The organism is Acidovorax sp. Root275 (genome assembly GCF_001428965.1).
GTDB classification, from domain to species: domain Bacteria; phylum Pseudomonadota; class Gammaproteobacteria; order Burkholderiales; family Burkholderiaceae_C; genus Acidovorax; species Acidovorax radicis.
In genome coordinates this window covers 428,624-542,138 of record NZ_LMJH01000008.1, presented here as the reverse complement: position 1 = coordinate 542,138, position 113,515 = coordinate 428,624, and the positions used below count along the sequence as shown (strand labels likewise).

103 protein-coding genes and 3 pseudogenes (2 of these 106 cut by a window edge) are annotated in these 113,515 nt (G+C 66.3%); 49 read left to right on the top strand and 57 right to left on the bottom strand.

Annotation, left to right across the window (positions count from 1 at the left end; all coding sequences use genetic code 11):
* Positions 1–859, top strand: partial view of a LysR family transcriptional regulator gene (locus tag ASE52_RS12595; RefSeq protein WP_057226523.1) — the 3' portion only. Its footprint begins 44 nt before the window's first position; only the last 859 of its 903 coding nucleotides appear in the window; its start codon lies off the left edge, out of view; the stop codon is at positions 857–859.
* A gap of 240 nt (positions 860–1,099) precedes the next feature.
* On the opposite strand, the gene serS is transcribed toward ASE52_RS12595, so the two are convergent.
* Both serS and ASE52_RS12585 read right to left on the bottom strand, forming a co-directional pair.
* Complete coding sequence (gene serS / locus ASE52_RS12590; protein ID WP_057226521.1) at positions 1,100–2,416, bottom strand: serine--tRNA ligase; 1,317 nt, start codon at positions 2,414–2,416, stop codon at positions 1,100–1,102.
* 33 nt (positions 2,417–2,449) lie between these two features.
* Entirely contained in the window at positions 2,450–3,394 is a 945-nt protein-coding gene (locus ASE52_RS12585; protein ID WP_057226519.1) for a threonine/serine dehydratase, read from the bottom strand.
* A 170-nt stretch (positions 3,395–3,564) separates the two neighbouring features.
* Here ASE52_RS12585 and ASE52_RS12580 point away from each other — a divergent pair, with 170 nt between their 5' ends.
* The gene (locus tag ASE52_RS12580) at positions 3,565–4,281 is read left to right on the top strand and encodes a CBS domain-containing protein (protein WP_029414034.1); all 717 of its coding nucleotides are present in this window, start codon (positions 3,565–3,567) and stop codon (positions 4,279–4,281) included.
* Between the two features lie 111 nt (positions 4,282–4,392).
* On the opposite strand, the gene ispH is transcribed toward ASE52_RS12580, so the two are convergent.
* Both ispH and ASE52_RS12570 read right to left on the bottom strand, forming a co-directional pair.
* Positions 4,393–5,388, bottom strand: a complete 996-nt coding sequence (gene ispH, locus ASE52_RS12575; RefSeq protein WP_057226517.1) for a 4-hydroxy-3-methylbut-2-enyl diphosphate reductase — start codon at positions 5,386–5,388, stop codon at positions 4,393–4,395.
* Positions 5,388–5,852 (bottom strand): FKBP-type peptidyl-prolyl cis-trans isomerase, encoded by a 465-nt coding sequence (locus ASE52_RS12570; protein ID WP_010463325.1) that lies wholly within the window; start codon positions 5,850–5,852, stop codon positions 5,388–5,390. The genes ispH and ASE52_RS12570 overlap by 1 nt, the downstream gene beginning before the upstream one ends.
* Positions 5,853–6,206: 354 nt before the next feature.
* Between ASE52_RS12570 and radC the strand changes: the two genes are divergently transcribed.
* Both radC and ASE52_RS12560 read left to right on the top strand, forming a co-directional pair.
* Positions 6,207–6,920 (top strand): DNA repair protein RadC, encoded by a 714-nt coding sequence (gene radC / locus ASE52_RS12565; protein WP_057226515.1) that lies wholly within the window; start codon positions 6,207–6,209, stop codon positions 6,918–6,920.
* 200 nt (positions 6,921–7,120) lie between these two features.
* Positions 7,121–7,867, top strand: coding sequence for a Smr/MutS family protein (locus tag ASE52_RS12560; RefSeq protein WP_241776989.1), 747 nt, complete (start codon positions 7,121–7,123; stop codon positions 7,865–7,867).
* A 99-nt stretch (positions 7,868–7,966) separates the two neighbouring features.
* On the opposite strand, the gene ASE52_RS12555 is transcribed toward ASE52_RS12560, so the two are convergent.
* The 8 genes from ASE52_RS12555 to ASE52_RS12520 form a co-directional block, all read right to left on the bottom strand.
* Positions 7,967–10,042 (bottom strand): bifunctional 2',3'-cyclic-nucleotide 2'-phosphodiesterase/3'-nucleotidase, encoded by a 2,076-nt coding sequence (locus ASE52_RS12555; RefSeq protein WP_057227213.1) that lies wholly within the window; start codon positions 10,040–10,042, stop codon positions 7,967–7,969.
* Between the two features lie 93 nt (positions 10,043–10,135).
* Positions 10,136–10,354, bottom strand: a complete 219-nt coding sequence (locus ASE52_RS12550; protein WP_010463317.1) for a hypothetical protein — start codon at positions 10,352–10,354, stop codon at positions 10,136–10,138.
* 14 nt (positions 10,355–10,368) lie between these two features.
* Complete coding sequence (locus ASE52_RS12545; protein WP_057226513.1) at positions 10,369–10,761, bottom strand: GNAT family N-acetyltransferase; 393 nt, start codon at positions 10,759–10,761, stop codon at positions 10,369–10,371.
* A 6-nt stretch (positions 10,762–10,767) separates the two neighbouring features.
* Positions 10,768–11,181: a GFA family protein gene (locus ASE52_RS12540; protein WP_082606855.1), complete on the bottom strand. Its 414-nt coding sequence runs from the start codon at positions 11,179–11,181 to the stop codon at positions 10,768–10,770.
* 41 nt (positions 11,182–11,222) lie between these two features.
* Positions 11,223–11,705, bottom strand: coding sequence for a RidA family protein (locus tag ASE52_RS12535; protein WP_057226509.1), 483 nt, complete (start codon positions 11,703–11,705; stop codon positions 11,223–11,225).
* 154 nt (positions 11,706–11,859) lie between these two features.
* A complete protein-coding gene (locus ASE52_RS12530; RefSeq protein WP_057226507.1) occupies positions 11,860–12,951 on the bottom strand; it encodes a M48 family metalloprotease in 1,092 nt (363 codons plus the stop codon).
* Positions 12,952–13,101: 150 nt separating this feature from the next.
* The gene (locus ASE52_RS12525; RefSeq protein WP_057226505.1) at positions 13,102–13,698 is read right to left on the bottom strand and encodes a LemA family protein; all 597 of its coding nucleotides are present in this window, start codon (positions 13,696–13,698) and stop codon (positions 13,102–13,104) included.
* Between the two features lie 223 nt (positions 13,699–13,921).
* Entirely contained in the window at positions 13,922–14,335 is a 414-nt protein-coding gene (locus ASE52_RS12520) for a group II truncated hemoglobin (protein WP_057226503.1), read from the bottom strand.
* 166 nt (positions 14,336–14,501) lie between these two features.
* On the opposite strand from ASE52_RS12520, the gene ASE52_RS12515 reads away from it, so the two are divergent.
* From ASE52_RS12515 to ASE52_RS12500, 4 genes are all read left to right on the top strand, one after another.
* The gene (locus ASE52_RS12515) at positions 14,502–15,329 is read left to right on the top strand and encodes an ABC transporter substrate-binding protein (protein WP_057226502.1); all 828 of its coding nucleotides are present in this window, start codon (positions 14,502–14,504) and stop codon (positions 15,327–15,329) included.
* A gap of 162 nt (positions 15,330–15,491) precedes the next feature.
* The gene (locus ASE52_RS12510; protein WP_057227211.1) at positions 15,492–16,190 is read left to right on the top strand and encodes an amino acid ABC transporter permease; all 699 of its coding nucleotides are present in this window, start codon (positions 15,492–15,494) and stop codon (positions 16,188–16,190) included.
* Entirely contained in the window at positions 16,191–16,910 is a 720-nt protein-coding gene (locus ASE52_RS12505) for an amino acid ABC transporter permease (protein ID WP_057226500.1), read from the top strand.
* The gene (locus ASE52_RS12500; RefSeq protein ID WP_057226498.1) at positions 16,907–17,650 is read left to right on the top strand and encodes an amino acid ABC transporter ATP-binding protein; all 744 of its coding nucleotides are present in this window, start codon (positions 16,907–16,909) and stop codon (positions 17,648–17,650) included. Before ASE52_RS12505 ends, ASE52_RS12500 begins: the two co-directional genes overlap by 4 nt.
* A 102-nt stretch (positions 17,651–17,752) precedes the next feature.
* Here ASE52_RS12500 and ASE52_RS12495 read toward each other — a convergent pair whose 3' ends face one another.
* The 18 genes and pseudogenes from ASE52_RS12495 to ASE52_RS12420 all read right to left on the bottom strand — a co-directional run bounded on the left by ASE52_RS12495 (position 17,753) and on the right by ASE52_RS12420 (position 39,597).
* Positions 17,753–20,272 (bottom strand): FtsX-like permease family protein, encoded by a 2,520-nt coding sequence (locus ASE52_RS12495; protein ID WP_057226496.1) that lies wholly within the window; start codon positions 20,270–20,272, stop codon positions 17,753–17,755.
* A 53-nt stretch (positions 20,273–20,325) separates the two neighbouring features.
* Positions 20,326–21,963 carry a C13 family peptidase gene (locus ASE52_RS12490; RefSeq protein ID WP_057226494.1) on the bottom strand — a complete coding sequence of 546 codons (1,638 nt, stop codon included), beginning with the start codon at positions 21,961–21,963 and terminating at the stop codon, positions 20,326–20,328.
* A gap of 164 nt (positions 21,964–22,127) precedes the next feature.
* Positions 22,128–22,616 (bottom strand): hypothetical protein, encoded by a 489-nt coding sequence (locus tag ASE52_RS25675; protein WP_140426225.1) that lies wholly within the window; start codon positions 22,614–22,616, stop codon positions 22,128–22,130.
* Positions 22,617–22,848: 232 nt separating this feature from the next.
* On the bottom strand, positions 22,849–23,832 hold the full coding sequence (locus ASE52_RS12480) for a formate dehydrogenase accessory sulfurtransferase FdhD (protein WP_057226491.1): 984 nt from the start codon (positions 23,830–23,832) through the stop codon (positions 22,849–22,851).
* 229 nt (positions 23,833–24,061) lie between these two features.
* Positions 24,062–24,448, bottom strand: a complete 387-nt coding sequence (locus ASE52_RS12475) for a hypothetical protein (RefSeq protein ID WP_057226489.1) — start codon at positions 24,446–24,448, stop codon at positions 24,062–24,064.
* 11 nt (positions 24,449–24,459) lie between these two features.
* A complete protein-coding gene (locus ASE52_RS12470; RefSeq protein WP_057226487.1) occupies positions 24,460–25,683 on the bottom strand; it encodes a formate dehydrogenase subunit gamma in 1,224 nt (407 codons plus the stop codon).
* 8 nt (positions 25,684–25,691) lie between these two features.
* Positions 25,692–25,934: a hypothetical protein gene (locus ASE52_RS12465; RefSeq protein ID WP_010463289.1), complete on the bottom strand. Its 243-nt coding sequence runs from the start codon at positions 25,932–25,934 to the stop codon at positions 25,692–25,694.
* Positions 25,931–26,548, bottom strand: coding sequence for a formate dehydrogenase FDH3 subunit beta (fdh3B, locus tag ASE52_RS12460; RefSeq protein WP_010463288.1), 618 nt, complete (start codon positions 26,546–26,548; stop codon positions 25,931–25,933). Before fdh3B ends, ASE52_RS12465 begins: the two co-directional genes overlap by 4 nt.
* A 25-nt stretch (positions 26,549–26,573) precedes the next feature.
* A complete protein-coding gene (locus tag ASE52_RS12455; protein ID WP_057226485.1) occupies positions 26,574–29,543 on the bottom strand; it encodes a formate dehydrogenase subunit alpha in 2,970 nt (989 codons plus the stop codon).
* A gap of 14 nt (positions 29,544–29,557) precedes the next feature.
* Positions 29,558–29,767, bottom strand: coding sequence for a formate dehydrogenase (locus ASE52_RS25105; protein WP_082606854.1), 210 nt, complete (start codon positions 29,765–29,767; stop codon positions 29,558–29,560).
* Positions 29,768–29,914: 147 nt separating this feature from the next.
* Positions 29,915–30,328 (bottom strand): annotated as a pseudogene (locus tag ASE52_RS12450) (molecular chaperone TorD family protein); the annotation flags it as partial.
* A gap of 1 nt (position 30,329) precedes the next feature.
* Positions 30,330–30,495, bottom strand: a pseudogene (locus ASE52_RS26300) (molecular chaperone); the annotation flags it as partial.
* Positions 30,496–30,539: 44 nt separating this feature from the next.
* The gene (locus ASE52_RS12445) at positions 30,540–32,609 is read right to left on the bottom strand and encodes a 4Fe-4S binding protein (RefSeq protein WP_057226483.1); all 2,070 of its coding nucleotides are present in this window, start codon (positions 32,607–32,609) and stop codon (positions 30,540–30,542) included.
* Positions 32,569–33,342 (bottom strand): DUF3306 domain-containing protein, encoded by a 774-nt coding sequence (locus ASE52_RS12440; protein ID WP_057226481.1) that lies wholly within the window; start codon positions 33,340–33,342, stop codon positions 32,569–32,571. Before ASE52_RS12440 ends, ASE52_RS12445 begins: the two co-directional genes overlap by 41 nt.
* Positions 33,335–33,913, bottom strand: coding sequence for a DUF3305 domain-containing protein (locus tag ASE52_RS12435; protein ID WP_057226479.1), 579 nt, complete (start codon positions 33,911–33,913; stop codon positions 33,335–33,337). Before ASE52_RS12435 ends, ASE52_RS12440 begins: the two co-directional genes overlap by 8 nt.
* 83 nt (positions 33,914–33,996) lie before the next feature.
* Positions 33,997–36,903, bottom strand: a complete 2,907-nt coding sequence (gene fdhF, locus ASE52_RS12430; protein WP_057226477.1) for a formate dehydrogenase subunit alpha — start codon at positions 36,901–36,903, stop codon at positions 33,997–33,999.
* Positions 36,900–38,807: an NAD(P)H-dependent oxidoreductase subunit E gene (locus tag ASE52_RS12425; protein ID WP_057226475.1), complete on the bottom strand. Its 1,908-nt coding sequence runs from the start codon at positions 38,805–38,807 to the stop codon at positions 36,900–36,902. Before ASE52_RS12425 ends, fdhF begins: the two co-directional genes overlap by 4 nt.
* A 181-nt stretch (positions 38,808–38,988) precedes the next feature.
* Entirely contained in the window at positions 38,989–39,597 is a 609-nt protein-coding gene (locus ASE52_RS12420) for a TetR/AcrR family transcriptional regulator (RefSeq protein WP_035197911.1), read from the bottom strand.
* Between the two features lie 68 nt (positions 39,598–39,665).
* On the opposite strand from ASE52_RS12420, the gene ASE52_RS12415 reads away from it, so the two are divergent.
* Together ASE52_RS12415 and ASE52_RS12410 are read left to right on the top strand one after the other, a co-directional pair.
* Positions 39,666–40,064, top strand: coding sequence for a DUF4345 domain-containing protein (locus tag ASE52_RS12415; protein ID WP_057226471.1), 399 nt, complete (start codon positions 39,666–39,668; stop codon positions 40,062–40,064).
* 17 nt (positions 40,065–40,081) lie between these two features.
* Entirely contained in the window at positions 40,082–40,480 is a 399-nt protein-coding gene (locus ASE52_RS12410) for a hypothetical protein (RefSeq protein WP_010463265.1), read from the top strand.
* A gap of 66 nt (positions 40,481–40,546) precedes the next feature.
* On the opposite strand, the gene ASE52_RS12405 is transcribed toward ASE52_RS12410, so the two are convergent.
* Both ASE52_RS12405 and apbC read right to left on the bottom strand, forming a co-directional pair.
* Positions 40,547–41,500, bottom strand: coding sequence for a LysR substrate-binding domain-containing protein (locus tag ASE52_RS12405; RefSeq protein ID WP_057226468.1), 954 nt, complete (start codon positions 41,498–41,500; stop codon positions 40,547–40,549).
* A gap of 25 nt (positions 41,501–41,525) precedes the next feature.
* Positions 41,526–42,617, bottom strand: a complete 1,092-nt coding sequence (gene apbC / locus ASE52_RS12400) for an iron-sulfur cluster carrier protein ApbC (protein WP_010463262.1) — start codon at positions 42,615–42,617, stop codon at positions 41,526–41,528.
* A 142-nt stretch (positions 42,618–42,759) separates the two neighbouring features.
* Here apbC and ASE52_RS12395 point away from each other — a divergent pair, with 142 nt between their 5' ends.
* A complete protein-coding gene (locus tag ASE52_RS12395) occupies positions 42,760–43,329 on the top strand; it encodes a restriction endonuclease (protein ID WP_057226466.1) in 570 nt (189 codons plus the stop codon).
* An 86-nt stretch (positions 43,330–43,415) separates the two neighbouring features.
* On the opposite strand, the gene pyrF is transcribed toward ASE52_RS12395, so the two are convergent.
* Complete coding sequence (pyrF, locus tag ASE52_RS12390) at positions 43,416–44,135, bottom strand: orotidine-5'-phosphate decarboxylase (protein WP_057226464.1); 720 nt, start codon at positions 44,133–44,135, stop codon at positions 43,416–43,418.
* 209 nt (positions 44,136–44,344) lie between these two features.
* Here pyrF and ASE52_RS12385 point away from each other — a divergent pair, with 209 nt between their 5' ends.
* The gene (locus tag ASE52_RS12385) at positions 44,345–45,601 is read left to right on the top strand and encodes a patatin-like phospholipase family protein (RefSeq protein WP_010463256.1); all 1,257 of its coding nucleotides are present in this window, start codon (positions 44,345–44,347) and stop codon (positions 45,599–45,601) included.
* Positions 45,602–45,670: 69 nt separating this feature from the next.
* On the opposite strand, the gene ASE52_RS12380 is transcribed toward ASE52_RS12385, so the two are convergent.
* Positions 45,671–46,837 carry an SMP-30/gluconolactonase/LRE family protein gene (locus ASE52_RS12380; protein ID WP_057226462.1) on the bottom strand — a complete coding sequence of 389 codons (1,167 nt, stop codon included), beginning with the start codon at positions 46,835–46,837 and terminating at the stop codon, positions 45,671–45,673.
* Between the two features lie 175 nt (positions 46,838–47,012).
* Between ASE52_RS12380 and metG the strand changes: the two genes are divergently transcribed.
* On the top strand, positions 47,013–49,175 hold the full coding sequence (gene metG, locus ASE52_RS12375; RefSeq protein ID WP_057226460.1) for a methionine--tRNA ligase: 2,163 nt from the start codon (positions 47,013–47,015) through the stop codon (positions 49,173–49,175).
* A gap of 122 nt (positions 49,176–49,297) precedes the next feature.
* Here the strand turns inward: metG and ASE52_RS12370 are convergent, their stop codons facing one another.
* Positions 49,298–51,628: a hypothetical protein gene (locus ASE52_RS12370; RefSeq protein WP_082606853.1), complete on the bottom strand. Its 2,331-nt coding sequence runs from the start codon at positions 51,626–51,628 to the stop codon at positions 49,298–49,300.
* Positions 51,629–51,881: 253 nt separating this feature from the next.
* The gene (locus tag ASE52_RS12365) at positions 51,882–52,529 is read right to left on the bottom strand and encodes a YitT family protein (RefSeq protein ID WP_057227210.1); all 648 of its coding nucleotides are present in this window, start codon (positions 52,527–52,529) and stop codon (positions 51,882–51,884) included.
* 408 nt (positions 52,530–52,937) lie between these two features.
* Here ASE52_RS12365 and ASE52_RS12360 point away from each other — a divergent pair, with 408 nt between their 5' ends.
* On the top strand, positions 52,938–54,605 hold the full coding sequence (locus ASE52_RS12360) for a SulP family inorganic anion transporter (protein WP_057227207.1): 1,668 nt from the start codon (positions 52,938–52,940) through the stop codon (positions 54,603–54,605).
* Between the two features lie 12 nt (positions 54,606–54,617).
* On the opposite strand, the gene ASE52_RS12355 is transcribed toward ASE52_RS12360, so the two are convergent.
* A complete protein-coding gene (locus tag ASE52_RS12355) occupies positions 54,618–55,130 on the bottom strand; it encodes a hypothetical protein (protein ID WP_057226457.1) in 513 nt (170 codons plus the stop codon).
* Between the two features lie 43 nt (positions 55,131–55,173).
* Here ASE52_RS12355 and ASE52_RS12350 point away from each other — a divergent pair, with 43 nt between their 5' ends.
* From ASE52_RS12350 to bioF, 9 genes are all read left to right on the top strand, one after another.
* A complete protein-coding gene (locus ASE52_RS12350) occupies positions 55,174–55,380 on the top strand; it encodes a DUF3460 family protein (protein WP_010463244.1) in 207 nt (68 codons plus the stop codon).
* Between the two features lie 123 nt (positions 55,381–55,503).
* On the top strand, positions 55,504–56,301 hold the full coding sequence (locus tag ASE52_RS12345; RefSeq protein WP_241777011.1) for a ScpA family protein: 798 nt from the start codon (positions 55,504–55,506) through the stop codon (positions 56,299–56,301).
* A gap of 67 nt (positions 56,302–56,368) precedes the next feature.
* Positions 56,369–57,988 carry an L-aspartate oxidase gene (gene nadB, locus ASE52_RS12340; protein ID WP_057226454.1) on the top strand — a complete coding sequence of 540 codons (1,620 nt, stop codon included), beginning with the start codon at positions 56,369–56,371 and terminating at the stop codon, positions 57,986–57,988.
* Positions 57,985–58,620, top strand: coding sequence for a 7-carboxy-7-deazaguanine synthase (gene queE, locus ASE52_RS12335; protein WP_057226452.1), 636 nt, complete (start codon positions 57,985–57,987; stop codon positions 58,618–58,620). Before nadB ends, queE begins: the two co-directional genes overlap by 4 nt.
* Positions 58,621–58,646: 26 nt before the next feature.
* Positions 58,647–59,021: a 6-carboxytetrahydropterin synthase gene (locus tag ASE52_RS12330; RefSeq protein WP_057226451.1), complete on the top strand. Its 375-nt coding sequence runs from the start codon at positions 58,647–58,649 to the stop codon at positions 59,019–59,021.
* A gap of 82 nt (positions 59,022–59,103) precedes the next feature.
* A complete protein-coding gene (gene panD, locus ASE52_RS12325) occupies positions 59,104–59,484 on the top strand; it encodes an aspartate 1-decarboxylase (protein WP_057226449.1) in 381 nt (126 codons plus the stop codon).
* A gap of 2 nt (positions 59,485–59,486) precedes the next feature.
* On the top strand, positions 59,487–60,815 hold the full coding sequence (bioA, locus tag ASE52_RS12320; protein ID WP_057226447.1) for an adenosylmethionine--8-amino-7-oxononanoate transaminase: 1,329 nt from the start codon (positions 59,487–59,489) through the stop codon (positions 60,813–60,815).
* Entirely contained in the window at positions 60,812–61,483 is a 672-nt protein-coding gene (gene bioD / locus ASE52_RS12315) for a dethiobiotin synthase (RefSeq protein WP_057226445.1), read from the top strand. Before bioA ends, bioD begins: the two co-directional genes overlap by 4 nt.
* On the top strand, positions 61,480–62,748 hold the full coding sequence (gene bioF, locus ASE52_RS12310) for an 8-amino-7-oxononanoate synthase (RefSeq protein ID WP_057226443.1): 1,269 nt from the start codon (positions 61,480–61,482) through the stop codon (positions 62,746–62,748). The genes bioD and bioF overlap by 4 nt, the downstream gene beginning before the upstream one ends.
* Before the next feature lie 66 nt (positions 62,749–62,814).
* Here the strand turns inward: bioF and ASE52_RS12305 are convergent, their stop codons facing one another.
* The gene (locus ASE52_RS12305; RefSeq protein WP_010463232.1) at positions 62,815–63,573 is read right to left on the bottom strand and encodes a carbonic anhydrase family protein; all 759 of its coding nucleotides are present in this window, start codon (positions 63,571–63,573) and stop codon (positions 62,815–62,817) included.
* A 256-nt stretch (positions 63,574–63,829) separates the two neighbouring features.
* Here ASE52_RS12305 and ASE52_RS12300 point away from each other — a divergent pair, with 256 nt between their 5' ends.
* The 5 genes from ASE52_RS12300 (at position 63,830) to ASE52_RS12280 (ending at position 68,074) form a co-directional block, all read left to right on the top strand.
* Positions 63,830–64,435: a response regulator transcription factor gene (locus tag ASE52_RS12300; RefSeq protein ID WP_057226441.1), complete on the top strand. Its 606-nt coding sequence runs from the start codon at positions 63,830–63,832 to the stop codon at positions 64,433–64,435.
* Positions 64,432–66,228 (top strand): hybrid sensor histidine kinase/response regulator, encoded by a 1,797-nt coding sequence (locus tag ASE52_RS12295; RefSeq protein WP_057226439.1) that lies wholly within the window; start codon positions 64,432–64,434, stop codon positions 66,226–66,228. The genes ASE52_RS12300 and ASE52_RS12295 overlap by 4 nt, the downstream gene beginning before the upstream one ends.
* 153 nt (positions 66,229–66,381) lie before the next feature.
* Positions 66,382–66,774, top strand: coding sequence for an MAPEG family protein (locus tag ASE52_RS12290; protein ID WP_081474639.1), 393 nt, complete (start codon positions 66,382–66,384; stop codon positions 66,772–66,774).
* A complete protein-coding gene (locus tag ASE52_RS12285; RefSeq protein ID WP_057226437.1) occupies positions 66,762–67,652 on the top strand; it encodes an alpha/beta hydrolase in 891 nt (296 codons plus the stop codon). The genes ASE52_RS12290 and ASE52_RS12285 overlap by 13 nt, the downstream gene beginning before the upstream one ends.
* A 62-nt stretch (positions 67,653–67,714) precedes the next feature.
* The gene (locus ASE52_RS12280; protein ID WP_057226436.1) at positions 67,715–68,074 is read left to right on the top strand and encodes a 5-carboxymethyl-2-hydroxymuconate Delta-isomerase; all 360 of its coding nucleotides are present in this window, start codon (positions 67,715–67,717) and stop codon (positions 68,072–68,074) included.
* Between the two features lie 147 nt (positions 68,075–68,221).
* Here ASE52_RS12280 and ASE52_RS12275 read toward each other — a convergent pair whose 3' ends face one another.
* The gene (locus tag ASE52_RS12275; protein ID WP_057226434.1) at positions 68,222–70,033 is read right to left on the bottom strand and encodes a chorismate-binding protein; all 1,812 of its coding nucleotides are present in this window, start codon (positions 70,031–70,033) and stop codon (positions 68,222–68,224) included.
* A gap of 253 nt (positions 70,034–70,286) precedes the next feature.
* Between ASE52_RS12275 and ASE52_RS12270 the strand changes: the two genes are divergently transcribed.
* From ASE52_RS12270 to ASE52_RS12230, 9 genes are all read left to right on the top strand, one after another.
* Positions 70,287–72,512 (top strand): TonB-dependent siderophore receptor, encoded by a 2,226-nt coding sequence (locus ASE52_RS12270; RefSeq protein ID WP_057226432.1) that lies wholly within the window; start codon positions 70,287–70,289, stop codon positions 72,510–72,512.
* Between the two features lie 9 nt (positions 72,513–72,521).
* The gene (locus tag ASE52_RS12265; RefSeq protein ID WP_241776988.1) at positions 72,522–74,027 is read left to right on the top strand and encodes a Y4yA family PLP-dependent enzyme; all 1,506 of its coding nucleotides are present in this window, start codon (positions 72,522–72,524) and stop codon (positions 74,025–74,027) included.
* Between the two features lie 4 nt (positions 74,028–74,031).
* A complete protein-coding gene (locus tag ASE52_RS12260) occupies positions 74,032–75,075 on the top strand; it encodes a cysteine synthase family protein (RefSeq protein ID WP_057226430.1) in 1,044 nt (347 codons plus the stop codon).
* Positions 75,076–75,086: 11 nt separating this feature from the next.
* Positions 75,087–76,226, top strand: coding sequence for an NAD/NADP-dependent octopine/nopaline dehydrogenase family protein (locus ASE52_RS12255; protein WP_057227204.1), 1,140 nt, complete (start codon positions 75,087–75,089; stop codon positions 76,224–76,226).
* Positions 76,227–76,251: 25 nt separating this feature from the next.
* Entirely contained in the window at positions 76,252–78,171 is a 1,920-nt protein-coding gene (locus ASE52_RS12250; RefSeq protein ID WP_082606852.1) for an IucA/IucC family protein, read from the top strand.
* A complete protein-coding gene (locus ASE52_RS12245; RefSeq protein ID WP_057226428.1) occupies positions 78,171–79,436 on the top strand; it encodes an MFS transporter in 1,266 nt (421 codons plus the stop codon). Before ASE52_RS12250 ends, ASE52_RS12245 begins: the two co-directional genes overlap by 1 nt.
* 66 nt (positions 79,437–79,502) lie before the next feature.
* Positions 79,503–80,726 carry an ABC transporter substrate-binding protein gene (locus tag ASE52_RS12240; RefSeq protein ID WP_057226426.1) on the top strand — a complete coding sequence of 408 codons (1,224 nt, stop codon included), beginning with the start codon at positions 79,503–79,505 and terminating at the stop codon, positions 80,724–80,726.
* The gene (locus tag ASE52_RS12235; RefSeq protein WP_010463202.1) at positions 80,723–81,787 is read left to right on the top strand and encodes an iron ABC transporter permease; all 1,065 of its coding nucleotides are present in this window, start codon (positions 80,723–80,725) and stop codon (positions 81,785–81,787) included. The genes ASE52_RS12240 and ASE52_RS12235 overlap by 4 nt, the downstream gene beginning before the upstream one ends.
* Positions 81,781–82,536: an ABC transporter ATP-binding protein gene (locus ASE52_RS12230; protein ID WP_057226424.1), complete on the top strand. Its 756-nt coding sequence runs from the start codon at positions 81,781–81,783 to the stop codon at positions 82,534–82,536. Before ASE52_RS12235 ends, ASE52_RS12230 begins: the two co-directional genes overlap by 7 nt.
* A 29-nt stretch (positions 82,537–82,565) precedes the next feature.
* Here the strand turns inward: ASE52_RS12230 and nadA are convergent, their stop codons facing one another.
* Together nadA and nadC are read right to left on the bottom strand one after the other, a co-directional pair.
* Positions 82,566–83,684 carry a quinolinate synthase NadA gene (nadA, locus tag ASE52_RS12225; protein WP_057226422.1) on the bottom strand — a complete coding sequence of 373 codons (1,119 nt, stop codon included), beginning with the start codon at positions 83,682–83,684 and terminating at the stop codon, positions 82,566–82,568.
* A 153-nt stretch (positions 83,685–83,837) separates the two neighbouring features.
* A complete protein-coding gene (nadC, locus tag ASE52_RS12220) occupies positions 83,838–84,686 on the bottom strand; it encodes a carboxylating nicotinate-nucleotide diphosphorylase (protein ID WP_198928102.1) in 849 nt (282 codons plus the stop codon).
* Between the two features lie 165 nt (positions 84,687–84,851).
* On the opposite strand from nadC, the gene panB reads away from it, so the two are divergent.
* Positions 84,852–85,733 carry a 3-methyl-2-oxobutanoate hydroxymethyltransferase gene (gene panB, locus ASE52_RS12215; RefSeq protein ID WP_010463196.1) on the top strand — a complete coding sequence of 294 codons (882 nt, stop codon included), beginning with the start codon at positions 84,852–84,854 and terminating at the stop codon, positions 85,731–85,733.
* A 41-nt stretch (positions 85,734–85,774) separates the two neighbouring features.
* On the top strand, positions 85,775–86,620 hold the full coding sequence (gene panC, locus ASE52_RS12210) for a pantoate--beta-alanine ligase (RefSeq protein WP_010463194.1): 846 nt from the start codon (positions 85,775–85,777) through the stop codon (positions 86,618–86,620).
* A gap of 72 nt (positions 86,621–86,692) precedes the next feature.
* Here the strand turns inward: panC and ASE52_RS12205 are convergent, their stop codons facing one another.
* A complete protein-coding gene (locus tag ASE52_RS12205; protein WP_057226413.1) occupies positions 86,693–87,415 on the bottom strand; it encodes an alpha/beta fold hydrolase in 723 nt (240 codons plus the stop codon).
* A gap of 187 nt (positions 87,416–87,602) precedes the next feature.
* Between ASE52_RS12205 and ASE52_RS12200 the strand changes: the two genes are divergently transcribed.
* The 3 genes from ASE52_RS12200 to ASE52_RS12190 all read left to right on the top strand — a co-directional run bounded on the left by ASE52_RS12200 (position 87,603) and on the right by ASE52_RS12190 (position 94,886).
* Complete coding sequence (locus ASE52_RS12200) at positions 87,603–91,109, top strand: transglutaminase family protein (protein ID WP_057226411.1); 3,507 nt, start codon at positions 87,603–87,605, stop codon at positions 91,107–91,109.
* Positions 91,110–91,269: 160 nt separating this feature from the next.
* On the top strand, positions 91,270–93,915 hold the full coding sequence (locus ASE52_RS12195; protein ID WP_057226409.1) for a circularly permuted type 2 ATP-grasp protein: 2,646 nt from the start codon (positions 91,270–91,272) through the stop codon (positions 93,913–93,915).
* Between the two features lie 2 nt (positions 93,916–93,917).
* The gene (locus ASE52_RS12190) at positions 93,918–94,886 is read left to right on the top strand and encodes a transglutaminase family protein (RefSeq protein ID WP_057226407.1); all 969 of its coding nucleotides are present in this window, start codon (positions 93,918–93,920) and stop codon (positions 94,884–94,886) included.
* Here the strand turns inward: ASE52_RS12190 and ASE52_RS12185 are convergent.
* The 7 genes from ASE52_RS12185 to ASE52_RS12165 form a co-directional block, all read right to left on the bottom strand.
* A complete protein-coding gene (locus ASE52_RS12185) occupies positions 94,852–95,811 on the bottom strand; it encodes an alpha-E domain-containing protein (RefSeq protein WP_057226405.1) in 960 nt (319 codons plus the stop codon). The two genes, ASE52_RS12190 and ASE52_RS12185, sit on opposite strands and share 35 nt — an antisense overlap.
* Entirely contained in the window at positions 95,805–95,960 is a 156-nt protein-coding gene (locus tag ASE52_RS25100) for an alpha-E domain-containing protein (RefSeq protein ID WP_010463181.1), read from the bottom strand. The genes ASE52_RS12185 and ASE52_RS25100 overlap by 7 nt, the downstream gene beginning before the upstream one ends.
* A gap of 320 nt (positions 95,961–96,280) precedes the next feature.
* Complete coding sequence (locus ASE52_RS12180; RefSeq protein ID WP_010463180.1) at positions 96,281–97,462, bottom strand: putative zinc-binding peptidase; 1,182 nt, start codon at positions 97,460–97,462, stop codon at positions 96,281–96,283.
* Between the two features lie 174 nt (positions 97,463–97,636).
* The gene (locus tag ASE52_RS12175) at positions 97,637–97,954 is read right to left on the bottom strand and encodes a BON domain-containing protein (protein WP_010463178.1); all 318 of its coding nucleotides are present in this window, start codon (positions 97,952–97,954) and stop codon (positions 97,637–97,639) included.
* Positions 97,955–98,063: 109 nt separating this feature from the next.
* Positions 98,064–98,456 (bottom strand): hypothetical protein, encoded by a 393-nt coding sequence (locus tag ASE52_RS12170; protein ID WP_010463177.1) that lies wholly within the window; start codon positions 98,454–98,456, stop codon positions 98,064–98,066.
* 54 nt (positions 98,457–98,510) lie between these two features.
* A complete protein-coding gene (locus tag ASE52_RS25095) occupies positions 98,511–98,675 on the bottom strand; it encodes a DUF1328 domain-containing protein (RefSeq protein WP_010463174.1) in 165 nt (54 codons plus the stop codon).
* Between the two features lie 187 nt (positions 98,676–98,862).
* Positions 98,863–100,266 (bottom strand): CHASE3 domain-containing protein, encoded by a 1,404-nt coding sequence (locus tag ASE52_RS12165; protein ID WP_010463171.1) that lies wholly within the window; start codon positions 100,264–100,266, stop codon positions 98,863–98,865.
* Between the two features lie 124 nt (positions 100,267–100,390).
* Here ASE52_RS12165 and ASE52_RS12160 point away from each other — a divergent pair, with 124 nt between their 5' ends.
* Positions 100,391–101,023, top strand: a complete 633-nt coding sequence (locus ASE52_RS12160) for a response regulator transcription factor (RefSeq protein WP_010463169.1) — start codon at positions 100,391–100,393, stop codon at positions 101,021–101,023.
* 105 nt (positions 101,024–101,128) lie between these two features.
* On the opposite strand, the gene ASE52_RS12155 is transcribed toward ASE52_RS12160, so the two are convergent.
* The 4 genes and pseudogenes from ASE52_RS12155 to gpmA all read right to left on the bottom strand — a co-directional run bounded on the left by ASE52_RS12155 (position 101,129) and on the right by gpmA (position 104,740).
* Positions 101,129–101,557 carry a response regulator gene (locus tag ASE52_RS12155; RefSeq protein WP_035197925.1) on the bottom strand — a complete coding sequence of 143 codons (429 nt, stop codon included), beginning with the start codon at positions 101,555–101,557 and terminating at the stop codon, positions 101,129–101,131.
* Between the two features lie 113 nt (positions 101,558–101,670).
* A pseudogene (locus ASE52_RS12150) lies at positions 101,671–102,331 on the bottom strand (HesA/MoeB/ThiF family protein); the annotation flags it as partial.
* Between the two features lie 106 nt (positions 102,332–102,437).
* Entirely contained in the window at positions 102,438–103,874 is a 1,437-nt protein-coding gene (locus ASE52_RS12145; protein ID WP_010463164.1) for a S41 family peptidase, read from the bottom strand.
* Between the two features lie 122 nt (positions 103,875–103,996).
* A complete protein-coding gene (gpmA, locus tag ASE52_RS12140) occupies positions 103,997–104,740 on the bottom strand; it encodes a 2,3-diphosphoglycerate-dependent phosphoglycerate mutase (protein ID WP_010463162.1) in 744 nt (247 codons plus the stop codon).
* A gap of 87 nt (positions 104,741–104,827) precedes the next feature.
* On the opposite strand from gpmA, the gene ASE52_RS12135 reads away from it, so the two are divergent.
* The 4 genes from ASE52_RS12135 (at position 104,828) to ASE52_RS12120 (ending at position 107,200) form a co-directional block, all read left to right on the top strand.
* Positions 104,828–105,235 (top strand): rhodanese-like domain-containing protein, encoded by a 408-nt coding sequence (locus ASE52_RS12135; RefSeq protein ID WP_010463160.1) that lies wholly within the window; start codon positions 104,828–104,830, stop codon positions 105,233–105,235.
* A gap of 68 nt (positions 105,236–105,303) precedes the next feature.
* Positions 105,304–105,564: a glutaredoxin 3 gene (gene grxC / locus ASE52_RS12130; protein WP_057226401.1), complete on the top strand. Its 261-nt coding sequence runs from the start codon at positions 105,304–105,306 to the stop codon at positions 105,562–105,564.
* Positions 105,565–105,669: 105 nt separating this feature from the next.
* Positions 105,670–106,128 (top strand): protein-export chaperone SecB, encoded by a 459-nt coding sequence (gene secB, locus ASE52_RS12125; protein WP_010463156.1) that lies wholly within the window; start codon positions 105,670–105,672, stop codon positions 106,126–106,128.
* A 58-nt stretch (positions 106,129–106,186) separates the two neighbouring features.
* A complete protein-coding gene (locus tag ASE52_RS12120) occupies positions 106,187–107,200 on the top strand; it encodes an NAD(P)H-dependent glycerol-3-phosphate dehydrogenase (RefSeq protein WP_010463154.1) in 1,014 nt (337 codons plus the stop codon).
* A 39-nt stretch (positions 107,201–107,239) separates the two neighbouring features.
* On the opposite strand, the gene ASE52_RS12115 is transcribed toward ASE52_RS12120, so the two are convergent.
* Both ASE52_RS12115 and lysA read right to left on the bottom strand, forming a co-directional pair.
* Entirely contained in the window at positions 107,240–107,926 is a 687-nt protein-coding gene (locus ASE52_RS12115; protein ID WP_010463152.1) for a hypothetical protein, read from the bottom strand.
* Positions 107,927–108,416: 490 nt separating this feature from the next.
* Positions 108,417–109,661: a diaminopimelate decarboxylase gene (lysA, locus tag ASE52_RS12110; protein WP_057226400.1), complete on the bottom strand. Its 1,245-nt coding sequence runs from the start codon at positions 109,659–109,661 to the stop codon at positions 108,417–108,419.
* A 111-nt stretch (positions 109,662–109,772) separates the two neighbouring features.
* Here lysA and ASE52_RS12105 point away from each other — a divergent pair, with 111 nt between their 5' ends.
* Positions 109,773–110,711, top strand: a complete 939-nt coding sequence (locus ASE52_RS12105; RefSeq protein WP_057226398.1) for a LysR family transcriptional regulator — start codon at positions 109,773–109,775, stop codon at positions 110,709–110,711.
* Between the two features lie 87 nt (positions 110,712–110,798).
* On the opposite strand, the gene coaD is transcribed toward ASE52_RS12105, so the two are convergent.
* Both coaD and ASE52_RS12095 read right to left on the bottom strand, forming a co-directional pair.
* The gene (gene coaD, locus ASE52_RS12100) at positions 110,799–111,299 is read right to left on the bottom strand and encodes a pantetheine-phosphate adenylyltransferase (protein WP_010463145.1); all 501 of its coding nucleotides are present in this window, start codon (positions 111,297–111,299) and stop codon (positions 110,799–110,801) included.
* Between the two features lie 146 nt (positions 111,300–111,445).
* Complete coding sequence (locus ASE52_RS12095) at positions 111,446–112,672, bottom strand: helix-turn-helix transcriptional regulator (RefSeq protein ID WP_241776987.1); 1,227 nt, start codon at positions 112,670–112,672, stop codon at positions 111,446–111,448.
* 387 nt (positions 112,673–113,059) lie between these two features.
* Here ASE52_RS12095 and ASE52_RS12090 point away from each other — a divergent pair, with 387 nt between their 5' ends.
* Positions 113,060–113,515, top strand: partial view of an IPTL-CTERM sorting domain-containing protein gene (locus tag ASE52_RS12090; protein WP_082606850.1) — the 5' portion only. 345 nt of this gene lie beyond the right edge of the window; only the first 456 of its 801 coding nucleotides appear in the window; it begins with the start codon at positions 113,060–113,062; its stop codon lies off the right edge, out of view.

Sequence of the window (113,515 nt, the reverse complement as noted above, 5' to 3'; positions counted from 1 at the left end):
GGCCAACTGCGCCAATTTCGTGACGGCGGCCGAGCGCGTGCACCTGTCGGTGTCGTCCCTGTCCAAACGCATCACCGAGCTGGAATCCACCCTGGGCCAGCCGCTGTTTGACCGCAGCGGGCACCGCGCCGTGCTCACCGAGGCGGGTGAACGCCTGCTGCCGGCCGCACTGGGGGTGCTCAACGCCATGGCGGCGCTAGGCCACGCACTGGAGGCTGGCAGGGAACTCACGGGCCGCTGCCGTTTTGGCACGGGAGACCTTTCCGCACTCACCTGGCTTCCTGCCTTTGTGGCCATGGCGCGGCGCACCCACCCGGGTCTGGCGCTGGAGCCCTGTGTGGATGTGGGCGAAGTTCTGGGGCGTCGCCTGGACGACGGTGAACTGGACTTTGCCGTGATCGCAGGACGCGCGTCGCGCAGCACGCTGCTGTCGCAGCCCGTGGGTGCCGCACATTTCGCCTGGGCCGTGTCACCCAGCCTGCCGGGGGCTGGCCGCCTGGGCGCCAAAGCGCTGCTGCAGCAGCATCCACTGGTCACGCTGCCGCCAGGCGCGGGCACCACGCGGCTACTGGACGACTGGTTGCTTGCACAAGGGGTCACCGTCCGCGAGCACATCCTGTGCAACAGCTTGGGGGCCGTGGCGGGCATGCTGCGCGCAGGGGTGGGCGTGGGGTTTCTGCCCTCGGGATGGGTGCGCCCGCTGGGCTTGCGTGCCGTGGGCGGGCGCAACCCGCTTGCGCCGCTGCAGTACACGTTCCAGTGGCGGCGTGGCGACGCACGGGCGCTGATCCCCGCCATGCAGCGCCTGGCGCAGGCACAGGTGGACTTTTCGGCACCACCCGGGCTGGCCACCCACTAGCCTAGACACACTCCAAAAGAAAACGGGCCACAAGGGCCCGTCGTGGCTGGCATCTCGCCAGCGGGGAGCGTGCAGAACTCAGAGGCTGAGAGTTTTTTAGCCAAGCCCGAAAGGCGCGCGAAAACGCCTCGGATCTAGGCGTAAAGCACAGCCATAGCCCGGGCTATGGCGAGCATTTGCAACGACGAGCCGGGGCTTTTTGGCGTGCAAGGCGGGCGTGGATAAAAGACTCTCAGCCTCTCAGGGCTGGAGCACTGCCACACCGCCCATGTAGGGGCGCAGCACCTCAGGCACCTCTACAGAGCCGTCGGCGCGCTGGTAGTTTTCCAGCACCGCCACCAGCGTGCGGCCCACGGCCAGGCCCGAGCCGTTGAGGGTGTGCACCAACTCGTTCTTGCCTTGCGCGTTCTTGAAGCGGGCCTGCAGGCGGCGGGCCTGGAAGGCCTCGCAGTTGCTCACCGAGCTGATCTCGCGGTAGGTGTTCTGCGCGGGCAGCCACACTTCCAAGTCATAGGTCTTGGCCGCGCCAAAACCCATGTCGCCCGTGCACAGGCTCATCACGCGGTAGGGCAAGCCCAGCTTTTGCAGCACCGCCTCGGCGTGGCGGGTCATTTCTTCCAGCGCTTCGTAGCTCTTTTCGGGGTGCGCGATCTGCACCATCTCGACCTTGTCGAACTGGTGCTGGCGGATCATGCCGCGCGTGTCGCGGCCATAGCTGCCGGCCTCGGACCGAAAGCACGGCGTGTGGGCAGTCAGCTTGATGGGCAGCTCGGATTCGGCCACCACCACGTCGCGCACAAAGTTGGTCAGCGGTACTTCGCTGGTGGGGATGAGATACAGCGCCGCGTTGTCGGGCACGGGCTCGCCGTCCTGGCCGCCCTTCTTGGCCGCGAACAAATCGCCTTCGAACTTGGGCAGCTGGCCCGTGCCCTTGAGCGAGTCGGCGTTCACGGCGTAGGGCACGTAGCACTCGGTGTAGCCATGCTCCTGGGTCTGCACGTCCAGCATGAACTGGGCGAGCGCACGGTGCAGGCGGGCGATGGTGCCCTTCATCACGGTAAAGCGCGAGCCTGAAAGCTTGACGCCCATGTCGAAGTCCAGGCCGAGCGGTGTGCCCACGTCCACGTGGTCCTTCACTTCGAAATCGAAGGTGCCGGGCGTGCCCCAGCGGCGTACTTCCACGTTGCCGGCTTCGTCGCTGCCCACCGGCACGGATTCGTGCGGCAGGTTGGGCACCGCGACCAGCATGGCCAGCAGTTCGGCCTGCACTTGTTCCAGGCGGGCGGCGGATTGCTCCAGCTCCACCTTGCCCGCGGCCACCTGGGCCTTGACGGCTTCGGCACCATCCTTGTCGCCGCGGCTCATCAGCATGCCGACTTGCTTGGACAGCTGGGTGCGCTGGGCCTGCAGCTCTTCAGTGCGGGTCTGCAGGGTCTTGCGCTCGGACTCCAGGGACTGGAACGCCGGGACGTCCAGGAAGGCCTGGGGCTTTTTGCGGGTTTCCAGCCGCGCGATGGCGGTGTCGAGGTCTTTGCGGAGGAGAAGGATGTCAAGCATAGTGTCGATTTTAAAGGGGCGGTCGGTCTCGGCTCAGGCGAGGCTGACAGGGTCAAAGTTGGCGCCGCAAAGAATGAACGCCACCGTTTCCTGCGGTTGGGGCTTGTATGCGCCGGTTTGCAATGCGGCCAGGCCCAGGGCGGCAGCGGGCTCCACGGCCAGTTTCAGCTCCTTCCACAGCCACAGCTGGGCGGCACGGATGGCGTCGTCGGGCAGCAGCAGCGCATCGTGCACGTGGCGCTGGCTCACCTCCCAGCCGATGGCGCCGATGCGGCGGGCGCCCAGGGAATCGGCGGCCACGCCACCCACTTCCACATCCACTGGCTGACCCGCAGCGCGCGCCGCATGCAGGGTAGGCGCGCGTTCGGGTTCCAACGCGACCACATGGGCGCGGCTCTCCACCCACGCGGCCACGCCGCCGATGAGGCCACCACCGCCCACACTGACCAACACCGTGTCGGGCAGGTGGCCGCCCTGCTCTTCCATCTCCAGCGCCAGGGTGCCCGCGCCCGCCACCACTTCGGGCTGGTCGTAGGCGTGGGCCTGCAGCGCGCCTGTGGCCTTCTGGCGGGCGACGCAGGCTTCAAAGGCTTCGGAATAGGCTGCGCCTGTGACGACCACCTCGGCCCCCAGGGCACGCAAGCGCGCCCGTTTGGCTTCGGGCGACACTTCAGGCACAAACACCTCGCAGCGCACGCCCAGGGCCTTGGCGGCGGCGGCCACGGCAATGCCGGCGTTGCCGCCGGAGGCGATGATCACGCCACTCTCGGGCACCGGGTTGGCCAGCAGGCGGTACAACATGCCGCGCGCCTTGAAGCTGCCGCCCACCTGCAGGTGCTCCAGCTTGAGCCAGACCTCGCCGCAGTCCACGCCCAGGGATCGGCCCGGCACGCGCATCAGCGGTGTGGTGCGCAGAAAATCGGGCTGGGCGGCGGAAATGTGGCGGCGGGCGGCGGCAATAGCGGCGCGGTCGATCATGCAAGGGGCTCCGATGGGGCAAAGGGAGGCAGTGTAGGGGTTGCCCGCAACATGCGGACACAACCTCCATTGCATGCGCGCCGCACAACTGCCGATAACATGGGTAGGGCAGTACCGCACGCGAACACCCTTCGCGGGCCTGCAAGGCGTACCCGTTGGAGGAGGAAAACATGTTCTTTGTGTTCGGACCATCGGGGCAGATGTACCGGGGAGGCCCGGAAAACCTGTCGCAGATCTCGCCGGTGCGGCGCGTGCAGCGGCCCCAGGCGCTGCACACCCGGGCGCTGGATGTGCCCGGTGAACCCGTGCCAGCCTTCCCCACACCGCCTCACCCTGCAACGTCGGACGCCGCCACAGCCCCCGCGGTCGTCAACCTGCGCATGCAGGACGCCGTGAGCGCCTACGCCCAGACCGGACAAGGCCCCCAGGTGGCCCGCCAGCCGCTCACCAAGGTCAGCGACGTGATGACCACCGGTGCCCTCAGTGTGCAGCCGGAGGCCCGCGTGAACGACGCCTGGCAGACCCTGGCCGAGCACAAGGTGGCGCAGGCCCCCGTGGTGGATACGCTGGGCCGCGTGATCGGGCTGCTGCTGCGGGCCGACATGGCGCCGCTGGACCTGCTGCCCGAGCCAGGCGCCGTCAAGCAGGCCATCGACCTGGCGCGCCGTCCCGTGTCCGAAGTGATGGTGAGCCCCGTGCCCACCGTGGCGCCCGACACCGAACTGCGCCGCGTGGCCGCTGTGTTGCTGGACACCGGCCTGCCCGGCCTGCCGGTGACCGACGAAGCGGGGGTGCTGTCGGGCTTTATCTCGCGCACCGACATCCTGCGTGCGGTGGCCGCCGACCCGCCGCTGGATCTGTGGAGCGGGCCGGCGGTGTCGCTGTAGCGATCGGCCGGTGTCCGTGCGGTGAGAATTCGATAAAAATTGAGCCCCAGCGCTTATCCATCAAGCGCCAATAGCTATCAATTTAGAAGCACCCTACCTGCACCACGTTGCTCAATGCCCCGCAGGCCCCGTCTCTGGCGTGCGTTCGGTGATAGCCAGGCCCGTGGTTGCGTCGATCTTGAGCCCCTTGGGCAGTGGGAACTTGATGGTTTCCTCGATGCCGGCCATGGTGCGCACCGACACCGCGCCCAGCGCCTTGATGCGGTCGATGACCTGCTGCACCAGGATTTCCGGGGCCGAGGCACCGGCGGTGAGGCCCACGCGGGCCGTGCCGTCAAACCACTCGCCGCGCAGCTCGTCAGCACTGTCCACCATGTAGGCGGTGGTGCCCAGCTTGGCGGCCAGCTCGCGCAGGCGGTTGCTGTTGGAACTGGTGGGGCTGCCCACCACGATCACCACGTCCACCTGCGGGCTCAGCACCTTCACGGCGTCCTGCCGGTTCTGGGTGGCGTAGCAGATGTCCTGCTGCTTGGGCTCGCGCACGCTGGGGAATCGTGCACGCACGGCGGCAGAAATCTCGGCGGCGTCGTCCACACTCAATGTAGTTTGCGTGACCACCGCGAGTTTTACCGTCTGCGCGGGCTGCACACGGGCCACATCGGCCACGTCTTCCACCAAGTGGATGCCATGGTCCAGCTGGCCCATGGTGCCTTCCACCTCGGGGTGGCCCTTGTGCCCGATCATGATGAATTCGTAGCCCTCCTTGGCGAGCTTGGCCACTTCGACGTGCACCTTGGTCACCAGCGGGCAGGTGGCGTCAAAAATGCTGAAGCCGCGCGCCACGGCCTCTTGCTGCACGGCCTTGCTCACGCCATGGGCGCTGAAGACCAGTGTGGCTCCAGGTGGCACGTCCGACAGCTCTTCGATAAAAATCGCGCCCTTGGCCTTGAGGTCGTTCACCACGTAGGTGTTGTGCACGATCTCGTGGCGCACATAGATGGGGGCGCCAAACTTCTGGATGGCACGCTCCACGATCTCGATGGCGCGGTCCACACCCGCGCAAAACCCGCGCGGCTCGGCCAGCAGGATTTCTTGTGGGGCCTGCATCACAGGATCCCGATCAGTTCGACTTCGAACGTCACCGGCTGGCCCGCCAGTGGGTGGTTGAAGTCAAACAGCACCGCGCCGTCGTCGCGCACCTGCATCACGGCACCGGCATAGCTGCCCTGCCCATCTGGCGTAGGGAACTGCACCACATCGCCCACGTTGTACTTTTCGTCGGGATCGCCCAGCTCGTTCATCAGCTTGCGCGCCACCCACTGCTGCATGTCGGCATTGCGCTCGCCAAAAGCCTCGCCCGCAGGCAGCTCGAACGTGGTGCGCGTGCCTTCGGCCAGGCCCAACAGGCGCTGCTCCATGGCGGGCGACAGCTCGCCCGTGCCCAGCGACAGGGTGGCGGGTTTGTCGGTAAAAGTGTTGATCACATCCCCCGCAGGGCCAGCCAGGCGGTAGTGCAGCGTGAGGAAGGAGCCGGGTTGCACCGTGGGAAGGGAAGCGTCGATAGAGGTCATGAAAGTCCAAAAGAGCGTGTTTTGCACTTTTACGTGCCCACGAAAGCCGGGAAAAGGCCCTGCCACTAGGCGCAAAACGCGCCGCGGTATCCATACCGCAAGCGGTTTGCAACAACGTGGCCGGGCCTTTTCCCGGCTTTCCCAGAGGGTTGGGCCCAAAGGCCAGCACTCGCGGCGTTGCAGCCCTTGCCAAGGCCCCGGCCTTGGCGGCAGTCCGCGCCTTGCGATCACTGACCTTTGGACCCAACGTGGGTACGTAAAAGTGCAAAACACGCTCTAAACTGCCCCAATTGTAGAAAACCGGGCAAAGCCCTACGCCCGTCGGCCCCTGACGGGTGTCAAAGACCCTGCGCCATGCCCCTCAAAGACCTGCCCGCCGACGCCCAGCCCCGCGAAAAACTGCTGGCACGCGGCCCCGCCGCCCTGGCCGATGCCGAGCTGCTGGCCATCCTGCTGCGCACCGGCATTGTGGGCAAGGGCGTGCTGCAGATGGCGCAGGAGCTGCTGGACCCGCCCGGCATCGACGCCACCACCGGCTGCATCACAGGTGGCTTTGGCGGCATTGCCGGGCTGCTGCACACCAGCGCGGCCGACCTGGAACGCATCAAGGGCCTGGGCCCCGCCAAACGCGCCGAGCTGGTGGCCGTGCTCGAACTCGCGCGCCGCGCCCTGGCCCAGCAGCTGCGTGAACGCGAGGTGTTCGACTCGCCCGACGCCGTCAAGCACTACCTGCAGCTGTACCTGGCCGCCAAGGGGCACGAGGTGTTTGCGGTGCTGTTCCTCGATGCGCAAAACCGCCTGCTGGCCATGGAGGAGCTGTTTCGCGGCACGCTCACGCAGACCAGCGTGTACCCGCGCGAGGTGGTGCTGCGCGCCCTGCACCACCAGGCGGCCGCCGTGGTGCTGGCCCACAACCACCCCAGCGGCAGCGTGGAACCGAGCCGTGCCGATGAAGCCCTGACGCAAACCCTGAAGACCACGCTGGCCCTGGTGGACGTGCGCGTGCTCGACCATGTGATCGTGGCGCCGGGCCAGGCGCTGTCGATGGCCGAAAAGGGACTGGTGTGACTGCCCCTGCGCCTGCGCCTGCGCCAGCCCACCCGCCCACGGCATTGCACGCCGCGCTGGCACGCGCTGCCCGCACGGCTGGGGTAAACAGCACTGCGGCAACAGAGCCAACACCCGCTCCCGCTGCGCCCTCCCCCGCAATCTCCCGGACAGCCCGGCGCGCTGGTTTGGCCGAGAAAAAAGCCGCAGCCAAAGCTGCCATGCGCCCCCTGCGCCACGCCCCCCCAGCACCCGCCGCCGGTGAAATCGCGACACCACCCCGGCGCCGCGCACCACCCACCCCGCGCCGGGCGGGTGAACGCATCACCCAGCTGCAGGACCTGGCCACCGTGGCCCGCCGCCTGCGCGAGGACCAGGAACGCCGCCAAGCCGAGGAAAAAGCCCGACGCGAGGCCGCCGCCCGGGCCGAGGCCGAGCGCCACCTCTTCAGCCGCAGCGTGGGCACCGTCACCCCGCTGCGCAACCCCAACGTGGCGCGGCTGCGCAAGCACCTGCCGCCGCCGCTGCCCGTGCAGCACTGGCTGGACGAAGAGCGGGTGCTGCTCGAATCGATCAGTGACGACTTCGACGTGAGCACCCTGCTCGACACCGACGACCAGCTCAGCTTTCGCCGCCCCGGTATCGGCGTGGAGGTGACACGCCGCCTGCGCTCGGGCCACTGGAGCATCCAGCGCCAGCTCGACCTGCACGGCCTGCGCGTGGACGAGGCGCGCGAGGCGCTGGGCGACTTCATCCGTCAGGCCCACAAGGCGGGGCTGCGCTGCGTGCGCGTGGTGCACGGCAAGGGCCTGGGCTCGCCCGGCAAGAGCCCCGTGCTCAAGGGCCGCGTGCAGCGCTGGCTGGTGCAAAAAAGCGAGGTGCTGGCCTTTGTGCAGGCCCGGCCCATGGATGGCGGCGCGGGCGCACTGGTGGTGTTGCTGCAGCCCGTCTTGCACAGGCATACGTAAAAATATAGCCGCCAGCGCCCGTCCATCAAGCGCTAACAGCTATCAAAAGAGAAGCATCGCCTTCCTGCCTGGGGCTGCGATGCTCTCTGCAGGCACTGCCTACTTGGACAGGTCCACGGCGTACTTCGACGTGCCCTTGCCCGACCCGTCATCGGCCGCCAGCAGCGACACATTCGCCAGGCCTGCGGCCTGCGCCACGGCCAGCGCATTGGCGCCCGAGCTGAACACCACCGGCCCCGCCACGCTGGCCTTGGCAAAACGCCAGCTCTTGGCCGCGCCGTTGGCCGCACGGGTCACCGCCGGGTTCTTGCGGATGTAGTCGATGACCACGTCGCGGTTCGCATCGGGCGAGGCCCAGATGGTGCCCGAGCCGTCCAGCTTGTCGATGAAGCTCTTGCCGCTGGTGGCGCGGTAGTTGTTGGTGGCAATCACAAACTCCTGCGCCACATCGATGGGCTTGCCCAGGTAGGTCAGGTTCTTGATGCGGCTGCCCACGGACTGCGTGACGTCGATCTCGTACGACACGTCGGCCGTGGTGAACATGTCGAAGTTGTAGCCCGGGAACGTGCTGATGAGCTGCTGTTCGGTGGTCTTGGCCGGGTCGATCTGGTTGAAGCGCTTGGCGGCGGCTTCGAGCCAGTTCTTGATGTCGCCACCGTTGACCTTCACCGCGTAGACGGTGTTGGGGTACAGGTACAGGTCGGCCGCGTTGTTGATGGCCAGCGGGCCCACGGCCACGTCGGTGTAGTCGGCGCCGCCCTGAAAGCCGCTCTTGAACGGTGCGCTCACCGACAGCACGGGCAGCTGCGCGTACTGCGGCAGACTGGCCTTGATGTAGGCCGCCACATAAGCCTGCTGCGCCTGGTTCACGATCTGGATCGCGCCCGGGTCGCCCACGTCGGCAAACAGCGTGCTCATGCGGAAGTCGGTCTGGCCGATGGGCGTCTTCACGTACTGGATGGCGGCCTGGTGCTGCGTCTCGATCAGCGGGGCAATGGCGGGGTCGGCATCCACGGTCACCGTCGTGCCCGCAGGGTTCTTGCTCTGTGTGTTGCGCAGCTCAGATTTGCTGGCCGACTTGTTGACCGCCCACTTGGCACCGTCCCACTGCAGTGCCAGCTGCACCACGCCCAGCGACTTGCCCCAGGAGCTGGCCATGACTGCGGGCACGCCATTCACGGTGCCAGCCTTGTGGTCCACGCCCGGCAGGTTGAAGCCCGGCGTGGCCGCCGTGTCAGGGAACACGCCGTGCTGGTGCCCCATCACCATCGCGTCAATGCCCGCCACCTTCGACAGGTGCAGGCCCGGGTTCTCCATGGTGGCCGAGTAGGCCGCGCCATCGAGCCCGCCGTGCAGCAGCGCCACCACGATGTCCGCGCCCTTGGCACGCAGCTCGGGCACGTATTTGGTGGCGGCCTCTACCGCGCCTTCGGTGGTGACCTTGCCTTCCAGATAGCGCTTGTCCCAGTTCATGATGCCGGGCGTGGTGAAGCCGATCACACCGATCTTGATGGGCAGCTTCACCTCTTTGCCGTCCGCGCCCTTCGCCGTCAGCGTGCGCTCCAGCAGCGTGTAGGGCTGCACCAGCGGCTTCTTCGTCTTGTTGCTGGTCACATTGGCCAGCACCATGGGGAACCCCGCACCCGCGCACTTCTTGCTCGCGTCCACGCCGTCGACATCCAGCCCGCCGCCCAGCACCTGGTTCAGGAACGGCAGGCCGTAGTTGAACTCGTGGTTGCCCAGCGTGCCGGCGTCAAAGCCCAGCGCGCCCATGGCCTTGTACATGGACAGCTGCTGCGTGCAAGGGATGGGGTTGATGGTGGCTTCGTAGTCGGCCAGCGCCGTGCCCTGGATGGTGTCGCCGTTGTCCACCAGCAGGGTGTTGGCAAACTCCTTGCGCGCCGCACGCACCAGCGTGGCAGTGCGCTCGAAGCCGTAGCTCTTGTCCTCGGCCAGCTTGAAGTAGTCGTAGCTGCGCACGTTGAAGTGCAGGTCGGTGGTCTCCAGCACGGCCAGCGTGGCGGTGGCGCCAGCGTTGTTGTTGACGCTGCCGCCATCACCGCCGCCGCACGCGGACAGCGACGCGGCCAGGGCCAGCACGCTCAGCGTGGCGGTGCGGCGCCCGCCATGGAAGGACGAAAGGGAAAGAAGTCGGCTGCGAGTGCGTTCAGACATGAACAAGGCCCTTGTTGGAACAAGGGTCCGAGTGTCTGGCCGGGGTTTGACAGCGGTGTGACGTGGTGCAAAAGCCCACGCCTGACCGCCCCGTCAGACGATGCGGTGCACGTCGCCGTTGTGCGGGGAAGCGCTTTCGTGAAACAGGTCTTCCAGAAACTGCGCCAGTTCGTGCTCTTCCACGAAGTCGGGAATCACGAAACCCGAAGGAGTTCGCTTGCCATCGGACCCCACGCGGTAGGCCTGCCACAGCGCGCCCTCACGCCGCACCTCGACGATGCGGCCGAAGACGTTGAAACGGGGGTGGTTCATGGCGTTCAAGCGTGTCAGGTGGAGCGTGTGCGCTCCATGGCAATGGCCGACGGAGCAAAACCCATTCTCGCAAAGAATTCGGACGCACCTGGACGGCCAGCGCGCAGCACCCAGGTCGCTGCGGGCGCTTTGGCCAACGTTTGTTGCACCAGCGCGCGTCCCAGCCCCTGGCCCCGAAACGCAGTGGCCACGACCAGCATGGACAGGTAGCCATTGCTGAGCCCGTCGGTAATGGCGCGCGCATAGCCCACCACCTCGTCCCCGTGCAGCGCCACCAGGTTGCACTGCGACGCAGCCACCAGCGCCTCGAACTGCGACAGGGTGCCTAGCCGGTGCGACCAGCCATGCGCAACCAGCAAGGCATGCACCTGCGGGATGTCCTGATCGAGAAGGTCTCGGACTGGCATGGCCCCTTAGCCCTGTGGCTCTTGCGGGAAACCATCGCAGATCACCACCCAGGGTGCCTTGGAGTCCACGTAGATGTGTTTTCGGGGCGGCGTATCGAAGGCGGTATCCAGCGTACCCAGCGGCACGGCCACCCAATCGGCGTGGGAGCCCTCGCTGTGCCACAGCAGCGGCGACCCACACACCGAGCAGAACGTGCGCGTGACCTGGGCCGAAGACTGGTAGGTACGGACCAGTGCCTGGCCCTGCACAAACCGGTGGTGTTCGCGCCGCACGCTGGCATAGCTGCCAAAGGCCGCGCCATGCGCCTTGCGGCACATCGAACAATGGCAATGCGAGGCCGCCTGCAGGGGCGCCGTGGTCTCGTACCGCACGCCGCCGCACAGGCAACTTCCCTGGTGAACGGGTTCCGTCATGGTCATGGGACTCTCCTGCGGTTTCTGCGGCGGCCCGCGCGCGACTTTCAGGCGGCCTTGGATGCCACGGTGGCAATCAAATCCACCTCGACCGTCGCATTTTTGGGCAGCTGCAGCACGCCCACCGAGGTGCGCGTGTGGGCGCCCGCCGAGCCCAACACGGCAAACAGCAGGTCCGATGCGCCATCGGCCACTTCGCTTTGCTGCGTGAATGTGGGCGCCGACTGCACGTACACGGTGATGCGCAGGATGGCCTGCACTGCATCGAGTGAGCCGAGTGCGCGCTGCAGCAAAGCCAGTGCACGCATCGCGCAGACCTTGGCAGCCTTCTGCGCATCGACCAGCGACGCACCGGCACCGGCCGCGCCCGTGACCACCACGGTATCGCCGACGCGCGGGATCTGGCCGCTCAGGTAGATGTGGTGACCGTCGCGCACCAGCGGCACGTAGTTGCCACCGATCTTGATCTCGCCATCGAAGCTGTAGCCCAGGGCCTGGGCTTGTTCCTGAAAACGCGTGTCACGGGACATAAAAGATCTCGGCATTGAAAGGCCCACCACTATGCCACCGAGAACGCAGACACTCACCGGCGCGGCCCACTATCAGTGCACCCGTGGACTGGCTCGGCCAAGCCGCCGGGTGCGTTCCCCTGGGGGGAAGGCGCCGAAGGCGACACAGGGGGGATCAAAGATACCGTGCGAACGGATCCACCAGCGACGCCAACGTCGCGCCGGCGGGCTGCCCTGCACTCTCTGGGCGCCAGGCAGGCTCGGGGGCTGCGGCCACCGGTGTGACCTTGATCGGCTGCATTTTGCGGCCATAGAGGCGCTGCACGCGCTCATCGAGCGTGGGGTGCGAGTCGAGCCAGCGCTCCATGCGGCCACCGCCGCCCAGGTCCACCAGCAGCATGTGCTGCACCGAGGGGTGGTTCAGGCCCTTATGGCTGTGCTCTTCGTAGCCGCGCGGCAGGTCGCGGCGCTGGGCCATGACCTTGCGCAGCACGCCGCCCAGGCCGTCGCGGCTGCGCGTCCATTGCACGGCGCGGGCGTCGGCCAGGTACTCGCGCTGGCGCGACACCGCGGCCTTGAGCATGCGGCCGGTCAACCAGCCCGCAAGGCCGGCCAGCATGATGGCCGAGCCGAACCACCACGACAGGCCACGGCGCTCGCGCAGCGTGTCGCCGAAGTTGTAGACCAACTCCAGCCCGAACACCATGCCCGCCAGCTGCATCTTCAGGCGCGTATCGCCTTCGTGCAGGTGCGAGAGCTCGTGGGCGACCATGCCCTGCATTTCCTCGCGGTTCAGGTAGTCGAGCGCGCCCTGCGTCACAGCGATCACCGCGTCGCTCTCGTCCCAGCCCGCCGCAAAGGCGTTGATGGCGTCGGCGCGCGGCATCACCATGATCTCGGGCCGGGGCATGTGGGCCGCGATGCACAGCTCGTCGACGATGTTGGACAGGCGCTGCTCGGCATGCGAGAGCGAGGGCCGCAGCTCGCGCGCGCCCACCCGCCGGGCCAGCTTGACGCCGCCTGCGCGCAGGTTGGAGGTCTCCACCCACCAGCCGCCCAGCACCAGCAGGAGCGACACGCCCACATTGGCAGCCAGGAATCCCTGCGGAAACGGCAGCTGCCCGGGCAGCACGGCGGCCATCAGCAGCCAGGCCAGCGCCAGGGCCGCATGCACTGCGACGACCAGCACGGCCACGGCAAGGGCAAAGCCCAGCAACAGGCGCCGCGTCTCGCTGCGCGCGCTGTCCTGATGGTCCCAGAACTTCATGGCACCCTCTCCCGTTGGTGAGATATCCACTGCGGGCAGAACTGGCCGCAGCCCTGCCGGTGCATCCGTGGATTGGGATGGGCCGTGCCGCCGCGTGCTTCCCCGGAAGGGAACAGCGCCGCCAGCGACTCAGAGGCCCATCGATATGGCTTACGAGAACCGCACCTGCGGCGCGGTGCGCTCTTCTTCGCTGCGCGTGGATTCGAGCATGGGCACGGTGGGAAAGCCCAGCAGGCGCGCCACGACCAGGTCAGGAAACTGCGCCGCCGCGTCGTTGAATTCCAGCGCCTGGTCGTTGTACGCCTGGCGCGCGAAGCCCAGGCGGTTTTCGGTGCTGGTCAGCTCTTCGGACAACGACTGCATGGTGGCGTCGGCCTTGAGTTCGGGATAGGCCTCGGCCACCACCATCAGGCGGCCCAGGCTGCTGCCCAGCACGCCCTCGGCGGCTGCGAGCGCGCCCATGGCGTTGGCGCTGCCAGGCTCTGCCCGCACGGCGGCGGCAGCGCCCTGGGCCTGGCCGCGGGCCTTGATGACGGCTTCGAGCGTGGCGGCCTCGTGGCTGAGGTAGCCCTTGGCGACTTCGACCAGGTTGGGCACCAGGTCATGGCGGCGCTTGAGCTGCACGTCGATCTGGCCGAACGCATTGGCGATGCGGTTGCGCAGCTGCACCAGCCGGTTGTACACAGTGACGGCCCACACCACCAGCACGGCGACCAGGCCCAGAACGATCCAAGCAGTAGCTGACATGTCCCACCCTCCTTGTTGTGAATTGAATGAACGGATGATGGGCGCATCTTAGTAGCGCGCCTTTCCCAAAGGGGCCATACATTTCAGCGGGTAGGGATTTAAGCGTCAAAACCGCCTGCAGCGCCTACCCGTAAAGCGCTATAAGCTATCAAAAACATAGCAATCGATGCTATGGACGCACACCCGGCCCATCCACAGGCTGCGAGGGAAGCGGCGCAGCCGCTCAGGGGGTGCCCTTGTTCCTCATCCAGTCGGCCGTCCCCATGAAGCTTTCCTTCAAGCGGGCGCGCAGAGCATCGGGCACGCCTGTCTCGCCCATGGCCTGGTCCATGCAGGCCACCCACTGGTCGCGCTCCTTGATGCCGATGGAAAACGGCATGTGCCGCATGCGCAGGCGCGGGTGGCCGAACCGGCTTTGGTAGTGGTCGGGTCCACCCAGCCAGCCGCACAAGAACCAGAAGAGTTTTTGCCGCGCCTGCACCAGGTCGCTGCCGTGGGCTGCACGCAGTTCGGCGTAGCCGGGCTCCAGATCCATCAGGTCGTAGAAGCGTTCGGTGAGGGCGTGCACGCGGTCTTCACCACCGATCCATTCAAAAGGTGTGGTGGCCGGTGCCGCAGTGTGGGGGGTGTCATCCATGGGTTCGAAGGGCGTCGCGAATGCAAGCTCGTTTGTTGAGTTTGATTATAAAAAAACCGATGTTCATATCTGACCGTTGGATCGGTAGCCTTCGAAGCTTGAGGGCTCAGGGCTCTGTCCGCATGGCAGCCCTGGCCCATCCTCATCACTGTCTGGAGAAAAATCGATGCGCATCCGTTTCATTGCTTCCCTGGTCGCAGCAGCATTCGCCGTTGCAGGAGCCGCCCACGCCGACCAACTGGCCGACATCAAGAAGAAGGGAGAACTGGTCGTCGGCGTGCTGGGCACCGATGAGCCCAACAGCTTCATCGACCCCAAGACGCGCGAACTGATCGGCTACGACGTGGACCTGGGAAAGGCCATCGCCAAGAAGATCGGCGTCAAGCCCGTGTTCAAGCAATTGGCGGTGGCCGCGCGCATTCCCGAGCTGCAGCAGGGCCACGTGGACATCCTGGCCGCTTCGCTCACCCACAACAAGGAGCGCGAGGCGCAGATCGACTTCTCGCTGACCACCTTTGTCACGGGCCAGAAGGTGCTGGTGAAGAAGGCCAGCGGCATCAAGGACGTGGCGGACCTGGCCGGCAAGCGCGTGGTCACGGTGAAGGGCGGCACGCAGGAACCCAATGTGCGCAAGGCGGTGCCCACGGTGGACGTGGTGACGTTCGAGACGACCCAGCAGGCCTTTTTGGCGCTGCAGCAGGGCAAGGGCGTGGGCTACGTGAACGACGAGTCTTCGCTGATCGATGACTTCGCCAAACTGGGCGAGCGCAACAAGGACTACGCCATCTTGCCCACCAACCTGAGCGTGGAGCCCCTGGCCCTGGGTATCAAGAAGGGCGAGACCGCCGTGAAGTCGGTGGTGGACGAGACGCTGCGCGAACTGGAAAAGTCGGGCGAAGCCGAAAAGATCTTCTTCAAGTGGTACGGCCCACAGACCAAGATCAAGTTCACCAACCGCCCCTTCAAGTTCGATTCGGACAAGATCGACGGTTGATGGATGAACCCACGGCGGCGCGACCGCAAGGGAGTGGGATGAAGGCGTCGCACATGCCGTTGGCGCATGCCACACGCCTTTTCCCAGACATTCTCCCGGTACCGGTGTGGCATGCCGCCGCGCACGCACCCTGCGTGCCGTTTTTCTGAATGGCTGGCATGCATGCCTTTGCTTGACTATTCCCTGCTGCTGAGCGGCAAGTACCACCTGATGCTGATGGGTGGCCTGATGCTGTCGCTGCAGTTGCTGGCCGCATCGCTGGTGCTGGCCCTGCCCCTCGCCCTGGTGGTCGCCCTGCTGCGCCTGGCGCCCGTGGCGCCCTTGCGCTGGGCGGGCTTTGTGTTTGTCGAAGGCATTCGCAATGTGCCGCTGCTGGCGCACATGCTGTTCTGGTACTTCGGCGCGCCCGAGCTGCTGCCCGAAGCGGCCAGGCAGTGGCTCTACGACAGCGGCCATGCCGAGGCCGCGGCCGCCGTTGTTGCGCTTTCGCTCTACACCGCCGCCTTCATGGCCGAGGACATCCGCAGCGGCATCCGGTCCATCCCTACAGTGCAGATGGAGGCTGGCCGCGCCCTGGGCTTCGGCTTTCTGGCCACCATGCGCCGCGTGGTGCTGCCGCAGGCGCTGCGCGTAACCGTGCCGCCACTGATCTCGCAGGCCCTCAACCTCTGGAAGAACACCTCGATCGCCACCGTGATCGGCGTGGCCGAGCTGATGTACCAGGCCGCCAAGGTGGAGAGCGCGACGTTCCGCAGCATCGAGGCCTTTGCCTTCGCCAGCGCCGCCTACCTTACGGTGTCGCTGCTCATCACGGCCTTGGCCAGCTGGTACCACCACCGCTATCCCGTGCGGACGATCTAGATGCTTGAACTCATCGACACCTACTGGCTTTACTTCCTGGTCGGCCAGTACCCCAATGGCCCGCTGGGTGGCCTGGCACTCACTCTGGTGCTGGCCGCTGGCGCCCTGCTGCTCGCACTGCCGCTGGGCGTGCTGTTTGGCCTGGCGCGCGTGAGCCCGTGGCGTGCTGTGCGCTGGCCGGTGACAGCCGTCGTGTATGTGGTGCGCGGCACACCGCTCCTGATGGTGATCTTCTGGGCCTACTTCTTTTTGCCCAGCGTGACGGGCGTGAAGACCGGCCAGTTCACCACCATGCTGCTTGCGCTCGTGATCTTCAACGCCGCCTACCTGGCCGAGATCGTTCGCGCGGGCATCCTGGGCGTGCCGTGCGGGCAGCTGGAGTGCGCGCGCGCGCTGGGCTTGAGCTACCCGCGCGCCATGCGCCGGGTGGTGCTGCCGCAGGCGCTGCGCAGCATGCTGCCCTCGCTGGTCAATCAGTTCGTCTCCACCATCAAGGAGACCTCGCTGGGCTACATCATCGGCCTGACCGAAGTGTCCTTCATCGCCACCCAGATCAACACCCAGGTCTTCACCCGGCCGGCGGAAGTGTTCGGCATCCTGGGCTTCACCTACTTCGTGCTGTGCTTCGGCCTCTCGCGCCTGGCCTATGGGCTGGAACGCTGGCTGGCGCGGCGCTCCGCATCGGCCCCCTCTTCCACTCCCAAGCCCCTTACAAGATGATCGAACTGCACGAAGTCAACAAGTGGTACGGCAGCTATCACGCCCTGGTGGATGTGACCGAGACCATCGCGCAGGGCGAGGTGGTCGTGGTCTGCGGGCCGTCGGGCTCGGGCAAGTCCACGCTGATCCGCACGCTCAACCGGCTCGAGCCCATCCAGGGCGGGCGCATCCTGATCGACGGGCACAACATCTACGGGCCCGGCGTTAACGTGAACACGCTGCGCTCGCGCATCGGCTTTGTGTTCCAGCAGTTCAACCTGTTTCCCCATCTTTCGGTGCTGGACAACTGCACGCTTGCGCCCATTCAGCTGCGCGGCCTGTCGCAAGCGCAGGCCGAACAGCGGGCGCTGGCGCTGCTCGACCGCGTGGGCCTGGCGCACAAGGCCAATGCCTGGGCCAATGAGCTGTCGGGCGGCCAGCAACAGCGCGTGGCCATTGCGCGCGCCCTGGCCATGGAGCCGCCGCTCATGCTGTTCGACGAGCCCACCAGCGCGCTGGACCCCGAGATGGTGGGCGAGGTGCTGGTGGTCATGCGCGACCTGGCGCGGGACGGCATGACCATGGTCTGCGTCACGCACGAAATGGGCTTTGCCCGTGAGGTGGCCGACCGCGTGCTTTTCATGGACGAAGGCCGTGTGTTGGAGCGCGCGGTACCCGCCGACTTTTTTACCCGGCCCCAGCACCCGCGCGCGCAGCAGTTTCTGTCGGACATCCGCACGCCATTTGCCAAGCCAGCGTGAGACTACCCGGGTGGAGCGGCCCGTGCGCGCCGCAAAATATGAATCAAAAAAGGCTCTGGCGCTTGATATAAAAGCGCCATGAGCTATAAAAATAATAGCAAACTACTCTGCAGCACGGCGCAGCGTGTCCACCACCGGGCGCAGCAACACCTCGCGCAGGCCCCACCAGCCGGCGGCCAGCGCCAGCACCGCCCCAGCCACGGCGCCCGCCAGGGGCACCCACGGGGCGGCCGTCCAGGTGAAGTCAAAAACGAAGCGCGCCAGCGCCCAGCCCACACCCACCGCCACGGCGCTGGCCAGGAAACCCGCCAGCAGGCCCACGCCCATCAGCTCGGCGCGCTGCACCTGCCGCAGCAGGCTGGCGCGGGCGCCCACGGCGCGCATGATGGCGTATTCGCGGGCGCGCTCTTCGCGCGTGGCCGTCACAGCGGCAAACAGCACCACCAAACCAGCGGCCAGGGTAAAGGCAAACAGGAACTCCACCGCGCGGATCACCTGCTCCAGCACGCGCTGCACCTGGGCAATGGTGGCGCCCATGTCCACGTTGGTGATGTTGGGAAACTGGCGCACCAGCCCGTTGTCAAAGCCATTGGTCTCGGGCGCGCGGTAGGCGGCCAGGTAGGTCACGGGCACGTCCTTGACGGTGGCCACGGGGTACATCACGAAAAAGTTGGCCCGCATGGAGCCCCAGTCCACCTTGCGCAGGCTGGTGATGCGCGCCTCGTTCTGCACGCCGCCCATGTCGAACAACAGGCGGTCGCTCATTTTCAGGCCCAGGGTTTCTGCAATGCCCTCTTCGACGCTGATGGCGCCTTCTTCGCCCGGCGTCCATGCACCGGCAACCACCTGGTTGTGGGACGGCGCCTCCACGGCATTGGAGAGGTTGAATTCGCGGTCCACCAGGCGCTTGGCGCGGTCGTCGGTGTAGTTGTCGGGGCCCACGGGCTTGCCGTTCACGGCCAGCAGGCGGCCACGGATCATGGGGTACCAGTCGTACTTCGCCACCCCCCCGGCCTGCAGGGCCTGCTGGAAGGCGTCGGCCTGGTCGGGCATCACGTTGATCACAAAGCGGTTGGGCGCATCGGGCGGGGTGGCCTTGCGCCAGCTGTCCACCAGGTCGGTGCGCAGCAGCACCAGCAGCACCAGTGCCAGCAAGCCCACAGCCAGGCTGCTCACCTGCACCACGGCATAGGCCGGGCGCGCAGAAATCTGCCGGGTGGCCAGCACCAGCCAGCGCGGGGCGGTGGCCTCGTTCACGCTCTTGCGCAGCAGCTTCACCGCCACCCACGACAGCCCCGCAAACAGGGCCACCGCGCCGGCAAAACCGCCCACGGCGATCAGCCCCAGCGTGATGTCGCTGCTGACCGTGAGCAGCAGGGCCGCAAACCCGGCAATGCCGATGCCCAGCACCGCCAGCGATGCGGGCTTGAGCCCGCCCACGTCGCGCCGGATGACGCGCAGCGGCGGTACCTGGGCCAGCTGGAGCACGGGCGGCAGGCCAAAGGCAAACAGCAGCGTGAGCCCCATGCCCAGCCCAAACGCCACGGGCCACAGGCTGGGCGGCGGCAGGGCCGACTCGACCAAACCTGCCAGCAGCAGCACAAAGGCGTAGTGCACCAGATAGCCCAGCGCCACCCCCAGGGAGCTGGCGAACAGGCCCACCATCGCAAATTCGGCGGTGTAGGCGCCCGCGATGGTGCGCTGGCTTTGGCCCAGCACCCGCAGCATGGCCGAGGCATCCAGGTGCTCGGCCGCAAAGCCGCGCGCGGCCAGGGCCACGGCCACCGCCGACAGCAGCGCGGCCAGCAGGGCCACCAGGCTCAGGAATTTCTGCGCACGGTCCAGCGTCTGGCGCATTTCGGGGCGGCCGCTTTCAAGCGACTCCACGCGCACGCCGTGCACCTCCGGTTTCTTGGATTCGGCAACGGCCCATTCGCTGAACGCCTTGACGGCGGGGACCGATCCGATGACGGCAAAGCGGTAGGTCAGGCGGCTGGCGGGCTGGACCAGGCCCGTGGCGGGCAGGTCGGCATCGTTGACCATCACACGCGGGGCAAAGCTCATGAAACCGGCGCCCCGGTCGGGCTCGATGACGATGATGCGTGCAATGCGCAGCTGCGAATCGCCCAGCAGCAGCATGTCGCCCATGGCCAGGTTCAACGATTCGAGCAGGGGGGCATCCACCCACACTTCGCCCCGCGCCGGGATGTCACGGGTGGGCTGGTCGAGCGCACCGGGTGCGTCTGCCACCTTCAGGCTGCCGCGCAACGGGTAGCCCGGCGGCACGCTTTTGAGCGCCACCAGCTTGCTGGCGCCGCCCTGGGCGTCACTCGCACGGCCCATCGTCGGGAAGCCCACGGTGGTCACTGTCTGCAGGCCCAGGGCCTTGGCACGCTCGACAAACACGGGGGGCGTGGGGTTGTCGCTGGCCACCACGGCGTCACCACCCAGCAGCTGCAATGCATCGCGCTGCAGGCCACCCTGCAAGCGGTCGGCAAAAAAGCCGACCGAGGTGAGTGCAGCCACTGCCAGCGTCACGGCCACGATCAGCAGCCGCAACTCGCCCGCGCGCAGGTCACGGGCCAGCGTGCGCCAGCCCAAGCGTAGAAAAGACAGATTCATGGCATGGACCTTAGCGCAAAGTCAACGGGCTGGCTGCCTGTGGGGTGTTTGGCTCAGGGTTGCTTGGCACCCCGCGCGCCCGAAGCTTCCCCGTCCACCGTGGTGGCTGCCAGCCGCAGCTCCAGCGCCCGCAGCACCGGCACAATCTGCGCACCCACGTGGATCTGCGGGTTGGAGAAGCCGTCCTCCTTGCCTGCCTCTACCTCGCGCTGCGCAATCACGGGAACGGCCTTGGCGAAGGCATCGGTGAACGAATGCGTCTGGCGCAACTGCTCGTGGAACACTGCCCGGCCAAAAAAGGTGAGTTCGGAGCGCGTGCCGCAACCGTACGAGGTGTGCGTGGCATCGGCGGCGGTCATGATGAGGCTGCTGTCGGTAGCCAGGGGCTCGATCCAGCCACCCGAAAAACAGGCCGACACGGCAATCACACGGTGGCGGATGCCCGCCTCGTCCAGCATGGTGCGCAGCATTTCGGGCGTGACCGGAGGCACTTCCAACGGCCAGTGCGAGGCCGCCAGCTCATGGTTGCGCGCGCCGTGGGAGGTCATGTAGACCACCAGCACATCGCTATCGCGGTCCATGCGCTGGGCCAGCGCGGTGATGGCGCGCTGCAGGTTCTGCGGCGTGGCCCAGGCGTGGGTGTCTGCGGTTTCGGCATGATTGAGCAGGTGGATCACGCGGCCCTGGGCGTCAAAACGCTCTTGCAGCAGCGTACTGACCATGGTGCTTTCGCGTCGAAACACGTTTTCGCTGGCGTAAGGCGCGAACACGAGCCCATAGACATCCACCACGCCATCGCGGCCGGCGGGCAGGGCCTTCACCTGGCGCTCCCACAGCGCCTGCTGGTTTTCAAAGACCGCCTGGGACAGCACAAGGTGTGCGGGCTCCTGTGGTGCCTGCGCCCCTTCGCCCGCCTGGGCGGACGCACCGGCCAGGGCCTGGGCATCGAGCTCCCAGGGCTGGTCCTGGAACTGCCACATGCCGACCCCGATCACTGCCGCCATCGCCACCGAAAAGATGGCCGTGCGCAACCCCGAGCGAATGAAGCGTGCACTCACCACCACCAGCACAGCCAGCACCCACAGCGTGAGCAAGCCATAGGCCACCCAGAAAATATTGCCAGCTACCGCCCCATCCCACAGGGCAGGCTTGTGCGCCACGGCCCCCATCAAGGCATACAACAGCAACAGGGGCGCCAGCGGCGCCCACGCCGACAGCACATACCAAGCCGCCAGCCCGCCCGAAGGCCCCGGGGTACTTGCCGAAGGCGCCTCTGTTGCCGCAGTTGCGCGCTGTGCCGGGGCCATGGCCCACCAGGCCAGCCACATCAGCACCAGGCTGCTCCACATCGGTGCCAGCCAGCCCCGCAGATTGAACTGCGCAGGCCCCGCCACCTGAAACCGCGCAGCCCCCACCAGCAATGCGCCACCCAGCAGCGACAGCACCAGCACCTGCCAAGGCGAAGGCGTGGCAGCGCCCGTGCGCAGCGGCAGAAACAATCCAGCCCGCACGCCCTCTTGCATCCAGCCCCACAGGGATAGCCGGGTAGGAGCCGGGGCCATGGGGGAAGCCGTGTCCGACGAAGGCGCTGGTGGCTGTTCGCCCAGCGGGATTTCAATCTTGGCGGGCTCGGTCCCCCACTGGCTTGGCAGGGTGTCGGCCCAGGCGCTCTTGGCGTTCAGGTCTTTCATGGGGGGATCATGCCACTGCGGGGGAGGTTTCTTCCGGGCAGGAACTGCAGGTGGTTTCAGGACAAAGCAGCAACTCAATGTTGGAGTTGACCGGCGGACTCTTGGCGCGTGAGTCCGCCGATAGGCTATCCGTGCCGATCGACCCGTTAGATATCAAGCCCCGGCTACAGCCAATCGATCACTTTCAGCCGAAACTCCTCGAGTCGTGCTGCGGCCCGAGCCAGACGGTCCAGGTCCGCATCGAATGCGTCAGGCTGAAGTTCTTCTTCCAGTTCCTCCCGTTGGCCAGTTTTGCCCCGAAGCTTAGAGTTCATTCGAAGAAGGCCTGCGTTGCCATGGACATCGATCCAAGGCTGGTATCGCGAATGCACCATGTCATTTCGCCGCTCTCCAAGTTCGCGAAGTTCCACCATAAGCTTGTGAAACCCGATCTTGGACGCAGCGTCCGTGTTAACTCGAATGTCCACGAATCGTGCGAACAGAACGTCGGCCGTGTTGAGACGTTTGCCGTACTCGAGATCGTTTGCAAGTATCCGGGTTGCCTCACAGTCGCCGCCGGAGAGCAGCTCAAGTAGATCGTTTACCGCAGCCTCAAGATGCTGGAATGCGACGATGAATCGCCCTAACTGGTGGTACGCGGTCGTGTGGGGCATATAGAGGTCTAGCGTTGGAAAAACAGGCATCGCGAGGAAACTATAGCTCCGAGCCGGTGGAATCTGTGCGCTTGGCGGGTAACTTCCGGGATCGCTAATAGTTCGAGTAGCGGGTACCAACGACCGATTGGGGCGTGACTCCCACCGTCTACTTCTGGTTGAAGCAGTGGCTTGGAAAGCCTCTATTTGCCCAAGTCCGCACCGGGCACCCAGCCACCCACTCCTTCCCGCCTCAAGAGGCAGCAGCCCCCTTAGCCACAGGCACCACCGGCGGCTGCGCCAATTCCGGCTGCAGCACCAACCGGTCCGTACCGCTGTAGCAGACAAACCGCCGATTGGTGGCGCGCCCGATAGCGCACAGGCCCAGTTGCTGCGCCACGGCGTGCCCCATCTGGGTCATGCCACTGCGGGACACCACGATGGGGACACCCATCTGTGCGGACTTGATGACCATTTCGCTGGTGAGCCGGCCCGTGGTGTAGAACACCTTGTCTGCACCGGACATCGGCGCGTGCAGGTTCTCCACGGCAGCATTTTCTGCAGGCACACCATCCGGCAGCACCGAGGAAACATCTTCAGCCACGTGGAGGCCATCTGTATTCATCCACATCCACCCGGCAATGGTGTCGATGGCGTTGTGGCGCCCCACGTCTTCCACAAAGGTCAGCAGCACCTCGCCCCGGAACAAGGCGCAACCGTGCACGGAGCCTGCGGATTTGTAGGTGGTTTCCTTGAGGCGGATGGCGTTCACGATGCCGTAAAGCTCGCCCTGTGTCAGGCGTGCCTCGGGCAGGGTAATGCGATCCACCTCGTCCATGAGCCCGCCAAACACACTGCCTTGGCCGCAGCCGGTGGTCACCACCTTGCTCGCAGTGCGCTCTTCAATGCGGGCGATGCCGTGGCGCGTGCGCACGGCAGCGGCGTGCACCTCCCAATCGACGGTGATGGATTCGATGTCGAATACAGACTCGACCAGCCGCTGGTTGCGCAGGTAGCCCAGCACCAGCAGTTCGGGTTGAGCACCCAGGGTCATGAGCGTGACGAGCTCACGCTTGTCGACATAGATGGTCAGGGGCCGCTCGGCGGGGATCTGCACCTGCTCCCGCTCGCCCAACTCGTTGACGACCTCCACACTGTGGGTAAGGGACGCATGCGCCTGCGTCAGGCGTGGCAGCACAGGTGCAACGGGGAAGACAGAAGGTGAAGGGGGGAGCATGGAGCGAATATACGCAGTACAGGCCGCCAGGGACGAGCATGGGGGATCTGAATGGATTGCGGCACGGGTGCCACAACCCACCAGCACTGACGCAAATGAGGTTGCAACAGCCACCTCGCCTTGGGGCAAGCTGTTTGCCTGAGCCCTGTCTGGCGCAAGTCACGCCCACAAAGAAAAGCCGCGCTCCACTCGGTGGGCGCGGCGTTCAGCAGCCAGGCAACGGTGGCCCTCAGGACTTGGGCGCTGACGCGGCTGCGGCAGGCGTCAGCGTGCTGGGCGGGCTGCTGGCCGTGCCCGGTGGCGAATGGGCGCCCGCCGCTTCAATGGGCTTGGCCGCGGGCGGCGTGTAGGCGAAGGGGCCGGGGTCGGTGCAGGCAGCACCTGCCGCCGCTGCGGGCTTGGCCGCTGGCGTGGTTTTGCGGTAGTGGGCCGCCACGCGGTCTTGCGACAGGCACAGCTTGTAGTTGTCGACCTTGCCAGCCCAGGCGGCTTTGGCGGCGGTCTCTGCGGCCTTCGCTGCCGCTTCTGGTGACGGTGCGGGCAACTTGGCCGAGGCCAGGGTACAGACGCTGGTCGCGCACAGCGCCAGCAAGGAAGAGCGAGAAAATTGGGTCATGGTGCGAAACCTCATACCTGCGCGGGCTGGCCCGCAGATGGTGTTGCTGCAGCATCGGCTGCCGGTGGGTTGGCGCTGCGCTGGCGAGGAATCTTGCCCGCCTGGACATCGTCGTACCAAAGCTCGTGGTGCTCCTTGGCCCACCCTTCACTCACATAACCCGTCCTCATGGCCTTGTAGGCACCGCGCATGCCCACCGTGCCCATGTAGATGTGGCCACAGATCAGCGCCATCATCCAGATCGCCAGGGTGGCATGGATCATGTGGGCGATCTGCATGTCGCCGCGCACGTCACCAAAGCCAGGGATGAGCTTGTCGAGCACGAGGCCCGTGGCCACCACAAAGATGCCCGGGATGGTGATGCCCCACCAGAACAGGCCCTTCTCGCCCGCATTGAAGCGGTGGGAGGGAACCTGGTGGTCACCACCCAGCATGCCGCCACCCTTAGACAGCCACACAAAGTCCGCGCGGTTGGCGATGTTGTCCTTGACGAAGGTGAGGATGATCACCAGCAGGGACACGGCAAACAGCGGACCCATGAAGTTGTGCACGTTCTTGAGCGCATAGGTAAGCCAGCCAAAGAGCGTGGCCCCCATGATGGGCAGCAGGAAGAACTTGCCAAATGCCATGACGATGCCAGAGAGGGCCAGCGCAATGAACGCAAAGGCATTGGACCAATGCGCCGCACGCTCGAACGGCGTGAAACGTTCGATGCGACGGGTGCCTGCGCCATCGGGATGTTCGTGCCCCATCGGGCCTTTGACGAAGTAGAAGATGCCCAGCGCCAGCAAGACGATGGCAAACAAGGCCGCACCATATGGAATGATCCAGTGGTTGCGCACCTGGCGCCATGCCTCGCCTGCGTTGGTGAAGCGTGAGCCGGGGTATTGCACGAAAGGCTGGATCAGGTTGCCGGCCTCGGGGGCCTGGCTCTTGGGCAGGCTGCTGTAGCCCGTGACGCCCTGCCCCACCTGGCGCCACATGGGCGCGTTGTTGCCCGGCTGCACCTTGGCGCGCTCGCCATTGGTCTGCTCGGCGTATTTGGGGTCCGCGCTGGCGTCCGGCTTGACCTCAAAGATGTTCTGGCTCTGGATGCCACCGCCACCGGCTGCCGCTGGGGCGACTGGTGCAGCAACTGCAGGCGAGGCGGCATCCGGCGCTGCCGGAGCCTGGGCACCCGCAGGCCCCCAGGCACACCCCGCAGCCAAAGCCAGGGACCACATGATGTGTTTCATGGCGGGCCTCACTTGGACTGGGTGCGGGTGTATTCGTTCTGGCCGTACTGCTGACGCGCCTTGAGCTGCGCTTCCCAACCGGCTTTGTCCCCGGCCTTCCAGCCGGGTTGCATGAAATTGCTGCCCGTGCCCGCATAGGGAGCAGCGTCACCGCGGATGCCCGCACCGGTCTGCGGCTTTTCGCCACAGGCGGTCAGCGCCACCAGAGCCACAGCGGCGGCCAGGGCCGAATGAACAAGACGCTTTGTCATGACTTGCCTCCTGCAGGCTGGCCTGCCTGCTGCGAACCATAGGCCGTCCCCCAGCCCCACACCTCGGCGCCCTTGCCACGCTGCACCACACGGTTGCGGAAGATATCTGCCACCACATCGCCATCACCGGCCAGCAGCGCCTTGGTGGAGCACATCTCTGCGCAGGCGGGCAGCTTGCCCTCGGCCAAACGGTTGCGGCCGTATTTGTCAAACTCAGCCTGGCTGCCATGGGCTTCAGGGCCACCCGCGCAGAAGGTGCATTTGTCCATCTTTCCGCGCACACCAAACGTGCCCTGAGATGGGAACTGTGGCGCACCAAACGGGCAGGCGTAGCTGCAGTAGCCGCAGCCGATGCACACGTCCTTGTCATGCAGCACCACGCCCTCTTCGGTGCGGTAGAAGCAGTTGACGGGGCACACGGCCATGCAGGGCGCATCGCTGCAGTGCATGCAGGCCACCGAGATGGACTTTTCGCCGGGCACACCGTCGTTGAGCGTGACCACGCGGCGGCGGTTTACGCCCCACGGCACCTCGTGCTCGTTCTTGCAGGCGGTCACGCAGCCGTTGCATTCGATGCAGCGCTCTGCGTCGCAGATGAATTTCATTCGTGCCATGGGGATGTCTCCTTGCGCCGCGCGATCAAGCACGTTCCACGTTGCAGATCGTGGTCTTGGTTTCTTGCATCATGGTCACGCTGTCGTAGCCATACGTCGTTGCGGTGTTCACCGCCTCGCCACGCACCACAGGCGCTGCGCCCTTGGGGTAGTAAGCCAGCATGTCCGCGCCCTGCCAACGGCCCGAGAAGTGGAACGGCATCCACACCGTATCGGGTGCCACGCGCTCGGTCACCAGCGCCTGCACATTGATGCGGGCCCCGGTGGGCGAACTCAGCCACACACGTTCGCCGTTACGGATGCCCCGATCGGCAGCCGTCTTGGGGTTGATCTCGACAAACGATTCCTGCTGCAGTTCGGCCAGCCAGGGGTTGGAGCGGGTTTCCTCGCCACCGCCTTCGTACTCGACCAGACGGCCCGAGCTGAGGATCAGCGGGAATTTTTCGTACGCCTTGTCGGCCACGTTCTTGTCCTGCACGCTCTTGTAGAGCGTGGGCAGGCGCCAGAAGGCCTTCTTGTCGTCGTGTGTGGGGTACTTGGCGACCAGGTCGGGCCGGGTGCCATACAGCGGCTCGCGATGCTGGGGAATGGCATCGGGGAAGTTCCACACCACGGCCCGCGCCTTGGCATTGCCAAAGGGGTGACAGCCATGCTTCATGGCCACGCGGATGATCGCGCCCGTGGGATCGGTTTTCCAGTTCTTGCCTTCGGCCTTGGCCTTCTCCGCATCGCTGAGGTCATCCCACCAGCCGAGCTTCTTGAGCAACACATGGTCGAACTCGGGGTAACCGGTGGTGATTTCAGCGCCGAGCGAGTGCGATCCGTCTTCTGCCAGCAGATTCTGGCCATCCTTCTCCACGCCGAAGTTGGCGCGGAAGTTGCCACCGCCGTCCATCACGTGCTTGGAGGTGTCATACAGGTTGGCCGAGCCGGGGTGCTTGAGCTCAGGCGTGCCGTAGCAGGGCCAGGGCAGGCCGAAATAGTCGCCGGTGAAGTCGTAGCCCGTGTCCTTGTCCTTGCCGCCCTTGGCCTTCAAGGTCTTCACGTCGAACAGGTGCATGTTCTTCATGTGGGCCTTCAGGCGCTCAGGGCTCTGGCCGGTGTAGCCGATGGTCCACACGCTCTTGTTGATCTCGCGCAGGATGTCCTCGGGCACGGGCTCGTCCATGCCCTTGACCTTCTGCATCTTGTAGTTCTTGGAGAGCTCGGCGGCAAAGCCCAGCTTTTCGGCGAACTGGTGCATGATCATGTGATCGGAGCGGCTCTCCCACAGCGGCTCGATCACCTTCTCGCGCCACTGCAGCGACCGGTTGGATGCCGTGCACGAACCACTGGTTTCAAACTGCGTGGCGGCTGGCAGCAGGTACACCGCACGGTTGGGATTCAGGTCTTCGGCCTTGCCGGGCATGGCCGCCATGGCGGCGGTGGCCGAAGGATATGGGTCCACCACCACCAGCAGATCAAGCTTGTCCATGGCCCGTTTCATCTCCAGGCCGCGCGTCTGCGAATTGGGCGCGTGCCCCCAGAAGAACACGCCACGCAGGTTGGAATCCTGGTCGATGAGTTCGTTGTTCTCCATCACGCCGTCGATCCAGCGCGACACGGTGATGCCGCTCTTGGTCATCATCGCGGGCGATGCGTATTGTTTTTTGATCCACTCGAAGTCCACACCCCACACCGCCGCGAAGTGCTTCCACGAGCCCTCGGCCAGGCCGTAGTAGCCGGGCAGCGAGTCTGGATTGGGGCCCACGTCGGTGGCGCCCTGCACGTTGTCGTGCCCACGGAAGATGTTGGTGCCGCCCCCCGTCTTGCCCACGTTGCCCAGGGCCAGCTGCAAGATGCACGAGGCACGCACCATGGCATTGCCAATGGTGTGCTGCGTCTGGCCCATGCACCACACGATGGTGCCGGGGTTGTTGTCGTGCAGCATCTTGGCGACCTTGAACATCTGGTCTTCCTTGACGCCACAGGCTTCTTCCACCTTGTCGGGCGACCACTTGGCCAGCACATCCTCGCGCACCTTGTCCATGCCATAGACACGGTCGTTGATGTACTTCTTGTCTTCCCAGCCGTTCTTGAAGATGTGATACAGCAGGCCGAACAGGAAAGGAATGTCGGTGCCCGAACGAATGCGCACATACTCGTCGGCCTTGGCGGCCGTACGGGTGAAGCGCGGGTCCACCACGATCATCTTGCAGCCGGTTTCCTTGGCATGCAGCATGTGCAACATGCTCACGGGGTGGGCCTCGGCCGCGTTGGAGCCAATGTACAAAGCGACCTTGCTGTTCTGCATGTCGTTGTACGAATTGGTCATGGCGCCGTAGCCCCAGGTGTTGGCCACGCCGGCCACCGTGGTCGAGTGGCAGATGCGCGCCTGGTGGTCGCAGTTGTTGGTGCCCCAGAAGCTCACAAACTTGCGCAGCAGATAAGCCTGCTCGTTGTTGTGCTTGGACGAGCCCACAAAGTACACGCTGTCCGGACCACTGGCCTTGCGCAGCTCCTGCATCTTGGCGGTGATCTCGTTCAGCGCCGTGTCCCAGCTGATGCGCTCGTACTTTCCGTTGACGAGCTTCATGGGATAGCGTAGGCGGTACTCGCCGTGGCCGTGTTCACGCAGCGCCGCCCCCTTGGCGCAGTGGGCACCCAGGTTGATGGGCGAATCGAACACAGGCTCTTGCCGCACCCACACGCCGTTCTCGACCACTGCGTCCACCGCGCAGCCCACCGAGCAGTGGGTGCAGATGGTGCGGCGCACTTCGATCTTGCTGTCGCCGATGCCAACCTTGGCGCCTTCGGCAGCATTGGATTTCTTGACCAGTGTCAGCTGCGATGCGGCAATACCCACGCCCACACCCAGACCGGAACGGCGCAGGAACGAGCGCCGGTCCATGGTGGGCAAGGCCTGCGAAAGGCCACGGCGCAGGCCATGAACAAAGGGAGAGGCAGACGACGATGCGACCTGCGCAGCGTGTGAGGACTTCTTGGTGAGCAACATGGAGCGCCCCGCTGTCAGAGTTGGGTGGTTTTGTAGTACTGCTTCACGTGGGCAGTCAGGTGATAACCACCGCCCTTTTCAGGTGCCACACGAGCAGGCTCTGACACCGTGGCATCGGAGGGAATCACCTGGGGGAGAGCCACAACAGCTGCTGCTGCAGCCCCTACAGTGGCGGCGCCGGAAAAGAAACTCCGGCGTGAGGAATTGGGCTGGCGGTTCTGCATGCTTGTCTCCAGAATGGCTGGCAGCTATGAAACGGAATTCATACAGTCTATGTCAGTGTGTAAAACCCTGCAATCGAGCTTTACACCTCCCACTAACGCACTCATCTTTTATAGCAACGCAGGCAGGTTTTTCCGGCCTCCCGGAGGCTAGTCGAGCATGTCAAAGCCCTGGGTTTCTACCGATACAAAGGCCCGCGTGAACTGGGCCAGCGCGGCATAAAACTGCGCCTGCGGATGGGCCGCGAGGGCATCACACAGCAGCAGCACCCAGGGCTGCAGATGCGTTGCAAAAAAGTCGCGCTGCGCCGTCAGGTTGCTGACAGCGACGTCATCCCCGGCGATCAGGTAACGCATCACTTCGCACAAGTAGGCGATGTGGTCCTCGGTTTCGGACATCGACTCGTCGCGTGCCAATTCCAGCCGATCCAGGTCGGTGCGAAGACGGGCCAATGGCTTCTCATTGAGGAAGCCGCTCAGGTAATGCGAGCCGTACAAAAACACCTCGGGCTTGCCCACCCCGCCAAAGAGGCGGTCGAACTCTTGTGCCATCGCGCTGTCGCTNGGGCCGCACCCACCAGCACTTGCCAGGGCTCCTGCAAAAAGGCGCCATCGGCGGGCGCCTCGGTCACGGCCACACGCAGGGCCGACAACAGCTCGGTGCTGGGCGCGGCGTAATACAGCTGCGACAGCAGGCCATACAGTTCGGCCCGAGCGGTTTCCTCGTCCAGCGCAGAGCTGCCGCCAGGGGATGTCAAAGAAGCAGGTTGGGCGCTCACAGGTCCGTCACTTTCGTTTCGCTTTGGGAGGAATACAGGTCGATCACGCGGCAGTCGCTGCACATCTTGAGCCGTTCCAGCGCCTCGCCCTGGAACATGGCATGGCCCGACAACTTGCCCAGCATGGCCTCGATGGCTTTGACGGTGCCAAAGGGCTTGCTGCAGCGCACGCAGGCCCAGGGCTTGGCCTCGTTGAGCGCGCGCAATTGAGCGCGCTCCGGCGCCAACAGCAAACGGGGTTGCAGGGTGATCGCGTCTTCCGGACAGGTGACGGCACACAGGCCACACTGCACGCAATTCTTCTCGATGAAGCGCAGCTGCGGCAGTTGCGGGTTGTCCTGCAGCGCGCTGGCGGGGCAAGCACTCACGCAGCTCAGGCACAGGGTGCAGCGGTCCTTGTTGACCTCAATGGTGCCCAGTGGCGATCCCACGGCTGGCAAGGCAATGGCCTCGGGCCGCTCGGCCACGGGCATCGGGGCCTGTTCGATCAGGTGGTCGAGCGCCATCTCCAGCGTGCTGCGCTTTTCTTGCGCCACCGCAAAACGTGCGGCCACGGCGGGAGTCTTCTGGCGCGTCTGACCCAGGGCCTGCAATGCGGCATCCAGCTCGGTGGGGTGGGTAGCGCGCAGCAGTTGTACATGCGTGCCCGTGTAGCCCAGGCCGCGCAAGAGGCTCTGGGCCACATCCATCTGCGCCTGCAGGCCATCGAGGTACTGCGGTGCTTCTTCCTGTGTCGTCAGCACCACCACCTGCGAGGCGCCGTAAGCGATGGCGCTGAGCCACAGGTCCACCCCGGTGCTGGCCGTGTGCCACAGCGCCACCGGGATCACGTGGGCTGGCACGCCGTGCGCCAGCTTCAGCTGCGCAGCCCGGCCCAGTTCTTCCACCAGTGCCTGGCCGCGCTCCTGGCTGTGCAACAGCAGCACGGCGTCCTTGCCGCCTGCGGCCGCGTAAGTGGACAACAAGGTCTTGAGCTTGGTGCCCTGCTCTGTCGCACTGGGGTAGGCATAGGTCAGCGCGCCCGTGGGGCACACGGTGGTACAGGCGCCGCAGCCCACACACAGGTTGGGGTTCACCTTGATTTGCTGGCGGCTCTTGTCGCTGGCAATGGCCTCGGCCGAACAGATGTCCACGCAGGCGTTGCAGCCCACGGTTTCGTTGCGGCTGTGGGCGCAGAGTTTTTGTTTGTAGACAAAAAACTTGGGTTTCTCGAACTCGCCCACCAGCTCGCGCAACTTGAGCAGCGTGCCCAGGTCCCGCCCGTCCCAGCGCAGGTAGCCCTGCGGCAGCGCGTGCTGCAAGAAAGTAGGCGTAGCAGTCGGGGAGCGCAGGTCCAGCACCAGATCGAAGCGCTCGGTCTGTGCGATGGCGTCGCGGGTGAAGTCGATGGCACCGGCCACCTGGCAGACCTTCACGCAGGCGCGGTGCGACTGACAGGCAGCCATGTCGATCTGGTAATCAAGGCCAATGGCGTTCTCAGGACAGACGGCCACGCAGGCGTTGCAGCGCGTGCACAGGTCCAGATCAATCGGGTTGTCGGCCTTCCACTGCAGCTCGAACGCGCCCAGCCAGCCCGTGAGGCCCGTGATGCGCCCGCCCAGCACCGGGAACCGCCGCGCCTGCGCGCCACCGGCATTGCCAGGGCCTTGGGTGAACAGGGTCACATCCAGCACGTCCGACACCAGGGCGGCCGCCTGCTCGGCCTGGTCGAGCGGTCCGATGATGAGCAAGCGGCCCGTGCTCTTGTAGGTGACCGTGGGTACGGGCGGAGGGTCGGGAAGCCGGGCGGCCGCCAGCAGCGCGGCGATCTTGGGGCTGGCCTGGGCGGCATCGCGGCTCCAGCCGCCGGTTTCGCGGATGTTCACAAACCGGATGGGGGATACCGCGCCTTCGGTCTGCTGGCCCAGGTCGCCAAACAGGCGTTGCTCTTGTGTGCAGGCCACCACCACATCGTCACCGGACTGGATGGCCTTCTGGAAGGCGCCCGCCTCGCGCCGACACAGGGTGGAGTGGAGGGTCAGGTCTTCATGCAGCGCCGCGCCCAACGCCTTGGCGTTGAGGGGCATCGTCTGGTTGCAGTCGCAGATGAGCGTCGTGGTCATGTTCAGAGTGGCTGGCTGGGATGGCCACCGCGACCTCACCGGGCGGGATGGCCACCTCACGCTCGCGGGAGGGGTCGCTAGGAATAGCGTTGCATACCCCGGACTGTGCCACGTCTGCTGGGGCTTGCCCCTCCGCATCATCCCGAGGCTGAGCACGGGCAGGGGCTATTGCGTCGGACCCCACGTCGGCACCTGTTTCCACAGCAGTGCCATCGACCGGCACATCGGGCAATGCTTCGGCCTCGGCCTTCCTTTCATGGTCAAAAAAGCCCATTGCGTGGGCGCTGGCCATCTTGCGCAGCATGCCCTCGGGCAGCGGGTCAGGCTGGGTGTAGTCGCCGATGTAGATATCCAGCCCATCCATCACATTGAAGTGTGGGTCGGCAAACAGCTTTTTCATGGCCAGGTTGCGCACCTCGGGCGACACATCGCGGGCCACAAAGGCCTTGAAATCGGACGCGGGCGTGAGCGCCTGGGCATCGGCCAGCGTGGGGGATGGCGGGGCCTCGGCGACGGGCGCGGCGCCTTCTGCCGCCGTGTCGGAAGCACCTGACACCACGGCGGACGTAGGGGCCAGTGACGACGAAGCAACAGGTGGGGGCAACGGCGGCGCCGGTGGTGGCGGCTCTTCCACCGGCTTCCCTTCGCGCACCTCTTGCTTGCGGCGCGACCAGCGGCCCAGGAACCCGTCAGCCATGGCTCCCTCCTCCGGCATTGCCGCCGCCGCTCCCTCCACCACCACGCTGCTTTTCGGTGGAGACGGATGCGGGGTTGCCAAACCGGTCCTGCAGCGTGCGGAAACTGTCAGGGCGCTTGCGGCGCTTGGGCTCGGGCTGGTAGTGCTCGGCCACAAAGGCACGCAGGGTCTCCACCACCTCAGGCGCCGCAGGCACCTGTTCCACGGTTTCCTGCGCGTCCAGCCAGCGGCCAGCGTCGTGGTAGCTCAGGCTCACGGCCACAGGGCGTGCCAGCGGGATCTCGCCCATGCCGGGGTCTTCGTCGGGGCGCCACAGCACAAACCAGCAGGGCGCGGGCGAGGTGAGATTGAGGTGGTAGCCCTCGGCGTCATCACGGTACAGCTCTGCCCGGAACCCCGGGAACAGCCAGCGCTGCTCGCGCTCGTCCTGGATGATCTGGCGCGGCTCGGTGCCAAAGGCGGGCTCGTTGATCACCACCTCGGCCAGCGACCACCGCCAGGGCTGCCAGCGGTTGTCGATGTGCTCGCAGCGCATGATCACGGCAACGTCGGTGTAGGGGCGCTCAGTCATGGGCGCAGACTGTACCCCTGTGCAGCACCCGCAGACAGCAATCCCCCCCAAAGCCCCGCAGACAGCATGCAGATCACGTGGCGTCAGGCGACTTCGCTGACCGTGCCCTGCAACACCTCCACAGCCACCGCGCAGTACTTGAACTCGGGGATCTTGCCGAACGGGTCCAGCGCCGCGTTGGTGAGCAGGTTGGCGGCTGCCTCCACGTACGCAAACGGCATGAACACAGTGCCGTGCGGCGTGCCGTCGTCGCGCCGCACGCGCACCTGCACCATGCCGCGCCGCGAGCGGATGCCCACCAGCGCCCCGGGCGCCACGCCCAGCCGCGCCAGTTCGTCGCCATGCAGCGACGCGGTGGCCATGGGCTCGATGGCGTCCAGCACGTTGCTGCGCCGCGTCATGCTGCCCGTGTGCCAGTGCTCCAGCTGGCGGCCGGTGATGAGCACCAGGGGGTAGTCGGCATCGGGCTTTTCGGCTGCCGGAATCAAGCTGGCGGGCACCAGCTGCAGGCGACCCGTGGGCGTGGGGAATTTTTCGGTGAAGACGATGGGCTGGCCCGGGTCGTCGGCCGTGAGGCAGGGGTAGGTCACGCTGGAGTCGCGCGCGAGGCGGTCCCAGGTGATGCCCTCGATGCTGGCGTGCATGGCCTGGCGCATTTCGTCGTAGACAGCCGCCACGCCGGACTCTTCGCCTTCGTAGTTCCAGCCAAGCCCCATGCGCGCGGCGATCTGCTGGATGATCCACAGGTCGGGCTGCGCGTCGCCCGGCGGGTTCAGGGCGCGGCGGCCCATCTGCACCATGCGGTCTGTGTTGCTGGCGGTGCCGGTCTTTTCGGGCCAGGCGCTGGCGGGCAGCACCACGTCGGCCAGCCAGGCGGTCTCGGTCAAAAAGATGTCCTGCACCACCAGGTGCGACAGGCTGGCCAGCGCGTGGCGCGCGTGGTTCAGGTCGGGGTCGCTCATGGCGGGGTTCTCGCCCATGATGTACATGCCCCGCACCTTGTGCGGGTCGCTGTCGTCGGCCAAGGCCTTGCGCATGATCTCGACCACGGTGTAGCCCGGCGACTCATCGAGCCGGGTGCCCCAGAAGTCCTCGAACCAGGCATGCGCCCCCGCGTTGTCCACGCGCTGGTAGTTGGGGAACATCATGGGGATCAGCCCCGCGTCGCTCGCGCCCTGCACGTTGTTCTGGCCGCGCAGCGGGTGCAGGCCGGAGCCGGGCTTGCCGATCTGGCCGGTGACGGCGCACAGCGCGATCAGGCAGCGCGCGTTGTCGGTGCCGTGCACGTGCTGGCTCACGCCCATGCCCCAGAGGATCATCGACGCCTTCGCCGTGGCAAACGCACGCGCCACCTCGCGCAGCGTCTCGGCCGGGATGCCGCACACCGGGGCCATGGCCTCGGGGCTGCAGCCCATCACGTTGGCCTTCAAAGCTTCGAAGTTGTTGGCGCGGTCGCGGATGAAGGCCTCATCCACCAGGCCTTCGTCGATCACCGTGTGGATCAGCGCGTTGAGCATGGCCACATCGGTGTCGGCCTTGAACTGCAGGGTGCGCCAGGCGTGGCGGCCAATGTCCGTGATGCGCGGGTCGGCCAGCACGATCTTCGCGCCGCGCTGTGCGGCGTTCTTCATCCACGTGGCGGCCACGGGGTGGTTGGCGGTGGGGTTGGAGCCGATCACGAAGATCAGCTCGGCATGCTCCACGTCGTGCACCGGGTTGCTGACCGCGCCGGAGCCCACGCCTTCGAGCAGCGCGGCCACGCTGGAGGCGTGGCACAGCCGCGTGCAGTGGTCCACGTTGTTGCTGCCAAAGCCGGTGCGCACCAGCTTCTGGAACAGGTAGGCCTCTTCGTTGCTGCCCTTGGCCGAGCCGAAGCCCGCCAGCGCCTTAGGGCCATGGGTGTCGCGCAGGTCTTTCAGGGTGCCCGCGGCCAGGTCGAGCGCCTCGTCCCAGGTTGCTTCACGGAAGGTATCGCGCCAGTCAGCGCCGTAGGGCCGCACCTCCTTGGGCACACCACTTTTGCGGACCAGCGGCACCGTCAGGCGGTCGGGGTGGTGGGCGTAGTCGAAGCCGAAGCGCCCTTTCACGCACAGGCGGCCGTGGTTGGCCGGGCCGTCGCGGCCCTCGACGCTGATGATTTTTTCATCGCGCACGTTGTAGGTGATGAGGCAGCCCACGCCGCAGAACGGGCAGACCGAGTCGACCTTGCGGTCCACCTTTTGCGAGCCGATGTGCGTCTTGGGGCTGAGCGCGCCCGTGGGGCAGGCCTGCACGCATTCGCCGCAGGCCACGCAGGTGCTCTCGGCCATGGGGTCATCCAGGTCGAAGACGATCTTGCTGTCGGCGCCGCGCAAGGCGTAGCCGATCACGTCGTTCACCTGTTCCTCGCGGCAGGCGCGCACGCAGCGGTTGCACTGGATGCAGGCGTCCAGGTTGACCGCCATGGCCGGGTGGCTCAGGTCGGGCGCAGGCTGCTCGCGGCGCAGGGCGTGGAGGGCCGGGCGCACCGAGACGCCCAGGCGGTCGGCCCAGGCGCTCAGCTCGCCATGCTGGCCCACTGGGGCATCATTTTTTGAATAAAAATGGCCGTTACCGCTAGATGGATGAGCGCTACCAGCTATCAAATCAGGAGTGCACGTCTTTTCGTCGTTCCACCGGTATCCGACATCGGGCATGTCGGACAGCAGCATCTCCACCACCATCTGCTGGCTCTTGCGGGCGCGCGGGCTGGTGGCCTGCACCTTCATGCCGGGCGTGGGCGCGCGGCAGCAGCTGGGGGCCAGCGTGCGCTCGCCCGCGATCTCGACCACACAGGCGCGGCAGTTGCCGTCGGGGCGCAGGCCGTCGGTGTAGCACAGGTGCGGGATCTCCACGCCATGGCGCTGCGCGGCTTTGAGGATGGTTTCGCCAGCATGGGCGGTGACGGGCTGGCCGTCCAGCTCGAACGCCACGCCGGGCTGCACTGCAGTGGATGTCAATACGGCGCTCATGGCCGCACTCCCGGGGGCAGTTGCTCGGCGAGCGGGCTGCTGCGCGGCCGGGGCAAGTCGCCCGGCCAGGGTGCCTCGCCCACCTCGTGCGCAAAATATTTGTGGATGCAGCGGATGGGGTTGGGCGCGGCCTGGCCCAGCCCGCAGATGGACGCATCGCCCATCACCTGGGCCAGATCGTCCAGCAGTTCTTCGTCCCACTGCGGGGCGCGCATCAACGCCGCAGCCTTGGCCGTGCCCACCCGGCAGGGGGTGCACTGGCCGCAGCTTTCGTGCTCGAAGAACCGCATCACGTTCAGCGCCGCATCGCGCGCCCGGTCGTGCTGGCTGAGCACGATGACGGCGGCCGAGCCGATGAAGCAGCCGTAGGGCTGCAGCGTGTCGAAGTCGAGCGGAATGTGGTTCAGGCTGGCGGGCAGGATGCCGCCCGACGCGCCGCCGGGCAGGTAGGCGTAGAGCTGGTGGCCATCGGCCATGCCGCCGCAGTATTCGTCGATGAGTTCCTGCACCGTGATGCCCGCAGGCGCGAGCTTGACGCCCGGCTGCCGGACGCGCCCGCTGACGCTGAAACTGCGCAGCCCCTTGCGCCCGTGGCGGCCGAAGCTGGCAAACCACTCGGGCCCGCGCTCGACGATGTCGCGCACCCAGTACAGCGTCTCGAAGTTGTGCTCCAGCGTGGGCCGGCCGAACAGGCCCACCTGCGCGATGTAGGGCGGGCGCATGCGGGGCTCGCCACGTTTGCCTTCGATGCTCTCGATCATGGCCGACTCTTCGCCGCAGATGTAGGCGCCCGCACCGCGCCGCAGCTCGATGTGGGGCAGCGGGCACGGCGGCTGGACGTGCAGGTCATCGAGCGCCGTCTGCAGCAGCGCGCGGCAGCCGTGGTACTCGTCGCGCAGGTAGATGTAGACCGCCTCGGTGCCCACCACCTGCGCGGCGATGAGCACGCCTTCCAGAAAGCGGTGGGGGTCGCGTTCGAGGTAGGTGCGGTCCTTGAAGGTGCCGGGCTCGCCCTCGTCGATGTTGACCGCCATCACGCGCGGAGCAGGTTGGTCCCGAACAATCCTCCACTTGCGCCCGGCCGGAAACCCCGCCCCGCCCAGGCCGCGCAGGCCCGAGTTTTCCATGGCTACGAGCACGGCTTCAGCATCCATCTCGCCATTGACCAGCGCGGCCGCCGTCTGATAACCACCATGGGCGCGATAGACGGCGAGGTCGGTGTGGGCGGGGCTGGCCCCGTCCGGCTGCGCAGGCACACTGTTCTCGGCCAGCGCTGCAATATCAAAATTGATAGCTACTTGCGCTTGTGGATGAAGCGCCAGAGCCCGATTTGGCTTCGAATTGAGCGTTTCCAGCACGGCGTCCACCGTGGCGTGTGGCACCGGGCACTGGTGCACCACGGCCACGGGCGCCTGCTCGCAACGGCCCACGCAGGGTACGGCCACCACCTGCACATCGGCCTGCCCTGCAGCGCGCAGGCGTTCGGTCAGCGCCGCCAACAGTTCGCTGGCACCGGCCAAGCTACAGCTCAGGCTCTCGCACACGCGCAGCACCAGGCGCGGGGCCACTGCTTCGTCGCCGCGCACGATCTCAAAGTGGTGGTAAAAGCTGGCCACCTCGTACACCTCGGCCATGGGCAGATTCATCTGCTTGGCCAGCGCCACCAAATGCCGGTCGTGCAGCACGCCAAAGTGGTCGTTCAAGCGGTGCAGAAATTCAATCAGCAGGTCGCGCCGAAAGCCTTCGGGCGGGCGCGGGCCCAGCAGTTGCGCCACTTCGGCCATCGCAGCGTCTTCGGGCTGGCGGCCCTTGAGGCGGCTTTTTCGGCGGATGCGATCGCGCATGTCGTTGACGGACACGGCGGCGACGACGGCTGCGGTGGGGGCTTCGGGGGCAAGGTGCATGGAGCGAAATCGTGGAATGTCTTGTTGTGGTTATGAAGCCGCCTGCATAAGGCCGCCTGGCGAGCGCAGTGTCGGCGAGCCCCCTTGGCGCGTCAAATTGCCGATGCACATGGGTCGATCACAAAAACAAATGGGCTGCACACCGTGGTTTTGCGCGGCATCAGCGGCAAGGGTCAGCCTGTCAGCGACCCACCCTGCCCGTCGGCAGACTCACCAGCAACCGGCTCGCCAGCATGGCCGCCAGGTCTTGCGTCGAGGGCATGGACACGGGCGCAGCCGACAAGGCGCCGTCAATCGCAAGGCTGGCCAGGCCGTGGGCAAGGCTCCATCCCGCCAGCGCCAGTTCGTCCGCCCCCTCGGCCACATGGGCATGGGCGGCCTGCCGCAGTACCTGAAAAGACCCGTCCGCCGCCGCCTGAAACGCCGGGTGGTCGGCCTTGCGCTGCAGCAGCGGGCTGAACATGAGCCGGAACGCGGCGGGGCGCGCGAGCGCAAAGGCCACGTAGGCGGTGCAATGCCCCACCAGCGTGGCGGCAGTGTCTGTGCCGTGGTGTGCTGCCTCCATATCGGCCGCCAGGTCTTGAAAACCCCGCGTGGCCACTGCGGCGAGCAAGGCATCCAGATTGGCGAAGTGGTGGTACGGCGCCGCATGCGATACGCCCGCTGCCTTGGCCACCGAGCGCAGGCTGAGCGTGGCCCCGGACGCGAGCAAGCCCTCGGCGGCCGCCACCAGGGCGCTGCGCAGATCGCCGTGGTGGTAGGTGGCGCGGGGGAGTTCAGGATCGGTCATGGCGGCAATCTTGACACAGTCAAGATACATCTCGACAATGCATCAATCCTGACACCGTAAAGATCACCATGACCCGACGCCTGCTCCAAGCCACCACCGCTGTGATGGCGTTGATCCCGGTCGCCACCGGCGTGCTGACGATGATGGGCATCGACGACCCGATCTACCACACGACCGGCCTGCCGCGTGATGCCCTGCTCGACGGCAACCTGCGCTTTTTTGGTGGCGTGTGGCTGGCCCTGGGCTTGGCGATGTGGTCGCTGCTGCCGCGCATCGAGCACGAAGGCCGGTTGTTTGCCGTGCTGTGGGGCGCGGTGTTTCTGGGCGGCGTGGGGCGGGCGCTGTCGATGGCCTTCGTCGGACTTCCGCCCGTGCCTTTTATCGGCTTCACGGTGCTGGAACTGATTGGCGCCCCCGCCTTCATCGCCTGGCAGCGCCACGTGGCTGCGCAATCGGCCGTTCAATGACACCCAAAGGAAATCCTGTGCGAAAGCTCAACTACTGGTATTTGGCTGCAGCAACGCTGTGCTTGTTCATGATGGGGATGCAAATCTTCGTGGGCAGCCCGCAACTGAATGCACCGGTTCAAGAAAGCTCGTTGCCGCCGGGCATTCGGGCGGTTGCAGAGGTGGCCTGGCATTCGGTGACCACCGCCTATGGGCTCATGGTGGTGGCGCTCATTTACCTGTTCATCCAGCCGAACAATGGCGCGCTCGCCAAATACATCGTTGCGCAACTGGTGGCCTTGTCCGCGCTGTTTCTGATTTACAGCGTCACCCGCTTTGGCAACGTCACCAGCCTGTACCTATGGCCTTTTTTCCTGGTCATCGCGGCGACGGTGGGCATGGGTGTGCGCAGCGTGCCTTCATTCAACGAGCCCTGACTGTGGCGGTCCGTTGAACCTGCGGGTGAAATTACTTTGGCCTGCGGGGGCGCTTTGCCAATCGCCCTATCGCTGGGAAGCCGTCAGCAACCCGCTGTGTGCTGTGGCGTGCTGCAGCCATTCCGTGTCCTGCGCCAGGGCCAGCGCCGCATCCAGCGCCCGCGTGGGCTGCACCTGGCGGTGCGACATGAAACCGATGGGCGTGGTGAGCACTGGGCCGACAAGCGGCAAGGCCTCCAGCCCATCGTGGCCGCGCACGGCATCCACCAACGCGCCGGGCAACACGCTGCACAGGTTGCCCGCCACCACGGAGAGGGCCAGGGTCAGCACCGAATCGGTCTCCATGGCCGGCAACACCGTGGCGCCCGCACTGCGAAAAGCGCCGTCGACCAGGCTGCGGTTGTGCATCTCGGGCGTGAGCAGGCACAGCGGCTGGGCGGCCGCCTCGGCCCAACCGATGGACTGGCCGATCTGCAGGCCGCGGCCTTGGAGGCTGTCGGCCCGGCGCAGCAGAAAGTAGTGCTCCACGTACTGCGGCCAAGCCCGCAGCTGGCCGCCGCGTGCCGGCATGCGCTCGGTGTAGCCCAGCGCAAGGTCGAGTGAAATGCTCTCCAGCCCCGCTTCGATGGCCTGCGAACTCATCGACAGCGCCACCGGCAAGATGCCCGGGTGCCGCGCCTGCAACTGCGCCGCAAACCGCGCCAGGATGGGCATGGCCGTGGGCACAGCGCCCAGGCGCAGCGTGCCGCGTGGGTGGGCGGCGTCGCTGGAGAGGTCCTGCTGCAGCACCTGGTGCTCATGCAGCATGCGCTGGGCCGAGGCCAGCACCCGCTCGCCCTCGGGCGTGAAGCCCTCAAAGCTGCGGCCCCGGCGCACCACCACCACGCCAAACTCCTTCTCCAGCGCGCGCAGCGCGTTGGAGAGCGCAGGCTGCGTGATGTGGCAGGCCTGCGCCGCCCGGCCAAAGTGCCGGTGCTCGTGCAGCGCCACCAGGTAGCGCAGGGACGCGAGCAGATTCATGGCGCAGTGCGGCAGGTCAGGAGGATCAGGTGTTCTTGCTGATCGAGATGGTGGGGAACTTGTTGGAGAAATCCTTGGCCTGCTGGGCGATCTTCACCGCCACGTCGCGCGCCACCTTCTTGTAGATCTTGGCCACGTCCCCATCCGGGTCGGCCACCACGGTGGGCTTGCCGCTGTCGGCCTGCAGGCGGATGCTCATGTCCAGCGGCAGCGCGCCCAGGTAGTCCATGTTGTATTCGGCTGCCATCTTCTTGCCGCCATCGGCGCCAAAGATGTGTTCCACGTGGCCGCAGTTGCTGCACACATGGGCTGCCATGTTCTCGACGATGCCCAGGATGGGCACGCCCACCTTCTCGAACATCTTGATGCCCTTCTTGGCATCCAGCAGGGCGATGTCCTGCGGGGTGGTGACGATCACCGCGCCGGTCATGGGCACGCGCTGGGACAGCGTGAGCTGGATGTCGCCGGTGCCCGGCGGCATGTCGATGATGAGGTAGTCCAGGTCCTTCCAGTTGGTCTGGCGCAGCAGCTGCTCCAGCGCCTGCGTGGCCATGGGGCCGCGCCAGATCATGGCTTCGTCCTGGTCCACCAGGAAGCCGATGGACATGACCTGCACGCCGTAGTTCTCCAGCGGCTCCATGGTCTTGCCGTCGTCGCTTTCGGGGCGGCGGTTGATGCCCAGCATCATGGGCTGGCTCGGGCCGTAGATGTCGGCGTCCAGCACGCCCACGCTGGCGCCCTCGGCGGCCAGGGCCAGGGCCAGGTTGGCGGCCGTGGTGCTCTTGCCCACGCCGCCCTTGCCGGAGGCCACGGCGATGATGTTCTTGACCTGGGGCAAGAGCTGCACGCCGCGCTGCACGGCGTGGGCGATGACCTTGGTGGTGATGTTGACTGACACGTTCTCGACCCCCGCCACGCCCTTGGCGGCGGCCACCAGGCTGCGGCGCAGCTCGGGCACCAGGCTTTTGGCGGGGTAGCCCAGTTCGACATCAAAAGCCACATCGCCACCGGTGATCTGCAGGTTGCGCAAGGCGCGGGTGCTGACGAAATCCTTGGCCGTGTGGGGGTCCAGCACGCTGGAAAGTGCGGCCAAAAGGCCCTGTTCGGTGACTGACATGCAAATAGCTCCTGTGGGGCGGGTAGTCTATTCCGAAGGCGCAGGCCCCTTCAGCTGAAGGACAATGCGCTCGCTCTGTCCCTGGCTCTACAGCGGCGGCAACCCGTGAAACCGAACGAAAAGGACCCCCGTGAAATTCAAGATGGCCGAGAAATCCCTGTTTGCCATGCTGCTGCGCTCGCCATGGTGGGTCAGCTTTGTGGTGGTCGGCCTCATCGTCCTGGCCGCAGGTGCGCTGCTGCCCAAGGAATACTTTGCGGTGGGTGCGCTGGCGGGTTTCCCCATCTTTGTGGTCGGCTGCATTGCTGCCTGGAAACAACTGCGCGCCCCCAACCCTGCCAGAGTTGCCGAGATGCTGGAGGCCGTGGGCAGCATGCCCTGGCGCAGCTTTGCCGACACCCTGGCATCCGCCTGGACCCGGGCGGGCTACACCGTGGAGCGGATCAACGGCAACAACGCCGGGGCCGACATGCGCCTGACCCTGGGCGGCAAGACCACGCTGGTGAGCGCCAAGCGCTGGAAGGCTGCCACCCACGGCGTGGAGCCCTTGCGCGAACTGCACGCGGCCATGGTGGCCAGCGATGCCCAGGCGGGCGTCTATGTGGCAGCCCTGGGGCAGGTCAGCGACAACGCCCAGGCGTTTGCTGGCGAACACGCCATCGTGGTGCTGCAGGGCGATGCTGTGGCGCAGCTTCTGCTGCGCCAAGGCTAGGTAGCTATGTTTCAAGGTCCGCAGCCCCGCTGAATCACCGCAGTGAAGTCAAAAGGCGACGAGCCGGCCCTTCCTGGGCCACGGTTTCAACCGTCCAGTTCTGCGCACAGGGCGGCAAAAGAAATGGCAGGGTTCAAAGCGCGTGATATCGGCCGGCCAACCACCACGTGCGTTGCACCAGCCTCGATGGCCTGTGCTGCGGTGGTAAAGCGGGCGTGGTCGCCTTTGGCAAACTCCAACGGCTGTATGCCGGGCGTGACGATCAGCATCTCCTGCGGCAATGTGTTGCGCAGGAGCCTGGCTTCCAGTGGCGATGCGACTACGCCATGGCAGCCTGCTGCTTGGGCAAGGAGCGCAAGGCGCAGCACCTGTTCTGGCACTGTCGATACCACGCCCACTTCGCGCAGCGCCTCGTCGTCCATACTGGTGATGACGGTCAGTGCGAGCACTTTGAGCCCGGGGAAGTGCGCCGCAGACGCCACGGCAGCTTCCAGCACCGCAGATCCTGCCGAAGCATGAACCGTCACCAGGGAAACGCCCAACTCCCCGGCCGCAGCAACGGCGGCAGCCACCGAGCTTGGGATTTCAAACAGCTTGAGGTCCAAAAAAACCCGCTTTCCGGCGTCCACCAGCTCGCGGACAAAGGAAGGGCCTGCCGCCGTGAGCAACTGCAAGCCCACCTTGTAGAAAGACGCGGCGGGGCCCAGCTTCCGGACTAGGTCGGAAGCGGACGCAGCCGCAGGGAAATCAAGCGAAACGATGATGCGCTGGTTCAATCCGCCCCCCACAAAAATCTTCGCGAGCATGCCACAGGCACCCCGCAGGCAACCCGTGCCCCACCCGCGCTGCAATGGAGGAAGCCCGACACAGGCTCGTCCCCAACCCTTCGGTGGGGGTTTGCAAGATTGAAGCCCCTCGGCAACGGCGAGATCTCCAGCCTCCTCCATGCGGGTTTTCCCACATAAAACGCTCGCTGCCGCCCCCCGACACTTGGGGCACCACCCAGCAAACACCCATGCCGCCCTCAGCCCCTTCCGATACCCCTGCCTCCCACCGCCCCCCTACCGGCCTGCTGCTCACCGGCGGTGGCGCCCGTGCCGCCTACCAGGTGGGCGTGCTGGAGGCCATTGCCGACATCCGCCACGCCTGCGGAGAAGGCGGCGGGCCCAACCCGTTCCCCATCATCACGGGCACTTCCGCCGGCGCCATCAACGCGGCGGCACTGGCCTGCGGGGCCGACAATTTCGACCGCGCGGTGCGCCGCATTGCCCGCGTGTGGCGCCAGTTCCACGCCAGCCAGGTCTATGGCGCCGACTCGCTCTCGGTGATGCGCAGCGGCGCGCGATGGCTCACGCTGGTGTCGATGGGCTGGGCGCTGGCGCGCTGGCGGCGCATGCGACCGCGCTCGCTGCTGGACAACTCGCCGCTGGAGAAACTGCTCGTCAAGATGGTGCCGCTGGTGCGCCTGCCGGGGCTCATCCGCAAGGGCCACCTCACGGCGCTGGCCGTGACGGCGTCGAGCTACAGCTCGGGCGAACATGTCACTTTTTTTGAAGCCGCCACGCCCGTCAAGCCCTGGGTGCGCTCGCAACGCAAGGCCGCCAGCGACCGCATCACGCACGAGCACCTGCTAGCGTCCTCGGCCATTCCGTTCATTTTTCCGGCCAAGGCCATCGAGGTGGATGACCACATCGAGTATTTTGGTGACGGTTCCATGCGCCAGTCGGCGCCCATTGCCCCTGCGATCCATCTGGGGGCAGAGCGAATTCTGGTGATCGGCGCGGGCCGCATGCACGAGCCCAAGGGCGATGCCGCCGCCAATCCCACGGCCACCTACCCCACGCTGGCGCAGATTGCGGGGCACGCGCTGTCCAACATCTTTCTGGACGCGCTGGCGGTGGACGTGGAGCGCGTGCAGCGCATCAACCAGACCCTGTCGCTCATCCCCGAGGAAAAACGCCTGCACAGCGCGCTGCGTCCCATCGAGCTGCTGGTGATTGCCCCCTCGCAACGGCTCGATGCCGTGGCAGCACGCCATGTGGGCGACCTGCCTGGGCCCGTGCGCGCCATGCTGGGCGCGTTGGGCGTGACCTCTAACATGGCCGACGTGCGCGGCGCCGCACTGGCCAGCTACCTGCTGTTCGAGTCGGGCTACACGAAGGAGCTGATGGCCCTGGGCCGGGCCGACACCCTGGCCATGCGGGCCGAGGTGTGCCGGTTCTTCGGCTGGACGGATACCGGCGCCGAGGTGCAGATGAGGGAGCATTCGTGACACCCCCCTGGGTCGCCTCGCGCCTTGCAGGCAGCGCGCCATACCGTGGCAGCGGCGACCAAGAGACCGCTACTGCCCCTTGAGTACATCCTTGGGCAACCAGCCCAGGCCATGCGCGTGCAGGCTCTGCACATACAGCCGGTCCGCCGTTTCGGTGATCGCCGTGGTCTCGGGGTAAGCGCCGCTCGGGTCCTGCAGGTCGGCCACCACCTTGCCGTCGTCGGTGAACGCGATCACATGGCCGTAGGGCTTGGGGATGGGCCACAGCGCGCGCGGCAGGCGCAGCGTCAGGCTGCGCAGCCAGGGCTTGCCGGCCATGTTGTCGATGGCGGCGCCGCGCGGCTTGGCAAAGCCCAGCCAGATGCGGCCGTCCATGCCGCGCATCAGGTTGTCGGGGTAGCCGGGCAGGTTGTCCAGCAGCACGCGGGCCTGGGGTGCGGGCTGGCTGCCGGCGGGCGCCTTGACCTTGGCATCGGCCTCGCTGATGTCGAGGTCGTTCGCGTCCACCGCGATCTTCCACACGCGGTATTTGCCGGTTTCGTTGACGAACAGGCTTTTCTCGTCCTGGCTCAGCGCCACGCCATTGGCAAAGCTGATGCCCCGGGCCACCACGCGTGTGGTGCGGGTGGCGGGGTCGTATTCGATCACCCGGCCCGTGCTGGCCTGCTCCAGGATGTCGAGCACGCTGGCTTCAAAGGTACCGCCCCAGTCCTTGGGGGCAAAGCGTGTGGAGGCGTCGCTCAGGTACATCTTGCCGCTTTGGGCCACCACCACCGCATCGGCATAGCGGATAGGGTCGTTGCCCACCTTGTCGGCCAGCACGGTGACCTTGCCATCGGGCGCAATGGACAACAGGCCCTTGACCGCATCGGCGGCAATCAGGTTGCCTGCTGCATCAAAGTCAAAGCCCAGCACCCGCCCGCCGGTGTTGGCAAACACCTCCTGGCCCGAGCCATCGGCATTCATGCGCAGGATATTGCCGCTGAGCACCGTGGTGTAGAGCTTGCCGTCCTTGCCAAAAGCGATGTGCTCGGGCCCCACCTCGCCCTTGAGGGCGATCATCTGCAGCTTGGCCAGGCGCTGGTTGGGTGCGTGCACACCCTGGTAGCCCGGCGCGGCAGGCGCGCTCCAGGCCACCGGCTGGATGGGCACCGGCCACGCCGCCAGGTAGGCGGCCAGCGCCAACACAGCGCCGCCGACGCCCCACCCCACCCGTTTCGCCCATGTTCTGGCCATTTGTGATCTCCTCGTTGCATGTTGGAATGCGAGGCATTGTGGCGCCATCGGTGGCCTGCGCGCACGCCCTGATTGGCACCTGGGCGACCCAACCGGGCCCACGCAGCGCCCGCAGCGGTCAAGGACACTGCCGACCGCCTAAAATCACGGGTTCCGCCTGAGAAAGCCGCTTTTCATGACGTCATCCGCCCGCAAACTCTTCGTTACCACCGCCCTGCCGTATGCCAACGGCAACTTCCACATCGGCCACATCATGGAATACATCCAGGCCGACATCTGGGTGCGGTACCAGCGAATGCAGGGCCACGCGGTGAACTTCGTGGGCGCGGACGACACCCACGGCGCGCCGATCATGATTGCCGCCGAAAAAGCAGGCAAGACGCCACAGCAGTTCGTGGCCGACATCGCCGCCGGCCGCAAGCAGTACCTTGATGGTTTTCACATCAGCTTTGACAACTGGCACAGCACCGATGCGCCCGAAAACCACGACCTGGCCCGCCAGATCTACCGTGACCTGCGCGACCGCGCGGATGGCTCGCTGATCGAGGTGCGCACCATCGAGCAGTTCTTCGACCCCGAGAAGAACATGTTCCTGCCCGACCGCTACATCAAGGGCGAGTGCCCCAAGTGCCACGCCAAGGACCAGTACGGCGACAACTGCGAGGTGTGTGGCTCGGTCTATGCACCCACCGACCTGATCAACCCGTTCTCGGCCCTGTCCGGCGCCAAGCCCGAGCTGAAGAACTCCGAGCATTTCTTCTTCAAGCTGTCGGACCCGCGCTGCGTGGAGTTTCTGGAGAAGTGGACGCAGGATGGCAAGCTCCAGCCCGAGGTGGCCAACAAGATCAAGGAGTGGTTCACCGTCCGCACCAACCCGGACGGCACGACCAGCGAAGGCCTGGGCGACTGGGACATCTCGCGCGACGCGCCCTACTTCGGCATCGAAATCCCCGACGCACCGGGCAAGTACTTCTACGTCTGGCTCGACGCGCCCGTGGGCTACCTGGCCTCGCTCAAGAACTGGTTCGACAAGGGCGGCCCCAAGGACAAGCACGGAGACACGCGCAGCTTCGACGAATACATGGCTGCGCCCGACACCGAGCAGTACCACTTCATCGGCAAGGACATCGTCACCTTCCACACGCTGTTCTGGCCCGCGATGCTGCATTTCAGCGGCCGCAAGACGCCCGACAACGTGTTCGTGCACGGCTTCCTGACCGTGAACAACGGCGAGAAGATGAGCAAGAGCCGCGGCACGGGCCTGGACCCGCTCAAATACCTGAGCCTGAACATGAACGCCGAATGGCTGCGCTACTACCTGGCGGCCAAGCTGTCGGCGCGCAACGAAGACATCGACTTCAATGCCGAAGACTTCATGCTGCGCGTGAACAGCGATTTGATCGGCAAGTACGTGAACATTGCCAGCCGTGCTGCGGGCTTTCTTACCAAAAGGTTCGAAGGGAAACTTGTCTCAGTGTTTCTCCAAGGGGACACAAAGCCTGGCGCACCAGAAGATGAAATTGACTCAGTGATCACCACGATCATGGCGGCCGCTCCGGGAATCAAAGAGGCCTACGAGAATCGCGAGTACAGCAAAGTAGCCAGAGAAATCATGTACTTGGCCGATGCGGTCAACCAGTACGCCGACGAGAAGAAGCCGTGGGTTCTAGCGAAGAACGAATCTGACTCTGGGAGCCTCCAGATTGTCTGCAGCGTTCTTATCAACTGCTTCAGGCTGCTGACTATCTACTTGAAGCCTGTGCTGCCTGGTGTAGCAACGCAAGTCGAAGAGATGCTTGGATTGGAGGGAAAGCCTCTCTCATGGGTCGATGCCACGACTTGCCTTCCTGATGGTCACGTAATCAAGCCCTACCAGCACCTCATGCAGCGCGTCACCCCCGAGCAGATTGAAGCATTGTTTGAGGCCCCAGCTCAGGCAGAACAAGCGCCAGCAGCTACCGAAACCATAGCAGAACCCGGTGGTGAGGAACTCGCGCCCACCATCACCATCGACGACTTCACCAAGATCGACCTGCGCATTGCGCTGATCGTGAACTGCGAAGCCGTGGAGGGATCGACCAAGCTGCTGCGCCTGACGCTGGACGTGGGCGAAGGCCGCACGCGCAACGTCTTCAGCGGCATCGCCAGCGCTTACAAGCCCGAAGACCTGATCGGCAAACACACGGTGATGGTGGCCAACCTGGCCCCGCGCAAGATGAAGTTTGGCGTGAGTGAAGGCATGGTCCTGGCCGCCAGCCATGGCGACGAAAAAGCCAACCCCGGCATCTACGTGCTCAACCCCTGGCCCGGCGCCACGCCCGGCATGCGCGTGCGGTAAAGCGCACAGACCCAGCAGATCGGGCGGCGCCCAAGGGCACTCAGGGGCGCTGGGGGCCGCAGCACCACCACCAGGCAATGAAGGAAGGGGCAGGACATCCACCAGCCCCGCTCCTCAAAGCGTCAGTACAGGTACACCGCGCCCGCGTTGGTTCTGCTTTCGTCGATCTGGTTGCCACCAACTCCGTTCGACCCGCCGTCTTCCGTCGATGCACCCACGGCCAGCGTGGTGCCGTCACCGGATATCGCAACGCGGCCGCCGAACCGGTCCCCGGCGCCGGTGTTGGGGGCCTTCAGGTAGGTTTGCTGCGCCCAGGAGCCGGCGCTGCGGCGAAACACCAGCACAGCGCCTGCATCGACTGCCGCGGTGTCGGCCTGGTCTCCATTGAATCCGCGCGCACTGCTGTTGTCCCGGTACGACGGCACCACCAGCGTGTTGCCGTCGCTGGACATGGCCAGGTTGTTCCCGAAACGGTGGGGCGCGCGGGTATTGGAGGCCTTCAAATAGGCCTGTGCCTGCCAGGCGCCGCCTGCACGGATGAACACGAACACCGCTCCCGAGTTGGTGGCCAGCGTGTTGCTCGCGGGGGGCACCACGAAAACGCCAGTGTGGTTGCTGCTGTCTCCGTCCATTCCCACGGCCAGCGTATTGCCGTCGCCCGACAGCTGGACCGCCACGCCGAAGCGGTCCTGCGCCAGGGGTTGCGGAGCCTTCAGGTAGGCCTGCTGCGACCACGTGCCCGCGTTGCGCTCGAACACGTAGGCCGCTCCGGCATTGGCCAGCGTGTCGTCCGCCGGATTGCTTGCGAAGGCGCTGCGCTCAAAGAAGGCCCCCACCGCCAAGGTGTCACCCGACCCGGACACACTGAGGTAGATCCCGAAGAAATCTCCCGCCCCCGCGTTGGAGGCCTTGAGGTAGCCTTGCTGTGCCCAGCTGGTGCCTGTGCGGGTAAAGACATAGGCAGCCCCAGACGCGGAATAGGCGGCGTTGCCGTGCACTCCGGTCAAGTCGCCATCCTCGTTGTAGGCGCCAACCGCCAAGGTGTTGCCGTCGTTCGAGAGGGCGACGAATGAACCGAAAAGATCGTCCGCATCCGCGTTGTTCGCCTTGATGAAGGCCTGCTGCGACCAGGATGCACCCGTGCGGGCATACACGTAGACGGCACCTGAGTTGCTGGCCAGGTTGTTGGTGGCCGGCATCGTCGAAAAGGTGCCCTTCTGATCGCCGCTTTCGCCGTCCGCGCCGATGGCCAGCGTATTGCCGTCGGCAGACAAGGCCAGGGCGTTGCCAAAATAGTCGTTGGCCTCGCCATTGGGGGCCGCAATGCGCGCCTGCTGCGACCACGTGGCGCCGCTCTTCGTGAAAACGTACACCGCGCCGGTGTTGCCGCCCTCGCCATAGGCCCCCACGGCCAGCGTGGTGCCGTTGCCGGACAAGGCCACACGGTTTCCGAACCGACCTTCGACCGTGGTGGTGGAAGCCTTGAAGTAGCCAACGGCACGCACCATGTCCGCAGCCACGGAGGCCGATGGGGCGCTGCACCCGCCCGCGTTGCAGGCGCGCACCGTGTACGTGGCATTCAGCCGCTCGTGCAACAGCCCCCGTATGGCGTAGGTCACCCCGGTGGTAGCCGTCGAGCCGATCTGCGCGGGTGCCAGCGGGCCCGGGCCGTCCGGGTCTTCGTACACCGTGTAGCTGGTGGCGCCGGGCGCCGAGGTCCAGGAAAAGACCAGTGCCTTCGTCCCATAGGCAATGCCCAGGCCACCCGGCGTGGAGGGCGCCGGCACAGGTGGGGGCGGAGGTGGCGGAGGGGGAGGCGAAGTTACCGTGCGGCAAAGCACCCGCACCTGAGTCACTGGCGCCACCACAGCCCCGGTGGCAGCATCCACCGTGCAAACCTGGTCCGCTGGCTGTTCGCGCACCGTCACGGCATAGGGGCTGCCGTGGGACAGCGGAGATGCAAAACTGAAAACGCCATTGGCTGCCACCATCAGGTCCGCGGCGCCGTTGAGCCGCAAGGTCACGACGCCAAGCAACCCCGTGATCGATCCGCCGACGGTGTAGGTATGGGTGGTGCAGGCCACCAGGATATTGGTGACCGGGCCTGCCACCACGCCCGAGCCGTTTTCCACAACGCAGGTCTGCCCGGCGGGCTGGGTCCGCACAACGATGTGATAAGCCTCGCCCTGCGAAATGCTGGTGGCATAGCTGCCGCTGGCCGTGATGGTCAGGTCCGCTCCCGTGCCATTGGCCAGGATGAGCGTGCCGACCAGCCCCGTCACGGTGCCGCCCACGGAATGTTGCGCCACGGGTGGCGGTGGTGGGGGCGCAACGGGGTCTTCGCCAGCGCCACACGCCATCAGGACTCCACTCACCACCGGAAGGAACAGCCTTGCCGCCCCGGCAAGCCTTGCCCACAGCGCCTCGGCTCTGGCAGAAAAAGTTCGATACATCAGGGGTTCTCCGGGCACGTGAACGGGGTGGGCGCTTCACCCCCTCAGAAAGCGCGGGCGAATCCGGCTCCCGTGGTGCAGGTTCAGGCGGGGTGACAGGGACTCTAGTGCGGGTGGACGTGCCAACGCACCCCCACTGAAGCAGGGTTGACAGATGGAATTGAATCGACCACCGGGGTTTCGCAGGGGCTCAAAACCCGGGGACCCGTTCACGATCTGAGGCAGGCAGCCGCCGCGCTGGCAGCCCCCGCCCTCAGTGGCCCACGTAACGCCCTGGCCGGTGGCTGATCCACAAGAACCCGCTCATCACCAGCACGGCCAGCACCGAATACGCCACGCGGTCCACCGGCACCACAAACAGCGCCAGCAGCACCACGGTGCCATCGATCATCATCTGCACCTTGCCCGCGCGCATGCCGTAGCGGGCCTGCAGGTACAGCGACACCACCGTGGCCCCACCGAGGCTGGAGCGGTGGCGCGCCAGAAACAGGCAGCCCGTGCCCAGCAGCAGCCCGCCCAGCAACGAGGCGAACAGCGGGTTCAGGTAGTCCACATGCATCACATGCGGGAACAGCTCGGTCAGCAGCGACAGCAGGGCCACGCAAACAAAGGTCTTGATCGTGAACTCGCGCCCCATGCGCGTCCAGGCAAACCAGTAGAACGGCAGGTTGACCACAAAGAACAGCTTGCCGAACGAGACGCCGGTGATGTAGTGCAGCAAGAACGCCGCGCCCGCCGTGCCGCCCACCAGCAGCCCCGCCTGGTTGAACAGCATGAGCGCCATGGCGACAAACAGCGTGCCGGCAAACAGCGCCTGCACATCCTCGAACGCGCCGTGGCGCAGGGTGGTGGCATCGGCGGCGGCGTTGGGCTCTGCAGCGGGGACGGGGGTGTCGGTCATGGTGTGGGGGTCGGGCAATCGTCCAATCAAGCCGCACAAGGCGGGGGCCGGGAAGGCAATCCAAGATCAGCAAGCAATATGCCAGGGAGCGCGGGCGCCGCCCCTGCCTAGCAGCATGTGGGCGGGTAAATTTCTAAGCTTTTTTAGCCTCCATCGCTTATTGGTATTCGTTAGTTTGCTATCTATTTTGCAAATCCATCGACACCCAAGCCGCCCGGCGCGGACCCCGGGAGCGGGCGCATTCGGCACGCAATGTGCTTGGTCTGCGCACAGATTCCGCCCCATTGCACTCCGCACCCGGCTCACTACACTGAAGTCTGCCTCGCACTGATCCGGTTGTGGCTGCATCCCGGCGGTGCCGATGCCCTGGGCCGCCGCAGAGCCCCCGACAAGAAAGTGCCCGCCACCATGCAGTTTTCACTCGCCTTCCACCCCCGCTTGCTCGATGCGCTGCGCGGCTACGACAAGGGCCGATGGCTGGCCGACGTGGGGGCGGGAGTGACGGTGGGCATCGTGGCGCTGCCGCTGGCCATGGCGTTTGCGATTGCCAGCGGGCTCAAGCCCGAAGCGGGGTTGTGGACGGCGATCATCGCGGGCTTTCTGATCTCGGCCCTGGGGGGCACCAACGCGCAGATTGGCGGGCCGGCCGGGGCGTTCATCGTCATCGTCTACGGCATCGTCGAGCGCTATGGCGTGGCCAATTTGCTGATCTCCACGGCCTGCGCGGGCGTGCTGCTGGTGTTGCTGGGGCTCTTCAGGCTGGGCACGCTGGTGCGTTTTGTGCCGGTGAGCATCGTGATCGGCTTTACCAACGGCATTGCGGTGCTGATCGCGCTGTCGCAGGTGAAGGACTGGCTGGGGCTGTCGATTGACCGCATGCCGGGCAATTTTTTCTCGCAGGTCGGCACGGTGGCGCAGCACCTCGACAGCTTCAACCCCTATGCGTTTGGGTTGGGCGCAGCCTGTGTGGCCGGGCTGTTCCTGTGGCCCAAACTGATGATGAAAGGCTCGCCCATGATGCAGGTGCTGGAGCGGCACACCGTGCGCAGCTTTGCGCGCGTGCCTGCGCCGGTGGTGGCCCTCGTCACGCTGAGCCTGCTGGCCTGGGGCATGGAGTTTCCGGTGGAGACGATTGGCTCGCGGTTTGGCGGCATTCCACAGGCGCTGCCGGTGTTCGAACTGCCCGATTTTTCGTGGGAGACGGTGCGGCTGCTCGTCACGCCCACGCTCACCATCGCGCTGCTGGGCGCCATCGAATCGCTGCTGTGCGCCCGCGTGGCCGACCAGCTGGCCACCGATCCACACCACAAGAAACACGACCCCAATCAGGAACTGGTGGCCCAGGGCCTGGCCAACCTGGTGGTGCCGTTTTTTGGCGGCATGCCCGCCACGGGCACCATTGCACGCACGGTGACCAACATCCGCTCAGGCGCCACATCGCCCATTGCAGGCATGGTGCACGCCGCCACGCTGGCGGTGATCGTGCTGGTGGCCGCGCCGCTGGCGCTGCACATTCCACTGGCGGTGCTGGCGGGCATCCTGCTGTATGTGGCCTGGAACATGGGGGAGTGGCACGAGTTCGTGCGCCTCAAGCACTTCAGCAACCACTACCGTCTGCTCATGCTGGGCACGTTTTTCCTCACGGTGGTGTTCGACCTCACGGTGGCGGTGGAGGTGGGCCTGTTCATGGCCTGCGCGCTGTTTGTGCGGCGCATGAGCGGGCTCTTTCGCGTGGTGCGCCAGCCGGAACCTGAAGGCGCCCCGGCCCGGGGGCGGCCCACGGCCACCTGGCGCCTGCACGGCGCGCTGTTCTTCGGAGCCGCCGCCAAGATCGACCCCATCCTCCAGGCCGTGGAGGCCGGCCCGCCGGGCATGGACGTGGTGCTGGACGCGAGCGAACTGGTGGCGCTGGACACCACGGGGCTCGACGCTCTGGCCCAGATCCTCAAGGCGGTGGCCGCACGCGGCGGGCGGCTGCGCCTGGTGCACCTGCACGAGCAGCCGCGCTCGCTGATCGAGCGTTCGGGCTTTGCCGCCCGGCTGGCGGCGCAGGGGCTGGAAGACCTGCCGGTGTGATCGTCTGCGGCGCTACTTGCCGCCCTTGAACTCCGGCGCATCCAGGTCCGCGCCCGTCTGGGTGCGCAGCACCACCTGGTCGGGCCCGTAGACCACGGTGAACACCTTGGCCTGGTTCGGCGCCTCCAGGTAGCGCCAGTCGGCGTGGGTTTCCCGCTTCAATTCGTAGGGCGTGACCTTGGCGGGCTTGCCCAGCAGGCGGCGCACCTCGTCCATGCGCGTGCCGGGCACCACGCGCGCAAAGTTCTCGGGGGCGAGCACCTGGCGCAGCGCCGTCATGCGGCCGTCGCCGCCGATGGTGATCATGTAGTTGACCTGGCCTGCAGGCTGGCGGTTGTACTCCAAGGTGCGGGCTCCGCCGGCTTCGTCCCACACGTTTTCGGGGGCGCCAAAGCGGTCTCGCACATCGGCCTCGGTAGAGACGCCGGGCTGCAGTTCGCTGATGCGCTGCGGGTCGCAGGCGGTGAGCGCCAGCAGGGAAAAGGCGGCGGCGGCCAAGGCAGCGGCGCGATATATCAAGGGCATAAGTCGGTCCCGGTAAAATCCATGGCAAAGAGGTTAACAGTCCATGTCCATTTTCCGCCGCCCCGACTACCAGTCCGACACCACCCAGTTCATCAACCAGCTCAAGGCTAGCCGCCCCGAGCTGGACCAACAGCAGCAAGCAGGCCGCGCTTTGCTGTGGGACAAGAACGTGGACCGCAAGGTCTGGGGCGAATACCGCGACGGCCAGGTGCCCCAGAAGCCCTACGTCTACCAGACGAACGCTGAATAAGCACCCAATTGGCCTCCAGCGCTTAGCCATCAAGCGCTGATAGCTCACTTTTCAATAGCATTCATGACCACCGCGAACGCAGCGGCCCATTCGCCCAGCGCGCCCGCGCTGGATGCGGCGGGCATGCCCGTGGTGGTCGATCAGGTGGCGCTGGCGCGCCTGTATGGCGAGCCGCTGTTTGCGCTGCCGCAGGACCTTTACATCCCGCCCGATGCGCTCGAAGTCTTCCTGGAAGCCTTTGAAGGCCCGCTCGATCTGCTGCTGTACCTGATCCGAAAGCAGAACTTCAACATCCTCGACATCCCCATGGTGGGGGTGACCAAGCAGTACCTGGCGTATGTGGACGAGATCCGCAGCCGCAACCTGGAGCTGGCGGCCGAGTATTTGCTGATGGCGGCGATGCTGATCGAGATCAAGTCGCGCATGCTGCTGCCGCCCAAGAAGCAGGCCGAAGGCGAAGAGCCTGAAGACCCGCGCGCCGAGTTGGTGCGCCGCCTGCTCGAATACGAGCAGATGAAGATGGCCGCAGCCCGCCTGGGGCAGATGCCGCAGTACGGCCGCGACTTCCTGAAAGCCCAGGTCTACATCGAGCAAAGCCTGCAGCCGCGCTTCCCGGACGTGCATGTGGTGGAGCTGCAGGACGCCTGGCGCGACATCCTGAAACGCGCCAAGCTCGTGCAGCACCACAGGATCACGCGCGAAGAACTCTCGGTGCGCGAATACATGAGCATGGTGCTCAAGACACTGCAAGGCCGCCGCTTTGTGGAGTTTGAAGAACTCTTTGAGCCCGAAAAAGGCAGCACCGTGCTGGTGGTGACCTTCATTGCGCTGCTGGAGCTGGCCAAAGAGACACTGATCGAGATCACGCAGGCCGAGGCCTTCGCCCCCATCTACGTGCGCCTCGCCTACACGCCGGCCTAGGCTGGCCCCACTGTTCACCGCCCTGGCCGGTGGCCGTGGCGCTACTCCCATTCCTCACCCGCAAGCCATGGCATCCCACGACTTCGACGTTCTCATCGTAGGCAGCGGCCTCGCCGGCCTCTCGGCCGCTTTGCACCTGGCGCCCACGCACCGCGTGGCCGTGATCACCAAGCGCACGCTGCAGGATGGCTCCAGCGGTTGGGCCCAGGGCGGCATTGCCGCCGTGCTGGCCGATGACGACAGCTTTGCCGCCCACATCGAGGACACGCTGGTGGCGGGCGCGGGCCTGTGCGACCTGGCCACCACACGCTTCGTGGTGGAAAACGCACCCGCCTCCATCGCCTGGCTGCGCGAGCTGGGCGTGCCCTTCACGCTCGAAGGCGACCAGCTGCACCTGACCCGCGAAGGCGGGCACAGCGCGCGCCGCATTGCCCATGTGACCGACGCCACCGGCGCGGCGGTACAGCGCACGCTGATCGATGTGGTGCGCGCCACGCCCGGTATCACGCTGTTCGAGCAGCACACGCTGGTGGACCTGATCACCACACGCAAGCTGGGCTTGCCGGGTAACCGCTGCCTGGGCCTGTACGCGCTCGACAGCGACACCGACGAGGTCGTGACCTTCCGCGCGCCGCAGACCATTCTGGCGACGGGCGGCGCGGGCAAGGTGTACCTGTACACCACCAACCCCGACACCGCCACGGGCGACGGCATTGCTGCCGCCTGGCGCGCGGGCTGCCGCGTGGCCAACATGGAGTTCATCCAGTTCCACCCCACGGGGCTGTACCACCCGCACGAAAAGTCCTTCCTCATCAGCGAGGCGGTGCGGGGCGAAGGCGGAAGGCTGCTGCTACCCCCTTCGGCGGGCGGCACGCGCTTCATGCTGGACCACGACCCACGCGCCGAGCTGGCCCCGCGCGACGTGGTGGCCCGCGCCATCGACTTCGAGATGAAGAAACACGGCCTGGACTGCGTGCACCTCGATATCTCGCACCAGAGCCCGGCGTTTTTGCAGGAGCATTTTCCCAACATCCTTGCGCACTGCGCGTCGCTGGGCATCGACATCACCAAAGAGCCCATCCCCGTGGTGCCCACGGCGCACTTCACCTGCGGCGGCGTGCTGACCGACCTGGCCGGCCGCACCGACCTGCCGGGCCTGCACGCCGTGGGCGAGGTGGCGTGCACCGGCCTGCACGGCGCCAACCGGCTGGCCAGCAACTCGCTGCTCGAATGCATGGTGTTCGCACGCGCCGCAGCCCAGGCCATTGCCGCGGCGCCGGCGGCCGAGCTGCCCGCCCTGCCCGCCTGGGACGACAGCCGCGTGACCGATGCCGACGAGTGCGTGGTCATCTCGCACAACTGGGACGAGCTGCGCCGCTTCATGTGGGACTACGTGGGCATCGTGCGCACCAACAAGCGCCTGGAGCGCGCCGCGCACCGCATCGCCACGCTGCAGGGCGAGATCAACGAGTTCTACGCCCACTTCCACGTCACGCGCGACCTGCTGGAGCTGCGCAACCTGGTGCAGGTGGCCGACCTCATCGTGCAGAGCGCGCAGATGCGCCGCGAAAGCCGGGGCCTGCACTTCAGCCGCGACTACCCCGAGCTGGCCGCGCCCGCTGCGCCCACCATCCTGGTACCTCCGGTAGCCCGGCGCACCGCCGAGAAACCAAGCCTGCGGCCATGACATACAGCGTCAAGGAAATCTTCTACACCCTGCAGGGCGAAGGCGGCCAGGCGGGTACGCCCGCCGTGTTCTGCCGCTTTGCGGGCTGCAACCTCTGGACCGGCCGCGAGCAGGACCGCACGCAGGCCGTCTGCCAATTCTGCGACACCGACTTCGTCGGCACCGACGGCACGCTGGGCGGCAAGTTCGAGACAGCCGCCGCTTTGGCCGAGCTGATCGCTGCGCAATGGCCTGCGGGCGCGGGCCACCGGCTGGTGGTGCTGACCGGTGGCGAGCCCCTGCTGCAGGTGGACGCTGAACTCATCGACGCGCTGCACGCGCAGCAATTTCGCATCGCCGTGGAGAGCAACGGCACGGTGAAAGCGCCTGAGGGCATTGACTGGCTGTGCATCAGCCCCAAGGCCGGCGCGCCGTGGGTTCAGCGCAGCGGGCAGGAGCTGAAACTCGTGTGGCCCCAGCCGGGCTTTGACTTGCAGGCGCTGGAGCAAGGCACACAGTTCACCCACCGCTTTCTGCAGCCCATGGATGGCCTGCTGCAGCGCCAGAACACCGCCACCTGCATTGATGCCTGCATGGCCAACCCCGCGTGGCGCCTGAGCCTGCAGACCCACAAGCTCACCGGCATCCGGTAAGCGGACCTTCTTTGTTGTCGTTGTCTATGTTGTTCACCATCTCCCAGCGGTTCTTCTTCGACGCCGCCCACACCCTGCGCCGTGAGATCGAGGCCGAAGGCAGCCGCCGCGTGCACGGCCACACCTACTACGCCGAGGTCTCGCTCAGTGGACCACTCGACCCCGCCACCGGCATGGTGCTGGACCTGGGCCTGCTGCGCCGGGGCCTGGAGGTGGTGCGCGAGCAGCTCGACCACCACATGCTGGACGACGTGCCGGGCCTGGGCACACCCACGCTCGAGAACCTGTGCGTCTTCATCGCCCAGGCCCTGCCTTCCGAACTTCGCCCCCGCGTGAGCCGCGTGCGCGTGTGGCGCGAAGCACTGGGTGACAGCTGCGTGCTCGATTTTTCTGTCCATTGACCCTGCCGCCCGCCCCGCGTGCCTTCAAGCACTGGCGCTGTCTGCCGTCACCCTTTCAACGTCTTCATCGCAAGGAAGTCCGATGTTCCGCACCCTGCTCAAATCCAAGATCCATCGCGTCGCCGTGACCCAGTGCGAGCTGCATTACGAGGGCTCATGCGCCATCGACGAGGAACTGCTCGACGCTGCCAACATTGCCGAAAACGAGCAAATCCACATCTGGAACATCAACAATGGCGAACGGTTTGTCACCTACGCCATCAAGGGCCAGCGCGGCAGCGGGATGATCTCGGTGAACGGCTCGGCCGCGCGCCGCGCATCCGCAGGCGACCTGATCATCATCGCGGCCTTCGCCCAGGTGCATGAGGACCAGGTGCCCACCCACCAGCCCCAGCTGGTGTTTGTGGACGACCACAACCGCCAGACCGAACTGCGCCACGCCGTGCCCACCCAAGTGGTCTGAACATGCAGCCCACGCACGACGGGCTCGTGGCCCGCAGCCTCGCCAGCGTCTGGCACCCCTGCACGCAGATGAAGCGGCACGAGGCCCAGCCCCCCGTGGCCATCGCCCGCGCGCAGGGCCCGTGGCTGTACGGCACCGACGGCCGGCGCTACCTGGATGGCATCAGCTCCTGGTGGGTCAACCTGTTCGGCCACAGCCACCCGCACATCCAGGCTGCGCTGGTGGACCAGTTGGGCCGGCTCGACCACGTGATGCTCGCGGGCTTCACGCACGCGCCGGTGGTGGAGCTTTCCGAGCGCCTGGCTGCGCTCACCGGCCTGGGCCACGCGTTCTACGGCAGCGACGGCGCGGCGGCCACCGAGATCGCGCTGAAGATGAGCGCACACTACTGGCGCAACACAGGGCGCCCCGCCAAAAGCCGCTTCGTGGGCCTGGCTGGGGGCTACCACGGCGAGACGGTGGGCGCGCTGGCCGTGACCGACATCGCCATCTTCCGCGAGGCCTATGCCCCGCTGGTGCGCCTGGCCGACACCGTGCCCAGCCCTGATGCACGCGGCGCCGGGCCGGGCGAGAACGCTGAAGATGTGGCACGGCGCGCCATTGCCGCGCTGGAAATCTGGCTGGCCGAGCACCACGAAACCACGGCCGCACTCATCGTCGAACCGCTGGTGCAGTGCGCCGCCGGCATGGCCATGCACAGCCCCGAATACCTGCGCCTGGCGCGCGCGCTGTGCAGCCGCTACGAGGTGCATCTGGTGGTGGACGAGATCGCCGTCGGCTTTGGCCGCACCGGCACGATGTTCGCGCACCAGCAGGCGGGCGTCCGGCCGGATTTCATTTGTCTGTCCAAAGGACTCACGGGCGGCACGCTGCCCCTGTCGGCCGTGCTGACCACCGATGGGGTGTACGCCGCGTTCTACGACGACGATGTGGCGCGGGGCTTTCTGCATTCGCACTCGTACACAGGCAACCCGCTGGCCTGCCGCGCGGCGCTGGCCACGTTGGAACTGTTCGACGAGCTCGATGCCCTGAACGCCAACGCGACCCTGGCACTGCGCCTCGACGCCGCCTGTGCGCCTCTCACCCACCATCCGCGCGTGCGCCATGCGCGCCGTCTGGGGATGATCTGGGCCTGGGACATTGATACGGCAGCCCCCGACTTTGCACGCCGCTACCACCAGCACGCCATGGCGCGTGGGCTGGTGCTGCGGCCTATTGGAAATACGTTGTATGCCATGCCACCCTATGCGCTGGATGAAGAGGCCGTGCAGTGCCTTGCCAGCGGTGCGCTCGACGCACTGAACGCCACCCTGCAGGAGGAGAACCCATGATTGGATGTTTTGTCACCGGTACCGACACAGGCGTCGGCAAGACGCTGGTGTCCACCGGCCTGCTGCACGCCCTCGCGCCGCACCACCCCCGCGTGGTCGGCATGAAGCCCGTGGCGGCCGGCGTGGTGCCCTGGGGCGAGGACTGGGCCAGCGAGGACGCCATCGCACTGCGCTCGGCCTCCACCCTGGCCGTGGCACCCGAGCTGGACAACCCCGTTCTGCTGCTCGACCCGCTCTCGCCCCACATCGCGGCAGAACGCGCCGGGGTGCAGATCGACATCGCCGCCATCGTGCGCAGCTACCAGGCTCTGGCCGCGCAGGCCGATGCGGTGGTGGTGGAGGGCGCGGGGGGCTTTCATGTGCCGCTGACCAACACCCAGACCGGCGCCGACCTGGCCCAGGCCCTGGCGCTGCCGGTGGTGCTGGTGGTGGGCCTGCGCCTGGGCTGCCTCAACCACGCGCTGCTCACGGCCGAAGCCATTCGCACGCGCGGCCTCACCCTGGCCGGTTGGGTGGCCAACCGTGTGGACCCCGAGATGGACGCCACCGACGAGAACATCGCCTACCTGCGTGCGCGCCTGGGCGCACCGCTGCTGGCCGAGGTGCCTTACCAGGACCTGCCCGATGCGCGCAGCCTGGTGTTTGAGCTCCCCGGAGAATGGCTATGACGCAGGAATCCCACCCCACATCCTGGCTCGACGAGATTCCGGGGCGCCTGGCCGACATCGAGCGCGCGCACCTGCTGCGCCGCCGCCGCGTGGTGGTGCCCGCAGAGGGTGCCCGCCTGTTGGTGGACGGCCAGCCCATGCTGGCCTTTTGCAGCAACGACTACCTGGGCTTGGCCAGCCACCCAGCGCTGGCCGAGGCTGCCCGCGACGCCACGCACACCTTTGGCGTGGGCTCGGGCGGCTCGCCCCTGGTCAGCGGCCACAGCGCCGCCAACGATGCGCTCGAGCACGACCTGGCCGCCTTTGTGCAACTGCCCCGTGCGCTGTACTTTTATGCGGGCTATGCCACCAACACCGGCATCATCCCGGCGCTGGTGGGCGATGGTGATGCGCTGTTTTCCGATGCGCTCAACCACGCCTGCCTGATTGACGGTGCCCGCCTGTCGCGCGCCACCATCCACCGCTACCCCCATGCCGACCTGGCCGCGCTGGAGGCACAGCTCGCCGCCAGCCCCGCACGGCGCAAGCTGGTGGTCAGCGATGCCGTCTTCAGCATGGATGGCGATCTGATCGACATCCCGGCACTGCTGGGACTGTGCGAGCGCCACGACGCACTGCTGCTGCTGGACGACGCCCATGGTTTTGGCGTGCTGGGCCCCCAAGGGCGCGGCAGCCTCGCGCAGGCGGGCCTGACGGGCGCCACGGCATCGCGCCGGGTGCTCTACATGGCCACGCTGGGCAAGGCAGCGGGCGTGGCTGGCGCCTTTGTGGCGGGAGATGCTGCACTCATTGAATGGCTGCTGCAGAAAACCCGCACCTACATCTTTGCCACGGCCGCGCCACCCCTGCTGGCGAGCGCGTTGCGCAAAAGCCTGGAGCTGATCGCGGCGGCAGACGACCTGCGGGAGGGGCTGCGCCAGCGCATTGTGCAATTGCGCGAAGGCCTGGCGACGCTGCCCCCGGAACTGGGCTGGCACCTGCTGCCGTCCCACACGGCGGTGCAGGCGCTCATCATCGGCAGCAACGAAGCAGCCCTGGCCGTGATGGAAAGCCTGCGCCGCCAAGGCCTGTGGGTGCCGGCCATCCGCCCGCCCACGGTGCCCGTGGGCACGGCCCGGTTGCGCATTGCGCTGTCGGCCGCCCACACGGCGGCCGATGTGGAGGAGTTGCTGGCCGCGCTGGCAACCCATGCGGCCGACTGTGTGGCGGCTCGCCCACAAAAAACCGCAGGCACCAGCATGGCGCCTGCGGCCGCTGCAGCCTGACTATGGCCTGCACATCGCCTGAAGGCTCAGTCGACCCCTGGAAACCAGGAGGTCGGCTGAGCACCGTCAGGCGCTTTCCTTCACCACCCGTCCGTTGAGCGGCTGCAGCGGCCGCGCGTTGGCGTTGTAAAGCTGGCGAAACGCCTTGATCTGCTGGGCGCCCAATTTCACAGGCTCCTTGAGCACCATCCACTGAACCCCCTCAGAACAGGGCGGCGTGGTCAATGATCCGGCAAAGCTGTAGTAGCCCTTCTTGGCAGGCAAGAGGGTGCTGGCATCCAGGCTCAGGCCATCGACCGTCACCTGCTCACCCACACGCGGCAAGTGCGCAAAGATGGGCGCCCAGGCCGCGTTGGTCTTGCCGGTCTGGAGCAGCACCGCCACCACGCCCAGCCCACCGTCCGCGCCCTTGTGCACAAAGTGCGCCACCATGGCCGCATGCTTGCCACCAATGGCCTCCTCGCTGGGGGTGTGGAAGTGGAACTGCAGCAGGTCCATCGGCTTGCCATCCACCACCAGTTTGCTGCCCGCGGGCATGTTCACCTGCACGGTATGCCCGTTGTTGACCAGTGTGGGGGCACCGGCCGCGTACTGGAAGTCCAGCGCGGGCAACGCCTCTTTCACGGTCTTGCGAATGTCGATGGGGCTCTGCGCCGCACCGCGCGCGCAGGCCTCGAAGCCTGGCTCCAGCGCCCCCCAGTGGGTGGCGCCGTGTTTGCCCTTGTACTCCCAATGCGGGTGAGCCCCTTGGGCACCGGCCCAGGTGGCCGCACACAGCGCCAGGGCAGCCACGGTGGTGTGTCGAATCAATGTTTGGTATTTCATGGTTTTATTGAAGACAGGTGAGGAAAATGCTGCAGCCTGCCTGCATATTGGCCCCGAGCACAGCGGCCCCTTCGGATTTCGCCCTGGAAGGCTTCTGGCAACACGGCAGCAACACACAAACCGGCACACAACGCGGGCCCCACAACGCGCAGGGCCGCCCGGATTCTGAGCAAACGGCTTGCCGTACGGCAACAGAAATTGCACAAGGCCCTGATGCCGTGTCAAACAAGCCACGGCGTACACCACAATCCCCGGCATGAAACTCCTGCTGGTGGACGACCACCCCCTGTTCTGTGTGGGCTTCGCGTACGCGCTTGCCCAGGCGCTGCCGGCTGCGCAGGTACTGACCGCGTCCACGCTGGACGCTGGGCTGCAGGCGGCAGCGGGCGAGCAGGACCTGGACCTGGTGCTGCTGGACCAGCGCCTGGGCGCCCACACCGGCCTGGAGGGCCTGCGGCTTTTTGCCGCGCAGTTCCCGCTCGTCGCCCGCGTACTGATATCGGGCGACGAAGACCCCGCGCTGGCTGCGGCGGCGCGTGGCGCCGGGGCGAGCGGCTTTCTTGGAAAATCACAGCCCGTGCCCGCACTGGCGGCCGCGCTGCAGCGCATTGCCGAAGGGGGCGTGGTGTTTGATATTCCAGCACCTCCGCAGGCCAGCGCCGCCCCCACCCCCACAGCTCGGCAGCGCGAGGTGTTGCAGTTGGTGGCCCTGGGGCACCCCAACAAGCGCATCGCGCAGGAACTGGGTATCGCCGAACGCACCGTCAAGCTCCACGTCACCGCGTTGCTGGACACCCTGCAGGCGCGCAACCGCACCCACCTGCTGGTGGTGGCCCGCACACAAGGGTTGCTGCACCGATGACACGGTCCGAACCCGCAGCCGCAGCCGTGGCCGTGGACGCCGAGGCCCTGGACACGCTGTACCGAGGCGCGCCGATGGCCGCCCTGGTGGGGGTGGTGGAGGCTTTTTTCCTCAGCGTGCTGTTCTGGCGCGATGTGCCTGCAACTTCCATCGCCTGGTGGCTGGTCGCGTTTGCGGCCGTGCGCGGTCTGCGCATCGGCCTGGGCCTGGCGTACCGCCGTGCGGGGGCGCTGCAGCCGGGCCGCAACGCCTTCTGGGCCCGCTGCGTAGTGGCCAGCGCACTGGCCCAGGCGCTGGCCTGGGGGGCCGGCAGCTGGGTACTGCTGGCCCCCCACAACGTGGTGGCCGAGATGGCCTTGCACATTGGCCTGGCCGCCGTGGTGCTGGGCAGCGTCACGCACCTGGCCCACCACCTGCCTGCACTGGCAGCCTATGCCGCCGGTGTGTTCGGCCCGCTGGCCCTGCGCGATGTGCTGGTGGGCCAGCCTCTGCACTATGCGCTGGCGCTGGCCTCGGGGCTGATGGCCTGGTATGTGTGGCGCAACGGCCGGGCGCAGGCGCATACGCTTGCGCAAGCCCGCGCACAACGCCAGGAGAAGCTGGCCCTGATCGATGCCTTGCAGCGCGAAAACGAAGCCACCCGGCAGGCACGCGCCGACGCCGAGGCCGCACATGCCTCCAAGGCCCGCTTTCTGGCCACCGTCAGCCATGACCTGCGCCAACCCCTCAATGCCCTGGGGCTGCTCTCACACACGCTGCGCCACGCCCCCACCGCCGCTACACCCGGCAGGGTGCAGGAGTTGTCTGGCGCCATCGCCGAATGTGTGGGCAGCATGGGAGCTCTGGTGGAGGGCCTGCTGGAACTGTCGCGGCTGGATGCACGCAGCCTCACACCCCGGCCCACGGCCTTTGCGCTGCAGGGCCTGTTCGATGAAATGACCGGCAACTTTGCTGCCATGGCGCATGAAAGGGGGCTGGACTTGCAGGTTGCCACCACCCCGGCCACCGTGTGGGGCGACCGCGCCCTGCTGGCACGTGTGTTGTCCAACCTGGTGTCCAACGCCATCCGCTACACGCCCGCAGGGTTCGTGCGCGTTGACGCTGTGCAGGAGGGCGGAGCCCTCACCCTGGCCGTGCATGACTCGGGCGTGGGCATGGAGGCTGCCGAGTTGCCGCGCATCTTTGACGAGTACTACCAGATCGACAACCCGCAGCGCAACCGTAGCCAGGGGCTGGGCCTGGGGCTGGCCACCGCCAAACGGCTGAGCGACCTGCTGGGGCTCGACCTCGCGGTGCAATCCACCCTCGGTCATGGCAGCTGCTTCAGCCTGCGCCTTCCCTTGGCGAAGCCCGCCCCTGCCGCCCCACTGCAGGCACAGCCCGCCGAGGCCACCACACCCGCGCGCCTCGCGGGGCGGCGGATTCTGGTGCTCGAAGACGATGCGGATTCGCGCAAGGCGCTCTGCGGGCTGCTGGCGTCCTGGGGCTGCGCCGTGGTCGAGGCCGGCGATCTGGCGGCCGCCCTGGCGCTGATGCCCCGTGCGGACACCGCCGCAGACCCCATCGACGCCCTGGTGGTGGATCTGCGCCTGCCCGGCGCAGACGACGGGGTAACAGCGATCGCACGCCTGCGCCAGGCCCTGGGCAGCCCCGCACCGGCCCTGCTGGTCACGGCCGATGCCCACCAGGCCGACGTGCAGCAGCGGGCCACGGCGGCCGGCCTGCCCCTGCTGCCCAAGCCCATTGCGCCGATGAAGCTCCGGGCCTTTCTGCAAAGCCACCCGCCGGGCTGACCACCCCACCACGGGTGGCGTGCTCCCTCCACGCGCGCCCACCCATGCAAGCCACTGTGGTGGGTGCACACACCTGCCCTTTGGTGCTATTGGCGATCGCGCCGGGGCTTTCTAAGCTGGTGGCTTCTTAACCGACATCCACCCCATTCATCCATGTCCACCCTTAGCTTGGCAGCCACCACCTTGGTCACGCTGGCGCTGCTGTTGACGGCCCTGTCCCTTCACGTGTCGCGCCTGCGCCTGCGCTACCGGCAGACCTGGGGAGATGGAGGCCACAAGGATCTGGCTGCGGCCATCCGCACGCATGGCAACACGCTGGAACAGTCGATGCTGTTCGGCCTGCTCCTGCTGGCCCACGCGCAGCTCCACAGTGCAACGCCCGGGGCGCTGGCGGTGGCCTGCGCGGGTTTTGTGTTGGCGCGGCTGCTCTATTGCATGGGCGCCTTGACCCGGCGGCTGGCGTGGCGGCAGGCCGCACACGCCTTCACGCTGCTCACCCAACTCACGGCCACGGCGCTGCTGGCACACACCGCATGGACCGCCTGACGCCCGCGCTTCGGCACTGGCAGGCCCAGGGCGGCATGGTCGCGCTGGGCGGCCATCGCCTGTTCGTGGCACAAGCGGGCCAACACGGCAGCGTGTTGCTGCTCATCCATGGCTACCCCACCAGCTCGTACGACTGGCATCCGCTGTGGGCGCCCCTGGCCACACGCCATCGACTCATCGCGCCGGACCTGCTGGGCATGGGCTTTTCCGACAAGCCCGCGGACCACACCTACGGCATCGAAAACCATGCAGACCTGCTGGAGGCGCTGCTGGACCGGCTGGGTGTGCAACAGGTACACATCGTCGCCCACGACCTGGGGGTGAGCGTGGCCCAGGAGATGCTGGCGCGGCGGCAGACACACCCATTGGCGCCACGCATCCAGTCGCTCACCCTGCTCAATGGCGGCGTCTGCCCCGAGGCGTACCAGCCACGCATGCTGCAGCACCTGCTGTCATCACCCTTGGGGCGCTGGATCGCACCGCGCATTCCCCAAAAAGCGTTCGAGCGCACCATCACGCGCCTCTTTGGCCCACAGACCCTTCCCTCCCCTGCGCTGCTGCAAGACTTCTGGGCGCTGGTCAACCACCACAACGGCCGCGCCATCAGCCACAAGACCGGGCGCTTCTACATCGACCGCATGGCCCTGCGGGACCGCCTGGTAGGGCCGCTGCTGCAGCACGTGGTGCCGGTGCGGCTGGTCAACGGCGCGGCCGACCCGAACTCGGGCGCCCACATGGCGGCGCGCTATTGCACGCTGGTGCCCGATGCCGACGTGGTGTCGCTGCCCGGCATCGGCCACTGGCCGCAGATCGAGGCGCCTGGCCAGGTGCTGCAGGCATTGGAAGAATTTTTGCAAAAGCACGACCAGAGCGGGTGACCCAGCAGAAGGGGTGGGGTCGGGGCCCTTAAACTGGTGCACTGCCCAAGACCGGAATCACCATGCCCCACCTCACCGTCGAATACTCCGCCAACCTGCCCCACTACCCCGAGGCCGAAACCCTCACCGCCCTGAACGCCACGCTGTGCGACCACCCCCAGGTGCAGGACGAAGCCGACCTGAAGACCCGCTTCATCGTGGCCGACAGCTTCGAGATCGGCACCGCCCCGGCGAACCGCGCTTTTGTGCACGCGAAGCTGCGCCTGCTCGCGGGCCGCACGCCCGAGGCCAAGAAGGAGCTCTCCGAACGCATCGCCGCCGTGCTGCGCGACCGCACGCCCAAGCCCCAGGGCGTGATGGTGCAGCTGAGCGTGGAAGTGGTGGACATGGACCGGGGCTCGTACGCCAAAGAACGGCTCTGAGCAAAAGCTGGAACAGGTTTTCAGAAACCTGGGCCGGTACGAAGGGCCTGGATTTTGATAAAAATCCGGCCCTGGCGCTTATCCAAAATCAATTGATAGCTATATTTTCAATAGCAAACAGATTCTGCGCACCCAATCCCAGGCGCCTCAGCCCTGGCCCGCGGCCACCAGCTCTGCCGCCAGCCAGCCACGCAGGCTGTTGATGAACGCCCAGCCCTGCACGCGGGGCAGGTCCTGCAGCCGCACCACGGCCTCCTCCACACGCCCCTCGCGCAGCGCCACCGCGCGGCCCACGCCGGGCAGCAGACCACAGGCCGGCGGCGGTGTGACCCAGCGGCCATCGAGCAGCAGGGCGATATTGCCGAAGGTACTTTCGGTGATCTCGCCCGCGTCGTTCCACAACACGGTGTCGAACACCCCCGGAGCCGTGGGCGCAAAGGCCGCGTAGTGGGCGCGGCGCGTGGTCTTGTAGCGCACGAATTCGCCGTGGGCCTCCGGTAGCGGGCTGCGCGCCAGCTGCAGGCGCACGGGCTCGGGCGTGGGGGCCAGTGCAAAGGCCTCGGCCCGGGGCTCGCCAGTGGCATTGAGCAGCAAACGCACACGCCAAGGGCCCGTGCCGTGCCCGGCGGCCAGCATCCTCAGGCACTGCGCAACCTTCTCGCCATCGAAGGGGTAGCCAAAATGCACCGCCGCTGCCTGCAGGCGCGCCAGGTGTTCGGGCAGATGCCGCCACTGGCCGTCCACCAGCGCCAAAGTTTCCAGCAGGTCAAAAGGCTGGCTGGCGCGCTCCACAAAGGCACGCTTGTGGCGCCACTCGTTCCATTCAGCGTCCGCTTGCGCGCCCGAGGTGATGCCACTGCCAATGCCGCAGGTGGCCTGGGTGTGGCCGCCTTCGGTGCGCAGCACCACGGTGCGGATGGGCACGTTGAAGGTGGCGGCCACGCGGTGCTGGCCATCCGCCCCGGCGGCACCCAGGGGCCGCACCACGCCCACGGCGCCGCAGTACACGCCGCGCGGCGCGGGCTCCACCGCATGGATCATCTGCATCGCGCGCACCTTGGGCGCACCGGTGATGGAGCCGCAGGGAAACAGCGCGGCAAACACCTCGGTGAGCGTAGTCCCCGGGCGCGTGCGGGCCCCCACATCGGACGTCATCTGCCACACGGTGGGCAGGGCCTCGGTGGCAAACAGCGTGGGCACACGCACGCTGTGCGGCAGCGCGATGCGGGATATGTCGTTGCGCAGCAGGTCCACGATCATCACGTTCTCGGCCCGCTCCTTGGGCGACGAGCGCAGGTGCGCGGCGTTGGCCACATCCTGCGCAGGCGTGGCGCCACGTGGCGCGGTGCCTTTCATGGGGCGCGCCAGGATGGCTCCACCCGCCGGGTCACCATGTGCACCGCTTTCCCAGTCAAAGAACAACTCGGGCGACACCGAAAGCACCTGTTCGCTGCCGGTGTCGATGAACGCGGCATAACCGCCGGGCTGTGAGCGCTGCAAGGCCTGGAACAAGGCCTGTGCACTGCCCTGCAGCAACGGGCCCGACAGCGGCGCGGTGTAGTTGACCTGGTACAGCTCGCCATCGCCGATGGCCTGGTGAATGCGGTCCAGGGCTGCATCGAATTCAGGGCGCGAGGGGCCCGAGGTCCACGCCACATGGGCGACATCGGCCGCGGCGTCCCCAGGCCACGGCAGCGCTTCGTCATAAACGGCAAACCAGGCCAGCGGCCCCTGGGCGGGATGCACCTGCAAGGCTGCATCGAAGGCCGGAGCCGCCTCGTAGCGCACGTAGCCCACGCACCATGCGCCCGTCTGCGCGGCAGCCTGCACGGCATCCAGAACGGGGCGCACCTCGGCCAGGTCACGGGCCGACAGCACGGCGCGGGGCGCGCGGAAGGCATGGCGAAGGCGGGGCGCTGACGGGACCAGCGCGGCACTGAAGTCGATGCAGGAATTCATGGAAATAGCAGGCGCGGCGGCAGCACCTTGAAGGAAACGGGCGCCTGCGGCAAACAAGGGCAGCCGCCTATCGTAAACGCCGCAGGGCACGGTTTCAGCGGAGGGTGGGCAGCGCGATCCTGTTGCAAGTGCAAGCAAAAAACCATCAAATGCGAATAATTCTTGTTTATAATTTTTACCCAACGGCGCATTGCCATGCGCCCCAAGCAGCCAGCCGTCGCCAGCCAGCCTCCTGCCCCCTCAAGGAACCACTGTGCTGCCACCGACCGTGCCAGGCTCTCTGCCTTCTTCTTCGTTGGACGCCGCTCGCGCGGCCCCCCTTCACCCCCTCGCAGCCGCCACACGGCTGGCGCTCGCCAGTCTGGTCACGGCCGGCATCATGGCCCCGGCAGGCGCTCAGACCGCCTCTCCGGACGCCGCCGACCGCCCTCGTGCCCTGCCCGAGGTCGAGGTCACGGCAGACAGCGATGCAGGGCTGCCCGCCCCGATCGGCAACGGACACACGGCGCGCGGCGGCCGGCTGGGGCTGCTGGGCAACACCGACACCCTGAACGCACCGCTCAGCGCCACCAGCTACACCTCGCAGATGGTGCAGGACCAACAGGCCGTCACCATTGCCGACATCGTGAAGAACGATTCGTCGGTCCGGCTCTCGGGCCACTCCGGCGACCAGCTGGACTCGTTCTTCATCCGCGGCTTCCCGGTGGGTGACCAGAACTCGGGCGAAATCGCCTTTGACGGCGTCTATGGCATCGCCCCCAACTACCGCGTGCTGGCCGACTACGCGGAGCGCATCGAGCTGGTCAAAGGGCCCGCAGCGCTGCTGTTTGGCATGTCCCCGGCCAGCAGCGTGGGCGGCACCATCAACATCGTGCCCAAGCGTGCCACCAGTGCCCCGCTGACACGGATCTCCGCCGACGTCGGCCCCTCCGCGCAGGGTGGCGGCCAGATCGACCTGAGCCGCCGGTTTGGCCCCGAACGCCAGTGGGGCGTGCGCATCAACGGCAGCCACCACCAAGGCGACACGCTGCTGGACAACCAGTCGCGCAAGGCGGACGTGGGAGCGATCGCGCTCGACTACCAGGGCGAACGGCTGCGCGCCACCGTGGACGCCATCGCGCAAAAGGAGAGTGTCGATGCGCCACAGCGCCGGCCGTTTCTGGCCGCGGGGGCCACGGCCGTCCCCGCAGCACCCGATGGCCGGCGCAACGTGAGCCAGCCGTGGGAATGGTTTGAAACCACCGACCGGTCCCTGCTGCTGCGCCTGGAATACGACCTGAACGACCAGACCACCGTGTTCGCCAACGCAGGCGGCGGGCGCACGCGGGTAGACCGGCTTTTTGGCAACCCCACCCTGCTCAATGTGCAGGGCGATACCAGCACGTTGCCGCAGCGCTTTCAGTTCGAGGTGGACCGGAGCACGGCGGACGCCGGGCTGCGCACCAAGTTTTCCACCGGCGGCGTCCGCCACACGGTCACGCTGCAGGCCAGCACCTACCACGACCGCCTGGGCCGTGGGTCCGTCAACGGCACCACCGTGTTGTCCAACATCTATGCACCAGTGAACAGTCCGGCGCAGAACGTGGCCGCCCCGGCCCAGGTCGCGCGGGTGGCCGACACCCAGCTGTCCAGCATCGCGCTGGCCGACACCCTGTCGATGCTGGACGACCGGGTGCAGGTGCTGCTGGGTGTGCGCCGCCAGCGTGTGGAGTCCGACAACTTCAACACCACCACGGGCGCCATCGCTTCGTCGTACGACCAGAGCGCAGTGACGCCGCTGGCGGGCCTGGTGGTCAAACCCTGGCAGAACGTGGCGCTTTACGCCAACTACATCGAAGGCCTGAGCAAGGGCGACATCGCGCCGGCCACGGCCTCCAACGCGGGTGAGGTGTTTGCGCCCTACAAGGCCAAACAAAAGGAAATCGGCGCCAAGTTCGAATGGGGCCGGATGATCAGCTCGCTGAGCCTGTTCGAGATCACCAAGCCCAGCGGCCAGCAGACCAGCGGCCTGTTTGCGGTGGATGCCAAGCAGCGCAATCGGGGCGTGGAGTGGAACGCCTCCGGCCGAGTGGTGCCTGGAGTCTCCGTCACCGGTGGCGTGACGCTGCTGCAGGGTGTGCTGAGCCAGACCAACAGCGCGACCACGCAGGGCAAGAAAGCCATCGGCGTCCCCTCGGTGCAGGCCAACCTGGGACTGGAATGGGATCTGCCCTGGGTACCCGGCCTGGCGCTGAGCGGGGGCATCACCCACACCGGCAAGCAGTATGTGGACCGCGCGAACACACTGGGCATTCCATCGTGGACCACCGCAGACCTGGGCGCCCGCTACCGCACACAGATCGGCGGCAAGCCCACGACGTTCCGCGCCAACCTGCGCAACGTGGCAGACCGCGCCTACTGGGCCAGCGTGTCGCAGTACGGCAGCCTGGTGCAGGGTGCGCCACGCTCCCTGGTGGTGTCGGCCACCGTTGATTTCTGAGGCACCGCCATGCGAGCCCAGCACCATGGTGAGTTGGCGGACTTGGCGGGCATGAACAAAGTTACGGCGGCGCACCGGCATGCCCCCCCCGTACCCGCAGCGGTGCCAACGCCGCAGCCCCCGCCTGCGGCCACTGCAGCCAAGGTGTACCCAGCCCTGCCGCCGCTGATGGACGAAGCGGTGGCAGCACTGGTGCACACATCACCCGCGATGCTGCCGGGCCTGGTTGCCCAGTACGGCTCGCCGCTGCACCTCATCTGGCCGCAACGGCTGCAGGACAACGTGCGCAAGCTGGTGGCCGTGCTGCAGTCCCACCCCATGCCCTTTGAGATTTTTTACGGGGCCAAGGTCAACAAGTCGCCCGCCCTGGTCCGCGCGGCCGTGCAGGCTGGCATTGGCGTGGACGTATCCAGCCTCTACGAGGCGGCTGACGCACTGCGTGCTGGCGCAGACCCCACGCGGCTGTGCGCCACCGGCCCGGCCAAGACCCGGGCGTTCCACAAGCTGCTGCTGGACAACACATCCCTCATTTCCATCGACTCGCTGCAGGAGCTGCAGGACCTGGATCACTGCCTGCAGTCTGCCGGCGCGGGCCAGCGGGCGCGTGTGCTGCTGCGCTACCGGCCCCAGGCATTGGCCGCCAGCCGCTTTGGCATGGACGCTGGCGACCTGCGCGCGGGCCTTGCCCGATTGGCCAACCCAGAGGCACGCCTGGTTCTGGAGGGCTTTCACTTCCATCTGTCGGGCTATGCGGTCGAGCCGCGTGTGCAGGCCGTGCGCGAGCTGCTGCCCTGGGTGCACGAAGCCCGCCGGATGGGGCTGAACGCCCGGATGCTGGACATCGGCGGTGGCCTGCCCATTCGCTATGTGGACACCGCCGCTTACAGCGCTTTTCTCGCAGCGCAGGATGGCGCGCACTACCGCAGCGGCAAGGTGCCCACATCGTTCTACCCCTATGGCGGACCCGTGGACGCCTGCATGTGGATGGAGCAACTGCTGTGCTCGGCGTGCACGGAGGGCATAACCGTGGCGCAGGCCCTGCACGCGGCAGGCCTGACGCTGGCCGTCGAACCCGGGCGCAGCCTGGTGGACCAGGCCGCCATTTCGGTCTTTCGCGCCACGCGGGTGAAACCCCTGGGCGACGGGCGGTATGTGATTTTTGTGGAAGGCAGCAGCTTCAGCGCCTGCGAGACCTGGTTCGGCTCCGAGTTCCTGGTGGACCCCCTGCTGGTGCCAGGGGATAGCAGCGGATCGCCCTCCACGCCGCCACAGGCTTGCCATGCCTACATCGCCGGGCACAGCTGCCTGGACGACGATGTTCTGACCCACCGCTGGATCAGTTTTGCACGTGTGCCGCAGGCCGGGGACCTGCTGGTGTATGCCAACACCGCGGGCTACCAGATGGACCTGCTGGAAAACGAGTTTCACCGCCATCCCATGCCCCGCCGCATTGCGGTCACCCGCACTGCTGCCGGTGGCATGGCCTTTTCGCCAGACGACGACCGAACGGAGTAAAGACATGATTCTCAGCAAAGTGACGGACCTGATCGGAAACACGCCCATCCTGGGCATCCCGATCCCTTCGAAGAAAACGCGGCTGCTGCTCAAGATCGAGAAGAACAACCCGGGCGGGAGCATCAAGGACCGCATGGCGCGCAACATGATCGTCGCGGCGATGCGCTCCGGCCGCCTGCAGCCCGGGGGCGTGGTGGTGGAGTCTTCGTCAGGCAACACCGGCATTGGCCTGGCCATTGCCGCCATCGAGTTCGGCCTGCGCTTTATCGCGGTGGTGGACCACCATGCCGCGCCCGACAAGATCGCCGTGATGCGCGCACTGGGTGCGGAGATCCGCTACGTGGAGGGCGACTACCGCGAGGACGAGGTGGCCGTGGTGGAGCGCCAGCGCCTGGCGGCCGAGGTGGCCGCCAAGATCCCCGGTGCGGTGTTCATGAACCAGTCGGACAACGTGGCCAACGCGGGCGGCTACTTCGATTTCGTGCGTGAAGTGATCGACCAGGTCCAAGGCCCGGTGGACGCGTATGTGGGCTGCGTGGGCACGGGTGGCTCGATGACGGGCATTGCACGCGGGCTCAAGCTGCACAACCCCCGCACCCGCACCATCGCGGTCGAGCCTGCGGGCTCCATCATCTTTGGGCAGCCAGGGCGGCCGTACTACCAGTCGGGCACGGGCACGCCCAAGGGAGACACCGTGGGCCTGGTGCTGGACTACAGCTGCATCGACCTGGGCGTGCAGGTGACCGATGCACAGGCCTTTGAAACCGCCCGCTACTTCGCGCAGCACACGGGCCTTCTGGTGGGCGGCTCCACCGGCGGCGTGCTCTACAAGGCCCTGGAGTTCATCCACAGCGGCATGATCGCGGGCAACGTGGTGGCGGTGGTGGCGGACGGGGGCGAGAAGTACCTGCACACCGTGTTCAACGAGGCTTGGCTCAAGGAGCGCAACATCATCGACCCCACGGTCTGGGCACAGCTCGACGGCTGGCTGGCCAAGGACGTGGTGGAAGAACTGCCGCGTGCCAACGACCGGCTGAAGGTGGCCTGAACGTGGGTGCCATGCAAGACCTGGACGTGGTTGTCTGCGGCGGCGGACGGACGGGGCACCTGAACGCGGTGCTGTTCAAGCAGGTGCCCGGCGTTCGCGTGTCCCTGCTCACCACGCGGGCGGACGTCATCGCACACCACCAGGAAAGTCACGACGGCCTCACCGCCTTGGTACCGGACTCCCCCCCGCTGCGGGCGCGGCTGGATGCAGTGGGCCACGATGCCACCTTGGTCGCCCACGCAGACCTGGTGATCCTCACCGTGCCCGCCCACGTGCGTGCCGCCTGGCTGCGCGGCATGGGGCAGGCGCTGCCGCGCGACAAACCCGTGTATGTGGGCGCCATCCCGGGCTTTTGCGGTTTCGACTGGCTCGCCGAGAACATCCTGGCAGAACGGCCCAACGCCGTGATCTGGGGCATGAAGGACGTGCCCCACACCGCGTACGACCTGCACCCCGGTGTCTCTGTGCGCATGGGGGGTGCCAAGCAGGTGCTCCACGTGGGCACCCACGCCCGGGAAAGCGCCAGCGCACGCACCGCCCTGCAACGGATGCTGCAGCGCCTGTACGCAGCGCCGGTGGAGTTGCTCGACCACTACCTCGAAATCACGCTGACGCCGGGCAACCCCATCATGCACAGCTCGGTGGTCTATGGATTGGCAGGCCCCTACAGCCAGTGGCACGGACGCACCTTTCCTGCCCCCGTCTGCTGGTGGACGGACTGCACCGAGCTGGGCGCGTATTTCCTCGCGCGCAGCGACGAAGAAAACCAGCGGCTGTGCAAGGCCGCCGAGCAACGCCTGGGCATCAACCTGTCGTCGGTCAAACCCCTGCACCAGGAGATCGTCGAAGCCTACGGAGACCAGATACGCGACCCCCGCACCTTGCTGTCCGTGCTGCGCTCCAACCAGGCTTACGACGCCATCGAAGCCCCGATGGTGCAGGCCGCCGGCCAACCCGGCTATGTGATCGACAAGGACAGCCGCGCGTTCCAGGAGGATGTCGCCTACGGCCTGGCCGTGCTGGTGGAAATGGGACGGCGGCTGGACGTGCCACTGCCCCACATCCAGGAGATCTTCGACTGGAACGTGGGCTACATGCAGGGCCTGCGCGGCTCGGCGCTCGACTACTTCCCATCCACCTGGCCCGCCTGACGGGCGTGCCCTGCCCTGTTTTCCCATGCACCTCTCTACCCATACCCTGGCCCGGCCAGAACCCAACTCGGACTCCATCCCTCCGCCACAAGACGCACAGGCTTTCGCGCAGCACAACGCGCTGCGGCGCCTGGTGCGCTGCCTGTTCGCCGAAGGCATTCTCGACAGCGGGTCGCTGGTTTTTGCCCCCCACGGCAATACGGCCTGGTTTCCGCTGTGGGAACAACATGCCCTGGTGTATTTCTCCGCGCTGCGGGCCGCACCCGCCCGCACTTTCCTGCTCGACGGCACGATCACCCTGGTGGAGCCGAGCGGCAAGAAGACGGCCATCGACACCCCCGGCCAGCTCATCGACCTGCTCGCGCCCTGTTTTGACTTCACCGCCACGCCCCAGGGCGTCGCCGGGCTGAAGAACGACATGGCCAACAGCGTCGCCAATGACGCACTGGCACGCGGCCACCGCCGCCACTGGAACGAAGAACTGCGGCAAGCCATTTTGGACACCGGCTCCAAGGGCCTGGTGGACTGGGTGCGCCACCACCGTACCGCGCGGGATGCTGCGGTGCTGCTGGAGCAGTGGGGCTCGCTCGAAGGGCACCCCTTTTACCCCACCTGGAAGAGCAAGCCCCAGTTGAGCCCCGCCGAAGTCGCGCAGCTGTCACCGGAATTCAATGCATGCGTTCCCGTGCGCATCGCCGCGCTGCGGGCCGACATGGCCTATGTGGAGCGCATGCCCCATGTGCTGGACTACCGCATCTGGTTTTCCCAGCAGTTCCCGGACGTGTGGCAGCGCTGGAGCGATAGCCTTCGGGCCCGGCACCAGAACACCGACGATTGGCTGCCCCTGCCCATTCACACGTGGCACCTGGAGCACTACGTGAAGGAAACCTACGCGGACGAAATAGCCGAGGGTGTGCTCGTCACCGACGGCATCGACATCGACACCCGCCCTACCATGTCGTTTCGCACCATGGTGCCGCAGCTGCCTGGGGCCACGCCGTTCATCAAGCTGCCCCTGGCCCTGTGGCTCACGAGCGAACAGCGCAGCCTGCAGGCCAAATCGATCCACATGGGGCCGCGCATCAGCGCAGTGATCGAACGCATCCTGGCCGAGGAAAACGGCTTTGACCGCCGCCTCGAAATTTTTCCCGAAGAAGTGGCGCTGCACTACCGCCACGCGGTACGCCAGGAGGACCGCCCGGGGCGGCACCTCTCGGTGGCTTACCGCGCGGCCCGCCAGGCGCTGGACCGCAGCGACGGGCTGCTGCCCATCACCGTGGCCACCTTGTTCACGGCCTCGCCGCTGGATGGACGGCCGCTGGTGACAGAACTGATCGAACGCACCACGGGCCGCGCCACGCCCGAAACGGTGGGCGCGTATTTCCGGCAATACGCGCGCGCCGTCACACGGCCTGTGGTGGCGATCTACCTGCTCTACGGCATCGGCCTGGAGGCCCATCAGCAAAACACGTCCGTGCTGTGCGCCGAGGATGGCAGCCCCCGGGGCCTGCTGATCCGGGACTTTGGCGACGGGCGCACGTTTGCCCCGCTGCTGGAAGCACGCGGCCACACCCTGCAGCCCTATGTGCACCCGGGCATTCTGCCCACCGTCTTCCGGGACGACATCGAGCCCGTGCGCACCTTCGTGCTGGACGCCTGTTTTGTTTGCCACCTGCATGAACTGGCCCTGGCGCTCACACACGAGTACCGGTTGCCCGCCACCTGGCTGTGGGAGATTCTTCGCGAGGAAACCGAAGGCGCCTTCAATGCGGTGCAGGCGCGTGTGGAGCCGCAGTTCTGGCACGCGGAACGCGAACAGTTTCTGCATGCGGCCTGGCCCACGCGCTCGGTGTTGCGCATGCACCTGCAGCAATACGCAGACTACCGCCTGCAGCACCGGCTGCCCAACCCGCTGGGCGCGCCCCCGACCTGCGGGAAGGTGTGATGGCCCCCACGCCAGCCGCCTCCGGGGCCCTGCCCCGCCTGGTTCACGCGCTGTTCGTGATCCAGCTCATTTCCATGGGCGCCATGGAAATGAGCGGTCCTTTCTGGCCTGTGCACCTGCAATCGCTGGACGCATCGCCCGGCGTCCTGGCGTTTGCGGGCATTGCCGTGTATGTGGGCCCCATGCTGGGCGTGGCGCTCACCAGCACGTTCTGGGGCAAGGTGGGGGACCGCTTCGGGCACAAGCCCATGATGGTCCGTGCGCTCCTGGGCCTCGCAGTCACCCAGCTGGCCCTGGCCTTCACGCAGGATGTCTGGACGGTCCTGGCGCTGCGCTTTCTGCAAGGGGCGTGCGCAGGCTATCTGGCACCGGCACAGGCCTACGGTGTGAGCGCCGTGGTGCCAGCGGTCCGGGGGCGCCTGTTTGCCTACCTGCAGGTGTCCACCAACGTGGGCTCGCTGGCGGGGGCACTGGCGGGCGGACTCATCCTGGACCACGCCACGTTCTTCTGGATCAACCTCAGCGCCGCACTGCTGTGCGCACTGTGCGCCGCCACCGTAGCCGCACTGCTGCCGCCCCGTCCTGCCGCAGGCAGCGCCCTGGGCGTGACGGCGATCCCATCGCCGCCATCGCCATCAGGCAACGCAGCGCCGTTGCAACCGCCATCCTGGTTTGCGTCCCCCGTGGCCGGGCTGCTGGCCGTGTTGGGCATCCTGCTGGTGGCCCGCATGCTCACGCAAACCCCGTTTGCGATGTATGTCCGCTCGGTGTTTGCCGTGGACAACTGGGTGGTGGGCCTGTGTTACGGGCTTCTTTCCATGGGGTTCATCGTGTCGGCCACACTCTGGGCGCGCTACTTCGAACGCCTGCAGGGCCCCGACGCCCTGGTCCGCATGGCCTGGGTGGCTGCCGCCTGCGCATTGCTGACGGCGCTGGCGGGGGCTACTCACAGCGTGGCTTTTTTTATCGCACTGCACTTTGCCTGGGGGGTGCTGCTGGGCGCCACCACGCCGGTGCTGATGGCCCTGATTTCGCATGCCACGAGCGGGCAACGGCAGGGGCGCATTCTGGGCGTGGCGCAGAGCACCGCCCAGTTCTCGTCCATGGCCGGCATCGCACTGGGCGGGGGCCTGACCCAGCTGCTGGGCTTGCACACCACCTACTTCCTCGTGGCGGGGGCCTATGCCGCCGCCCTGGCGGTGATCGTCGCCGTGCTGCGCCACAGCCGCGCCCAGCCAGGCGCAGCCAGCCTTGCCGGGCCGTGACCGACAAGGCACGAGGCGCGTCGCTTCTTTTCCTACCCAACCCCTTCATTCACAAAGAGTCTTTACATGGCAATGGGTCACCGCTGGCGCATCGCGCTTCTTATCCTTGTGCTGGCAGGCATCGCCGCCGGCATTTTTCTGGTTTCTCCGGCCGCAGCCCCCGAAGGCGCTGCATCCCCTCCGCCTTCCGGCAGGCACAAGGTCACGGTGACCGACCTGCTGGGGCGCAACGTGCAGGTGCAGGTGCCTGTGCAGCGTGTGATCCTGGGCGAAGGGCGGCAGCTGTACCTGGTGGCCGCACTCGATACGGACAACCCGATCCAGCGCATCGTGGGTTGGCGCAAGGACCTGATCCAGGCCGACCCCGACACCTATTCGGCGTACGCCAGGAAATTTCCGCGCATCGCCGACATTCCCACCTTTGGCGGCTTTGAAGACGGCACCTTCGACATCGAACAGGCCATTGCGCAGAAGCCCGACGTGATCCTGCTGAACATCGAGGCCCAACGTGCCACCGATGACGCGCGCTACATCGAGAAACTGGCGGCGCTGGGGATTCCGGTGGTGTATGTGGACTTTCGCCACCACCCCATGGAAAACACCGAGCCCACCATGCGCCTGATCGGCCGGCTGCTCGGCAAGGAAGCGCGCGCCGAGGAGTTCATCGCCTACCGCGCGGCGCAGATCCGGCGCGTGGCAGATACCATCGCCGCCCACCAGCCTGCGCGGCCCAAGGTGTTCATTGAACGCATCGGCGGCTACACCGAAGACTGCTGCCTGAGCTTTGGCAACGAAAATTTTGGCAAATTCGTGGAAGTGGCGGGTGGCACCAACGTCGCAAAGGGTGTGATTCCCGGCACCTTCGGCCAACTCAACCCCGAGCAGGTGATGGCATCCAACCCTGACCAGGTCGTGGTCACCAGCGCCAACTGGGAGGCCTACGTACCGTCGGGCCACTGGATTGGCGTAGGCCCCGGCGCGGACCTGGTGGAGGCCCGGCGCAAGCTCGAAACCTATACCCGCCGCCCCGCCTACGCTGGCACCCGGGCTGCGCAGGACCGCGGGTTCCACGCCATATGGCACCAGTTCTACAACAGCCCGTACGAGTTTGTGGCCATCCAGCAGCTGGCCAAGTGGTTCCACCCGGCCTTGTTCACAGACCTCGACCCGGACGCCACTTACCGCGAGATGCATGCGCGTTTCCTGCCCGTGCCCTATGAGCCCGGCTACTTCGTGAGCCTGGATGGCGCAACACCTGCGGCGCCCTCCACGGCCAAGGCTGCCCCATGACGGCCACTGCGATGGCCCCCCCTGCAAGCCAGGGCGCTGGCTACCGTGCCCTGGTGCGCCGCAAGCGCTGGCTGCTGCTGGGGTTTTTCGTGCTGACGACCTTGAGCCTGCTGCTGGACCTGGCGCTCGGGCCGGTGGGCTACAGCGTGAAGGACGTGGTGCAGGCCGTGCTGTGGCCTGACAGCGTGCCGGTGCAACTGCGCGTGGTGGTGTGGGACATCCGCCTGCCCACCGCACTCATGGCGCTGGCGGTGGGCGCGGCGCTGTCGGTGGCCGGTGCGCAAATGCAGACCACGCTGAACAACCCCCTGGCCAGCCCGTTCACGCTGGGCATCTCGGCGGCGGCCAGCTTTGGCGCCGCGCTCGGTCTGGCCTTCGGCGTCGCCCTCTTCCCCACGGTGGCAGGGTATGTGGTGCCGCTGAATGCCTTTGTGATGGCGATGCTGTCGGCCGGGTTGATCCACCTGCTGAGCCTGAAGCGCGGCGTGACCACCGAGACCATCGTGCTGCTGGGCATTGCGCTGGTGTTCACCTTCAATGCGCTGCTGGCGCTAGTGCAGTATTTCGCCACCGAGCAGGCCGTGGCGGCCGTGGTGTTCTGGACCATGGGCAGCCTGACCAAGGCCACCTGGCCGAAGCTGGGTGTGACCTGCCTGGTCCTCGTGGTCACGCTGCCCCTCTTTGCGCGCAACAGCTGGGCACTGACGGCCCTGCGCCTGGGCGATGACAAGGCCGCCAGCTTCGGCATCAACGTGGCGCGCCTGCGGCTGCAAACGCTGGTGCTGATCAGCCTTCTGGCCGCGTTCCCGGTAGCGTTTGTGGGCACCATCGGCTTTGTGGGTCTGGTGGGCCCGCACATTGCGCGCATGCTGATCGGCGAGGACCAGCGGTTTTTCCTTCCCGCGTCGGTGATGACCGGCGCGCTACTGCTGTCGATCAGCTCGGTGGTCAGCAAGACGCTGATCCCCGGAGCCATCTTTCCCATCGGCGTGGTGACCTCGCTGATCGGCGTGCCCTTCTTCATCTCGCTCATCCTGGGCAGCAAGGAGCGCTCATGGTGACATTGCAACTGCAGGACCTGGGCGCGCGCTATGGCAGCCGCACGGCGCTGCAGCGCATCAGCACGCCGATGTTCCACGCCGGACAGATGGTGGCGGTGATCGGACCGAACGCGGCCGGAAAGTCCACGCTGTTCAAGCGCATGGCCGGCATGCTCAAGGGCCCGGGCGAGGTACTGCTGCAGGGTTCGCGCAAAGGCCACGCAGGCATCTGCTACATGCCGCAGGACATCAGCGCCAACGCCCGTCTCACGGTCTACGAATCCATCTTGCTGGCAGCCAAGCAGCAGCACCAGGGCTGGGCCGTGACCGATGCAGAGCTGGGGCATGTGGGCGCCATTGCTGCGTCACTTGGCATTGCGGAGCTGGCGTTTCGCAACCTGGGCGAGCTCAGTGGCGGCCAGCGGCAATTGGTGTCCATTGCCCAGACGCTGGCGCGCGACCCCGATATCCTGCTCATGGACGAGCCCACCAGCGCGCTCGACCTGCACCGCCAGATCCAGGTGCTGGACTTCATGCGCTCGCTGGCACGGGAGCGGGGGCTGATCGTGTTCATCGCACTACACGACATCAACCAGGCGCTGCGCTACTGCGACCACGCCCTGGTGATCGCCAACGGCCAGGCGCTGCGCAGCGGCCCGTGCGACCAAGTGATCACGGCAGACATGCTGCGCGAGGTCTACCGCATCCGGGCGCGCATCGAAAGCTGCTCGCTGGGCACACCCCAGGTGATCTTGGACGGTGTGGCATAAGCCGCCACCACCCAGTCTTCCGCTTGGGCTCAGGCGGCCCCGATGCCCGGCACCAGGCCTGCGGTTGGCTGCCCGTTCTTCAGCGCGGCAGTGAAGGCCAGCATGCGGTCGATGGGCTGGCGCGCGCGCGGGATCAGTGCCGGGTCCACATGGATCGCATTGGCGCCGGTTTCCAGCACCCGCGCCACGTCGGCCAGGCCGTTCATCGCCATCCAGGGGCAGTGCGCGCAGCTCTTGCAGGTGGCGCTGTTGCCGGCCGTGGGCGCTTCGTAGAAGGTCTTGCCGGGATTCAGCGTGCGCAGCTTGTGCATCATGCCGTTGTCGGTGGCCACGATGAATTCGGTGGCGTCCATCTCGCGTGCGGCCCTGAGGATGGCGCTGGTGGAGCCCACGGCGTCGGCCAGTGCCACCACGTCGGCGGGGCTCTCGGGATGCACCAGCACTTTGGCGCCGGGGTGCTCCTTCTTGAGCGCCTCCAACTCGAAGGCCTTGAACTCGTCGTGCACGATGCAGGCGCCGTTCCAGAACACCATGTCGGCGCCGGTCTCGCGCTGGATGTAGGCACCCAGGTGACGATCAGGGGCCCACAGGATCTTTTGTCCGGCAGCCTTCAAGGCGCCGACGATGTCGAGCGCGCAGCTCGATGTGACCAGCCAGTCGGCCCGCGCCTTCACGGCGGCGCTGGTGTTGGCATAGACCACCACCGTACGGTCGGGATGGGCATCGCAGAACGCACTGAATTCTTCGATGGGACAGCCCAGGTCGAGCGAGCAGGTCGCATCGAGGTCGGGCATGAGCACCGTCTTTTCGGGGCTCAGAATTTTGGCCGTCTCACCCATGAAGCGTACGCCGCTCACCACCAGCGTCTGCGCGGCGTGGTCGCGGCCAAACCGCGCCATCTCCAGCGAATCGCTGACGAGGCCGCCGGTTTCTTCGGCCAGGTCCTGCAGGTCGGGGTGCACGTAGTAGTGCGAGACCATCACCGCGTTCTTCTCTTTGAGCAGGCGGCGGATCCTGTCCTTGAGCGCGGCGCGCTCAGCCTGCGTGGGCTCGGGCGGAACGCGGGCCCAGGCGTGTTTGGTAGAGCAGACGGCGCCTTCAGCGGCATCGCCGGGCTGTTCATATTCGATGTCAATCACAGTTGTCATGGCATGGTTCCATTGGATTGCCTCAGGCCCAAGACGCCTCGCACTGGCACGCACAAAGTCAGTGGACGCCGCGCAAGGGCCGCCCCGCCGCGCTGGCGTCGTCCCCCCTCCCGCAGGAGAGGGGGGAAGCCGCGCAGCGGCTCAGGGGGGTGGTTACTGAATCTCCTGCAGGCGCATGGAGAAATCGGTGGCTTTCACGTCTTTGGTCAGCGTGCCGATGGAGATGCGATCCACCCCCGTCTCAGCCAATTCGCGCAGGCCTTCGAGCGTGACGCCACCCGAGATTTCCAAAATCGCCCGGCCAGCATTGATACGCACAGCCTCGCGCAGCGTGGGCAGGGGCATGTTGTCGAGCAGCACCATCTTCGCGCCCGCGTTCAGCGCCTCGGTCAACTGCTCCAGCGTTTCCACCTCAATTTCGATGAACTTCGCTTGCGCCGCCACGGGGTCGGCGGCACGCAGCACTGCCGTCACGCCGCCGGCGGCGGCAATGTGGTTTTCCTTGATCAGGACGGCATCGTGCAGGCCGATGCGGTGGTTGGTGCCGCCACCCACGCGCACGGCGTACTTTTGCGCCAAGCGCAGGCCGGGCAGCGTCTTGCGCGTGTCCACGATGTGGGCACAGGTGCCAGCCACCACATCCACATAGGTGCGGGTTTTGGTGGCCACGGCCGACAGCAGTTGCAAAAAATTGAGCGCCGTGCGCTCGGCGGAGAGCAGCGCGCGGGCATTGCCCGTGAGCTCCAGCACCACTTGGTCCGGGGCGCAGCGCTGGCCCTCAGCCACATGCCAGGTGATCTGAACGGTGGGATCCAATGCGCGCAAGGCAGCTTCGGCCCAGGGGGCGCCGCAGATGACGGCGGACTCGCGCGCCAGGATGCGGGCGCGGGCGCGGCGGGTGGGGTCGATCAGGCCGGCCGTGAGGTCGCCAGGGCCCACATCTTCAGCCAGGGCACGGGCCACGTCGGCCTGGGCCAGGGCGGCTACATCGGTGTCTCTCATCGTGGTGTTCGCGGGGTGTAACGCTGCTGTCATGGGCCGCGAGCATACCGGGAACGCAAAGGCCACTGCGCCAACACGGGCCGCTTTCTACCGGGCAGGAAACCAATAAGTACGCCCATTATTGGTCGCATAGACTCGCGGCAATTTTTTGCATACGGAGGCCCCATGACTGCCACGAACACCGTTTCCGCCACGCCCTACGGCACCCTGCCGCCCGCATCGCCCCTGCCCCAGCGCCGCCCGGTCAGCCTGCCACGCCTGCAGCAGATGCGCGCCGCAGGCGAGAAGATCACCATGCTCACGGCCTACGACGCCACGTTTGCGGCGGTGGCCGATGCGGCGGGGGTGGAATGCATCCTGGTGGGTGATTCGCTGGGCATGGTGTGCCAGGGGCTGCCCAGCACGGTGGGCGTGGGCCTGGACACCATGGCCTACCACACGGCCAGCGTGGCACGCGGCCTGCACCGCGTGCAAGGCACGGCGTGGCTTGTGGCCGACCTGCCTTATGGCACCTATGCCGAGAGCCGCGAGCAGGCCCTGCGCAGTGCCTGCGTGCTGATGCAGGCGGGGGCGCACATGGTCAAGCTGGAAGGTGGGGGCTGGACAGCGCCCACGGTGGAGTTCCTGGTGCAGCGCGGCGTGCCGGTGTGCGCCCACCTGGGCCTCACGCCGCAAACAGTGCACGCCCTGGGCGGCTACCGCGTGCAGGGCAAGACCGACGATGACGCGCGCACCCTGCGCAAAGAGGCGCATGAGCTGCAGGATGCAGGCGCCACCATGCTGGTGCTGGAGATGGTGCCTGCCGTGCTGGCCGCCGACCTCACGGCCGAGCTGCTGCACTGCCACACCATCGGCATCGGCGCGGGCAACGGCACCGCCGGCCAGGTGCTGGTGTTGCACGACATGCTGGGCATGAACCTCGGAAAAATGCCGAAGTTCGTCCACAACTTCATGCACGACGCTGGCAGTGTGCGCGGCGCCATGGAGGCGTACGTGCAGGCCGTCAAGCAGGGGAGTTTTCCCGACAACGCCCAACACGCCTGGTAACCGCCACCCCTCGCTTTCGCCCACTGACTCCCTTTCGCCCCATGCTGATTGCCCACTCCATCGCCGACCTGCGCCAGGCCCTTGCACCCCACCGCCGCCCCGCCTTCGTGCCCACCATGGGCAACCTGCACGAAGGGCACATCGCCCTGGTGCGCCAGGCCAAGCCCCTGGGCGACGTGACGGTGGCCAGCATCTTTGTGAACCGCTTGCAGTTTCTGCCGCACGAGGACTTCGACAGCTACCCCCGCACCTGGGAGGCCGACTGCGCGCAGCTGCAGGCTGCGGGCTGCGATGTGCTGTTTGCCCCGCGCGAGGCAGACCTGTACCCGCAGCCCCAGACGTTCAAGGTGCACCCCGACCCGGCGCTGGCCGACATGCTGGAAGGGCACTTTCGCCCCGGCTTTTTTGTGGGCGTGAGCACGGTGGTGATGAAGCTGTTTGCCTGCGTGCTGGGCCAGACCGGCGGCACCGCCGTGTTCGGCAAGAAGGACTACCAGCAGCTCATGGTGATCCGCCACATGGTGCAGCAGTTTGCGCTGCCCATTGAGGTGGTGGCGGGCGCAACCTGCCGCGCGGCCGATGGCCTGGCGCTGAGTTCGCGCAACGGGTACCTGAGCCGGGAAGAGCGGCAAGAGGCTGTGGCGCTGCCTTCCGCATTGAAGCAACTGGCCCAGCAGTGGCTGAACACGCCCCCCGGCGACCGCAACGCGCTGGAGCCGCAGGCCCTGGAGGCCCTGCGCGCCCGGGGATGGTTGCCCGACTACCTCACCGTGCGCCGCCGTGCGGACCTGCTGCCCGCCACGGCGGCCGATGCGGCAGGCACGCTGGTGGCGCTGGGGGCTGCGCGGTTGGGCAGCACGCGGTTGATCGACAACTTCGAATTCTGATTTGCTACTAATTTGATAGCTTCTAGCGCTTATTGGATAAGCGCCAGCGGCCAAAAATACTCAAAAACCGGTTCAAATCCACCCATTGCGGGCCAGCCACTGCACCAGCAGGTGGTTGACGGCCTCGGGCTGTTCCATGGTCAGCATGTGGCCGCTGTGGGCCAGCAGGGTGTGATCGGCATGGGGAACCAGCGCCGCGATCTCGGCAGAACATTCGGGCGGCGTGAGCTGGTCGGCCTCACCACACACCACCAGCACGGGGCAGGCCACGCCGGGCAGGTGCAGGCGGGCATCGGGCCGGTGGATGACGGCGCGGTTCTGGCGCACCAGGTGCGCGGCGCCAGCGCCCAGCACAAAGTCGAGGTAGGCCTGCACCAGCTCAGGCCGCGTGGCGTTGTCCGGGTGGAAGGCAAAGGCCACGTTGGGCTCGATCACTTCGCGCAGGCGGCCTTGTTCAAAGAGTTCGATGGCAGCCTCGCGCAGCGCCCGCATGTCCGGGGTTTCAGGCCGCGCCGTGGTGCCCAGCAACGCCAGGCCCGCAATGCGCTCGGGCGCCTGGCGCGCGGCCTCCATCGCGACCATCCCGCCCATGGAAGCTCCGGCCAGCACCAGCGGCCCCGCGTGCTGCGCCAGCAACCGGGCGGCGAAATCCTCGATGGTGTGCAGCGTGGCGTCCTGGTGGGCGGTGGCCACCACCGGGCGCAGGGCCTCGGGCATGTGGGGCAAGACACCCCGCCACATACGTTCATCGGCCGCCAGGCCGGGCAAAAGCAGGAGTTGGGGTGGCTGGGACATGGCTATGCGGCAGGGTGAATCACCAAGATGGTGCTGTGAAGGAATGGGGGCGGACGGTGGAGGGTTCGGCGTCGCCCACTGGAAAGGAAAGACCGGCACCGCAGATTGTGAACAGGCCGTGAACACAAGGCACCGGCGCGGGGATTGTTTACCACGATGGCTCGGGACTTGCTAGCATGCCCTGCATATGCCCATCCACGCCGCGCTCCACCACGTCACGCATTATCAATACGACCGGCTGGTTGGCCTGGGGCCTCAAACCGTTCGCCTGCGTCCCGCCCCCCATTGCCGCAGCAACGTCATTTCGTATTCGCTCAAGGTCGAGCCCGCACAGCATTTCATCAACTGGCAGCAAGACCCGTTTGCCAACTACCAGGCACGGCTGGTGTTCCCCGAGAAGACGCGCAGCTTCAAGATCACGGTGGACCTGGTGGTCGAGATGGCGGTGTACAACCCCTTCGACTTCTTCCTGGAGCCCGAGGCCGAGCAGATTCCGTTCCACTACAGCGCAGAGATCCAGCAAGAGCTGGCGCCGTACCTGGCGGCCGACCCGGTCACCCCGCTGGTCCAGGCCTACCTCGACAAGATCGACCGCACCGAGCAGCGCACCATCGATTTCCTGGTCAAGCTCAACCAGCAGGTGTCGCAGGACATCCGCTACCTCATCCGCATGGAGCCCGGCGTGCAGGGCCCCGAGGAGACACTGCAAAAAGCCAGTGGATCGTGCCGCGACTCTGGCTGGCTGCTGGTGCAGCTGCTGCGCCACCTGGGGCTGGCGGCGCGGTTCGTGTCGGGCTACCTGATCCAGCTCACGCCCGACGTGAAGGCGCTCGATGGCCCGAGTGGCACCGAAGTGGACTTCACCGACCTTCACGCCTGGTGCGAGGTCTACCTGCCCGGCGCGGGCTGGATCGGCCTGGACGCCACCAGCGGCCTGATGGCGGGCGAGGGCCATATCCCCCTGGCCTGCACGCCCCAGCCCTCCGGCGCCGCGCCGATTGAAGGCGGGGTGGACGAGGCCGAGGTGGAGTTCAACCACGAGATGCGCGTGACGCGCATCTTCGAATCGCCGCGCGTGACCAAGCCCTACACCGAAGACCAGTGGCAGGCCGTGCAGGCGCTGGGCGACCAGGTGGATGCCGACCTGACCGCGAACGATGTGCGCCTGACCATGGGCGGCGAGCCCACCTTTGTGGCCGTGGGCGACCGCGACGCTGCCGAGTGGAACACCGACGCCCTGGGGCCCACCAAACGCGGCTTTGCCACCGAGCTGGTGCACAAGCTGCGCGCCGAATATGGCCAGGGTGGTTTTCTGCATTTTGGCCAGGGCAAGTGGTACCCCGGCGAACAGTTGCCCCGCTGGGCGTTGTCGATCTGCTGGCGCGCCGACGGCCAGCCGGCCTGGAAAAACCCCGCGCTGTTTGCCGACGAACGCAACCCATCGCACTACACCAGCGCGGACGCAGAACGTTTTGTGCACCACCTCACGCGCAAGCTGGGCATCACCGATCGCTATATCCAGCCCGGCTACGAGGACACCTTCTACTACCTGTGGCGCGAGCGGCGCCTGCCGGTCAACGTGGACCCGTTTGACGCGCGCCTGGACGACGAGCTGGAGCGCGCTCGCCTGCGCCGCGTGTTCGAGCAAAAGCTCGACAGCGTGATCGGCTATGTGCTGCCGCTGCAGGCGGGTGAAGGGTCGGGCAAGCTGGTGGGCAGCGTGTGGAGCACCGGCCCCTGGTTCTTCCGCGACGACCGCATGTTGCTCATCCCCGGCGATTCGCCCATGGGCTACCGGCTGCCCCTGGACGCCCTGCCCTGGGTGAAGGCCGCAGACACCGACCACCTGATCCCGCCAGACCCGACCGCACCCCAAGGCCCGCTGCCCGCTGCGACCACGCTGCGGGCGCGGTATTCCGTGCCAGCAGGCCCCGTCACCGGCGACCGTGGCCTGCCCTACCTGGCGGGTGCCACTGCGCCGGGCGAGGCACGCCGCATGGCGCAAGGCGTTGCAGGCACCGCAGGCGGCGACCACGCACGCCAGGCGGGCCAGCCCGATCCCCATGCGGGCATGCAGCCCCCAGGCAAGTTCCAGTCGGCCGCCGGGCTGTCGCGCACTGCGATGTGCGTCGAGGTGCGCGACCCGCGCCGGTCCAGCGGCCCCAAGGCGGAAGCGGTGGGTGAAAAGTATGGCGTGTTGTATGTCTTCATGCCGCCGCTGGCGCGCCTGGACGACTACCTGGACCTGCTGGCCGCCATCGAAGCCACGGCCGAAGAGCTGGGCATGAAGATCGTGCTGGAAGGCTACCCGCCCCCGCGCGACGCACGCCTGAAGGTGCTGCAGGTCACGCCCGACCCTGGTGTGATCGAGGTGAACATCCACCCCGCCAGCCACTGGAAGGAACTGGTGCAGCACACCGAGTTCCTGTACCAGGCCGCGTGGGAGACGCGCCTGTCGGCCGAGAAGTTCATGACCGATGGCCGCCACACCGGCACCGGGGGTGGCAACCACTTCGTGATGGGTGGCGCCACACCGGCCGACTCGCCGTTCTTGCGCAAGCCCGAACTGCTGGCCAGCCTGCTGCTGTACTGGCACAACCACCCGAGCCTGAGCTATTTGTTCAGCGGCCTGTTCATCGGCCCCACCAGCCAGTCGCCGCGCGTGGACGAGGCGCGCAACGACCAGCTGTACGAGCTGGAGATCGCACTGCGCGAGATCGAATCCAACCGCGCCCTGTACGGCCAGGACATGCCGCCGTGGCTGGTGGACCGCACGCTGCGCAACATCCTCGTGGACGTGACGGGCAACACCCACCGCAGCGAGTTTTCCATCGACAAGATGTTCTCGCCCGACAGCAGCACCGGCCGCCTGGGCCTCTTGGAGCTGCGCGCTTTCGAGATGCCGCCCCACGCCCACATGAGCGTGGTGCAGCAGCTGCTGCTGCGCGCCTTGATCGCCCGCTTCTGGAAGACGCCCTACCGCGCGCCCGCCGCCCGCTGGGGCACCGAGCTGCACGACCGCTGGATGCTGCCCACCTTCATCCAGCAGGACATGCACGATGTGGTGGCCGACATGGTCGCAGCGGGCTATGCGTTTGATGCGGCCTGGTTTGCGCCGCAGTTCGAGTTCCGCTTCCCCATGGTCGGCACGGTACAGTCGATGGGCGTGGAACTGACCCTGCGCAATGCGCTGGAGCCCTGGCATGTGATGGGCGAGGAAGGCTCCGCCGGTGGCACCGTGCGCTACGTGGACTCGTCGCTGGAGCGCATCGAGGTGCGCGTGACGGGCATGAACGAAAGCCGCCATGTGGTCACCGTCAACGGCCAGCCGCTGCCGCTGCAGACGACGGGCACCACCGGCGAGTTTGTGGCCGGTGTGCGCTACAAGGCCTGGAACCCGCCCTCGGCCCTGCACCCGACCATTGGCGCCCATGCGCCGCTCACGTTCGACATCGTGGACACCTGGATGAACCGCTCTTTGGGCGGCTGCCAGTACCACGTGGCGCACCCGGGCGGGCGCAACTACGACACCTTCCCAGTCAACGCCTACGAGGCCGAAAGCCGCCGCCTCGCGCGGTTCTCGCGCATGGGCCACACACCGGGCAGGCTGGCGGTGCCGCCTGCGACGATTGAGCTGCCGGGCAGCCGGGAGTTTCCGTTCACACTGGATCTGCGGCGCAAGATGCGGAGGTAGAGAAGCCCCCCCTGAGTCGCTGCGCGCCTTCCCCCCAGGGGGACGACGCCCTTGCTGCGGGGCGGCCCTTGCTTGGCGTCTCTGGCATCGGCCCCGCCAGTTTCGACGGTGCGGGTTACCCGCAGAGTGTTGTCGAACAAATGCCCGAAAATCGAGCGCAGTGAACCACCTCAACGACAGCCTCCCCACCCCCGACCCTTCTGACAGCGCAGCCCAGTTGGCGGCTGCACTGGCGCCTGCTGCGGCGGCCGGGCATTTTGACGAGCTGCGGGGTGCCAGCGTGGCGGACGCCCCCGGTGCTGCCACTGCATCAGGTACTCCCAAATCAATAGCAAACAAGCCAGATATCACTAGCGCCTGGGCCCAATTCTTCGATCAATTGGGGCCCGAGGGCTTCCAGGACCTGGACCGGCGCATGCAGAGCCTACAGCGCCAGGTGCGCGACAACGGCATCACCTACAACGTGTACGCCGATGCCGACGGCCCACAGCGGCCCTGGTCGGTCGATCTGTTTCCGCTGATCCTCTCGCAAGGCGACTGGGCACACATCGAGCGTGGCGTGTTGCAGCGCGTGCGCCTGCTCGACCGCGTGATGGCCGACGTGTATGGCCCGCAAGAGTTGCTGCACAAAGGCTTGCTCCCCAGCGCGCTGGTGCAGGGCCACCCGGGCTACCTGCGCGCCATGCATGGGGTCCAGCCCGTGGGCGGCACGCACCTGCACATCGCTGCGTTCGATATGGCGCGCGATGCGCAGGGCGACTGGTGGGTCGTCACGCAGCGCACGCAGGCGCCGTCGGGCCTGGGCTACCTGCTGGAGAACCGGCTGCTCATCTCGCGCCTGTTCCCCGAGGCCTTCCGCCAGATGCATGTGCAGCGCCTGGCCGCCACCTACCGCGCGTTGCTCGACGGGCTGCGGCAGATGAGCCCGGCGGGGCAGGATGCGCGCATCGTGCTGCTCACGCCCGGCCCGTACAACGAGACCTACTTTGAGCACGCCTACCTGGCGCGCTACCTGGGCCTCACGCTGGTCGAAGGCAACGACCTCACCGTGCGCGATGCGCGCCTGTACCTCAAGACGCTGCACGGCCTGCAGCCGGTGCACGGCATCCTGAAGCGCCTGGACGACGAGTTTCTCGACCCACTGGAGCTGCGCAGCGACTCGCGCCTGGGCGTGCCCGGCCTGCTGCAGGCCATCCGCGCGGGCAACGTGCTGGTGGCCAATGCGCCGGGGTCGGCGTTCCTGGAATCGTCGGCATTGCTGGGCTTCATGCCCGCGCTCTCGCGCCACCTGCTGGGCGAAGAGCTCGCGCTGCCGTCGCTGCCCACCTGGTGGTGTGGCGAGCGCTCTGCCATGCAGGCGGTGCTGCCGCAACTGGCCCACAGCGTGATCCGGCCCACCTGGCCCATGGGGCAGCGGGTGCCGGTGCTCGGCGGCGCACAGTCGCCCCAAGACCTGGCGCAGTGGTCCCAGCGCATCCAGGGCCAGGGGGACGAATACACCGTGCAGGCCCACCTGCCGCTGTCGCAGATGCCCACCTGGCGCAGTGAAGCCGCTGAGGGTGCGGGCCAGGGCGGTGGCCCCATCGCCCCCCGCTCGGTGATGCTGCGCGTTTTTGCGGTGTGCGACGGCCCCGGCTCGTGGCGCGTGCTGCCGGGCGGGCTGGCCCGCCTGGCCCAGGGCGACAGCGGCATCACATCCATGCAGCGCGGCGGCAGCAGTGCTGATGTGTGGGTGCAGACCGATGGCCCCGTGGACACCACCACGCTGCTGGCCCACAACCAGGCCGCGCCCGCCGTGGTGCACCGCAGCCGCCAGGTGACCAGCCGCGCGGCCGAAAACCTGTTCTGGCTGGGTCGCTACACCGAACGCACCGAGAACGTCACGCGCCTGGCGCGCATCACGCTGCAATGCCTCAATGGGGAGGACCAGACCTCGCAGCCGCTGCTGACCTGGCTGAGCGCCATGGGCGTGAGCCAGGGGCTGGTGCTGCCGACCGTGCCTGCGGCCGGGCAGGCACGGCGCGTGTTCGAGCGCTCGCTGATCGCCGGGCTGACGCAGCCCGCGCAGGTGACCAGCGTGGGCTACAACCTGCGCGGCATCCTGGGTGCGGCCTCGGCCGTGCGCGACCGTTTGTCGCAGGAACACTGGAACCTCATCGTGCGCGCCGAGGCGGAGTTTTTTGCGCCCCGCACAGGGGCCGAAGACGACGGCGACTATTCGCCGCTGGACGCGCTGCGCCAGCTGGAAGGCCTGAGCGGCCACACCGCAGCCATGACGGGCCAGCAGACCGACCGCATGACCCGCGACGACGGCTGGCGCCTGCTGTCCATCGGGCGCCATCTGGAGCGCCTGGGCTTTCTGGCATCGGCGCTGGAAAGCGGCCTGCAGACCGGCGCCGTGCACGATGAGGGCGGCTTCGAGGCCATGGTGGCGCTGTTTGACAGCACCATCACCTTCCACGCGCAGTACCAGCAGCGGCGCGACATGCCCGCCCTGCTGGACCTGCTGGTGATCGACCGCGACAACCCCCGCTCGCTGGCCTGGGTCGCACAGACGCTGCGCGGGCGCATTGCCAAGATCGAAGCGGCCGCCGGTACGCCCGGCGAATCCGCAGCCACGGGCATCCCCGAAGCGTCCGACCTGTCGCTGGTGGCCCTGTGCGCACAGGACGCCGAAGGCCGCCATGCCGCTCTGGAGGAATATCTGGGCCGGTGTGTGCGGGGCGTGATGGGCTTGTCGGATGTGCTGGCCACGCGCTACTTCACGCATTCGGCGGATGCACTTCGGCACAGCGTAGGAGCTTGACCATGAAGCTGCGCGTCATCCACGAAACGGTGTACCACTACAGCCCGGCGGTGCAAAACGCCCAGCACATGGCCCATCTGCGTCCGCGCACCGGTGTGGTGCAGCGTGTGCTGACCCACAGCCTGCAGGTGGATCCCGCCCCAACACAGTGCAACATGGTGCAGGACGTGTTTGGCAACACCCGCGCGTTCTTCAGCCTGCCGTTCACCCACGAGCAACTGCGGGTGCGCGCCGAAAGCCTGCTGGAGACCCTGCCCGTGCCCGCCGCACCGCCCGGCGAGCCCTGGGAGGCCGTGCGCGAGCGCCTGGGTTATCGGCGTGGCCAGCCCTACCACGCGGCCACCGAGTTCAGCTTTGCCTCGCCCTACATTCCCCGGCATGCCGACTTTGTGGCCTATGCCGCCCAGAGCTTTGCACCCGGCCGCCCGCTGATGCAGGCTGCCCGCCACCTGATGTCGCGCATCCATGCCGACTTTGCCTACACATCCAACGCCACCGACGCGGGCACGCCCGCGCTCGAATCGCTGCGGCTGCGCCGGGGCGTGTGCCAGGACTTTGCCCACGTGATGATCGGCTGCCTGCGCAGCCTGGGCCTGGCGGCGCGGTATGTGAGCGGCTACCTGCTGACCGAGCCCCCGCCCGGGCAACCCCGGCTGGTGGGGGCCGATGCATCGCACGCCTGGGTGTCGGTGTGGTCACCGGCAGCCGACGAAAGTGATGGCGCATCAGACGACAACACCTGGTTTGACCTGGATCCCACCAACGACCGCGCGGCGGGCGAGGACTACGTGACCCTGGCCATCGGCCGCGATTTTTCGGATGTGTCGCCGCTGCGCGGCGTGATCCATGGCGGCGACCACCATGTGCTGCAGGTGGGGGTGACCGTGGAGCCAGTGCCGGTCAGCGAACCCGCAGCGGCACCCGAAGTGGCCCACGTCACGCCGTCGAAGGCACCAGGAAATCCTGACTGATACGCGCGCCCAGGTCGTTCACGCGCTCCAGAAACTGCGTGAGATAAGCATGCAATCCGTGGGTCAGAATTTCGTCGATGCGCGCGAACTTCAAGTGGGCCAGAAGCCGCCCCGCATGCCGCTGCGTCTCTGCAGATTGGCCGCTGCCCAGCATGTCGAGGTTGCCCAGCACCTCCTTCATGCACGCATGCAGTGAGCGTGGCATGTCGGCACGCAAGATCAGCAGTTCGGCCACCCGCTCGGGGGTGATCACGTCGCGATAGACCTTGCGGTAGGTCTCAAAGCCGGACACGCTCAGCAAGATCGCGCTCCAGTGGTAGAAGTCGTAATCCTGGTCTTGCTCCGTGGCCGTGCCCATGAAGTCGCTCTGCACGGCGTGGAACTTCACGTCCAGCAGGCGCGCCGTGTTGTCGGCCCGCTCCAGGAAGGTGCCCAGCCGCATGAAGTGCAGAGCTTCGTCTTGCAGCATGGTGCCCACCGTGACGCCACGCGACAGGTGCGAACGGAACTTCACCCATTCGAAGAACCGCGCCGGGTCCCTCTCCAGTGCACCGCCGTCAATAAGCCGGTTCACCTCGAGCCAGGTCTGGTTCAGGATCTCCCACGCCTCGGTATTCAGCGCACCGCGCACGGCCCGGGCATTCTCTCGCGCGGCCTGCAGGCAGGCCACGATGGACGACGGGTTGGCCGGGTCCTTGACCATGAAATGCAGCACCTTCGACGGGGTCACCTCTCCATGCTGGGCGGTGTAGGCGGGCAGCAGCTCGCTGATGGACAACAGCCCCTGCCAGCCCTGCATGGCCACTTCGGTGGATTGCGGCAGCAGCGCGCTTTGGTAGTTGACGTCCAGCATGCGGGCGGTGTTCTCTGCCCGCTCGGTGTAGCGGGCCATCCAGAACAGGTGGTCGGCAGTGCGGCTCAGCATACGGCCTCCTTGTTCAACGGGGGCAGAGAACCCCGGGCGTGCTGCGCACGCTGGCGGTGTTGTGTCGAAAGCCCGGCTGCGCAGGGCTTTTCTGCCCGCTCGGTGTAGCGGGCCATCCAGAACAGGTGATCAGCAGTGCGGCTCAGCATGGTCGTGACCTCCGTTGGTGATGTGTGTGCATTCGCCTCGGTGGGGGTGGCTCGCCCGGCACCCCGATTGTCTTGGCGGCCTACCACGCCAAGGGTTTGCGCACGCGCCGTGCGCAAACCCTGCCCCGGCAGGGCGCACCGGCATCACGCCTGGCGAACCAGACCAACCCGCCATACCGCTCCAACGCTGCGGGGGAAGCGGAATAACCATCGCGTTGAACTTCTGCATGAGAGCCAATCTCCTCGCAGACATTTAGCAAGTTCCAGGCCGTGGTCGCCCCAACCCTTGGATAACGGCAGAATTTGAGAAAAATCAGGCGCTAGCGCATGTCCTTGCTGGTTATCTTGCTATTCTTTTTATTGATGGGTTTGGCGGCAGGTACAGGGGGCACCGATGGGGCAGGAGCCGCGACCGGGGTCGGTCGCTGGGCGGCTTCGCGCACCACGTCATGCACAAACCTCAGCTTGGCGAGCACCTCGCCGGCCAGCGCAAACGGATAGGCATCGGGCTGCCCCAGGCTGCGCGTGAGGCTGTTGAGCAGCAGTGTCAGCGGCACCAGGTGCTGCACCATGGACTGGAAATCAGGTGCCGGGCTGGCAAACGGGTCGATGGCGCTGCTGCGCTGCGCGCCATAGATGCCAGGGATCGTGACCTCGGTGGCATAGCTGGCCGATGTCTCCAGCAGATCAATCATGTGCAGGTAATGGGCCCAGGTCTCCGCCCAATCCTCCCAGGGGTGAGCGGCGGCATAGGCGCTGACGTGGTGATCAGCCCAGTCGCCCAGGTCGTTGCCTTTGGCGTAGTGGGCCTCCAGCGCGGCGGCATAGTCCTGGCGCTCGTCGCCAAACATCTGGCGGAAGTCTTCCAGGCGCCCACCGTCGCGCACCAGCTGGTCCCAGTAAAAATGACCAGACTCATGGCGCAGGTGGCCAATCAGCGTTCGGTAAGGTTCGCCCAGCGCGATGCGGCGGCGTGCGCGCTCGTCGTCGTCCGCTTCGGCCACATTGAGAGTGATCGTCCCGCCGTGGTGGCCCGTCATGACAGGGGGCCCTCCGGGCAATTCCGCCAGAAATTCAAAAACCGGCCCGGTGCGCCCCGGTGCCGGCTCCAGGCCCAGACGGGCCAGGCTGTAAAACAGGCGCCGCTTGGCAGCCTCGATCTGCATCCAGCGGCCCATGTTGGCCGCCTCCGAAAGATCGGGCAGCACCCGGGTCTGGCGGCAGGACACACACAGTTCGGCGTAGTCGTTGGCCGGCACCGCAAAGTTGCAGGCTTGGTGCTCGGTATGGTTACGGCACATGCGGTACAGGCGGCCACTGTAGTCGGTGCTGCCGCGCCCGCCCCTGCGCCTCCACAGGTCGGCACCGTCCTGCGGCGCAGGCGCGAGGGCCGCGATGGTCAGCACATCGGGCAAAAATGCCAGCGCGCTGCCACAGTGCAGGCACTGCACGCTATCGAAAAAAACCAGATGACCGCAATGGTCGCAATTGAATACCCGCATGGTGTGAAGCTTATACCCCGTGGAGTGTGGCCAACGCACAAGGCTTGGGAGGCACCAATGGATGCACCCATGCAAAAAGCAGGCTCCAGGACATGCCCGGAGCCTGCTTGGCGGTCAGTGCCTATGCGCCTTCGGCTTTGGAAGACCGCAGGCGCATGGTGTCAGGCAATCCGGTCAGGGACGAACCACGATGCTGTTGCGCACTTCACGCACATTCTTGGTGTTGCGTGCAATGGCTTCCGCCTGGTTCTTTTCAGCCTGCGACTTGGCGAAGCCCGAAAGCTGTACCGTGCCGTTGAGCGTCTCTACGCTGATGGAAGTGGCCGATACGTTTTTGTCTTCCGCCATCTTGGCCTTCACGGCGGTGGTGATGCCGGCGTCGTCCACATAGGAGCCAACGGTTTGTTGTTCACGGGCTACCGAGCAGCCAGTGGCCGTGATGATGGTGATGCCAGCGACAGCGGCAAAAGCGAGTGCACGTGCGTATTTCATGGTGTTGTCCTTCTTTGAGAATGGTTGGGAACGCGGGTGCTGGAAGATTGCAATCTGCCGGTCTGTTGCACCCTCCGCGACCGGCGGACTGTAGGGAGATGGGTGCGGCTCAGTAGGCGTGCCGACGGCGCGACATCCACAGCACCAGCGTGGCCAGTGCCGCGCCCGAGGCGGCGGCAATCACCAGCGACTTGCCGGGTTGCTCGGCAACATATTTGTTCGTGGCGTCTGCGGCTTGCAGCATCTGGCGGCGGGCCCGGGCGCTTGTCTCTGCGCAGTAGCCAATGCTGCGTGCTGCAAGATCCTGCGCACGTGCAGCAAGATCGTCAATGACCGGGTCGGTCTGGCTGCGCAGCGCACGCACACCTTCCTCTGCTTTTTCCAACGAGTTGTTGGCGGCCGTGCGGGTGGATTGCACGGCGTCCTGTGCGCTCTGCAGCACGTCGTCGGCAAGATGGCGGGCGCTGTTGGCAACTTTATCGGTAGCGGTCTGGATACTCATGCGGAAACTCCTTGAAAGGGTGGATGCGGGTGCTTGATTGCGCGGTCCGGGGCGTCAGCCCTTTTTGAGCAGACCCAGTACAAAGGTCACGACCGCCATGATGACAAACACGAAGAACAGAATCTTGGCGATGCCCACGGCACCGGCAGCAATACCGCCAAAGCCGAACAGGGCAGCGATCAACGCGATCACCAGAAAAACAACTGCGTAGTGCAACATTTCTTTCTCCTTCTCCTCTTGAGGTGGCCGGTTGCCGGCGGTTGGGTTGGCACAAGAACTTTAGCGCCTGGGATTCACTGTAGGGAACCTTCGGGGCCAAAGATGCCGGTGCCCGGCGCGCGGGCCTGTCGGCGGCACAGCGAGCCGCCTGTAGGACGGGACCTGCTGCACCCCGGCTCGATCCTCGTCAAGCGTCCAGTGCGGGGACCTGCGGCGACTCGGCGCTGCGGCGCTGCAGCGGCAGCACGGCGGAAACCAGGGTGCCGTTGCCGGGGCGGGAGGTAATGGAGAGCCTGCCGCCCGCAGACTCCACCCGGTGGCGCATTCCAGAAAGCCCGTGCGACGTAGGCCGCACCGTGGCCGGGTCAAACCCCTCGCCATCGTCGCGCACCTGGACGGCCACATGGGTGGGGTAGCCATGCACCGACACCAGCACCTTGCTGGCCTTGGCATATTTGCCAATGTTGGTCAACGCCTCCTGCACCATGCGGTACACCGTGAGTTGCGAGGCATCGGGCAGCTGGACCGCCTCCAGGCTGGTCTCGACCTCGATGCCCGCGCGCTCGGCGTATTCGCGCGTGAGAATCTCGATCGCGGCCGTCAAGCCGAGATTGGAAAGCGACGAAGGGCGCAGGTCCTCGATGATGCGGCGCTTGAGCGCAATGCCGCTGTTGAGCGTTTCGGTCAGGTGCTTGAGCCGTTCTGCCACTTCAGGGGCATTGGCGTCGATCTTGGATTTGAGCCGCGCCACATCGAGCTTTGCCGCTGTGAGCAACGCGCCCAGTTCATCGTGCAGCTCCCGCGCGAGGTGCCCGCGCTCGTCTTCGCGCACTTGTTGAAGGTGGTTCGCCAGCTCGGAAAGTGTTGCCGTGCGGACCTTCACAAGGCCTTCTAGGCGGTCTCGTTCGCGCTCCAGCAGGGCCTGCTCGCGCAGGTTGACCACCTGCAGCGCCTGCGCTTGGCGCAGGTACATGTAAAACGCCAACAAGCCAATCACGGTGACGGTGGCAATGCCGATGCGCGAGAGCATGAGCGACTGCTCGATCTGCTCCTGACCTTGTTTCACGTGCTGGTCGCTGCGGGCAATCAATTCCAGCGCGTGTTTGCGGATCGCCTCCATGTGTTCCTTGCCCACATCGGTGTGCAGGATGAACTTCCAGGCATCTTCATTGCCCTGCCGGCGCAAGCGCAGGCTCAGCTCCATCTCCGCGAGCTTGCGGGATATCTGCCGCGACAGCAGCGCAAACTCCTGCATGTCATCCGGGGCGTCCATGAACAGCCCACGCAAGCCGTCCAGGTTGGTCTGCACGGTGGCCACGGCCTTGTCGTACGGCTCCAGGTAAGTCTCGTTGCCGGTGAGCAGGTAACCACGCTGCCCTGTTTCTGCGTCCAGCATGCTCTGCAGCAGCAGATTGACGGCCTTGCGCGTGTTCTGGCCGTGGGTCATTTGCTCCACCGCATCCTGAGACCGCATGTGGCCCGTTTCATTGATACCCACCAGCACCATGGCCGCCAGCAACGCCATGGGCAGGCTCAGTGCCATCCTGCGGACTTTGGGCAACCAGATGCGGGTGTTTTCTTTAAGACTCATACGCGGTATTCTGGATAATGTGTGTAGACCCGGGCACCACCCTGCCACCAGGGGTGAAGTGCCGGAACAATTTGCAACCAACAAACATCAGGAGCGGCATCACCGCCCTGCGAAAGAAAGATCGATGATCAAGATTGGCATTGTGGATGACCACGCGATTGTTCGTTCCGGGCTGCGGCAGTTCCTGTCGGAGCATGTGGATCTGCGGGTGGAGGGCGAAGCCTCCAACGGGCGCGAAGCCATCGACCTGGTGCGCAACAAGGAAATTGATGTCCTGCTGATGGACCTTTCGATGCCCGGCCAGAGCGGTCTGGATGCCCTGGCCATGCTGCGCGCCAAGGCGCCCGACATGGGCATCCTGATCCTGAGCGGATATCCCGAAGAGCACTATGCGATCAACCTGATCCGCCAGGGTGCGAGCGGCTACCTGAACAAGGAATGCGAACCCTCGGAAATCGTGGAGGCGATCCGCACCATTGCGCTGGGCCGGCGCTACCTGACGCCTGCCGTGGCCGAACTGCTGGCCCAGCAGCTCAATCGCAAGGATGACGCACCGCCCCACGAGCAGCTGTCTGAACGCGAGTTTCAGGTGTTCCTCAAGCTGGCCAAGGGGGAGACGGCGGGCGATATCGCCAAGGCCTTGTCTTTGAGCGTGAAGACGGTGAGCACCTACCGCACGCGGCTGATGGAAAAGATGAGTCTGTCGTCCAACAGCGATCTGACTTACTACGCGCTCAAGAACCGCCTGATTGACTGACATGGGGTGGCCTCAGTCCGGGGTCCTGGCGGCTTGCTCAGCCAGACAACAGGAGCGGTAAAAACAAGAAGCCCCGCCGCGCATCCCGCGCGGCAGGGCCGAACGTCACAGCGAGTGGCCAGGCGCCGAGAAGGATTGGTTAGCAGCATCCATTCCCGCGGGGCTGCTGCTGTGCTGGATGCAGTAATCCACCAGCGCATCGATTTCGTTGGATTTATCAAAAACCGCATCCACCCCGAGTTGCGCGCAGCGCATGCGCACATCGGGCGTCGCGTAGTTGCTCAGTACCACCATCTTCTGGCCGGGGCGGCGTGAGCGGCACGCCGCCAGCACACCCAGCCCGCTGCCCTGGCGCAGGAAAAGATCCACGATCGCCAAGTCCCATTGTTCGCCGTGGGTGGCAAGCCAGTTCTTGCCCTCGTCCTCCGTCTCCGCAACCCCTACCGCTTCTACGGACGCCAATTCTTCGAGCGTCCCGATCAGGTTCTCTCGAATGGTGGCGTTGTCTTCAACGATGTAGGTGCGGAGTTTCACAGAAGGGCCCAGTTTCACGGTCAGCGCACGTTTGCGCTTGTCGAGCCTCAAATTTAGAGGTTCGGCTGAGCGGATTCTGCCAGCCACCACACGTGGATGTTGTAGGAATAATCCTACCGAACAACACACACCGTGCAGTGCGCAGCGCGCGCTACATTCATGGTGCTCCATTCCATGGTTCGCCCATCGAGCATCAGCAAGCGCCCCGCCAGCGATGTTCCGATGCCCGCGAGCAGCTTCAGGGCCTCAGCCGCCTGCATGGCCCCCACTACGCCCACCAGCGGCGCGAACACCCCCATGGTGGAACAGCGCACCTCTTCAAATTCCGCCTCGGGCGGAAAAATGCAGGCATAACAGGGCGACGCGGCGTGGCGCGGATCCACCACCGTGATCTGCGCATCAAAGCGGATGACAGCCCCCGCAACCAGGGGCTTGCGATGGCGCACACAAGCTGCATTGATGGCCTGGCGCGTGGCGTAGTTGTCGCTGCAATCGAGCACCACCGAGGCGTCCTGCACCAGCGCATCCAGCACGGTGGCATCGGCACGCGCCTGCAACGCCGTCACCCGCACTCCCGGGTTGATGGCCTCCATGGCGCTGGCTGCCGACTCCACCTTGGGCCGGCCCACCCGGGCAGTGGTGTGGGCAATCTGCCGTTGCAGGTTGGTGAGGTCCACCACATCGTCGTCCACCAGGGTGATATGGCCGACACCGGCAGACGCCAGGTACAGCGCCGCAGGCGAACCGAGACCACCCGCCCCCACGATGACCGCANACCGCAAGAGCTGGTCATCGGTCATGGCGAAAATCTCTGGAAAAAAAGCAAGAAAAAAGGCCGGATCTCGCTGGAAATCCGGCCTTCAGCGCAGGGAGCGAAAGCTCAATTCTCTTTCTTCTCGTCCTTGCGTTCTGTCAACGTCTTGCTGACCAGCACCGTCCGTCCCTTGAGCTGGTTCAGCGCCTGCACAAGCTGGAAGTCCTTGTCCGAGCCGAACTCCGGAGCCTTGCGTTCCGTGGCTGGCTTCTTGGCCTCTTCCTCCATGCGCTTGAGGGCGCTCTCGCGGGCCTTTTCACGGGCTTCGTCCTTCTTTTCCTCGCCTTGGCCGCTGCCCAGGTGCTTGTCAAGATCGGCCTCGCGCATACGCAGGGCCGCAAAGACGTTGCCTTCTTCCGACTCGTCGATCATCACATCGGGCACGATGCCCTTGGCCTGGATCGACTTGCCACTGGGGGTGTAGTAACGCGCAGTGGTCAGCTTGATGCCGGTATCCGGCCCCAGCGGGCGGACGGTCTGCACCGAGCCCTTGCCAAAGGTCTGGCTGCCCATGATGGTGGCGCGCTTGTGGTCCTGAAGGGCGCCAGCCACGATCTCACTGGCCGATGCGGAGCCCTCGTTCACCAGTACCACAAGCGGTACGGACTTGAGGGCTGCAGGCAGGCGGCGCAGTGGATCACCACCGCCGCGGCGCTGGTAGTAGTCGGGTGACGCCTTGTAGGTGGCCTTGCTGTCTGCCAGCTGGCCATTGGTCGTGACCACCGTGACGTTTTCCGGCAGGAATGCCGCCGAGATGGCCACGGCGGCATCCAGCAGGCCGCCGGGATCGTTGCGCAGGTCCAGCACCAGACCCTTGAGGTTGGGTTCCTGCTTGTAGACCTCTTCCACCTTGCGCACGAAGTCATCGACCGTGCGCTCCTGGAACTGCGACAGGCGGATCCAACCGTAGCCAGGCTCCACCACCTTGCCCTTGACGGACTGGGTCTTGATCTCTTCGCGCGTGATGGTGACGGGGAAAGTCCGGCTTTCGTCCTTGCGGAAGATGGTGAGCGTGACCTTGGTGTTGGGCTCGCCACGCATGCGCTTGACCGCATCGTTGAGCGACAGGCCCTTGACCGCCGTTTCATCGATCTTGGTGATCAGGTCATTGGTCTTGAGGCCGGCACGGAAGGCGGGCGAACCCTCAATGGGCGATACCACCTTGATCAAGCCGTCTTCCTGGGTGATCTCGATGCCAACCCCCACAAAACGGCCCGAGGTACCTTCGCGGAATTCCTTGAAGGACTTCTTGTCGAAATACTGGGAGTGCGGATCGAGGCTGGCCACCATGCCGGAAATGGCGTCGGTGATGAGCTTCTTGTCATCCACCGGCTCGACGTAGTCGGTTTTCACGAGGCCAAACACCGCCGACAGCTGCTGGATTTCCTCCAGCGGCAGCGGGGTCATCGCGCCGCGGGCTACCGTCTGCAACGATACCGTCGTCAGAGCCCCAGCCACGACACCTACCGACACCCATCCTGCAATTTTGAGTTTGTGGCCCATACAACACCTTTTACCGCTTCAAAACCAATATACACCTTGGAAGGACCAAACCCGCTGCGGTTCCGCACAGGCGCTCACTTTCGACAGAATATCGGCAGGTTTTCCCTGTCTTTACCCCGGCTTTACGCCTTGCCTTGCGACGCGACCGCCGCTGCAGCCTTCGCGGCCGCCTCGGCATCGCCCAGATAGTAGTGGCGGATGGGCTTGAGATCGGCGTCGAGTTCGTATACCAGTGGGATTCCGTTGGGAATGTTCAGGCCCACGATGTCCGATTCGGAGATGTTGTCCAGGTACTTCACCAGGGCGCGGATGGAGTTGCCGTGCGCCGCCACCACCACGCGCTTGCCTGAGCGGATGGCGGGTGCCATGGCATCGTTCCAGAACGGCAGCACGCGGGCCACCGTGTCCTTCAGGCATTCCGTCAACGGCACGCTGCCTTCGGCCAGGGCGGCGTAGCGGCGGTCGTTGCGCTCGCTGCGGGGGTCCGTAGCCTCCAGGGCTGGCGGGGGGGTGTCGTAGCTGCGGCGCCAGACCAGCACCTGCTCGTCGCCGTACTGCTTGGCCATGTCGGCCTTGTTCAGGCCCTGCAGGGCGCCATAGTGGCGCTCGTTCAGGCGCCAGTCCTTGACCACCGGCAGCCAGGTGCTGTCCATTTCGTCGAGCGCGTACCACAGCGTGTGGACGGCGCGCTTGAGCACGCTGGTGAACGCCAGGTCGAACTCATAGCCCTCGGCCTTGAGCAGCTTGCCGGCCGACATGGCCTGGGAGACGCCAGTGGGCGTGAGATCCACGTCGGTCCAGCCGGTGAAACGGTTTTCAAGGTTCCAGGTGGATTCACCGTGGCGGATGAGGACGAGTTTGTACATGGTTTCCCCAGGAAAGGCGGGTCAAAGAAATGCGGGCCAAAACCCAGCATTCTAGAATTACGCTGTTCGCCAACCCAAGGAATCTTCGTGAAATTCATTATCGACAACTGGTATCTGATCTTTGTTGCACTGGCTTCGGGCGGCATGTTGCTGTGGCCGGTCCTCAAGAACGCCAGTGGCGGCTCGCTGACACCCGCGCGGGCCGTGCAGCTCATCAACCGCGAAAAGGCGGTGGTCATCGACGTCTGCGAAACCGAGGAATTCGCCGCAGGCCACGTGAACGGTGCCAAGAACGTGCCCCTGGGCCAGCTCGAAGAGCGCCTGCCGACCGTGGTCAAGAACAAGGCCCTGCCCCTGGTGCTGGTGTGCGCCACCGGTGCCCGCGCCAACCGTGCCGTGGCCATGGCCAAGAAGCTGGGCTATGAGAACGCCCAGGCCATGGCCGGCGGCCTCAAGGCGTGGCGCGAAGCCAGCCTGCCTGTGGAAAAAGCCTGAACCGCCCCCAGTTATTCCATCAACGATAGGCTTGTGCCTGGTCTCGTTGCCCAACAGGAAGAACCGCCATGCAACCCGTGAAGATGTACACCACTGCTGTCTGCCCCTACTGCATCCGGGCCAAGCAGGTCCTCAAGTCCAAAGGCGTGGAGCAGATCGAAGAGATCCGCATCGACACCGACCCCGCCGCGCGCGTCCATATGATGGAGATCACCGGCCGCCGCACGGTGCCGCAGATCTACATCGGCGACACCCACGTGGGTGGCCACGATGATCTGGTGGCGCTGGACAGTCGCGGCGAGCTGATGCCCCTGCTGGGCGCCGCCTGACCCCCTCACCGGGCGCTGCATAATGCAGCCCCATGTGCCCGCTGCGGGAGCTGATCCCCGGCGGGTTTCGTTTTGCTGAAACCCGTTTGCATAAGAGACTTCACCATGGCCGACCAAGAAAACCCCGTATTCCAGATCCAACGCGTCTACCTGAAGGACCTGTCGCTGGAACAACCCAATTCCCCCGGCATCCTGCTCGAACAAGAGCAGCCCAGCGTGGACATCCAGCTGGGTGTGGAAGCCACTCCCGTGGCCGAAGGCATCTATGAAGTGGCCGTGACCGCCACCGTGCAGACCAAGATCAAGGACAAGACCGTGTTCCTGGTCGAAGCCAAGCAAGCCGGCATCTTTGAAATCCGCAACGTGCCGGAAGACCAGATGGGCCCCATCATGGGCATCGCCTGCCCACAGATCGTGTACCCCTACCTGCGCGGCAACGTGGCCGACGTGATCAACCGCGCCGGCTTCCCGCCCGTGCACTTGGCCGAAATCAACTTCCAGGCCATGTACGAGCAGCAACAAGCGCAGGCCGCCGGCCAGGCTTCGCCCATCATCACGCAGTAATCATCAGCGTTTAGAGGCTTTTTGGCCTCTAGCGCTTGATAGATAAGCGCCAAAAGCTATGAAAATCATAGTATTGGGTGCCGGTGCCTGGGGTTCTGCGCTTGCCATGAGCGCGGCCCAGCACCCTGCAGGCCATGCGGTCACGCTCTGGGCGCGCGACGCCGCCCAGGCAGGCAGCATGCGCGGGGAGCGCCAGAACCCGCGCTACCTGCCCGGCATCGCCTTCCCCGCTTCCCTCACCATTGCAGACGGCGACTTTGCCACGCTGCTGCCGGGTGCCGACCTGGTCATCGTGGCCACACCCATGGCGGCGCTGCGCGGCATGCTGCGGGCGCTTGCCGGCTGCACCGCCCCTGTGGCGTGGCTGTGCAAGGGTTTTGAGGCCGTGGCCACCGGTGCCGATTCAGCATCTTTTGGACTGCTGGCGCATGAGGTGCAAGCGCAAGTAGCTCCTGATTTGATAGCGGGTGTTTTCAGCGGCCCAAGCTTTGCGCAGGAAGTGGCGCTGGGGCAGCCCACGGCCCTGGTGGCCGCCAGCCCCCATGCCGCCGTGCGTGATGCGCTGGTCAACGCCTTCCACAGCCCCAGTGTGCGCGTGTACGCCAACGAAGACATCGTGGGTGTGGAAGTGGGCGGGGCAGTGAAAAACGTGCTGGCCATCGCCACCGGCCTGTGCGACGGGCTGGCGCTGGGGCTCAACGCCCGCGCCGCCCTCATTACCCGCGGGCTGGCCGAGATGACGCGGCTGGGCTTGGCGCTGGGCGCACGCCCCGACACCTTCATGGGCCTGTCCGGCCTGGGCGATCTGGTGCTGACCGCCACCGGCGACCTGTCGCGCAACCGGCGCGTGGGCATGCTGCTGGCGCAGGGCCAGACCCTGGCGCAGGCGGTGGAATCCCTGGGCCATGTGGCAGAAGGCGTCTACAGCGCCCGCACCGTGGTGCAGCGCGCACAGACCCTGGGCGTGGACATGCCCATCGCCGAGGCAGCCGTGGCCCTGCTCGACGGCCGCCTGCAACCTGCCGAGGCCGTGGCGCAGCTCATGGGGCGCGGCCCCCGGGGCGAGCTCTGAGAAGGTGTGACGCAGTCCCCTTGCACAGCACCGTGAGGGTTACCCCACCGACAGGCGCCGCAGCAGCCCCTCTTCATCGTCGGGGTGAAAAAAATACGGGTAAAAACTGCGCTCCTCGCTGGCCAGCTTGGGCTGGCCACCAAACTGGTCGATGAGGCGGCGCCCCTTGTCGGCGCCGATGTGCAGCAGCACGGCGGGCGCACCCACACGCTCGCACATGCGCTCGGGGCCGATCTGGTCAAAACACAGCATGCGCCGATAGAACGGGGCGTGGCGCGGATTCACCTCGATGACGATGTCGGTGGCGCGCCGTGCCCGGAAGGCCACGATCCACGCAATGTGGAAGATGGCACCCAGCACATGCTTGGAGCGCACCTCCGGGTCCATCGCGAGCTTGCCCATTTCGCAGATGCGCGCGCCGCGCTGGCGCAGTTCGGCGATGAACTCGGGGTACTGCTCCTCGGCCGCCAGGTGCCCGTCGTCCATGCGCACCGAAATCGTCCCTTGCGACTGCCCGTCGATCTGCACCACCAGGCTGCTCAGGTCGCAGTCGTGCGACAAGGTAGCCTGCATGCTGTAGCCCTTGCGGGCATACATGCGGGCCAGCAGCCCCTGGCCCTTGCGCGACAGGCGGATCTTGCAGGTCTTGGTCTCGGGGCATCCCAGGCGGCTCAGGTACTCGCCCGGGTAGGCAAGCTCGACAATCGTCTGTTCTTCGGCATGCATGGGGACTCCAGTTCTTCTGATGCGCCCCACCTACCCGCGCCCTGTGCGTGGCGCCAAGCAGCCGGACCCTCGGCGCTCCATTGAGAGAGAAAGTGCAGCTTAGCGGCTTCCTCGTTCCATTGCAGCCCGGGGCAATGCGGGAAGCGGACCAACGGCCGGACGGCCTTGGCAAAAGGCATGCGGGGGCCACTCCCGGCACCGCCCAGCAAAAAGCCGCAGGGCACCCCGAAACGGGCGCCCTGCGGCTTTTTTTAGGACCCCTCGCGGGGCGCGATCAGAACACGCCGAACAGCATGAGCAACAGAACCACGGACAGTGGGACGCCGAGCAGCCAAGCAATGATGGGCATAGTGATCTCCTGAAAAAGGTTGAAGGGGATAAGTGATTTCACTGTATGGCCCCGCTTTTCCCGCCCTTGTGCGCCTGCACTGCGCATGGCCGTAGGCGCATGCCTACCGGCTGTCGGAGCGGTACCCGCCCCCCAGCGCGATCAAAGCCCCTGTTCCAGCGCCAGCAGCTCGTCCACCGTCTGGCGGCGGCGGATGAGGCGCGCCTGGCCACCATCGACGAGCACCTCGGCAATCAAGGGGCGCGTGTTGTAGTTGGAGGACATCGATGCGCCATAGGCCCCCGTGTCGTGGATCACCAGCAGATCACCCACCTGGGCGCCTGGCAGGTCGCGCGGCAGCACCACGCCGCCATCGCCCTGCGTGAACACGTCGCCGGATTCGCACAGCGGTCCCGCCACAACCGTGGGTTGCTCGGCCGCCGTAGTGCCATCGCGGCGCAGCACGCTCATGGCGTGGTAGCTACCGTACATCGACGGGCGCATGAGTTCGTTGAAGCCGGTATCGACCAGCACGAAGTGGTTGTTGCCTGCGTTCTTGGTGGCGCGCACCTCGCCCAGCAACACGCCGGATTCGGCCACCAGGTAGCGGCCGGGTTCGATCTCCAGGCCCAGCTTGTGGCCCACGATGGCCTCGGCCTGCTGGCGTGCAGCGTCCCACAGGCCGTGGTAGTGCTGGGTGTCGACCACCGGGTCGCCACTGCGGTAGGGGATGGACAGGCCACCACCGGCCGAGATGGCGTGCAGGTCATGCCCCGCCGCATGGGCCGTGCGCACCAGGCCCACCATGGCGCCGCAGACTTCGGCCAGGTGGCTGTAGTCCACGCCCGAGCCAATGTGCATGTGCAGGCCCACCAGCTTCAAACCATGCTGCGCGATCGCGGCCAGCGCCGCAGGCAGGTCGGTGTGCCAGATGCCGTGTTTGCTGTGCTCGCCACCCGTGTTCGTCTTGTTGCTGTGGCCGTGGCCAAAGCCGGGGTTGATGCGCAGCCACACCGCGTGGCCGGGCGAGCGCGCGCCCAGCTGGTGCAGCATGTCGATGGAACCCGCGTTGACCGGCACGCCGTGTTCGACCACGCAGTCGAGCGTGGCGGCGTCGAACAGGTCAGCGGTAAAGACGATCTCTGACGACTCTCCGCCGGCCGTGTAGCCCGCCGCCAGCGCGCGCAGGATCTCGCCGCGCGAGACCGCATCCACCTTCACGCCCTGCTCGCGCATGAGCTTCAGGATGTGGATGTTGGAGCAGGCCTTCTGCGCGAAACGGATGGTCTCGAAGTTGGACACCTGGGCAATGCGCTGGCGGATGGTGGCCGCGTCGTACACCCACAGCGGGGTACCGAACTGGTCGGCCAAAGACCACAACTGGGCGGGCGAGAAGGGGTTGGACATGGAGACTCCGAAGACACAAGGCTGAATGGAAGCCCGGATGATGCCCCCTGACAGGTATTTGGTCGAATGCTTTTATTTCAAACATTCATTCATTTTGGATATGCTCCGCGCATGACCGACACGCCACTGGCCCACCGCATCACCCACCGGCACATCGAAGTGTTTCGCGCCGTGATGACCGCTGGCAGCGCCACCGGCGCGGCCGACCTGCTGTACAGCTCGCAGCCCACGGTGAGCCGCGAGCTGGCCCGGCTGGAATCGCTGCTGGGCTATGCGCTGTTCGAACGCATCCAGGGCCGCCTGCGGGCCAACGCGCGGGCACTGGCGCTTTGGGACGAGGTGCAGCGCTCGTGGCAGGGCCTGGAACGCGTGGTGGGCCGCGCGGTGGCGCTGGGTCGTCCCGACGCTGTGCAGCTGGCAGTGCTGTGCTTGCCCGCGCTGGCGCACGCACTGCTGCCCGGTGCGGCGGCGCGGCTGATGCAGGTGCAGCCCCACGCGCGACTGTCGGTCACGCCGCAGGATTCGCCGCTGCTCGAAGAATGGATGAGTGCCCAGCGTTTTGACCTGGGCCTGTGCGAGCAGACCGCCGCCCCACCCGGCACCCGCGCCGAGGTGCTGCTCACCCTGGACGAAGTGGCCGTGCTGCCCGCCGACCACGCCCTGGCCCGGCAACCCGAGCTGCAGCTGGCGGACTTTGCCGGCCAGCCCTTTGTGAGCCTGTCGGCCGACGACCCTTATCGCCGCATCATTGACGCGCGCTTTGCCGAAGCCGCCGTGCCACGCACGCTGCGCATGGAAACCCACAGCGCCGCTGCCGTGTGTGCGATGGTGGAGCACGGCCTGGGGCTGGCCATCGTCAACCCGCTGACGGCCCTGACGGCCGCGGCGAATGGCCGGCTGGTGGTGCGGCGGCTCGCGTTCTCGATCCCGTTCAGCGTGGCGGCCGTGCTGCCGCTGTACCGCCCACCGCTGCCTGAGGTGTTGCCCATGCTGGAGGCCCTGCGGGCCGAAGCTGCGGAAGTGGCGCGCCGCCTTCAGGCGTTGGCTTAGCCACCATCCCTGGCGGCACGAACGCTATCAATTAAATAGCCATCAGCGCTTAACGGATAAGCGCCAGCACCTGTTTTCAGGCAAAACTCAGGGCGGCGTGAGGGTGCGGACCTTCTCGGCCAGCCGCTCCTGCACCGAGGGCGACACGAACTTGTGCACCTCCCCGCCCAGCACGGCAATCTCGCGCACAAAGGTGCTGCTGATGAACTGGTATTTGTCGCTGGGGGTGAGGAACACGGTTTCCACCTGCGGCATCAGGCTGCGGTTCATGCCCGCCAGCTGGAACTCGTAGTCAAAGTCGGTCACGGCGCGCAGGCCACGCACCATGGCCTTGCCGCCACGCTCCACGACAAAGTCGCGCAGCAGGCCCGAGAAGGCTTCGACCTGCACCTGGGGGTAGCCCTTGACCGCCTCGCGGACCATGTCGATCCGCTCTTCCAGGTTGAACAAGGTCTTCTTGTGGTGCCCCGCCGCCACGGCCACGATCACGCGTTCAAACAACTGGGTGGCCCTGCGCACCACGTCTTCATGGCCCAGCGTGATGGGGTCAAAGGTTCCGGGGTAAACGGCGAGCACGTTCTGGGCCATGGCTGGTTGTCTCCTGTCTGGCGGAATGACGTTGGCCCCGGCCCCGGGCGCCTGCCCTGTTGAGGCCAGCCGGGCCGCGTGCGCGCATTATGCAGTGCACTGCAACATGAGGTCGCAGTGCACCAGCGCGTGGCAGACCTGCGCCGCTACGGGCCCGCCGGCAACGCTCCCTGCGCCACCTGGCCCGGCGCCAGCAGCATCAGCCGGGCCACCAGTGCCACCAGGTCTTGCTGGCGCTGGGTGCGCGTCTTGGCCAGGAGCGCGCTCATCTGCGTGCGCACGGTCGAGATGCGCGAGCCGCGCGCGTCCGCAAAATCCTGCGGGGTCTGGCCGCGCATCAGCGCCAGCAGCAGGTCGGCCTCGGACGGGCTCAAGCGGTAGGCCTGGCGGGCCAGGGCCACGGCGGCCTCGCTGCACAGGCTGCGCTCCAGCACCACCCAGGCGACGCCCGGCGCGCGCAGGCACACGCCCAGCGCGGCCAGGTCGCTCAGGGGCAGCGTCACCAGCAGCAGCCCGCCCTCCGTGCCGGGCAGTTCCACACAGCCGCTGCGCCCCAACAGTGACTGCTGGAACAGCGCGCGCAGCGCCGCATCGGCCGTGCTGGCCAGCAGCGGGCCGCGCAGCAGGGCCCGCAGGGCGGCGCTTTCCGGCCGGGCGCTCAGCAGCCGGGTGCGCGCATTGGCGTGCAACAGGCGGCCCGCCGTGTCAAAAAACAGCAGGCCCATGGGCATCTGCTCCATGAGCGATTCCACGCCCTGGGTGCGCGCGCGCAGGGCCACCATCTCGCGGTGCAGAAACGCGGCGCGCTGCACGCCGCCAAACTCCGCGCGAAAGCGCGCGACTTCCTCCGGCGCAAACCCCTCGTCATCCCCCTGGCGGTACACCGACATGAACAGATTGCCCACCGGGTGCGACGCGCCCTGGCTGCCGCCAAACATGCGGGTTCCGATGCCGTATTCGCGCAGGAAGTCGCTGTAGATCTCGGTGCGGCGAAAGCCACGCGTGGCGTGCACTGGCGCGTCCGTGGCCACCCAGGTGCCCGCTGCGCCCAGGCGCGCGCGCTGCGCCATCGCGTCGTCCCACAGCGGGTCTTGCAACCGAAAGTGCGTGGCATAACGCCGCGCCGCCTCGGGGGTCACGCCCATCGCCAGCAGCGCGGGCGCGCCGTCGCACGAGGGCGACTGCAGCCAGTAATCCACCTCGGGGTGCGCCGCAAACTCAGCGCCCCACTGCGCCAGCTGGTCCAGGCCGCTGGCCAGGAAGGCGCCACCGAGCAGGTCCGCGCGAAAGCTGGCGGCGTAGCGGGCCAGCGCGTCGCTCCAGCGCGCATCGTCGGCCACGGAGCCCAGCAATTCACCCAGAGCGTGGTGCAACAAAAACCTTTCCCAAAGTGGCCCTTCAAGGGCCTGTTCACGATCTCGCCGGGCACCGGGCCACCCGGACGTCCTGGCCGCCCCGAAGACCGGTGCGCGAGGCTCTGAGGCCTCGCACAACGAAGAGCGGCGGATGGTACGGCCCACCGGCTGCCGCCACATCGTTCAAGCGAATGATGTCGCACGGCGCCGACGCTTGCGACCACTTGTTACCCAAAGAGACATCCCGCCCGTTCACCGCGCCAGAGCAGTGCGGACCCACGCGACTCCTCCAGGTGGCGGATAGGCAGGCCAGGGCCCCATTTCTACATTCTGGCCAGGCCGCCGCCTGGGCCCTCGGCAGGGCAGGCGAGCAATTTTCGTTTCCTCTATTCCGAACCCTTCCCCATGAATTCTTGCTGCACCTCCCCCCTTTTTCGCCGCGCTGGCGCCAGCGTGGCCATGGCCCTGGCCGTGCTGACCGCCACCTCGGCCCAGGCCGCCATACCGGCTGGCCAGCGGCAGTTTCTGGTGGATTTCTACCACCACACCAATGGCCCCGCCTGGAACTTCAGCAACAACTGGCTGGGCGCACCGGGCACCGAATGCACCTGGATTGGTGTCACCTGCGACGCTGGCGAAAACACCGTGACCGCCCTGAGCGTGCAAAGCAACAACCTCACGGACCCCGTGGGCGCCCTGCTGCCCGACTGGTCCGCGCTGCCAGACATCCGCACCATCAACCTCAGCGACAACCAACTGGCTGGGCGGCTGCCCCCCATTTCCGGGCTGCCAGAGCTGAGGTCGCTCGACGTCTCCCACAACGACCTGCAAGGCACGCTGCCCAGCCCTTCGGGCCTGACC

Coding starts and splice junctions, on each gene's coding strand:
- serS (WP_057226521.1), bottom strand. CDS start 2,416: ATGCTTGACATCCTTCTCCTCCGCAAAGACCTCGACACCGCCATCGCG.
- ASE52_RS12585 (WP_057226519.1), bottom strand. CDS start 3,394: ATGATCGACCGCGCCGCTATTGCCGCCGCCCGCCGCCACATTTCCGCC.
- ASE52_RS12580 (WP_029414034.1), top strand. CDS start 3,565: ATGTTCTTTGTGTTCGGACCATCGGGGCAGATGTACCGGGGAGGCCCG.
- ispH (WP_057226517.1), bottom strand. CDS start 5,388: ATGCAGGCCCCACAAGAAATCCTGCTGGCCGAGCCGCGCGGGTTTTGC.
- ASE52_RS12570 (WP_010463325.1), bottom strand. CDS start 5,852: ATGACCTCTATCGACGCTTCCCTTCCCACGGTGCAACCCGGCTCCTTC.
- radC (WP_057226515.1), top strand. CDS start 6,207: ATGCCCCTCAAAGACCTGCCCGCCGACGCCCAGCCCCGCGAAAAACTG.
- ASE52_RS12560 (WP_241776989.1), top strand. CDS start 7,121: ATGCGCCCCCTGCGCCACGCCCCCCCAGCACCCGCCGCCGGTGAAATC.
- ASE52_RS12555 (WP_057227213.1), bottom strand. CDS start 10,042: ATGTCTGAACGCACTCGCAGCCGACTTCTTTCCCTTTCGTCCTTCCAT.
- ASE52_RS12550 (WP_010463317.1), bottom strand. CDS start 10,354: ATGAACCACCCCCGTTTCAACGTCTTCGGCCGCATCGTCGAGGTGCGG.
- ASE52_RS12545 (WP_057226513.1), bottom strand. CDS start 10,761: ATGCCAGTCCGAGACCTTCTCGATCAGGACATCCCGCAGGTGCATGCC.
- ASE52_RS12540 (WP_082606855.1), bottom strand. CDS start 11,181: ATGACCATGACGGAACCCGTTCACCAGGGAAGTTGCCTGTGCGGCGGC.
- ASE52_RS12535 (WP_057226509.1), bottom strand. CDS start 11,705: ATGTCCCGTGACACGCGTTTTCAGGAACAAGCCCAGGCCCTGGGCTAC.
- ASE52_RS12530 (WP_057226507.1), bottom strand. CDS start 12,951: ATGAAGTTCTGGGACCATCAGGACAGCGCGCGCAGCGAGACGCGGCGC.
- ASE52_RS12525 (WP_057226505.1), bottom strand. CDS start 13,698: ATGTCAGCTACTGCTTGGATCGTTCTGGGCCTGGTCGCCGTGCTGGTG.
- ASE52_RS12520 (WP_057226503.1), bottom strand. CDS start 14,335: ATGGATGACACCCCCCACACTGCGGCACCGGCCACCACACCTTTTGAA.
- ASE52_RS12515 (WP_057226502.1), top strand. CDS start 14,502: ATGCGCATCCGTTTCATTGCTTCCCTGGTCGCAGCAGCATTCGCCGTT.
- ASE52_RS12510 (WP_057227211.1), top strand. CDS start 15,492: ATGCCTTTGCTTGACTATTCCCTGCTGCTGAGCGGCAAGTACCACCTG.
- ASE52_RS12505 (WP_057226500.1), top strand. CDS start 16,191: ATGCTTGAACTCATCGACACCTACTGGCTTTACTTCCTGGTCGGCCAG.
- ASE52_RS12500 (WP_057226498.1), top strand. CDS start 16,907: ATGATCGAACTGCACGAAGTCAACAAGTGGTACGGCAGCTATCACGCC.
- ASE52_RS12495 (WP_057226496.1), bottom strand. CDS start 20,272: ATGAATCTGTCTTTTCTACGCTTGGGCTGGCGCACGCTGGCCCGTGAC.
- ASE52_RS12490 (WP_057226494.1), bottom strand. CDS start 21,963: ATGAAAGACCTGAACGCCAAGAGCGCCTGGGCCGACACCCTGCCAAGC.
- ASE52_RS25675 (WP_140426225.1), bottom strand. CDS start 22,616: ATGCCCCACACGACCGCGTACCACCAGTTAGGGCGATTCATCGTCGCA.
- ASE52_RS12480 (WP_057226491.1), bottom strand. CDS start 23,832: ATGCTCCCCCCTTCACCTTCTGTCTTCCCCGTTGCACCTGTGCTGCCA.
- ASE52_RS12475 (WP_057226489.1), bottom strand. CDS start 24,448: ATGACCCAATTTTCTCGCTCTTCCTTGCTGGCGCTGTGCGCGACCAGC.
- ASE52_RS12470 (WP_057226487.1), bottom strand. CDS start 25,683: ATGAAACACATCATGTGGTCCCTGGCTTTGGCTGCGGGGTGTGCCTGG.
- ASE52_RS12465 (WP_010463289.1), bottom strand. CDS start 25,934: ATGACAAAGCGTCTTGTTCATTCGGCCCTGGCCGCCGCTGTGGCTCTG.
- fdh3B (WP_010463288.1), bottom strand. CDS start 26,548: ATGGCACGAATGAAATTCATCTGCGACGCAGAGCGCTGCATCGAATGC.
- ASE52_RS12455 (WP_057226485.1), bottom strand. CDS start 29,543: ATGTTGCTCACCAAGAAGTCCTCACACGCTGCGCAGGTCGCATCGTCG.
- ASE52_RS25105 (WP_082606854.1), bottom strand. CDS start 29,767: ATGCAGAACCGCCAGCCCAATTCCTCACGCCGGAGTTTCTTTTCCGGC.
- ASE52_RS12445 (WP_057226483.1), bottom strand. CDS start 32,609: ATGCCCCTCAACGCCAAGGCGTTGGGCGCGGCGCTGCATGAAGACCTG.
- ASE52_RS12440 (WP_057226481.1), bottom strand. CDS start 33,342: ATGGCTGACGGGTTCCTGGGCCGCTGGTCGCGCCGCAAGCAAGAGGTG.
- ASE52_RS12435 (WP_057226479.1), bottom strand. CDS start 33,913: ATGACTGAGCGCCCCTACACCGACGTTGCCGTGATCATGCGCTGCGAG.
- fdhF (WP_057226477.1), bottom strand. CDS start 36,903: ATGAGCGCCGTATTGACATCCACTGCAGTGCAGCCCGGCGTGGCGTTC.
- ASE52_RS12425 (WP_057226475.1), bottom strand. CDS start 38,807: ATGCACCTTGCCCCCGAAGCCCCCACCGCAGCCGTCGTCGCCGCCGTG.
- ASE52_RS12420 (WP_035197911.1), bottom strand. CDS start 39,597: ATGACCGATCCTGAACTCCCCCGCGCCACCTACCACCACGGCGATCTG.
- ASE52_RS12415 (WP_057226471.1), top strand. CDS start 39,666: ATGACCCGACGCCTGCTCCAAGCCACCACCGCTGTGATGGCGTTGATC.
- ASE52_RS12405 (WP_057226468.1), bottom strand. CDS start 41,500: ATGAATCTGCTCGCGTCCCTGCGCTACCTGGTGGCGCTGCACGAGCAC.
- apbC (WP_010463262.1), bottom strand. CDS start 42,617: ATGTCAGTCACCGAACAGGGCCTTTTGGCCGCACTTTCCAGCGTGCTG.
- ASE52_RS12395 (WP_057226466.1), top strand. CDS start 42,760: ATGGCCGAGAAATCCCTGTTTGCCATGCTGCTGCGCTCGCCATGGTGG.
- pyrF (WP_057226464.1), bottom strand. CDS start 44,135: ATGCTCGCGAAGATTTTTGTGGGGGGCGGATTGAACCAGCGCATCATC.
- ASE52_RS12385 (WP_010463256.1), top strand. CDS start 44,345: ATGCCGCCCTCAGCCCCTTCCGATACCCCTGCCTCCCACCGCCCCCCT.
- ASE52_RS12380 (WP_057226462.1), bottom strand. CDS start 46,837: ATGGCCAGAACATGGGCGAAACGGGTGGGGTGGGGCGTCGGCGGCGCT.
- metG (WP_057226460.1), top strand. CDS start 47,013: ATGACGTCATCCGCCCGCAAACTCTTCGTTACCACCGCCCTGCCGTAT.
- ASE52_RS12370 (WP_082606853.1), bottom strand. CDS start 51,628: ATGTATCGAACTTTTTCTGCCAGAGCCGAGGCGCTGTGGGCAAGGCTT.
- ASE52_RS12365 (WP_057227210.1), bottom strand. CDS start 52,529: ATGACCGACACCCCCGTCCCCGCTGCAGAGCCCAACGCCGCCGCCGAT.
- ASE52_RS12360 (WP_057227207.1), top strand. CDS start 52,938: ATGCAGTTTTCACTCGCCTTCCACCCCCGCTTGCTCGATGCGCTGCGC.
- ASE52_RS12355 (WP_057226457.1), bottom strand. CDS start 55,130: ATGCCCTTGATATATCGCGCCGCTGCCTTGGCCGCCGCCGCCTTTTCC.
- ASE52_RS12350 (WP_010463244.1), top strand. CDS start 55,174: ATGTCCATTTTCCGCCGCCCCGACTACCAGTCCGACACCACCCAGTTC.
- ASE52_RS12345 (WP_241777011.1), top strand. CDS start 55,504: ATGCCCGTGGTGGTCGATCAGGTGGCGCTGGCGCGCCTGTATGGCGAG.
- nadB (WP_057226454.1), top strand. CDS start 56,369: ATGGCATCCCACGACTTCGACGTTCTCATCGTAGGCAGCGGCCTCGCC.
- queE (WP_057226452.1), top strand. CDS start 57,985: ATGACATACAGCGTCAAGGAAATCTTCTACACCCTGCAGGGCGAAGGC.
- ASE52_RS12330 (WP_057226451.1), top strand. CDS start 58,647: ATGTTGTTCACCATCTCCCAGCGGTTCTTCTTCGACGCCGCCCACACC.
- panD (WP_057226449.1), top strand. CDS start 59,104: ATGTTCCGCACCCTGCTCAAATCCAAGATCCATCGCGTCGCCGTGACC.
- bioA (WP_057226447.1), top strand. CDS start 59,487: ATGCAGCCCACGCACGACGGGCTCGTGGCCCGCAGCCTCGCCAGCGTC.
- bioD (WP_057226445.1), top strand. CDS start 60,812: ATGATTGGATGTTTTGTCACCGGTACCGACACAGGCGTCGGCAAGACG.
- bioF (WP_057226443.1), top strand. CDS start 61,480: ATGACGCAGGAATCCCACCCCACATCCTGGCTCGACGAGATTCCGGGG.
- ASE52_RS12305 (WP_010463232.1), bottom strand. CDS start 63,573: ATGAAATACCAAACATTGATTCGACACACCACCGTGGCTGCCCTGGCG.
- ASE52_RS12300 (WP_057226441.1), top strand. CDS start 63,830: ATGAAACTCCTGCTGGTGGACGACCACCCCCTGTTCTGTGTGGGCTTC.
- ASE52_RS12295 (WP_057226439.1), top strand. CDS start 64,432: ATGACACGGTCCGAACCCGCAGCCGCAGCCGTGGCCGTGGACGCCGAG.
- ASE52_RS12290 (WP_081474639.1), top strand. CDS start 66,382: ATGTCCACCCTTAGCTTGGCAGCCACCACCTTGGTCACGCTGGCGCTG.
- ASE52_RS12285 (WP_057226437.1), top strand. CDS start 66,762: ATGGACCGCCTGACGCCCGCGCTTCGGCACTGGCAGGCCCAGGGCGGC.
- ASE52_RS12280 (WP_057226436.1), top strand. CDS start 67,715: ATGCCCCACCTCACCGTCGAATACTCCGCCAACCTGCCCCACTACCCC.
- ASE52_RS12275 (WP_057226434.1), bottom strand. CDS start 70,033: ATGAATTCCTGCATCGACTTCAGTGCCGCGCTGGTCCCGTCAGCGCCC.
- ASE52_RS12265 (WP_241776988.1), top strand. CDS start 72,522: ATGCGAGCCCAGCACCATGGTGAGTTGGCGGACTTGGCGGGCATGAAC.
- ASE52_RS12260 (WP_057226430.1), top strand. CDS start 74,032: ATGATTCTCAGCAAAGTGACGGACCTGATCGGAAACACGCCCATCCTG.
- ASE52_RS12255 (WP_057227204.1), top strand. CDS start 75,087: ATGCAAGACCTGGACGTGGTTGTCTGCGGCGGCGGACGGACGGGGCAC.
- ASE52_RS12250 (WP_082606852.1), top strand. CDS start 76,252: ATGCACCTCTCTACCCATACCCTGGCCCGGCCAGAACCCAACTCGGAC.
- ASE52_RS12245 (WP_057226428.1), top strand. CDS start 78,171: ATGGCCCCCACGCCAGCCGCCTCCGGGGCCCTGCCCCGCCTGGTTCAC.
- ASE52_RS12240 (WP_057226426.1), top strand. CDS start 79,503: ATGGCAATGGGTCACCGCTGGCGCATCGCGCTTCTTATCCTTGTGCTG.
- ASE52_RS12235 (WP_010463202.1), top strand. CDS start 80,723: ATGACGGCCACTGCGATGGCCCCCCCTGCAAGCCAGGGCGCTGGCTAC.
- ASE52_RS12230 (WP_057226424.1), top strand. CDS start 81,781: ATGGTGACATTGCAACTGCAGGACCTGGGCGCGCGCTATGGCAGCCGC.
- nadA (WP_057226422.1), bottom strand. CDS start 83,684: ATGACAACTGTGATTGACATCGAATATGAACAGCCCGGCGATGCCGCT.
- nadC (WP_198928102.1), bottom strand. CDS start 84,686: ATGAGAGACACCGATGTAGCCGCCCTGGCCCAGGCCGACGTGGCCCGT.
- panB (WP_010463196.1), top strand. CDS start 84,852: ATGACTGCCACGAACACCGTTTCCGCCACGCCCTACGGCACCCTGCCG.
- panC (WP_010463194.1), top strand. CDS start 85,775: ATGCTGATTGCCCACTCCATCGCCGACCTGCGCCAGGCCCTTGCACCC.
- ASE52_RS12205 (WP_057226413.1), bottom strand. CDS start 87,415: ATGTCCCAGCCACCCCAACTCCTGCTTTTGCCCGGCCTGGCGGCCGAT.
- ASE52_RS12200 (WP_057226411.1), top strand. CDS start 87,603: ATGCCCATCCACGCCGCGCTCCACCACGTCACGCATTATCAATACGAC.
- ASE52_RS12190 (WP_057226407.1), top strand. CDS start 93,918: ATGAAGCTGCGCGTCATCCACGAAACGGTGTACCACTACAGCCCGGCG.
- ASE52_RS12185 (WP_057226405.1), bottom strand. CDS start 95,811: ATGCTGAGCCGCACTGCCGACCACCTGTTCTGGATGGCCCGCTACACC.
- ASE52_RS25100 (WP_010463181.1), bottom strand. CDS start 95,960: ATGCTGAGCCGCACTGCTGATCACCTGTTCTGGATGGCCCGCTACACC.
- ASE52_RS12180 (WP_010463180.1), bottom strand. CDS start 97,462: ATGCGGGTATTCAATTGCGACCATTGCGGTCATCTGGTTTTTTTCGAT.
- ASE52_RS12175 (WP_010463178.1), bottom strand. CDS start 97,954: ATGAAATACGCACGTGCACTCGCTTTTGCCGCTGTCGCTGGCATCACC.
- ASE52_RS12170 (WP_010463177.1), bottom strand. CDS start 98,456: ATGAGTATCCAGACCGCTACCGATAAAGTTGCCAACAGCGCCCGCCAT.
- ASE52_RS25095 (WP_010463174.1), bottom strand. CDS start 98,675: ATGTTGCACTACGCAGTTGTTTTTCTGGTGATCGCGTTGATCGCTGCC.
- ASE52_RS12165 (WP_010463171.1), bottom strand. CDS start 100,266: ATGAGTCTTAAAGAAAACACCCGCATCTGGTTGCCCAAAGTCCGCAGG.
- ASE52_RS12160 (WP_010463169.1), top strand. CDS start 100,391: ATGATCAAGATTGGCATTGTGGATGACCACGCGATTGTTCGTTCCGGG.
- ASE52_RS12145 (WP_010463164.1), bottom strand. CDS start 103,874: ATGGGCCACAAACTCAAAATTGCAGGATGGGTGTCGGTAGGTGTCGTG.
- gpmA (WP_010463162.1), bottom strand. CDS start 104,740: ATGTACAAACTCGTCCTCATCCGCCACGGTGAATCCACCTGGAACCTT.
- grxC (WP_057226401.1), top strand. CDS start 105,304: ATGCAACCCGTGAAGATGTACACCACTGCTGTCTGCCCCTACTGCATC.
- secB (WP_010463156.1), top strand. CDS start 105,670: ATGGCCGACCAAGAAAACCCCGTATTCCAGATCCAACGCGTCTACCTG.
- ASE52_RS12120 (WP_010463154.1), top strand. CDS start 106,187: ATGAAAATCATAGTATTGGGTGCCGGTGCCTGGGGTTCTGCGCTTGCC.
- ASE52_RS12115 (WP_010463152.1), bottom strand. CDS start 107,926: ATGCATGCCGAAGAACAGACGATTGTCGAGCTTGCCTACCCGGGCGAG.
- lysA (WP_057226400.1), bottom strand. CDS start 109,661: ATGTCCAACCCCTTCTCGCCCGCCCAGTTGTGGTCTTTGGCCGACCAG.
- ASE52_RS12105 (WP_057226398.1), top strand. CDS start 109,773: ATGACCGACACGCCACTGGCCCACCGCATCACCCACCGGCACATCGAA.
- coaD (WP_010463145.1), bottom strand. CDS start 111,299: ATGGCCCAGAACGTGCTCGCCGTTTACCCCGGAACCTTTGACCCCATC.